Source organism: Roseibium sp. (assembly GCF_048260565.1).
Classification (GTDB): domain Bacteria; phylum Pseudomonadota; class Alphaproteobacteria; order Rhizobiales; family Stappiaceae; genus Roseibium.
Map to the genome: position 1 here is coordinate 1 of NZ_JBLXGP010000011.1, position 110708 is coordinate 110708.

The window sequence follows — 110708 nt, forward strand, 5'->3', positions numbered from 1 at the left end:
GGGCCGGGCTTCTTCAACATCAAAACAGTGAATCAAAAACCCCCGGCTAACGCCAGGGGTTTGTCAGCAGTCTGAGGCGCCTCGGCGCCTTTTCTTTTCACTGGTTACAGAAGACTGTTACTGGCCTGGCGCTACCGGCTTCGAGCCGCGGTCAAAGCGAGCGGTTGATCGCGATGCCATGGGCCGATTGCGGACCGGTCGGAGATCCGCCGGTCGGACCGTATGTGGTGGTCCTGTTCGGTTGCTGGGCACCGACGGCCTTTGCAACCGTCGAAACGATATCGCTTGCCACTTCGCGCGCCGTGGACAGGACGGCCAGGTTGATGCGCAACACCGGCTGGAACTCGGCATGCTTGCGGCGCAGGGTCTGGGTGGCCGCCGGGGCCATGTTGCCGAGGGCAACCGCGTGATCCTTGGCCGACATCATTCCGCGGGTGTATTCGTGGATAAGACGCGCCTTTTCCGGCTGGAGGGTGCTTGCGTCCCTCAGTTTGCCGCCTCTTACCAGCTCCGTCTCGGTTTCGATCAGGCTCAGGAGTTCGTCCATTGTCCGGGTGAGGGCATTGCAGAACTGCTCCGCCTCGACCGGGCTGGTGGGACGTTCTACCGAAAAGGGCAATTTTGCCGGTTCAGTCTGGGCATTCATTGGCTGGCCTCCTGAAGTGCCAAAAGTTCGCGTTCCACGGCGTCGGCAATTCCGATGCCGCCGCTTTTGGAAATCGACTGCGCGTATTCGTTGATCAGCATGCCGCGCCAGGCTTCGGCGCCATCGCCACTGCCCCAGGTGCCGCCTTCTTCCAGGCCGGTGAACATGGACTGGAGCATGTTGTTGAGAAACGTCGCCTCGAAGCCTTCCGCGGTGTCGCGGATCCTGGACTTGTCCGAGGTGTCCGCTCCCGCCAGAACCGAAAGCGGATTGACGGGTGTGGTCATGGTCTTTGCCGGATCAAACATCATCACAGCACCTCGATTTCTGCCTGGAGTGCGCCGGCGGCCTTGATCGCCTGAAGGATGGAGATCATGTCCCGCGGACCGATGCCCAGGGCGTTCAGTCCGTCGACCAGCTGCTTGAGAGTGACCGTCTCGGACACGATCGCAAGCTTGGCGTCGGCGTCGGTGTTGACCTCGACCTGGGAGCGCGGCACCACCACGGTCGCGCCGTCGGAGAAGGGCTGGGGTTGCGATACCTGCGGCGTTTCGGAAATCGTGACCGTCAGATTGCCCTGGGCCACGGCAACGGTCGAGACCTTGACGTCCTGACCCATGACGATGATGCCGGAGTTTTCATCGATCACGACGCGGGCGGCGAGGTCCGGCTCGACGAGCAACTGCTCGATATCGGTCAGAAGGTCGACGATATTGCCGTCGTAATCCCTGGGCAGGTCGACGCGGACCGTACCCGGGTCGAGAGGCTCTGCCGTCGGCAGGCCGATCAGTTCGTTGATGGAGAGAGCCACGCGCCGGGCCGTGGTGAGGTCCGGATTGCGCAGCGCAAGCCTCAGGGTGGTCAGGGAGGCCAGTTTGAACTCAAGCTCGCGCTCAACAAGACCGCCGTTGGCGATCCGTCCTGACGTCGGGACGCCGCGCACAACGGATGCTGCATCGCCCTGCGCAGAGAAACCGCCGATCGCGACCGACCCTTGCGCGATCGCATAAACTTCGCCGTCCGCACCGACCAGCGGCGTTACCAGAAGGGTTCCGCCCTGCAGGGACTCTGAGTTGCCCAGCGCACTTACGCTCACGTCGATGCGGGTACCCTGTGTCGCGAAGGGCGGCAGGTTTGCCGTGACCATGACCGCGGCAACCGTATTGGTATTCAGGTCGACATCACGGGTATTGACGCCGAGGCGTTCCAGCATCGCCTGCAGACTTTGCCGGGTGAACGGTGCATTGCGCAGCGTGTCGCCGGTGCCGTTGAGACCGACAACGAGACCGTAGCCGATCAGCTGGTTCTCGCGGATGCCTTCGAAATCGGCGATATCCTTGATACGCGAAGCCGCTGACGCCTGAGCGGAAAAGACTGCAAGGCCAAAGAGCAGAAAACAGAGTCTCGTGAACAGTTTCATCGTTTTTCGTTCGCTCATTCTCACCGCATGACTTGAACGGCGTCTTTTTCTTCGGTCCGTCTGGCCCGCTGGCTGTCCCGCAGAATGTTCCGTAGGTCGCCTGGCCGGTTTCGAAACTGTTGTTGCGAATGTCGTGCCAGTTTTCAAAAGCAGGCGAAGTCGATCTGTTCAGTGGCCAGAGTGGGCGGATTTCCTTAAGTTTTGGAGGTGGACAGCGGGCGAATTGTATTTGTGCTAAAATGAACGGTGTGAAGTTGCGGGCAAATATTGCCGAGTGCGCCCGGACTCAATTACCCTGTGTCGGCAAATTCCCACGGGCCCTATCGGTAACGGGGTGACGCGGTCGGCTGAAAGCTGAGTTGGAAAGATGCGCATTACAGGAAACAAGCCATTATCCGGGGTGCAGGGGCGCGGCGCCAAGAAGGGCACGTCGTCGAACAGCGGTGCCTTTACGCCTGAACTCGGTGACGAGGCTCCTCAGACAAGCGCGCTTTCGGGCGGCTCCACGATCCAGGGGATGGATGCCCTCCTGGCGTTGCAGGAAGTGGGCGAGAAACCTGACCGGAAATCCAGGGCGGCCCGGCGCGGGCACGCACTTCTGGACGGGCTTGAGTTGATACGGACCGATCTGCTTGCCGGGCATGTTTCCGAGGAGCGCCTGGAAGGGCTTGCGAAAGAGGTTTCGGAGCGGGAAACAAGCGGCGATCCGGACATCGATTCGGTCCTCGACGAGATTGAACTCAGGGTCAAGGTGGAGCTTGCGAAGCTCGGCCGATTCCCCGACTGAGTGCGGGCGGCATTGACGCTAGGTTAGCCTGTTAAAAGCCTCAATTTTCCTAAACAATTGACCAAACAATGTTTTTTACGTTGTTATTTTTAAAAAATGCACCGTTGTCGGTTTACAAGGTCGAGGATATATTGCCCGCGACCTAACGGTAATCCGGAGCTATCGATGACGGTTGAACTTGAGTCTGAATATCGACCATCGGAAAACGAGCCGTTCATGAATGACAGGCAGCGGGAATATTTCAAGAACAAGCTGCTTGCGTGGAAAGACGACATCCTGAAGGAGAGCAAGGAAACGCTCACCAACCTTCAGGAGGAAAGCCAGAACCATCCCGATTTCGCCGACCGGGCCTCTTCGGAGACCGATCGCTCGATTGAGCTGCGCGCCAGGGATCGCCAGCGCAAGCTGATCTCGAAAATCGACGCGGCGTTGGAGCGGATTTCGGACGGGAGCTACGGCTATTGCGAAGAAACCGGAGAGCCGATCAGTTTGCGGCGGCTGGAGGCCCGGCCGATCGCGACCCTGTCGATTGAAGCGCAGGAAGCCCATGAGCGGCGCGAGAAGGTTTACCGGGACGACTGAACCATTCCGGAAACCAGTCGTTTCCTCCATTCGAAACTGACAAAGGCTCCTCCGGTTCGGGGGAGCTTTTTTGTTTCGGCGGTATCGGGATTCGGCCGGCGGCTGAAAAGAAAACGGGCACGGTGCTCGGGGAGCGACGCACCGTGCCCGTTGTCAGCGGTCAGATCAGGCTTCTAGAACACCTGTCCCGACCGCCGGGGGAGCTTGTTTCCATATTCGATGGAGATTGTCCGGAGTGATCAGAACGGCAGCAGCACATCCATGACCTGGCTGCCGTAACGGGGCTGCTGGACATCGGTGATCTGGCCGCGGCCTCCATATCCGATCCGTGCCTCGGCGATTTTCTCGCTGACGATCGTGTTTTCCGAAGAGATATCCTCCGGGCGTACGATACCGGCCACGACGAGTTCGCGAACCTCGAAATTCACACGGACCTCCTGGCGTCCCTCGATCACGAGATTGCCGTTGGGCAGCACCTGGAGAACCACGGCGGCAACGGCTGTTTCCAGCGTTTCCTCGCGGTCGACCTTGCCTTTCCCGGTGAAGTCGGAGGAGCTGTCCACGCTTGCCAGATCGGACGCGTTGTCGCCTGCGGGCAAGAAGATCGTATCGATCGCGTTGCCGAGTGCGCCGCCGGCCCCGGTGGAACTGGAATCCTCGCGAGAGCGCTCGGTGGTGTTGTCGAACTGGGCCTTGTCCTTGATCGTCACGACGACGGTCAGAATGTCTCCGACCTGTTTCGCGCGCTGATCCTCGAAGAAGGCCCGGTTGCCCGACCGCCAGAGCGAATTCGGATTGTAGTGAGCCTGCTGGGGCTCCGGCATCGGCATCTGCACCGGGCGATAGCCTGCCGTTGTCGTCGGGTCCTGGATGGCATTCAGTGCCGGCGGCTGGCCGATCTGGGACAGCCTGTCCGCTGCGCCGCAGCCACCTGCCGCAGCCGCGAGCGCGCAGCTGGCGAGAAGCGCGAATCTCGATTTCGAAATCATTGCTGCGCCCTTTCATTGAGGCTGGCGACGGGCACGGACGGTTCGACCCTGACCTGCCCGCCGGAGATGACCGTGGCGGAGATTTTCCGCCGGGATTGAAGGTTCATGATGTCGATCACATCGCCGGCGGCGCCATCTTCCAGAGCCTGTCCGCGGGTTGTGAGTTTCATGCCCGGGAGCTGGTAGATGATGGTCACCTTTTCGCCGCGGGGAATGACCGTCGGACGTTCGAAATCGTTCCGCGTCAGCGGGGAATTGGCACGCAGGTTCGAGCGGGCGGCCAAACCCAGGATCTCATCCGTGTCGGTGAGTGCCCGTGCCGGAACGCTGCCGCGGGCCAGCCGGACGGTCGTCAGATCTTCCGGCCTGACGATTGCGCCGCGGCTGAGCGGCTGGATCAGGGCCGAGACTTCCACCATTTCGCGGGCCACGCCGGTCAGGCTTAGCGGATGGACGCCGCCAAGACCCGAGACGTTCAGCCGTATGGTGAAATGCCCGTCGGTCCGGGACCACAGAACCTGATCCACACTGAAGGGGTTTTCGGCACTGGGGTCGGCATGGACGGCCGAGGGCGCCTGAAACAGGGTGATGTCGAGATCTCCCTCGGACAAGGAGGCGTCCCGTTCGGTAAGTGCCTTGGCCACGATGGTTTTCAGTTCCCTCTGGCCGATGGTTTCCGCCCGGCGGTAAACGACGACCTTGGTCAGTCCGTTGGTGCCGGCGGCGATGAGGCCGGCGGCCTTGGCCCGTTTGGCCACTTGCTCTGCCGGCACATCGCCCGACGTACCCATATCCGGCGAGCGGAACAGCGGAATACCGGCGTAGTCTCCGGCGTTGCGGTAGAAATCGCCGATCGTGACGATATCCGAAAGCGTATGGACCTCCGGCTGCAGGACCGGAGCCTCGGCCGCAGAGGTCGGCAAGGACCAGAGCAGGGTTCCGATGGCGAGCCCGGCGAGGGCGAAAGCGCGGATCATTGTCGTTACTCCCTACCGGAGGTTGGAGGTGGTGGAGTACATTTCATCGGCCGCCTGGATAATGCGCGAGTTCATTTCGTAGGCGCGCTGAGCGGCGATCAGATCGGCGATTTCGGTCACCGCGTCCACATTCGCCATTTCCAGGAAGTTCTGCTGCAGATCGCCGAACCCGTCGTTTCCGGGGGTGTCGGTCTGAGGCTGTCCGCTGGCTTCGGTTTCCAGAAACAGGTTGTCGCCGATGGCTTCAAGCCCCGACTTGTTCACGAAGCGGGCAAGTTCGATCTGGCCCAGATTCACGGTGGCACCGGCGCCGTCGATCACCTGGACATTGCCGTCTGCGGAAATGGTGATGTCACGGGAATCGTCGGGGATGGTGATCTCCGGCAGGACGCTGTAGCCGTCTACGGTCACCAGCGTACCGTCCGCGTCGCGTTCAAACGAGCCGTCGCGGGTGTAAGCCGTCGTTCCGTCCGGCAGCTGGATCTGGAAAAATCCTTCGCCGCGGATCGCGACGTCCAGTTCCTTGTTGGTCTCTTCCAGGGAGCCTTGCGACATGATGCGGGCGGTTGCCGCGGTCTTCACGCCGGATCCGACCTGAACGCCGGTCGGGACGATCGTGCCTGCGTCCGAGGTTTCCGCGCCCATGCGGCGCAGGTTCTGGTAAAGCAGATCCTGGAAATCCGCACGCTGGCGCTTGTAGCCGGTCGTGCGCATGTTGGCCACGTTGTTCGATATGACCTCGACATTCAGCTCCTGAGCCTTCATGCCGGTGGCCGCGATATGCAGTGCCTTCATTTGGATAGTCCTCCGGCGTTATCAGGCTTCAAGTCGGCCAAGGGTGGAGATTGCGTTCTGGCGCAGGTCGTCCGTGTCTTTCATCAGCTTGCTGATGGTTTCATAGGCACGGGTGATCTCGATTACCCGGCTGATCTCCTCAACACCCTGTACGTTCGATTGCTCAATGGCGCCCTGGATGACTTTTCCGTTGGTCATCTGCAGGGGCGCTTCGCCCGTGAACAGCGAATCTCCGACCTGGACGAGTTCCTGCGGGTTTTCGAAATTGACCAGCCGGATCGCGCCCCTGTTTCCCTGTTCGGTCGAAATCGTTCCGTCCGCGGCAATTTCGATCTTGCCGTCCTGCTGCGTGAAGGAGACGGGGCCGCCTTCGGTCAGAACCGGGCGGCCTTCGGACGTGACGAGGCGTCCGGTGTTGTCCAGATGGAAGGCTCCGTTGCGTGTGTAGGCTTCGGTGCCGTCGGCCAACTGGACAACGAAAAAGCCGTCTCCCTTGACGGCAATGTCAAGGTCGTTACCGGTCATCTTGATGCTGCCGGCTTCGAAGTTGGTCAGCGTGCCATAGTCGTGAACGTAAGAAAGATCGCGGTCCGGGTGTTGAAGCTCCGTCGCCTCGGCGACGGGCATAATGAACTCCTCGAACAGCATTCTCTGCGACTTGAACCCTGTCGTGTTGATGTTCGCCATGTTGTTGGCGACCACGTCGAGCTGATTCCGCAAAGCGGACTGGCGCGACAGGGCAATAAGCTGCGCATTCTCCATATTAACAGTTCCCTTTGCTCCCCGGTGGACCTTCGAACTCCCCAGAACGTCGGTCCGTTTACCTAACTGCAGGGAGTGTGCCAAAATACAAGTTATTGAAAAATATAGAAAAAATATAAATGTGCCCGGCTTACCCGGTAAAGGTTTCCGGCAGAAATTAACCAATTGGCAATTTTTGCCGGGTTGCGGCCGTTAACCTTTTGGTAACCACTCGTTAACCATTAACTCTTTAGAAACTTATAACGCGCGTGAGCGTGTTGAGGACTCGGGGAGCTGTATGGCCGACGAAAATGCCCAGGCCGACGACGAAGAGGGCGCCGAAGCGGCATCCGGTGGCGGCAAGAAAAAGCTGATCCTGTTCGGTGGTATCGGTGTCGTCGTGCTTTTGGCCGCAGGTGCGGGCGGGTACTTCTTCTTCATGTCGGGAGATAGTGTGCCCAGGCAAGCGGCCTCCGGCCTGCCGCAGGCGGAGCAGGAAGCCCAGAAGCCGGTGGTGTTTTACGATCTGCCGGAGATGACCGTGAACCTGGCGACCGAGGGGCGGACCACGTATCTGAAGGTACGTATTGCCCTGGAGGTCGAAAACCGGGCGATGATCGATCAGATCCAGCCGTATCTGCCCCGAATTCTCGATGCTTTCCAGATTTATCTGCGAGAGCTCCGTCCCGCGGATCTAGAAGGATCCGCCGGTTTGTTCCGTCTGAAGGAAGAATTGCTCAGGCGCATCAATCTGTCCGTATATCCGGCTCATGTCGACGGGGTCCTGTTCAAGGAGATCCTCGTCCAGTGATGGTGCGAAATGGCTGATGAAGACGACGATCTGTCCGAAGAGGACATGGCTGATGCCTGGGGGGCGGCACTTGCCGAACAGGGCGCAGGCGGCAGTGACGATGACGACCTAGCCGCCGCCTGGGGGGCCGCGCTCGAGGAACAGGGAGCGGGTAGCTCCGACGACATGGCTGCGCAATGGGCGGCCATGATCGACGACAGCGAGCCTGACCTGGAAAATGCGACCCGCGGCGCCGACCGTGTCCTCAACCAGGAAGAAATCGATAACCTCCTCGGCTTCAACATCGAGGATACGATTGCCGGCGATCAGAGCGGTATTCGCGCCCTGATCAACTCGGCGATGGTGTCCTACGAACGCCTGCCGATGCTCGAAATCGTGTTCGACAGGCTCGTTCGCCTGACGACCACTTCGTTGAGAAACTTCACGTCTGACAACGTTGAAGTGTCGCTCGATTCCATCAGCTCGGTACGGTTCGGCGATTACCTGAATTCCATTCCGCTGCCGGCCATTCTCGGCGTCTTCAAAGCCGAGGAATGGGACGGCTTCGGGATGGTCACGGTGGAATCGAGCCTGATCTACTCGATCATCGACGTGCTTCTGGGTGGTGGCCGCGGAACGAGTGCCGTGCGCGTTGAAGGACGGCCCTACACCACCATCGAAACCAACCTCGTGCAACAGATGGTGGCGCTGATCCTGCAGGATGCGGAGCAGGCCTTCGCGCCGTTGTCGCCGGTTCATTTCAACCTCGAACGGCTTGAAACCAATCCGAGGTTCGCGGCGATTTCGCGTCCGGCGAACGCCGCCATCCTGGTCGAACTGCGGATCGACATGGAAGATCGCGGCGGCACCGTCGAGATCATGATGCCCTATGCGACGCTGGAGCCGATTCGCGATCTGCTGCTCCAGATGTTCATGGGGGAGAAGTTCGGCCGCGATCCGATCTGGGAAGGACACCTCGCAACGGAAATTCACTCTGCGGAAGTCGAAGTGGACGCGGTGCTTTACGAGACATATCTGCCGCTCGGGCGTGTTCTCAGTCTGGATGTTGGGCAAACATTGGTTTTCGACGTCGACCCGGCGGACCCGGTCACGATAAAATGCGGCAATGTTCCGCTGACCGAAGGAACGCTTGGAAAAGTCGATGATTCGATTGCGATTCGAGTCGCCAAGAACCTTCGCAAACCCAAAATGACCCTGGCCGCTTTCGAGCGCGCCATGCAAAACGAGATGGAGGTACCATGAGCACCCCGCCAGTCGGAATGATCATAGAAGGCCTGGTTGCGATTCTGCTTTTGGTAACCATTGCGTATTGCTGGATCTTGAACTCGCGGCTGCAGAGATTACGTGCCGATGAAGAAACCCTGAGGGCGACAATCTCCGAGTTGATGACGGCAACTGAAATTGCCGAGCGTGCCATCCTCGGACTGAAGGCGACGGCGAGCGAAGCCGACAAGTCCCTGGGAAACCGTTTGAGCCAGGCTGAGAAAATGTCAAACGCACTTGCGGCCCAGGTCGTGAAGGGTGAGGAAGTCTTTACCCGCATCAGTCAGATCGCCGAGGCGGCCAGCAGGTCTTCCGTGCAGCGGGAGGCCTATGCGCCTGCGCCGCAGCCGGGTCCGATGCCTGCGCATATGCCGCAAATGGCCGCTCCGACCATGCATGAGCCGGCTCCGCGGGGCCGCGCACCGCGAGCGGACGATATCCGCAGCGCCGCAGCGGAGGCGACGGCCCGGCTGGAGCAGTTCCGCAGGCGGTCCGGGGGCTCTGCTGCATGAACATCCGCCTGCTCCCTTTGGTTGGAATCTCCGCCAGCGCCCTCTTGGCGCTGAAGCTGCTTGGCCTGGTGATCGGCCCGGCAGCCAATGTGGTTCCGATCGAGGGGGCCGTCGCTCAGGAAGCGACGCCCGGCCAGCAGCCGGCGCCGGAAACGCCGCAAGGGACGCCGCCCGGCGGTGAAGCGACGGTCTCCATGCCGGCCTCCGCCCCGGCCGACGGTGCAGGTGGCAACGCCGGCGAAGCGCCGCCGGACGGAAATGCGTCACCCGGGGACGTGCCGGTGTTGCCTGAATCGCTGGAAATCGGCGGATCGGCGGCGGAGCGCGCCGTCCTGGAAAGCCTCGGAAAACGCCGGCAGGATCTCGAGAACCAGCAAGGACAGCTCGATCTCAGGGAAAAACTCCTGCAGGCGACGGAGGAACGCATCCAAAAGCGCGTTGAAGAGCTTAAGAAGCTTGAGAAGCGAATCGAGGGGGCGGTTGAGGAAAAGCGCAAGCAGGATGAAAGCGAGATCGCGGGCCTCGTGACCATGTATGAGAGCATGAAGCCAAAGGATGCTGCGCGCATTTTTGACCGTCTGAGCATGCCGGTATTGCTGAAAGTCGTGCGTCAGATGAAACCGCGCAAAATGGCGGATATTCTCGGCAAAATGTCCGCGGAAGCGGCGGAGCGCCTGACCGTCGCCATCGCGACTAGTACGGATGAACCGGTCTCGGAAACGAAGCAGATGCAGGCCGAATTGCCGAAAATCCGCTCAAACTAGTCGAATCGGCGCTTTTCGGCAGTCAGCGTAAGGCCGCGTTAATACGGCCAAAATAACGTAAAAACAGGTGGCATCCGAAGGAAAAACCCCGTGCTGAAGCACATATGGAAACGCGGTAAGACGCGAGGGAAACCTCAGCGCTCTAGACGTCTGGCAATCTGCCTGATGTCTGCGTTCCTGTGTGCATTTGCGATGCCGGTTCAGCTCATCGTTTCCCCGGCCGCCCGGGCGCAGTCCCTGGAGCCGGTGGATCTGCAGGTTCAGCCGAAGGAAGGGTATGGCCGCATGGTCCTGACCTTCAAGGACCGGACCCTTCTGCCGGTTTACGATGCGGTCATCACCGGCGGCGTGTTGCGGATTTCCTTCGAAGACCCGATCGATATCAACGTCGACGATGTGCCGCTCGATCTCAGCGATTACATCACCATTGCCCGCCGAGACCCGGACGGCAGCGCGATCCGTTTTGCCCTGAAAGGTCAGTTCCAGATCAACACGCTGGAGGCGGGGGAAAAGCTGTTCGTCGACATTCTGCCGGCCAACTGGCAGGGCCTTCCGCCGGGACTCCCGGATGACGTCGTGCGCGAGCTTGCCAAGCGCGCGGAAGAGGCCATGCGCAAGGTCCGCGCACTGGAGCAGGCCCGGCTGAAAGTGAAGGAGGGGCCTCAGGTCACCCTGCACATCGGCGAGCATCCGACGTTTACCCGGCTGGTGTTCGACTGGACGGTGCGCTTCGATACCGCCTTCGTACGCGAGGACGATATCGTCAAGGTTACGTTCAACCATCCCGCCCAGCTCGACGTGTCCGACCTGCGCGCGCATTTGCCTCAAGGGGTCGTGGATGCCACGTCTTTCCTGGACAAGGGCAAGCTGAAGTTCCTGATGCGGGTCGATCCGTCGGTTGATATCCGCGCCTTTCGGGAAGACCAGACCTATGTCATCGACGTGACGCCGGAACGGATGGTGCCGCGGGATCCGGCCAATGAGCAGATCAATGCGGAACTGAATGCCGGTACCGGCGGCACGGGCCAGCAAATGATTACTGCGCCCGGCGTCCGCAACACGGAAGCGGCCTCCGGGCCGGAAACATCCGCGGAAGTGATGGTGCCTGCAGACGCACCGACCGGGCCGGTTCAGGATGAAACCGCGCTGGCGATGGTCCCTTTCAATGCGGTGCCGGGAGAGACCGCAAACGAGCCATCCGCACCGTCTCCGCCGGCGGAGACGGTGCCTTCAACGCCAGTTCCTCCGAACAACGAAACCACCAGCAACGATCCGGCAGCCCCAGTTCCGGTTCAGGAAACGCAGGATGCGGCCAGTTCGGGAACCGACGATGCCGCGGCAAAACCTGCCTCTGAAGCCTCGGCGGAACCGGTCCCGGTAACGCCGAAGCCGAAGCCTGCCAAGGCGACGGATACGGCGATGGCCGATACCGCCTCACAGGCGGCGGACGGCGCTTCGGCACCGGAACCGCCTGCTCCGCAGACCGGAGACATGCCGGCTTCGCAGCCGGTTGAAAATGCGCCTGCCGACGCACCGGAGGGAGCGTCGGAGCCGGCACCGGCTGTTGCGGATGCAAGCCCGGCCCAGCCAGAGGAAGCCGAACCGGCAGCCGTATCCCAGCCCGCTGCCGACCCAGAAGCGGCGGGCCGGCCGGAGGGGGCTGACCAACTGGAAATGGCGGCGCCGCAACCGGTTGAGGTCGTTCCCGCGGGGCCGAATGCAAACAATGATGGGACCGTTCCCCCCGCGGTTGTGCTCAACGACAGGCCGGGCAGCGGGAGTGTCTGGCGAGCGAAGGGCGGTGAGGAGATCCCCAATTCCCCGGAAACGCCGCCCGATGATTTCGCTGAAGAAGTGCGCAATTTCGTTGCCGCAGAAGCGCGGCGTATCGGCAAGACGGTCCGGGTCGTGTTTCCCTTCGTGGAGCCGGTTTCCAGTGCCGTTTTCCGGCGCAACAACAGTATCTGGATGGTTTTCGATACGGATGCGACCATCGACATAAGGGGTATGGTTTCGGCCTTGGCCGATACGGCCTCCAACATCGAAGTGGAACAGCGCGACGGCTATCAGATCCTGCGCATGGACATGAACGATCCCGTGCTGGCGACGGTCGGGCTGGATGGCAATGCCTGGAGCCTTGTCATCGGAGACATGATCCTGGAGCCGTCCATCCCGCTGAAGATGGAGCGTAACGTCCGCGGCGACGGCGGGTCCGTCCTCCGGGTTCTCTACAAGGACCCGCAGAACATCCGTGAGATCGACGATCCGTTCGTGGGCGACAAGATCTCCATCGTAACCGGCTTCGGGCCGCCGCGGGGACTGCTCAAGCCGCAGAAATTCGTCGACCTCGAAGTTTTAAGTTCGGCGCAGGGCGTTGCTCTCGTGTCGCGTTCCGACGGTGTCAGCATGAAGCTGCTCGGCGATGATGTGATTATCGAGAAGCCGGGCGGTCTTTCCCTGTCCAACCGTCATCTGCGCGGGGGCACGGGGGCATTCAATTCCATCGTCGATCCGAACGAGCCGGGATATGTGGAATTTGTGTCGCTGACGACGGAAGGTCCGGCGACTTACGCCGAGCGTTTGCGCACCCTTCAGGACAATTTGAGCAAGACGCCGAAAGGGCAGCGGCGGAAGGCGCTGATGGACCTCGCCCGGTTTTATCTGGCGCACCAGTTCGCCCAGGAGGCGCTCGGCCTCATGCGCCTTGCCATCGAAGAGGATCCGGCGCTGGCCCAGGACAGCTCCTATAACCTCATGATGGGTGCGGCACAAACCATGGCGCATCACTTCAAGGATGCCTACGAACATCTGAACCGGCCGGACTTGAAAAACAGTCCGGACGCCGCCGTGTGGCAAACCATTGTCGCGGTCGCACTGAACGAGTGGACCGAAGCGCGGATCGCCGTGCCCCGCGGGAGGGCTGTTGTCGGCAACTATCCAAAGACCATTCAGGCGGAGTTCAATCTTGCGGCGGCGCAGGCCATGGTCGAGGCGAATGACTTCGGTGTCGCGAACTCGGTTCTGGCGGAAATCGAGCCCAGCGATGTGACCAGTTCGCAGGCTGCGCGTTACGATATTCTGCGTGGCCGCGTTGCGGATGCCTCGGGCCGGTCCCAGGAAGCGCTCTCGGCCTTCGATTTCGTCGCGAAGTCCGAAGACCGGCCGCGTGGAGCGGAAGCCGAGTACCGGGCCCTGCGGATCCGGTACCGGGACGGGGATATCGATATCGACCAGGCGATCGATCAGCTCGCCGGGCTCGCCACGTCCTGGCGCGGAGATGAAATCGAACTCAAGACCCTTCGGTTCCTGTCGCAGCTTTATGCGGAAAAAGGAAACTACCGGGAGGCCTTCGAGGCCATGAAGTCCGCGGTACAGGCAAATCCGGATTCCGATACGACCCGGCTGCTGCAGGAGGAGATGAACGGGTTGTTCGCATCGCTTTTCCTGGACGGCAAGGCGGACGAAATGGATTCGGTAAAGGCGCTCGCGCTGTATTACGACTTCCGCGAAATGACCCCCATCGGCCGCCAGGGCGACGAAATGGTCCGTCTGCTGGCAAAACGGCTGGTGGAGGTCGATCTTCTGGATCAGGCCATCGGCCTTCTGCGCCATCAGGTGGACAATCGCCTGAAAGGGGCGGCCCGCGCGCAGATCGCAGCGGACCTTTCGGCCCTTTACCTGGCGGATCGCAAGCCGGAGGAAGCGTTGCGGGTTCTCAACCTGACCCGGCAGGCGAGCCTTCCCTCCACGCTGGAGCGTCAGCGGAACATCGTCGAGGCGCGGGCGCTCACGGCCAGCGGACGCCCGGACCTGGCTCTGGAACTGGTGCGCAACATGCGCGGCAGCGACGTCGACCGTCTGCGCGCCGACACTTTCTGGGCGGCGCAAAGCTGGCGTGAAGCCGGCGAACAGCTGGAAGCCATGCACGGATCGCGCTGGTCCGACACGATTCCGCTCGACCAGACCGAGCGGCGGGATATCCTGCGGGCCGGCATTGCCTATTCGCTGGCCAGCGACCAGCTCAGCCTCAACCGTCTGCAGACCAAATATATTGCCAAAATGGCCGACAGCCCCGAGGCCTCGGCCTTCGAAGTGGTCACGCGACCGATCGATGCGCAGGGCGTGGAATTCCTTGAGGTCGCCAACAAGCTGGCCGATACCGATACGCTTGAAACCTTCCTGGACGAATACCGGCGCCAGTACATGACGCCGCAGAAAAACAACGGCGATCAGGTCGCAGCGACAGCCCCCACCGGTTAGGCCGTCAGGGCAAGAAAGCCCGGGGTCTTCGTCTATCCCGCACCGAAACTCTTGACCAGTGATCCGGCCACCAGGTTCCAGCCGTCCACCAGCACGAAGAAGATCAGCTTGAACGGCAGTGAGATCACCACAGGCGGCAGCATCATCATGCCCATCGACATGAGCACCGACGCGATCACCAGATCGATGATCAGAAACGGCAGATAGAGCAGGAATCCGATTTCGAAAGCCCGGCGCAATTCACTGATCATGAAGGCCGGTATGAGCGTGCTCATGGCCAGATCGTCAGGCGTCTGCGGCGCGGGTTGGCCCGAGAGCTCCTGGAACAGGCTCAGGTCCTGTTCGCGCACCTGGGTAAGCATGAAGGTCCGGAAGGGCGCCGAGCCGCGTTCGAACGCCTGGTTGAATTCGATATCGCCGTTGACGAGCGGTTCAACGCCTTCGTTATAGGCCGTCTGCAGGGTCGGGGCCATGATGAAGGCGCTGAGGAACAGTGCCAGGCTGACCATCACCATGTTTGGCGGTGCCGTCTGCAGGCCGATCGCAGAGCGCAGCAGCGAGAGGACGACGACGATCCGGGTAAAACTCGTCACCATGACGAGGATCGACGGCGCGAGCGAAAGGACGGTCAGCAGGGCGATCAGCTGGACGGCCCGCTCCGTCAGGCTGGAATCGGCTCCGAACCCGACCGTAATGTCCTGCGCGATGGCCGGTCCGGCGAACAAGGCGAGTACCGGTAAGCCCAAAAGGAGCAATAAAAGCGTCAGCCGCCGGGACGGACGGCCGAAACGGGGGATCATGCTTTTTGGTTTCCGTGGATTTCATCCAGAAGCTTAGCCATTTCATCCTCGATGGGATTGGCCCCGGCGTCCGGAGACGGTTGTCCATTTTCCGGTGTCTTGTCTTCCGCTTTGGTGTCCTGATCAGCGGCCTTTGTCTCGGCTTCCGCCGTTTGGGCCTCCGCAGTCTGGAGCTCTGCCGGCGTTTTCTGGACGCCGCTCTCCGGCGTCTTGCCGTCGTCTGCGGCCGTGCCGGCGCTCGGGGTAGGCTCTCCGCCCGTTTCCGCTTCCGGTCTGGCTTCCGCTGACACGGTTTCTTCCGCAGCAGAGCTTTGTACGGAGGAGGCGTCTTCTGCGGCTGCCGGCGCGTTGGTCTTAGCCTTCTCGGTTGCGGCTGTCTCCGTTGCTGCGTCTACCGACTTGTTGGCCTCCCGCGTGGGGTCGGGCTTGTCCACTTCCTCCGGAGCGGCCGGCTGTTCCAATGCAGGCGCTTCCGGAGATACTTCGTCGGAGGGTGTTGGAGATGACGCCGGTTCGGATTTCACCTCTGCCGGTTGAGCCGGAGCGGCCGGTGTTTCGACCGCAGGCGCTTCCGTCTTGACGGGCGGGTCGGCTGGCTTCGTTTCCGAACCCTGTTGGGGCGGCGAAACCCTGGCCTCAGGCGTGTTTTCCGCGGCCGGTGCCGGTTCGGCGTCCATCACCGGTTCCTTGCGTTCCTCCAGAGGTCCTTTCGGAAAGGCGGTCAGGGCCTTGGCAGCGGGACCGGAGGAGGGGGGCGTAACCGCTCTTGTCAACCCGACGGGTCTTGGTGCTGTCGGACGATTCTGCAATGGCTTGGCCAATGTGCGGGCAAAGCCGGTCGCCGGGGTTTCACCCGATGAGGCCGGTGCTGCCGGCCGGTCCGCGGCGCGGGGCGGTTGAGGGGCGGGAGCTGCGGGTGCTGTCGTCGCAGCGGCCTGAGGGGGCTGCGGTTCCCGGCGTTCCGGTTGTCCGGGCGCGCGCGCCTCTTCCTTCTTTCCGGTTTCCTGCGGTTTGATGGCGGAAAGGGTCCTGGAGAATGCGGAGGCCGCGGCGCCAGTCCGCGAAGTCTGTTCCCTGGAGGACGGCGTCTGGGGTTTTGCGGCTGACGAATCTGTCGACCTGGTCAGGTCGCCAAGCCTTGAGCGTAAGGAGGAAACGGTGGCGCTGCCACTGCTTGCTGCCGCTCTCGCAGCCGGTGCCTGGGGGGCAGCTTCGGCAGCCGGGGAAGCGGGTGCCGGTGAAACCGGAGCCTGCGAAGGTGTGGGCTGAGGGGACGCAGGGACAGGCGCACTGGTCGCCGGAGCGCTGGGGGTGGGGGCACTGCGCTGGGGAACTTCGACCGGACCGGTCGCGACAGCTGGCGAAGGAACGGGGGCTGCCGGTTCCGGATAAGGAGCGCCGGCCGGTGCTGCGACGGGGGCGGAAACGGATGCCGCCATGCCGTCCATATTCGGCATCTGGGCATTTCCGTTCGTCAGATGCGGCTGCTGGCGAACATGCCCGGCCGCAAGGGGCGTGCCGCGGACAATCCCCTGTTCCACGACCACGTCGCTCGGTCCGCCGATCAGGATCAGATGCTCGATGTTATCGCGTCGGACCAGGACGAGACGGCGCCTGGTGTCGACACTGGCGCTGTCCATGATGGCCAGCCGGGGCTGCCTGCTTCTAACCGACGGATTGCGTGCTCCGGCCAACCACTTGATGATGAAGACAAACAGGGCAAACAGGGCCAGGACGACCGCGAGTGCCATTGCGAAGACCAGACCACGCGCCAACCCGTCGCTGAAGCCAAAGGTATTTTCAATCCAAGTATACATACTTCCCTCGAATTAAGGCTCGCAAGCGGGCCTTTGCTACCGGCCGCACTTCCTCATGCAGTCTTGTTGTTGCCGACCGTCGCATTGATCCACCGCGTTTTCGCCCTCCGCGGCAGCGCGCACAATCGAATCCCTCACTCTTTTAAAGTTAACAGAAGTGGGCAAATTCTGCCCGTTATGAGGGGCTTAAATCTTGCAAATTGCAAAGGCTGGCGCTGATCTTCCACGGTTTTCTGCTGTTTCGGGTGCGGGTTGCGGGTGTTGCGTTAACCTTTCGTTAACCTTCTGACCGGCAATGTTTGCCTAATCCGTTAACAAATGGTGACTCGCATGGCCATAACCGATCTGCCCCTGTTTCAGGCTTTGAAATCGAAAATGCAATGGCACCAGGTCCGACAGTCGGTGCTGGCAGAGAATGTCGCGAACGCGGACACGCCCGAGTACAAGGCCAAGGAACTGAAGGATTACGATTTCGCCGATCATCTTGGTCGGGAGAATTTCGGACTGCAAACCGTCCGGACCGAAACCGGGCATCTGACCGGCGCCATGAGTCCTCCCGCTTCCGGCAAGGTCGAGGAGAAGGACATGTTCGAGGTGACGCCCAGCGGTAACAACGTCGTCCTCGAAGAGCAGATGATGAAGGTTGCGGAAAACCAGATGGATTTTCAGGCGGCCTCCGCCATTTATTCCCGCAGCCTCGGGCTGATCCGCACCGCGCTTTCCAAGAATGGATGACCCGAATGAACGAACAGGAGAACCCAAATGGATCTGATTAAATCACTGTTCATTTCGGCATCGGGCCTCAAGGCGCAGAACAACCGGATGCAGGTCATCGCCGAAAACATCGCTAACGCCGATTCGACCGGTCGGACGCCCGACGAGGACCCTTATCGGCGCAAGATTCCGACCTTCAAGAGTCACTTCGACAAGGAGATCGGCGCCGAGATGGTCGAAATGGGCCGGATCGCCGAGGACCAGTCGGATTTCGTCGAGCGTTACGAACCGGGCCATCCGGCGGCCAATGAGCAGGGTTTTGTGCGCCGGCCGAACGTGAGTACGCTCGTGGAGACGGTGGACATGCGACAGGCGCAACGGTCCTACGAAGCGAACCTCAACGTCATTCAGGCGACCCGCCGGATGGTGCAGAGGACGATCGATATTCTGCGCGCATGAGCCGGGTCGACGACCCCTAGCCATCAGCGACTCAACATAAGGATTGAAACGCAATGTCCACACCGACCATTGCAAGTAATGCCTATCAGATGGCAGCGCGGCTGGCACAGGCCACGGCGGGAACGGAAGACCTCAATCCGAACCGCGACAGCCCGAATTTCGGGCAAATGGTTCAAAACGCAGTGGAAACCGTCGTCGACAAGGGCAGGGAGGCAGACCAGAAATCCATCGGACTTGTGGAAGGCAGGACAGACGTTGTTGACGTGGTCACGGCAATCTCGGAAACCGAAGTAGCTCTTGAAACGATGGTAACGGTCCGGGACCGGGTGATTTCGGCTTACGAAGAAATCATGCGGATGCCGATCTGACAGGCCCATTAGACCTTTACGAAGGGGGACGGCCACATGACCGGCGGTGAGGTGCTCGATATCGCCCGCGAAGGCGTCTGGACCATGATTCTGGTAGCCGGCCCGGTGATGATCGTCGGTCTTGTTGTGGGTGTGATCATTGCCCTGTTTCAGGCGCTTACGCAGATCCAGGAAATGACGCTGGTTTTCGTTCCGAAAATTCTCGCGATTTTCGTCACTCTCCTGGTCACCTTGCCGTTCATGGGTCAGATACTCGCCGCGTTCATGGCGCGGATCGGCGAGCTGATCCTGACAACGTCCTAGAGCGAGTTGCATGACGCTGCAGCTGTCCTTTCTGCCGGAAATCGCAGCGGTCTTCATGCTCATGTTCGCCCGTCTCGGCACCATGATCATGATCATGCCGGCGCTGGGCGAGTCCTCCATTCCCTCACGGATCCGGCTCAGTATCGCGCTGGCACTGACCCTCGTCCTTTATCCGACAGGGGCTCCGACCTATCCGGGCAATCTGACCGGCGACCTGTTGCAGTTGCTGATCCTGTTCGGCGGCGAGCTGGCCGTCGGCTTCGCGGTCGGCCTTTGTGCGAAACTGGTGACCTTTACCCTGCAGACGGCAGGTGTCATCATCGCCAGCCAGTCCGGGATGGCCTTTGCGCTCGGCACGGATATCAGCAACGCCGGACAGCAGGGCGCCCTGTTCGGAAACTACCTGTCCATTCTCGGTGTGACCCTGGTCTTCGTCACCAACAGCCACTACCTGGTGATTTCGGCGCTGCATGACAGTTTTGCGATGTTCCCGCCGGGGCATTGGCTGCCGCTGGGGGATTTCGCCGCGATGGCGACCCAGACGGTCGCCGATGTGTTTTCCGTCGCGGTGCGCATGTCCGCACCGTTCATCGTGGTCGGCATCGTGTTTTATTTCGGCCTCGGCTTGCTCAACAAGCTGATGCCGCAGATGCAGATCTTCTTTATCGCCATGCCCGTGAACATCGCTGTCGGGCTGGCCCTTCTACTGGTTCTGCTGGGCGCGTTGATGACCTTCTACATGGATCATTTCCAGTCGGCGCTCGGCATGTTCACGGCAGGGTAAGGGTACGTTATGGCCGACAATTCCGACGATTCGGAGAAAACCGAGGACCCCACGCAAAAGCGCTTGAAGGAAGCGCATGACAAGGGGGACGTTCCCAAATCGCAGGAAGTCAGCACCTGGTTCGCCCTTGCCGGAACCACGATGATGATCGGTATTTTTTCGCCGGACATCGTGTCTTCCCTGGGGAACCTGATGAAAGGCTACCTGGAGCACGCCTACCAGATCCCGGTCGACGGCCTCGCCCTGAAATCGCTTTGGCGGGACACGGGCCAGTCGGTCGCACTGATTATCGGCTTGCCCCTGCTGGCCCTGGTGCTGATGGCGGTTGCCGGAAACCTGGTTCAGCATCAACTGGTGTTCACGGCGGAGACGATCAAGCCGAAGCTTTCGAAGATCTCGCCGCTTTCCGGCTTCAAAAGGCTGTTCTCGGCGGACAGTCTGGTCAACTTCGCCAAGGGCATGGCGAAAATTTCGATCGTCGGTGCGCTGATGGGGGCGGTCCTGTGGCCTCACAAGGAAGAAGCCGAGGTCATGATCTTTTCCGACCCCACGGTGATGCTGGAAGAAGCGCGGATACTGGTTCTGCAGTTGTTGGCCGCCGTTCTGGCGGTGATGACCGTGGTGGCAGGCGCGGATTTTCTTTATCAGCGCAACAAGTGGTTCAAGAAGCAGCGTATGTCGTTGCGCGAAGTGAAGGAAGAATACAAGCAGACGGAAGGCGACCCGCAGATCAAGGGCAAGATCCGGCAGTTGCGCATGGAACGCAGCCGCAAGCGCATGATGGCGGCCGTGCCCCAGGCCACGGTCGTGGTGACCAACCCGACGCACTATGCCGTCGCCCTGAAATACGAGGACGGCATGGGGGCACCCCAGTGCCTTGCCAAGGGAACGGATGCGGTCGCCCTTAAGATTCGGGAAGTCGCCAAGGAAAACGATATCCCGATTGTCGAGAATCCGCCTCTCGCGCGCGCCCTTTATGCCACCGTCGACATCGACCAGTTGGTTCCGGAAGACCATTACAAGGCCGTGGCGGAGGTCATCGGCTTCGTGTACCGGATGCGCAAAAAGGCCAGCTGGCGGGCGAAATAGAGGTGGTAAACACCCGCGGACAGGGGATTGATGGGCTTTGGCTCGGGTCCGGGGGCCGAGAGCGGTTGAAATTGGCTGAAATGCGCAGAATGCTGAACTGGGCCCGTCAGGACGATTCGGGCCGGGGAGTAACAGAATGAATGACGTGGACGGCACGCCGCGCGAGCCGATGATCGACAGGCCGGAACGTTCCGGCAACATTTGGCTGCTGATCGTGCTGGCGCTTGTGCTGGTCGGTGCCGCGGCTGGCTTTGCCGTCATGGACAAGGCGCAGGCACAGCCGTTTGTCCTCGGTCTGCTCGGCATTCTGGCCGTGGTCGGCGTCTTCTGCCTGTTTGCCGGCGCGATCGGCTTTCTGAAACTGTCTTCCCGGCAGAGCGGCAGTCCGATCGCGTCTGCCTTTCTCAACACGCTCGGTGACGGTGCGCTGATTACCGACACCGAAGGCCGTCTGATTTATGCCAATCAGGCCTATGCCGATTTGACCGGCGCCGAAGCCGCTGCGGACGTACGGGCGATGGAGAGGGTCTTTTCCAGTGATCCCGATGCGGCCGACGCGATATTCCGGCTGTCCCAGGCCATGCGCGACGGACGGCGGGCACAGGAAGAAATCCGCATGCCGTTTCCGCTCGGTCGGGGCGAAGGCGGCGCGCGCTGGTATCGGGTGACCATCCGGCCCCTGTCCGTCAGCCCGAAAGAGGGCGGAAGCGGCCGGCGGCTGACCGTCTGGCAACTGGCGGACATTACCCGGGATCGCGCCGAACAGGAAAATTCCTTCCAGGAACTTCAGCGGGTCATCAATTTTCTGGACCATGCGCCGGCGGGTTTCTTTTCCTGCGACGGCCGGGGCCGGATCGTGTATCTCAATGCGACGCTGGCCGACTGGCTCGGCTACGACCTGGCGCAGTTCGAAGTCGGCGAACTGGATCTCGATGCCATCGTCAGCGGCGACGGGGCGGAGTTGATCCGGTCCATCAAGGGGCAGGCCGGCGAGGTCAAGAGCGAGACCTTCGATCTCGATTTCATGACCCGGCAGGGGCGAGGGTTGCCGGTTCGCCTACTGCACCGCATGCCTTTCGGGGAGAACGGCCAGCCGGGCGACAGCCGGACGCTGGTCCTCAACCGATCGCGCGGCGAGGAAGCCTCGGAGGCGCTCCGGGCGGCGGAGGTCCGTTTCGCGCGTTTCTTCAACAACACGCCGATCGCCATTGCCTCACTCGACAAGGAAGGCCGGGTGTTGCGCACCAACGCGCCGTTCCTGCGCCTGTTCGGCGCCATCGATCTCAACGAGGAATCGCCGAAGCTCGAAGCCTATGTGGCTGAAAGCGGCCGGGAGGAGCTGTCCAAGGCGCTCAAGGCGGCGGCGAACGGCATTGGCGAGATCTCGCCGATCGACATTCCGTTGTCGGCCGGAAACGATCCCAGGTCGGCGACCTTTTACGTCTCGGCGGTTCAGGAAGGCGAAGGCGACGGCGAGGCGGCCATCGTCTATGCACTGGAAACCACGCAGCAACGCGCGCTGGAAGCGCAGTTCGCCCAGAGCCAGAAAATGCAGGCGATCGGGCAACTTGCAGGCGGTGTGGCCCATGACTTCAACAACGTCCTGACCGCCATCATCGGCTTCTCCGACCTGCTGCTGGCAAGTCACCGGCCGACGGATCCGTCTTTCCAGGACATCATGAACATCAAGCAGAATGCGAACCGGGCTGCAGGCCTGGTGCGCCAGTTGCTGGCGTTCTCGCGGCGCCAGACGCTGCGGCCGCAAAGGCTGGAGCTCAACGATGTACTGGCCGACCTTTCGATCCTGCTCGACCGGCTTCTGGGCGAGAAGGTGGAACTGAAGGTCATTCACGGGCGGGACCTGTGGCCGGTCATGGCCGATCTCAACCAGCTGGAACAGGTGATCGTCAACCTGGCGGTCAATGCGGGCGACGCCATGCCGGACGGCGGGCGCCTGACCATCAGCACCAAGAACGTCTCGGAAGCCGAATCCACCCAGTTCGACAACACGCGCGGCATGCCGCCGGGCGAATATACGCTGGTCGAGGTGGAGGACACCGGCACCGGGATGCCGCCGGAAGTCATGGAGAAGATTTTCGATCCGTTCTTCTCCACCAAGGAGGTGGGCAAGGGCACCGGGCTCGGTCTTTCCACGGTCTACGGCATCGTCAAACAGACCGGCGGCTTCATCTTCTGCACCAGTGAAGTCGGTTCGGGCACGACCTTCCGCCTGTTTCTCCCGCGGTACATTCCCTCGATCGAGGAAGAAACCAAGCCGGAACCGCAAATGGAGCCGGAAAAGGTGGCCGATCTCACCGGCTCGGCTTCGATCCTGCTGGTGGAGGACGAGGAGGCGGTTCGCGCCTTTGCCGCCCGGGCGCTGGCCTCGCGCGGTTATACCGTCCACGAAGCCAGTTCAGGCACGGAAGCGCTTGAAGTGATGGAAGAGACGGACGGCGAGATCGACCTGGTGGTCTCTGACGTGGTCATGCCGGAAATGGACGGGCCGACGCTGCTGGTGGAATTGCGCAAGACCCGGCCCGACCTGAAGATCATCTTCGTTTCCGGCTATGCGGAAGACGCCTTTGAGGAGAACCTGCCGGAGAACGAGAAATTCTTCTTCCTGCCGAAACCGTTCACGCTGAAACAGCTTGCGACCACGGTGAAGGAAGTTCTGTCGAGCTAGGCCGTGGCGACCGATTTGGGTCACTTGATGATGTGATATCCGGTTCACCCGGCAAGGCGTGTCGCTGCCGGCGGACCGGATATTCCGCCCCGAAAAGAAGCGGGACGATTCGAGAAAACGGTCGGCTGCGGGCCGGGGATCCCGGCCCAGCGGGTTAATTGATGGGCGGACAGGGGCTGTTCTGTTCGGCGCGGGTCTTCAGGCCCTGCAGGCTTTCCATCGTATTCGGATTGCCGGGCAGCACGAAACTCTGCTCCAGGGCCGTGTGCGTGTTGTTGATCACCGCCAGGTCCTGGACCGCGATCGTCTTGCAGGCGCCACCGGTGAAGCGCACCCGGATCCGTACGACGCGCTGTCCGTTATCGGAGGGACCGAATTCGGCGTCAAGGGCCGGGTTCTCGCCGGTCATCTGACGTTCCATGACCACCATGTTCGGCTGGTCCTGGACGACGGGCGTTCCCTTTTCCGCAGCACTCGACACCAGGGCGGCATGGACGGCAGTCGGATCGGCGGCGATCGTCACACTCTGTGCGCCGTCCGGAACGTCGAGCGTCGGCTGGGGCTGAGACGGGCCCTGTGTCGACGACTGACAGGCCGAAAGAGCCATCAGAATGGCGGGGATGAGCAGCTTACGCATGACGCGGTCCTTCGTTTCCCTATGAAGCGGCGGAGCCTAGCTTAGCCACAAACATGGTTGAAATTTTGTTACACCAGTAGTTGTGTTGGCTGCCGTTCAGGACTGGTACTCGGGCAAGAAGGGCAGGTCGGTCACGCCGATATCCAGCCCGGTCTGGGCGAGCAGTGTCGTGATCTGACCGCGATGATGGGTCTGGTGATTGAAGAGATGGGAAACCAGCAGCCATTTCGGTTGCTCATTCGTCACAGTTCCGGCGATGTTGGTCCAGCGCAGGGTGCCGGACAGCCACTCCGGCGTCAGGGTCTGCGTCCAGGCTTCGATGTCAGCGGCCATATCCCGATGCGCATGTCTCAAATCGGAAAACCCGTCGTAGATATCGACGCCCATGCCACCGAATTCGTAGGCCTTGCCGGTAAAGCGGCTCATCCATACGCGGTCGGCGAACAGCAGGTGGTTCAAGGTCGAGTGGACCGACTTGAAGAAGGCTCCCCGATCGGCTTTTCGCTCATCATCGGACATCTGCGCGCAGGTGTCGTAAAGCCGTGCCGTCATTGCGGAGTTATAGGCCGCGAAGGCCCGGTAGAGCGCTGGATCTATCATTGGTTTTAAAACGTATCACCCGTTTTGAAGCCGCCGCCGCCAAAGCGGCCGCCTGAACTGAAGCCGCCACCGCCGAAGTCACCCGGACCGCTGCCGGAGCCCGTGTCCGAACCGTCCAGGCCCCGTCCGGAAAAGCCGCCTCCCATGGACCGTGGCAGGCCCGTACCGTGGCGGAAACCGATCCGGCCGCCGCGCGGTTTGCGGCGCTTGTGGCTTTTCTTCGCCCTGGCCCAGTAATCGGCGCCACTGATCGCTCCCTTGACGAGTTCGCCCAACAGTACCGTGGTCAGGGAATTGTCGGAGAAGGTCGAATCCCAGTCGTCATAGCCGCTGCGACGAAATTTCTGGGTGACCTCTATCATCTGTGCCCGCCGCCGGGAAATGTCGCGCTGCAACTCACGGTCCTGGCGCATCTCACGGGAGACCTGTTCCATTCGTTCTAGCAGGTCTTGGATCCGGCGCACGATTTTTTCGTCTTCCGGGGAGGGGGTGTCGAGCGCGTGTCGCCACAGGTCCTCCAGTTCATCCGTCTTCAGGGATGTCGAAAGCTCGTCCGCAGCCTTCCTGTAATTGTCGTCCTCACCTTCGGCATATTCCTGAAGGGCCCTGGACAGGGTATCGATGGACAGGTCCGCCGCCTGCAGGTCCTTGTCGAGGACGGCGATCCTGTCGGACAGTTGATCGATCCTGCCGGCCAGATCCTCGCCGGCTTCGTCCGACATGGCTTTCCGGCTGAGCAAGGCGAGCTTGTCCTCTTCCAGCCTGGCCGCCTCGGCGCAACGCTCTGCATGTTTTGCCATCCGCTCCGGTATGCCGGTCAGCATGGCGTAATTGGCCCTGGCGTCATGGAAGCGGATCAGGCCGGCGACCCAACGGTCAAGCGATCGGATGATCCCGCGCCGGTCATAGTCCGGGGTGCCGTATCCGCGGTTCCACAGATACATGAACAGGGTATCGTCCTCGTAGGCCTTGCTCTTTTCCAGACGGTCCTGCTCGGAGGTTTTCGCCTTGGAAGCGGCGGCCTCCGCCGTGCGCGCGGCCTGTTCGGCAATCTGTTTCTGTTTCAGGAACTGTGCGTCGGTCTCCAGCCGGGTGTCGACGGTTTCCATCAGCTCGTCCATGCGCGAGGCCGCTTCTTCGCGTTCCTGTGCCAGAGCTTCACGGGCTTTCTGCTTTTCGGAGCGCGCTGTCTCCTTTTCGCGCAACTGATCGGACAGGGCCTTGTGGTCCGCAGCCCGTTTTTCCAGGAGGCGTTTCGCCTCGCGGGCGGCCTTGTCCAGCCGGCTGTCAAGCGTGTCAGCCGCCTGATTGTCCAGGCGAAAGCGTGCGAGTTCCCGGTAGGCGTCTCCCTGCCGGGTCTGCAGGTCGGTCAGGGAACGGGTCGCCCGGTCGATGCGGCTGACCAGTTCGGCCTCCTCGCGCCTCAGATCGGCGAGGGCCTGCTCGATCGACCCGAGAGCCTGGCGTCCGGTCAACGGCATGTCGCGAAGCTCCTCGTGATATCAGCGCGGAAAGACCCTACCATGTCGTGATAGCTCCCGTTTCAACCGCGTCCTTCCAATCGATCCCGAGCTTGCCGCGGACCTTCGTGCCAAGCAGATTGTCCTGGACGATGCCGTCCTTTTCCTTGTCCTTGCGCACTCTTTCGAAGGTCGATTCAGGAACACGCTGGGCCCAGATGGTGACCTTCTTTTCTTCGCCGTCTTCTTCCGACTTGACGGTGCGTTCCACGACCTTTCCGTCCGGTCCGATAGCCTCCACGACGAGATAATAGTTATTCGCGTTGGGATTGGCGTCCGGTATCCGGGTCACGCCGGTGGGCGTTCCCGGGCGGGAGACAATGCGCACGTCATAGACGGCGGCAAGTTCGCTTGCGAGGGTGCGCAGATCGGCAACTGCCTTGCGCGCGGCCTCGATCTTCCGGTCTTTCGCCGCCGTCTGTCCGATGTCGATCAACCTTTGGGCTTCGTCCAGAGCGGATTTTTCCGGGTTCAGGCCGGCAATCCGCTGAGAAAGCGTAGTCAGGGTTTCGGGAATTTCCCGGGTCAGTTCAACCTGGAGGGCCGCGGCCGCTCGCTCCCGGGGGGCGACGACGAGGAGTTGCCATCCCGCCACCAGAATGACGCAGGCCAGAACCAGGCCGCCCAACCATTTGGACCAGGTCATGCGGGCGACATAGATATGGGCGAGCAGGCGCATGGCGCCGGCGGATGGCGGCGCATAGACGAAGCGGTCTTCCTTCAGCCCTTCCACGCCGGCCTGCAGGATATGGTCGGGAACCTCTATACCCTGGGACACATAGATCTCGCGCAGGCGCGCAATCATCCGCTCATCCCGGTTGTCCGCACCCAGCTCCTTGGCAACGAGCTGCTCATCGTGGCGCAGGGTATCCACGACATCCATCGCCATCATCAGATCGTCAAGCGGTGCGTCGGGCTTATCCGCCATTCAGCCATTTTCTCCGTTGGGCGGTTGCCGGAACACAATCGCTCCGGCGAGCCGTTCAATCAGTGCTTCAGGGCGTTTCCTTCAGCCGCAAGCTTCGCAAGCCGGCGCTTTCCATCCTCGACGGCGGTCCGGATCTCTTCCGAATTCTTCGTCGACATGTCCCGCATTTCGTTGATGATCTCGCGTGACTGAACCTGGAAATTGACAACGGAATCAACGAGTTTCTTCACCGATGCCGCCTGTACCGTCGGGCCGTAACCCGCTTTCAGGGCTTCCTTTTGAACCGTATCGCCGATCTCGGCAAGTGTTTCCAGGCTCTTGTTGACCCCTTCCTTCATGGCGTTCAGGGTTTCGGTGGATTCATGCAGGCCCTTGAGGCCGGTGAAGGAGGCGTTCAGCGCGGTCAGAACCGATTCATTGGTGGAGAAGAAGCTGACCGACTGGGCATAGACCCGTTCCTTGGCGTTGGTCGTCTGCATCAAACGCGCCATGATGATTTCGGATGTGTTGTAGCCGATGGTCAGGTTGTCGGAAAGATCCTTGGCGACCTGATAGCGCTTCTCCTCATCCTGCATCTCGCGCAGCTTCTCGTCCCGGGCGAGTTCCAGCTTCGCCTTGGCCGCGGCATCGTCGCCGGTGAAGGCGGCGACCGCGTTGGACGCGGCTTCCAGGGTGGCTTTCGCGGTCTCCAGCTTTTCCGTGGCGACCTTCAGAACTTCCAGTGCGTAGACCTCGGCCTGTTTCAGGGCGCCGCGGAAATCCAGGTAGGCATCCAGGATCGTCTGTTCGCGCTCGATCTGGTCCTTGGTGGCGCGGGCGACCTCCTTGTAGGTGCCGCGGATGTCGTCGAAGCGGTCGGAAATCGTGCCGCGGCGCATGTCGCGCCATCTGTTGGCGAGATTTTCAGTAAAGGAAATCCTGCCATCGGCCAGCTGGTCGACCAGGGCCTTGGCGTCATCGCGGATGGAATTGAAGGCTTCCGTGATTTCCTCGTAGCGCTCGCCGATGTCCATCTGCTGGACCTGGGTGCGGACCACTTCGTTGAAGTGGGAGGCCTGGCCGAGGGTGCGCGTGATGATCAGGATCTTGTCGGGGGACAGGTCCGAGATCTGTTCCAGAAGCGCGTTGATCGGCGCGTCGGTTTCCGTTTCCGGCTTGATCCCGAGGTCACGCAGGGATGCCAGTGCCCGGTCCAGATACTGGAGCGGGGTGATGGCCCCCGAGGTCGTTTCCATTGTGGTGCTTGAGTCCGTCGTCGGCGTGTCAGCCATTTGCAAGCCTCCTTCGCTGGCTGCAGGCCATGGTCCATAAACCCGCATCGATGAAAGCGATACCATGCCGCAGCGCGTCAAATAGGGCAGGCTTGGTGGGGAGTGTCAACGACTTAACCGGCCGAACGCGTCCTTCCGCGCGGGGCTGTTACCCGCTTGCGACAGTCGCACGGCGATAGCGGCTACAGCGCGGCGGCAATTTGTGCGGCAAGCTGGGCATTATTGCGGACAAGCCCGATATTGGTCTGGAGGCTGCGGCCGCCGGTGAGTTCCAGGATCGCTGACAGAACATAAGGCGTCACCGCCTTGCCTCGGATGTTATCCGCGGATGCCCGGGCAATAGCCGCATCTATGTAGTTTGCCATTTCCGCGCGCGGGATTTCATACTCGGCAGGCACCGGATTTGCGATCAGGACCCCGCCGTGGTTGCCGAAGATCTGCCGTGTGTTCAACAGATCGGCGATCTCCTCGGGCGTATCCATCCGGTAGGGGGCGGCGAGACCGCTCTCCCGCGACCAGAAGGCGGGCAATTCGTCGGTCTGGTAGCCGATCACCGGGACACCCCGGGTCTCCAGCACTTCCAGGGTCTTGGGCAGGTCGAGCAGGGCCTTGGCGCCGGCGGCGACGACGCAGACCGGCGTGCGGTTCAGTTCGTCGAGGTCGGCCGAAATATCGAAGCTTTCCTCCGCGCCCTTGTGAACGCCGCCGATCCCGCCGGTGGCAAAGACCCGAATTCCTTCCGCATGGGCGGCCATCATGGTTGCCGCCACGGTGGTGGAACCCACCCGGCCCTGCGACATGGCGATGGCCAGGTCCGCGCGCGAGCATTTCATGACGTCTTCGGCATTGGCCAGGCGGTCGAGATCTCCATCGCTCAGTCCGATCCGGATGCTGCCATCCAAGACGGCGATTGTCGCCGGGGTCGCGCCGGCCCCGCGGACATCGTCTTCCACCTGCCGGGCCGTTTCGATATTCGCCGGGTAGGGCATGCCATGGGTGATGATGGTGGATTCCAGGGCCACGACGGGCTTGCCCTCGGCAAGGGCCGTCTGGACCTCCTCGGCAAGGGTGATCATCTCGAAACGGTTCACGGGGAGACCTCTTGTTATCCGGATGGGCGGCTGACGGGGTATCGTCCATCAGGACGATCATAATCAAGTGCGATCGGGATCAGGTTTGTGTGAAAGGCGCTGCCAAGACAAATCAGGCGCAACGGCTCCCGCCGATTGGATGGTCAGGCGCGCGGCCGCAAGCCCAACGGGAACAGCGTCGAATAGGCCGTATCCCCGGGCCAGGGCGGCCAGAGTTCCGGCAATCAGGGCATCGCCGGCTCCGGTGACGTCGCGTACGGCCGCCGGTTGCGGGACATATTCCCTGACCGCGGCGCGATCGGAAGCCAGAACCGGACCGGTTCCGTCCGTGAGGACGACCTCAGCCACGCCCCGGTCGTGCAGGCGGGCTGCGATCTCCTTCAAAGGAGAAGTTACGGTGCGGTCTGCCAGGGCTGCGGCCTCCGCCCGGTTTGCAAACAGGAGCCGGAGCCTATTCATAATCCCGTCGAGCCGGCCCGCCTTTGCGACGGAAACCGCGTCGGCGGCGAGGCGGCCTTGCGGCCCCTCGTCGGCGACCGCATTCAAAATGTCAGGCGGCAGATTGGCATCGGCGAACCAGAGGGCAGAAGCCGGCATTTCGGTTGCCAGCAAAGCCAGTGTGGCGCGGAAGATCTCCGGAGACGCTTCCCCGAGGATGGAATCGTCGACACAGGCCGCGACCAGGGCGCCGTCCGGGTCATGGAGCGCAAGGTACTGGCCCGTGACCTTTCCCTTTCGTTCCAACAGGCGAAGGGAAAGACCTTCCCGACCCAATTGTTCGCCCACGGACCGGCCGGGCATATCGTCGCCAACGACACCGCACAGGGTCGTCGGGACGCCGAGGCGGACGAGGGCCCGAGCAACATTCGTCGCGACGCCGCCGGGGGCCTGTATGATATCGGAGGGGGTGGACGTGTCCGGCGTGATCGGACGTCGGGCCCGGGCCAGACTGTCCCAGTGAACCGCGCCGATACTCAGGACCGGGCTGACGGGACCGGGAGGGGGAATTGGCATTTCATCTCCGGAGTCTGTGAGGATGGTTGCAAGCGGGTACACCGTCGTCGCCTGACCAGGCTGCGAAGGGTGCCGGATGCAATGTGAGCGATTCTCTATATAACGGAAATTGATTCAAAAATGACGTAACGTTATATATTATTGTGTGAAAGCGGAACATCTGGCGAACATACTGAATTTTCATTATTATTTTCAAATATTTGCGCCGGCTTGCAAAAAAAGAACAAAACTGGTACAAAGGCAAAGTTTGAAACGGCGGGTCCATCGTGGAATAAGGAGCTGGAGCCATGTCACAAAGTTCACTTCGTCTCGTAGAAAGCAACCAGATGGATAAGACCAAAGCGCTCGATGCGGCGCTATCGCAAATCGAACGGGCCTTCGGCAAGGGGTCCATCATGCGGTTGGGCCAGGGCCAGGTCGTGGAGGTCCAGTCCATTTCAACCGGATCGCTCGGGCTTGATATCGCCCTTGGCATCGGCGGCCTCCCGCGCGGTCGGGTCGTGGAAATTTACGGACCGGAATCGTCGGGCAAGACCACTCTGGCGCTGCATACGGTGGCCGAAGCGCAGAAAGAAGGCGGCATCTGCGCCTTCATCGATGCGGAACACGCACTCGATCCGATCTATGCCCGCAAGCTCGGCGTCAGTATCGACGACCTCCTGATTTCCCAGCCGGACGCAGGCGAACAGGCGCTTGAAATCGCCGATACGCTGGTCCGATCCGGTGCCATCGATGTCCTTGTGGTCGACTCCGTTGCCGCCCTGACGCCGAAGGCGGAACTTGAGGGCGAGATGGGCGACAGTCTGCCGGGCATGCAGGCCCGGCTGATGAGCCAGGCGCTGCGCAAACTGACCGCGTCGATTTCCAAGTCGAAGTGCATGGTGATCTTCATCAACCAGATCCGCATGAAGATCGGGGTGATGTTCGGCTCTCCTGAAACCACCACGGGCGGTAACGCCCTGAAATTCTATGCTTCGGTTCGCCTTGATATTCGTCGGATCGGCTCCATCAAGGATCGCGACGAGGTTGTCGGCAACCAAACCCGCGTGAAGGTGGTCAAGAACAAGCTGGCGCCGCCGTTCCGGCAGGTGGAATTCGACATCATCTACGGCGAAGGCGTGTCCAAGATGGGCGAACTGATCGACCTCGGCGTCAAGGGCGGCATTGTCGAGAAATCCGGCGCCTGGTTCTCCTACAACAGCCAGCGTCTCGGGCAGGGCCGTGAGAACTCCAAGCAGTTCCTGCGTGAAAACCCGGAACTGGCAGCGGAAATCGAACTGGCCATCCGTCAGAACGCGGGACTGATCGCCGAAGCGATCATCGATCCGAGCGGCGGCGAGGACGACGACGGCGTCGTTCCGGATCAGGAATAAGCGCCGGTCCCTGATCGGCTCTTTGCTCAACGAAGTTGCAAACCTCCGGAGACCCACTCCGGAGGTTTTTCTTTTTGTCATGAGAATTTCGGTCCGATCGGCCTTTCACCCTCTGGCTTTTCTGGACAGGTGAAGAGCCGAAAGCTAAAAGGCTGCTTCGACCCGGGGATCTCCGATCCTGCCGGGAAAAAGAATATCTGCGGGACCGCTCCGCCAGAACCGAGCTACGATCGAGGCAAGACACCGAATGACCGGCGTAAACGAAATCAGATCAGCATTTTTGGACTATTTCGAGAAGAACGATCACACGATTGTCGAGTCCGGTCCGCTGGTGCCGCGCAACGACCCGACGCTGATGTTCGCCAATGCCGGCATGAACCAGTTCAAGAACGTCTTCACCGGCCTGGAAAAGCGCGACTATCAGCGCGCAGCGACCGCCCAGAAGGTGGTTCGCGCCGGCGGCAAGCATAACGACCTGGACAACGTCGGCTACACCGCGCGCCACCACACCTTCTTCGAAATGCTGGGGAACTTCTCCTTCGGCGATTACTTCAAAGACCGGGCGATCGAACTCGCCTGGAACCTGATCACGAAGGAATTCGGCCTGCCGAAGGACAAGCTTCTGGTCACCGTCTATTCGGAAGACCAGCAGGCCTTCGACCTGTGGAAGAAGATCGCCGGCCTTTCGGAAGACAAGATCATCAAGATCCCGACCTCCGACAATTTCTGGACGATGGGGGATACCGGTCCCTGCGGTCCCTGTTCGGAAATCTTCTACGATCACGGCGAGCATATCTGGGGCGGCCCTCCGGGATCGCCGGAAGAAGACGGCGACCGGTTCATCGAGATATGGAACCTCGTCTTCATGCAGTACGAGCAGACCGGGGACGGGCGTCATGACCTGCCGCGGCCGTCGATCGATACCGGCATGGGTATCGAGCGCATCGCCGCCGTGCTGCAGGGTGTGCACGACAATTACGATATCGACCTGTTCCGGGCGCTGATCGGCGCGTCGGTGAACGCCACCGGCGTCGACGCGGAAGGAACGGCGGCGAACAGCCACCGGGTCATTGCCGATCATCTGCGCTCCACCAGCTTCCTGATCGCCGACGGCGTGCTGCCTTCGAACGAAGGCCGCGGCTACGTTCTGCGTCGGATCATGCGCCGGGGCATGCGCCACGCCCATTTGCTCGGCGCGCGCGAGCCGCTGATGTGGAAACTGGTGCCGGCGCTGATCCGCGAAATGGGCCGGGCCTATCCCGAACTGGGGCGCGCCGAAGCTTTGATCACCGAAACCCTGCGCCTGGAAGAAAGCCGGTTCCGCAAGACGCTGGAACGCGGCCTCGGCCTGCTGGACAGCGCGACGGCCGATCTCGGCGAGGGCGGCGAGCTGGACGGCGAGACGGCGTTCAAGCTCTACGACACCTACGGCTTTCCGCTCGATCTGACCCAGGATGCCCTGCGCGCCCGCGGTATTTCCGTCGACACAAAAGCCTTCGATGCGGCGATGGAGCGGCAGAAGGCGGAAGCCCGTGCGGCCTGGTCCGGTTCAGGCGGAACGGCGGAGGAAACCGTCTGGTTCGCGCTGAAGGACAAGCTGGGCGCCACGGAATTCCTGGGCTACGAAACCGAAAAGGCGGAAGGCGTCGTCACCGGCCTTGTTGCCGACGGTGCCGAGACGCAGGAGATTGCCGCCGGCCAATCCGGATTCGTGATCCTGAACCAGACCCCGTTCTACGGTGAATCCGGCGGTCAGGTCGGCGATGCCGGCCTGATGACGGCCTCCGGGGTCAAGGTCCGGGTAACCGATGTCCAGAAGAAGGCTGACGGGCTGTTCGTGCATGCGGTGACGGTGGAAGAAGGCAAGCTGACGATCGGTCTTGCCCTTGAACTTGCCGTCGACCATTCGCGCCGCAGCGCGATCAGGTCCAACCACTCGGCGACCCACCTGGTTCACGAAGCCCTGCGCGAGGTGCTCGGCACCCACGTTGCGCAGAAGGGATCGCTCGTTTCTCCGGAGCGTCTTCGGTTTGACTTCTCCCATCCCAAGCCCATGTCGGATGAGGAACTGGCGGTCGTCGAAGGCTATGCCAACGAGATCGTGCTGCAGAACGCGGCGGTTGAAACCCGCCTGATGGCAGTTGACGACGCGATCGAAAGCGGCGCCATGGCGCTGTTTGGCGAGAAATACGGCGAAGAGGTTCGCGTGGTCACCATGGGAACCGCCCTTCACGGTGACAAGGCCGGCAAGGCCTATTCGGTCGAGCTTTGCGGCGGGACCCATGTCGGCCGCACCGGTGATATCGGCCTGGTGACGCTCGTGTCGGAAAGCGCGGTTGCCGCCGGCGTGCGCCGGATCGAGGCACTGACCGGTGCCGAGGCCCGGGCTTATCTGGACGAGCAGGACAAGCGGGTCCGCGAACTGGCTGCCCTCTTGAAGGTCGGTGCCGGCGATGTGACGGCGCGCGTCGCCCAACTGGTGGAAGATCGCCGGCGGCTGGAGAAGGAACTGGCGGACGCCAAGAAGAAACTCGCCATGGGGGGCGGCGGATCGGGCGATGCGGGGGCCGCGGTCAAGCAGGCCGGCGCCTTCAAGCTGATGGCGCGGGTCGTGGAAGGCATCAACCCGAAGGACCTGAAGGGTCTGGCCGACGATGCCAAGGCGCAACTCGGCTCGGGTGTCGTGGTTCTGATCAACGTTGCGGACGACGGCAAGGCTGCGATTGTAACCGGGGTCACCAAGGACCTGACGGACAAGGTCAGCGCAGTCGATCTTGTGAAGCTGGGTTCGGAAGCGCTAGGCGGGCGGGGCGGAGGCGGACGTCCGGACATGGCCCAGGCCGGTGGACCGGAAGGCGCCAAGGCGGAAGCCGCCGTATCCGCGATCGAGGCCTATCTCGCCGGGCTCTGAAACGCCTGGGTCCTGAAAATGGGCAGTCATGACAGAAAAGGCGGGCCTTGCGGTCCGCCTTTTCGGTTTGATTAAGAGTCATTTTGCAAACCTCAGGGTATTCTTGGGCCAAGATTTGTTTTGCGGCGGGCAGAGACTTGTAATTCCGCAATAATGATTAGGCCGGGAAAGATCGAAAAGCGTGAGAAGAGCAGAATTCAAGCAAACGCTTTACAATATCTTTGAGGATACGGGAAAGGAGCGGGCGGCGGCGCGTGCGGTTCGCCAATTCCTGGTGTTTCTCATAGTGATGAATGTGGCCCTGTCGGTGATCGAGACCGTTCCCGACATTCAGGATTCCTTCGGCCGGCCCTTGAGGGCTCTGCAGCTTGTCTCGGGTGTGATATTCCTGATCGAATATGTGCTCCGGCTCTATGTTGCCGATCTCCACCCCCCGCTACGCCGCTACGGGCCGGTCCTCGCCCGGCTTCGTTATGCCGTCCATCTCGACGCTCTCATCGACCTGATTGCGGTTCTGCCGTTGCTGATGGTTGTGTTTGAATCGAATTCGGCCGTCACCACCCTGGTTGTTCTTCGTCTTCTCCGGTTCCTGAAGCTGGCGCGCTACTCGCCCGCGCTCCGGTCCCTGCTTTCCGCGGTGGCGTCCGAGCGACAGGCGCTCATGGGCTCGACGGTGATTATCTTCGGTGTGGTGCTGCTTGCCGCCACCATGATTTATCTGGTCGAACATAACGTTCAGCCTGAAAAGCTCTCAAGCATCCCCGAGGCAATGTGGTGGGCATTGGCGACGGTGACGACCGTCGGCTACGGCGATGTCGTACCGGTTACGGATCTCGGCAAGGTTATCGGCGGCGTCGTCATGCTCATGGGCTACGGCCTGATCGCCTTGCCGGTCGGTATCATAGCTTCCGCATTTGCACGCGAAATCCATAGCCGGGATTTTGTCGTCACGTGGTCGATGGTGGCGCGCGTTCCTTTGTTTGAGGATCTGAAGGCGACGCAGATCGCGGAGGTGGCAAAGCTTCTGAAGGCCCAGAAAGTCCGTGCCGGCACGGTCATTGCCCAAAGGGGGGATGTCGCCGACAAGATGTACTTCATCTCCGACGGTGACGTGGAAATCCAGCTGGAAACGAAAACGGTCTATCTCGGGGAAGGTGAGTTCTTTGGTGAACTCGCCCTGATCCATCAGCGGCAGAGACAATCGACGGTCACCGCCTATCACGACTGCGACTTGCTAGTTCTCGAAGCCTTTGCCTTGCAGCAACTGATGGACCGGCATCCATCGCTCGCCGCCAAGATCCTTGCGGAAGCGGAACGACGGGTAGAAGAAGGCCGACGTGTCCTGGGAGATCTTGCAGAGGAAGAACTGGAAATGGCGGATGTCTATCCGACCGACCAGGAGGAAGCCGCCAGCGAGCCGGAACTGTTCCAGGAGGAGAAAAAGTCCGGAGAAGATCAAAAGGATCGGGACTGATTAGGCCGTGCGGCGGAAAATCCGTATTCAGCCCCTGAGCCGGCGGGCCAGTTGTGTGCCGCCCGTCACCAGATCCAGAACATCAGTACCCAGGCTGTGACCGGGGCAAGCGTGGCAAGGGCGAAGGCCGTGGTCGCCAACGCTGTGCGCGTCCAGGAGGCGCTTTGCCGGTAAGCGATGTGGCCTGCGAGCCAGAGCGACCACGCCAGCGCGCCTGCAATGGCGGCAAAACGGACCTGAGGCAGCCAGGTCAGATCGAACCCGTCCGCCCTCAGCAGGGTGACGGTGGTCGCCGACAGTCCGAGGATGATGCCGCAGGCGGCGAGCGGGATCAGCGCGTGGCTCAGGTGATGGAAATCTTTCGGGCGCCAGGGACCGGCAAGCCGGACCGACAGGGCGAGCGGCAGAGCGACGGCCACGGTAATCGCGGTGGTCATCAGGCCGATATAGAACAGGCAGACCGCGCCATCGAGGACGGTCATCACGTCATTGTGCCCGGCATAATTCGTCAGCAGCCACCAGGGCGCGGAGGTTTCCAGCGGCCAGATGACATCGTGCTCGATCAGCCAGCGGGCGAAAAACTGCTTGAGGGTGACGAACCAGGGGCTTGAGGACCACTGGAAAGCCGCGGTCGCCGTGCCAAGCAGGCCGACGATGATGAGTGCGCTGTCCCAGATGGTCGCGGTTCTGCCGGAAACGTCGACGATTTCGCTGTTGGGCGCGCGGGCTTCCAGATGAACGGCGGAGCGGAAGCCGCTGCAGCGTCCGCACATGTGGCAGGCAGAGCAGCTTTCCATGGTGCGCACGGGGACGAGCGGGGCACAGTTGAAGGCTTCACGCGCGGCACTTTCCGGCGGGCAGTCCTCCCAGGCCTGGCGGTCGACCGCATAGTGCATCGGCGCGAGCTTCGACAGCAGCCCGAAGACGCCGTTGACCGGGCACAGGTAACGGCACCACACGCGCTTTTCACGGCCATAGAGGAAACCGACGCCGATCGCCGCAACGGTCGAGCCGCCGAGGATCAGCAGGGCCGGTGCGGGATACTGGTAGACGCTGACCAGCTGCCCGTAAACCGTGGTCAGCAGGAAAGCGGCGAACGGCCAGCCGGGCCATCGGACCCAGCGGGGGATCGCCCGCTGGCGGCCGTGCCGGCTGGCGAATTCCGACAGCGATCCTTCCGGGCACAGAACGCCGCACCACAGCCTGCCGAAGATCAGCATCGACAGAAGCACGCCCGGCCACCAGACGCCCCAGAAGACGAACTGGGCGAAGACGGTGATGTTGTTCCAGACATGGGCGGTCCGATCCGGTAGGGGCAACAGGTTCGGGACGATCAGCAGCACCGCGTAAACGGCCACCACGCCCCATTGCACTCCCCTGATCAGCCGTTGATGTCGGCGCATCCAATCGCCGACGGTGGCGAGAACCCGCCTGTGTCGCGGCGGCTTTGCCAGGGCATAGGCACGGGCGGAGGGTATGAAGGTCATGATGCCGACACGGCCGCCATTGCGTTGGACCTGCGCGTCTGCCGGCGAAAGACCATCGCGATCAGACCCCAGTAGACGATCCACGTGCCCAGGGTCGCCGGATCGGGAAAGGCGCGATAACCGGTCAGCGAGGCGACGACACCGCCCAGACGGCTCGCATCGTCGAGCAGCCAGGTCGTATCCCACAGCGGATCCATGTAGGGGATGAGGCCGAGGGAGACGAGGGTGCCGACACCTGTGGTAAACAGGCCGCAGGCCAGCAGCAGAAGAAGAACCTCGGTGACCCTGAAGAACAGGCGCCAGGACAAGACCCGGCCGCCGAGTTGCAGGATGCCATAGGTCAGGGCCGCCAGTGCAATGCCGACCGCCAGGCCGCCGAGGACGGACCAGGTGCCCACGGCAGGACCGGCCGCGAACATGCCATAGAGGAAGACGACGGTTTCGCTGCCCTCACGCGCAACGGCGATCAGGGCCAGAAGGGAAATCGTCCACCAGCGCCCGTCCCGGGCGGCATCGCCGAGCCCTTGTTCCAGGTTGCGTTTCAAGGTGCGTCCGTGCCGGCGCATCCAGAAAACCATCTGGACGATCAGGAGACCGGCGAGAAAGACCAGGCCGGTCTGAAAATACTCAAGCCCCGGTCCGGAGAGAACGGCAGAGGCTTCCAGCAGACCGAACCCGAGAGCGACGGCGGCGGCAAGGCCCGCAAGGACACCGCCCCACAGATATCGGCGACCGCGCGCATAAGCGGCGTCGTGACCGATCCATGCGTTCAGGATGCCGATCACAAGAAGCGCTTCGACGCTTTCCCGCCAGACGATGAAGATGATTTGTGTGGTCATTGGGTCGTTCCCGGCCTTTTGCGCGATGCCTATTGGGCGACGATCACGCCGTGGGCGGTGTCCTTGTCGATGCTGAATTCGTCATAGAATTCATAGGTTCCCGGAGAGAGCCGGCGAATGACGACGAAGGACGTGACACCGGGTCCGAGCACCTTTTCCTTGCGCAGGCGCAGGCTTTCGAATTCGGCAGGTTTGGTGCCGGCGTTACGGATGACGATCTTGAAGGTCGTGCCGGCTTCGACTTCGAGCCGGTTCGGCGTGACGACGCCGTCCTTCAGTTCCAGGTCGTAGGTTTTCAACTCCTCCGCGAAAGCAGGGCCAGCGGACATGGAAAGGGTCAGGGCGGCGGCGAGGAGGAAGGCGGTCGGGAAAAAGCGTTGGGTGGACATGAGGTGTCTGCCGAAGTGAGGCCCGGAGCCTTGGGAGCGCCGGGCCGGATCATCCTGTCGAGGTTAGTAGGCGCCTTTCTTGCCGACGCCGGAATAGACGAATTCATAGGTCGTGGTGAAGGGCTCGAACCATGGAGCGACGCCGGTTTCCTTGTCCACGTGGCGGCCGAACCCGGAGCCCGGAGGGGCAACGTCGAAGGTCAGCTTGTACTTGCCGACGCCCATCAGCTTGACGTTGTCGCCGTAATGCGGGCCGTCGCTGGCAACCATCGCCATCAGCATTCCGGATTGCGTCTCTCCGTCGTTTTCCTTGGTCAGCGTGTATTTGATGTTGAGGTAAGGCACCCATTCGCCTTCGGCGAAACCGTTCTTGTTGTTCGCCAGGGCGTGGATATCCGCCTCCAGATGGATGTCGGTCTGATCCGCGGGGCGCATCATGCCTTCCGGTTCCATCGTGACCGCCTGGAGATAGACGGCGGCAACTTCAAGTCCGCCGGCTTCCTGGGGAACCCCGATCGGATATTCGATCGCATATGCCGGAAGGGAAAATGCCAATGCGGCGACGGCGGCGCCAATCGCGCCTGTCCTGGAACGTGTCCGGCTCATTTTCGGAAGCCCTCTCTTGCGAGTTTAAAACGGCTTCAGCGCAGAGCGGTAACGTTCCGGGCCGAAGGCCGTCGAATTTAACTTGAGGATTAAAGGCAAGTTTTCGCAGGCGTTCAAGGCGCGTCTGGATGATTGGACAAGATGTCGCAATCGCGAGAGTTCCAATGGCGAGGAACCGGCCGGTTCGACGGGCGGAGACAGGATCTCCGCCCGTTGATGCAATCCGCAGAAGGGTGCCAAAAAAGGCGAGCTACGACGCCGCCATCACCTTCTGCAGGTTCTCGTCGATCTTGTCGAGGAAGCCGTTGGTGGTCAGCCAGCCCTGGTCAGGGCCGACCAGAAGCGCCAGATCCTTGGTCATGTAGCCGCTTTCGACCGTATCGATGCAGACCGTTTCCAGGGTTTTGGCAAATCGGGCAAGCTTGTCGTTGCCGTCGAGCTTGGCCCGGTGCGCCAGGGCGCGGGTCCAGGCGAAGATCGAGGCGATCGGGTTGGTCGAGGTCTGCTCGCCCTTCTGGTGCATACGGTAGTGCCGGGTCACAGTGCCGTGGGCGGCCTCCGCTTCGACCGTCTTGCCGTCCGGGCTCATCAGAACCGAGGTCATCAGGCCGAGGGAGCCAAAGCCCTGAGCCACGGTATCGGACTGGACGTCGCCGTCATAGTTCTTGCAGGCCCACACATAGCCGCCGGACCATTTGAGCGAGGAGGCCACCATATCGTCGATCAGGCGATGTTCGTACCAGATCCCGGCCTCGGCGAACTTGGCCTTGAACTCCGCGTCGTAGATTTCCTGGAACAGGTCCTTGAAGCGGCCGTCATAGGTTTTCAGGATGGTGTTCTTGGTCGAGAGGTAGCAGGGCACCTTGCGCTGGAGCGCGTAGTTGAACGATGCGTGGGCGAAATCGCGGATGGACTCGTCCAGATTGTACATTGCCATGGCAACACCGGCAGACGGGGCGTCGAACACGTCGTGCTCGATCTCGGTGCCGTCGTCGCCGACGAACTTGATAGTCAGCTTGCCCTTGCCCGGGAAATGGAAGTCGGTGGCCTTGTACTGGTCGCCGAAGGCATGGCGGCCGACGATGATCGGCTGGGTCCAGCCGGGCACGAGGCGCGGCACGTTGCGCATGATGATCGGCTCGCGGAAGATGACGCCGCCGAGAATGTTGCGGATCGTCCCATTGGGCGAGCGGTACATGCGCTTCAGGCCGAATTCCTCGACCCGGGCCTCGTCCGGCGTGATGGTCGCGCATTTCACGCCGACGCCGTGTTCCTTGATGGCATTGGCGGCTTCGACGGTGATCCGGTCGTCGGTGCGGTCGCGCTCCTGGATGGAGAGGTCGTAGTACTTCAGATCGATGTCGAGATAGGGATGGATCAGCTTGTCCTTGATGAACTGCCACATGATCCGGGTCATCTCGTCGCCGTCGAGTTCGACGACCGGGTTGTCTACCTTGATCTTCGCCATGGTTTGCTGAGACCTCGTGCTTCGGGATAGGAGAAATCGGGCCTTGGGAGACACGCTTCGGCGTTTGTATACCGATGTACGCAATCAAATACCACCCCCACGCAGGGGAGGATTTGTACAAAGGCTAACAAAGCCTGTCGTGTTCGCAATCGGCAGTTCGGGCAGGTGCGTGGAAACCACACACCTGCCGGTTCCGATTCAATCCATTGCCGGGCTTGTCCGGCCTTCCCGTCAGGACGATTTCATGGCCTTGGCGGCAAGAGCGATCGCGATGTAGCTCCAGCCGTTGAGCATGACCGAAATGCCGGCGATCAGTCCCAATGCCCAGGCGGCAGAGGAGGGGAGTTCCCACCAGATCATGAAGCCGGCCAGAATGGCGATCACGCCGGCGAAGGCGACCCATCCCCAGCCGGAATGGGGTTTGATCTTGAAGGCCAGCAGCAACTGGCTGACGCCCTGGGCGATGAAGACCGCCGCAATCACGAGGGTCAGTGCGAATGTCCCGGCCAGAGGGTTGGTATAGATCACGATGCCGCCGATGACCGCGATGACGCCGACGATCATGCTCCAGAGAAAGCCGGACCAATTCTGGGTCCGGAAGGCTTGAATGATCTGGAACACACCGCCGACCACGAGAACCGCGGCGATCAGCAGGGTCACCGCGATCGAGGAGGCGAGAGGTGCGGCGATGAGAATGACGCCGCCGAGAACCAGAAGAATCCCGAGGGCGAGGATCCAGCCCCAATTGTGTTCGATTTTCTGCTTCAGGTTCTGAACGTCCTGGGACATTTCGGTCATGGAGGCCTCCGCGGTCATGTTGGGCAAGGGCAGATTGTGAAAACTGCCATGCAGGTGCCACTATAGCGGACAGGCGGGGGAATTACACGTTTGTTCAGGTTCCTCCACCGGTGGATTTCGAATGCCGGCAGACAGGCTCTTGACCGAACTGTGTATATGCACAGATAAAGAGGGTCATGATCAAGGACGATTTTTCTCTGTGCATGCTGGCCAATGTCCGCCGCGCGGCCCGGGCGGTCAGCCGGCGTTATGACAGGGAGGCCCGTAAGCTGGGGATGACGGCGGCTCAGTTTTCCGCCCTGACACATATCCGGGAAGGCAAAGGCAGGACGACCGGGGAATTGGCCGAACTCGGATCGATGGACCGGACCACGCTGGTGCGCAACATCGCGCTCTTGCAGAAGAAGGGACTGGTCCGTGTCCTGGAGGCGGACCGGGGCAACGGCAAGGTCTATGAACTTACCGACAAAGGTGAAACGCTCGTCAAGGAGGCCCTGCCGTTCTGGCGCAAGGCGCAGGCAGATCTCGCGGAAGAAATGGGTGCCGAGGCATTCCGCGACACCATCAAATCATTGAAAATTCTGTCGAAGGTTTAGACACCTCAACACGTTGGACGTTGTCGCAGGCGGATAAACGCCTATTTGAAATGTGTATCTACACAGTCTGGAGGACTTATGAGAAAGATCGTTGTGACGGGTATGGGGGTGGTTTCGCCGCTCGGCGTGGGGCTTGAAGCCTTCTGGCGGCGTGTCTGCGACGGGGCCAACGGGATCCGGCAGATCACCCGCTTCGATGCGGCGGAGTTCGCCTGCAAGATCGCCGGTGAAGTGCCGACTGCAGCGGAAGACCCGGACGGTTTCGATGTCGACAAGTTCCTGGAGCCGCGCGAACAGAAGCGCATGGACCGGTTCATCCACTATGCCATCGCCGCTGCCGACGAGGCCCTGGCCCAGGCAGGCTGGTTTCCGAAAAAGGCCGAGGACCAGGAAGCGACGGGAACGATCATCGCCACCGGCGTCGGCGGCTTTCCGGCGATGACGGCCGCGGCCCGGCTGGTGGCAGACCGCGGGCCGCGTCGGGTCTCTCCCTTCCTGGTGCCGTCGTTTCTCGCCAATCTGGCGAGCGGCCAGGTGTCCATCCGTCACGGCCTGAAAGGGCCTCTCGGCGCGCCGGTCACGGCCTGTGCCGCAAGTCTCCAGGCCATCGGCGATGCGGTGCGCATGATCCGCAGCGGCGAGGCCGAAGTGATGGTGGCCGGCGGTACCGAGGCCTGCCTTGATCCGGTGTCCATGGCCGGCTTTTCCGCGGCCAAGGCGATGTCCACCAAACGCAACGACGATCCGTCCCACGCTTCGCGTCCCTTCGATCAGGACCGGGACGGCTTCATCATGGGCGAGGGGGCCGGCATCCTGGTGCTGGAGAGCGAGGAGCATGCGCGGGCACGGGGCGCTGAACCGCTGGCCGAGGTCACCGGTTACGGCACGTCGGCGGACGCCTATCACGTGACGGCGTCGCCGCCGGACGGGGAAGGTGGGCTGCGGGCCATGCGCAAGGCGCTCCAGATGGCACGGCTTGAGCCTAAGGACATCGGCTACGTCAACGCCCATTCCACCTCGACGCCCGTGGGCGATGCGGCGGAGATTGCCGCTCTGACCACCCTGTTTGCCGGACGGGCCAAGGATCTGGCCGTTTCCTCCAGCAAATCCATGTTCGGTCATCTGCTCGGTGCGGCCGGCGGCGTCGAGGCGATCGCCTGCGTCAAGGCGCTAACCTCCGGATTGTTGCCGCCGTCGCGCAATCTGGAGACGCCGGACGAGGCGCTCTCCCGGTTCGAGCTGATCCCGGGAAAGGCAATTACGCGCAAGGTGGACCATATCCTCACCAATGGCTTCGGCTTCGGCGGGGTGAACGCCAGCGCGGTGTTCTCCCGCGTCTGACGCAGGTCAAACAGCCACATAATCAGGCTTGCAATATTCTCATATTCGGGATTAATTCCCGAATATGAGAAATGAGGATGGCAAACCGCTTCCCCCCGATGCCGCGCTGGCAGCACGGCTGACCCGTCTGCGGCAGGCGCGGAGCTGGTCTCTGGAAGAGCTTGCCGAACAGAGCGGCATAAGTCGGGCGAGCCTGTCGCGCATCGAGCGCGGCCAAACCAGTCCGACCGCCCATGTGCTCGGACAGCTTGCAGCTGCCTATCAGATGCCGATGGCGGCCCTGTTTTCAGGGCTGGAGGACCCGGGCGAGGATCTTGTTTCCCACGCCGTTCAACAGGAATGGGCCGATCCTCAAACCGGTTTTCGCCGGCGGAACGTCTCTCCGGCCAGGACCGGCTACAAGGGGTCGGTCATCGAGGGCACGCTGCCGGCGGGTCGTGAGGTGACTTATTCCGACACGCCGATACCGGGCCTTGAACATCATCTCCTGCTTCGTTCCGGGCGCCTTGAAGTGGTACTCGGCGAGGCCTCCCATGCGCTGGAGGCGGGAGACTGTCTGCGGTTCAAGCTGACAAGCGGCAACAGCTACCGCGCCCCCGGTCCGGAGGACGCGCATTATCTCCTTTGTGTGATTACACCATGACCAAGCCTGCCTTCACAATTCTGCCTCCAATTGAATACCTGACCGCGGATCGGGCGGAAGCGGAACTTGCCGCGCTGGGCGAGGTGCTATGGGCCTGTGTCCAGGGAGGTGCCGGGATCGGTTTCGTGCTGCCGTTTGAAAAACAGGCGGCAGAGGCCTTCTGGCGCAGCCGTCTGGCCGGCCTTCGTGCCGGAGAGAGACACCTTCTGGTCGCCCGCATCGACGGCAGGATCGTCGGGACGGTGATGCTGGAACTGGCGCCACAGGACAACGGCCGCCACCGGGCGGAGGTCGCCAAGCTGATGGTGCACCCGCAGGCAAGACGTCAGGGCCTTTCCCGAAAGCTGCTGGCCGCGGTGGAAGGCCTGGCCCTGTCACTGGGGCGCACCCTTCTGGTTCTGGATACGGTGACCGGCGATACGGCGGAAGGTGTCTATCCGAAAGCCGGCTACAGCCGGGTCGGGGTCATCCCCGGTTATGCCCATGCCGCCAGGGGTGGGCTGGACGCGACGACGGTGTTTTACAAGCAGCTTGGGTCTTGAGCCGGAGGATGGACGGGGCTGGCAATTGTCGTGCCCTCTTCCCATTCCACCGGGCTTCGGCTACATGCCCCTCCCATGAGCAGAAACGCAAATATCCGGGACGAGGCGCGGCAGGTGGCGGTGAAGCCGCCGGCGGTCATCCTGTGCGAGCCGCAGCTTGGCGAGAACATCGGCACGGCTGCGCGCGCCATGGCGAATTTCGGTCTGACCGATCTTCGGATCGTCAATCCGCGCGACGGCTGGCCGAGCGAAAAGGCGCGGGCGGCCGCCAGCCGGGCGGACCATGTGATCGATCATGTGCAGGTGTTCGACAGCGTCGAGGCCGCCATAGCCGACCTGAGCTTCGTCTATGCGACGACCGCCCGCTCGCGCGAGGTGGCAAAGCCCGTGCGCGGGCCGGACGAGGCGGCGGCAAAGGTGGTCGGGCTCGGCGCCGACGGTTTGGCGACCGGCTATCTCTTCGGTCGCGAACGCTGGGGGCTCAACAACGACGAGGTCGCACTTGCCGACGAGATCGTGACCCTGCCGGTCGATCCGGAGTTCGCCTCCCTCAACATCGCCCAGGCGGTTCTGGTCTGCGCCTATGAATGGCGCAAGACGGCGACCGCGGGGGCGCTGCCCTTCCGCCTGAGTGAAGAGGAAAACCCGCCGGTTTCCAAGGATGATCTCTTCCGTTTCTTCGATCACCTGGAAGGCGCGCTTGATGGCGTGACTTTCTTCAGACCGCCCGAAAGACGCCCTCATATGGTCAGAACCTTGCGCAATATCTTCCAGAAGGCGCAGCTTTCCGATCAGGAAGTCCGCGCCTTGCGCGGGGTCGTGGCCGCTCTTGAAAAACGCAGGACGCGCCCGCGACCCGAGGAAACGGACGACGAACAGGAAAATTGACCAAATGACCCAGGCAGACCGGCCAGTTCTCGTTTTCGATTCAGGGATCGGAGGTCTGACCGTTTTGCGGGAAGTTCGCCTGGCACTGCCCTATGAACGGCTACTTTATGTCGCTGACGACGGGGGGTTTCCCTATGGCGCCTGGGACGAGGAGCCGCTGAAGGCGCGGCTTTTGGAGCTGTTCGGGGGCCTGATTGGCGAACACGATCCGAAAGCCATCGTCATTGCCTGCAACACCGCGTTCACGCTCGCCGGGGCTGCCCTTCGGGCGGCCTACCCGGAAACCCGCTTCGTTGGTACGGTACCGGCGATCAAGCCTGCGGCGGAGCAGACCCGCTCGGGTCTCATTTCCGTGCTGGCGACGCCCGGCACCGTCAAACGGGCCTATACGCGTTCGCTGATCGACACCTTCGCCAGCCAGTGCCATGTCCGCCTGGTCGGCTCCGACCGGCTGGCGGAACTGGCGGAACGGCATGTGCGCCGTCAGGCGGTCGATGATGAAGACCTGCTGGCTGAAATCGGAGACTGTTTTCTGGAGCAGGAAGGCCGACGGACCGATATCGTCGTGCTTGCCTGTACCCATTATCCGTTTCTCGCCAACCGGTTTCGGCGGATTGCGCCCTGGCCGGTCGACTGGCTCGACCCGGCGGAGGCGATCGCCCGTCAGGTCTACCGGGTGCTGGACGGCGACATGAACGGCGCGCCGTCCGCCAAGCCGGACGTCGCCATCTTCACGTCCGGGACGAACGCGCCCGAACTCAGCCGCTTTCTCGCAGGATTCGGATTATCCCTTTGAAACGTCGACGGTCTCGTAGGCGTCAAGCGTGCGAACCGCGAGGCCGTCGTCGGAGCGCTTGGCCTCCCGTTTCAGCGATGCCATGGCTTCGTTGAGCTGATCGGGATGCATTGTCGTGTTCGCCGGCAGGGAGAGGATCGAGATCGAACAATCGAGTAGCGAGAACAGGCGATTCGAGCCGAACCGGTCCACGGCCTCGATATATCCCTGTTCGCGGTGTTCGGGTTCGTAAAAGCTTTCCACATCCGATTTGAAGGCGCGCTTCAACGACAGCATTTTGGCTGCGATTTCCGTCTGGTCGCCGGACAGGAATCCGGCAAAGAAATCGTCGCCGCCGATATGGCCGCGGAAGGTGCCCGATCCGGTCACGAAGCGCTGCAGCAACTCGCCGAACAGGATGATGGCCCGGTCGCCCTGGCGGTAGCCGTAGGTGTCGTTAAAGGGTTTGAAGTTGTCGAAGTCGAAATAGCACAGGTGGCGCATGGTGCTGCGCGGCCGGGCGGCATCGATGATGAAACGGTCGACAGCGCCGTTGCCGGGAAGCCGTGTCAGCGGATTCTGATCCTGGGCTTCCTCCAGACGCTTTTCGTGGATGATCTTCAGAAGCGACGTGGCGGAGAGAAAGCCGACATAGCGAAAGTTCTGGGTAATCAGGATGCCGTCTGAATTCAGCGACGAGGCGAAGGTGACCAGCAGCATGTCCGCATTGGAATCGATGTCGGCGATCGGGCAGGAGCGCACGAAGCTCCGGAGCGGCAGGTCCAGAGCGGCGTCATAGTCGTCCTCGTCCGAGCCGCCGGCATAAAGATAGGCCTTGAGGTCGCGTTCATGGATCAGGCCGCGCGGTTCGTTGCTGGAATCGACGACCGGAATGACGCTGATGTCCTGATCGCTGACGAAAAGATCCAGCAGGTCGCGCATGGAGGCGTCGAAGGGAACGGTCGGAAGTTCCAGAAGCTCGTTCCGGATCCGGGTTTCCTCCTCCTGGCGTTTGCCGCCGAAGACCGGGCCGCGGATATGATCGTAAAACAGCTTGGCTTGGGATTTTTCGATAAAGGGCCGGGCGACATAATAGCCCTGGATCATGTCGCAGCCGGCGTCCCGGCACGCCTTGTATTCCCTTTCGGTTTCCACACCTTCCGCGACCACGCGGGCGCCGAGCACATGGGCCAGGTTGGCGACGGTGGTGACGAACATCTTGCGCCGGGGATCGGCATCGATGCTGCTCAGAAAAAAACGGTCGATCTTGACGTGGTCGGGTGAAATATCGTGCAGGAGGCGCAGGTCGGAAAAGCCGCGGCCGAAATCGTCAAGGGCGAGGAGAAATCCTCTCTGGCGCAGGTTGCTCAGGGCATGATCGGTAATGTCGCAATAGGCATCCTTGTGGCGTTCGGAAAGTTCCAGACAGATCTGGCTGGGAGACAGGCCGAACGGGGGAAGGGCGTCATCGAGCTTCATTCGGAGGTCGTCGCCGTGACCCAGGCCCCGCCCATCGATGTTGAAGAAGAGCTTGGTGCCGCGGGCCATTGGCAGATGGCAGAAACCGGTCAGTGCCTTTTCAAACAGGCGGTATTCCAGTTCTGCGAGAACACCGGCGTTAAACGCGAAATCGAACAGCTGTTCCGGATACCTGAGACCGAGTTCGTCGAGATTGCGGACAAGGGCTTCATAGGCATAGACAACGCCGCTGCCCAGATCGACGATGGGCTGGAACGCGTATTTTACGTTATCGACAATATGATTTACCGCCAGGCCACGGGCAGCTATCTCGCGCAGTTGCTCGAAGTTATTCAGCGTATGTTGTACGGCGGGGCTCAATGTGGTGCCTCCGGACGAAATCCGCGAAGAATTCGGTCACAAACTATGTGACCGTCGACCTCCCGAATTTTGACAGTGTGATAATTGTGGCGATACTGCGGATATGCACTTAAAAATTTCTAAATGAATGCATTAATTCTACCGCTGGTAGTTGATTTCTGAAACGCCGGACCGCAGATTTCTGCACTTTAACTCCATATTGCGATGCAAAACGTGTACTGAGTGCGCGTATCCTCGGTTGTGAGTCGGTTGAAGTCCCGAGTGAAGCGTCGACAAAGATTGACATTCAGGCCTGCTTTGGGTAACACGCCGCGATCCGTGAGCGTCATGCTCGCGGACAACACGCACCCGTGGGTATCCGGCCGGCGCAGTCTAGCCAGGTCCCTGTCGGTCTCTCCTTTTCAGGATACGTCCGGAAGAGAGACAAAGGAGGGCGCGTTTCCTTGTAAGAACAACGCGAAATCAAAGGAAACCGCGATGTCGAAGCGCCATAGCGTAAAGTACAAAATCGACCGCCGGATGGGTGAAAACATCTGGGGTCGTCCGAAGAGCCCGGCCAACAAGCGTGAATACGGTCCCGGCCAGCACGGTCAGCGCCGCAAGGGCAAGCTGTCCGACTTCGGTGTTCAGCTCCGCGCCAAGCAGAAGCTGAAGGGCTATTACGGAAACATCTCCGAAAAGCAGTTCCGCAAGGTTTATGACGAGGCGTCCCGTATGCGCGGCGATACGTCGGAAAACCTGATCGGCCTCCTGGAGCGCCGTCTGGATGCCATCATCTACCGCGCCAAGTTCGTGCCGACCGTGTTTGCATCGCGCCAGTTCGTCAACCACGGCCACGTGAAGGTGAACGGCAAGCGGGTCAACATCCCGTCTTACCGCGTCCGTCCGGGTGACGTGATCGAAGTCCGCGATCGGTCCAAGCAGATGGCTCTGGTTCTGGAAGCCGTGCAGTCCGCGGAGCGTGACGTGCCGGATTACATCGATGTCGATCATAACAAGATGACCGCGACCTACACCCGCGTTCCGGCTTTTTCCGACGTGCCGTATCCGGTGCAGATGGAACCGAACCTGGTGGTCGAGTTCTACTCGCGCTGATCGGGCAGCGGAAACGGGCCACCGTTTCGAAAAAGCCTTTATCGAATCGAAAACCCCGCCGATCTCCGGCGGGGTTTTTGTTTGTCTGGGTCTTGCCGTAACGGAACCGTGACTGCCATCGGGGGCATAGGCACTTTATGACCGCCGGTGCCAAGCCTATGTTTTTTCTGTTTGACGGTGCCGCGTGACCGCAAGGGTCGGGTACATCCAAAAATGGAGGGACGACAGATGCAGAAGATTTTCCGGTTTGCCGTGGCTTTGGTTCTCGCGGGCGGTGCAGGGCTTTCCGCCTTTGGCGCACAGGCCGAAGTGCAGACGAAGACCATCGAATACCAGGACGGCGATACGGTGCTGAAAGGCGTGCTTGCCTGGGACGATGCGATGTCCGGCAAGCAGCCGGGTGTGCTGGTCGTGCATGAATGGTGGGGATTGAACGACTATGCCAAGTCGCGCGCGGAGGCGCTGGCGAAGGAAGGTTATGTGGCTTTCGCCCTCGATATGTATGGCGACGACAAGGTCACCGAGCACGGCAAGGAAGCCGGCGAATGGATGAAGCAGATCACCTCCAACATCGACGCCTGGCAGGCCCGCGCACAGCGCGGTCTCGATGTACTGAAGGCTCAGGACAACGTGGACGGCGCCAAGGTGGCCGCGATCGGCTATTGCTTTGGCGGGGCGACCGTCATGCAGATGGCCTATGCGGGGGCGGATGTGAAGGCGGTGGTCAGCTTTCACGGATCGCTGCCGCCGGCGCCCGAAACGGTGACGGAGATCAAGCCGCAGGTTCTGGTCGCCCACGGGCGGGACGATGCCTTCATTCCCGCAGACCGCATCGATGCGTTCCAGAAAGGGCTCGACCGGGCGGGCGCCGACTGGGAAATGATGATCTTTTCCGGGGCACGCCACGGCTTCACCAATCCGAATGCGGGCGACTACGGCATGGACAATCTCCAGTACAACGAGACCGCGGACAAACGGTCCTGGGCGGCGATGCTGGAGGTCTTCGACGAGACGCTGAAATAGACATCAGGAAGCGGCCCCACACTCTAACCGTCATCCTCGGGCTTTGACCCACTCCTGTCGGGTTTAGCTATGATGTCTTTCTTCAAGCATTTGACATATCACTGGAATTCCGCATCCGGGACAAAGTGGACAGGAAAAACAGTCCGGCTCACTCCCGTCTCCCCGCTTGAGGGGGAGATGTCGGCGTGAGCCGACAGAGGGGGGTGAAACGGTGCCGCATTTTCGAAAAAGCCGAATTTTCCGAGAGACTTATACCCCCCTCTGTCTCCTGACGGAGACATCTCCCCCTCAAGGGGGGAGAGGAATACAAGCGGAAAAGCCAGGGTTCCAACACATTCGGCGTTAAACCGGACATCAGTGGGCTTGACCCGAGGATCCATGCCGTAGCCTTGTCTCAAGGTACTTCAAGGCCGTATCGTGAGGAAACGGCATGGATGCCATGGTCGAGCCATGGCAAGACGGACGAGGGATAGTCTGCGGGAGCCACCGCTGCCGCTCCTGGAACCCAAGCGCCCCCACCCATTAAAGCAAAAGAAAATTTGCTCCGGTTCCGCCATTCCGATATTGAGCGGCAAAGACGGATTCCGACGCCCGAGACGAGATATGGAAAAGCAGACGTCCTTGCCCGAAGCCGAGATCGACGACAGTCCGCGCGCGGAGCAAGCTGCTGCGGATGCAGACGTTCCGGCCCTGTTCCGCAATGCGCCGACGGGTGTCGAGTTCAAGAAACTGCGCAAACGGCTGTTGCGTCAGGCGCGCCAGGCGATCGACGATTTCGCCATGCTTCCGAAGGAAACAGGAGAAAAACCTGCCAAATGGCTGGTCTGCCTGTCAGGCGGTAAGGACAGCTACACGCTGCTGGCGGTGCTGATGGAGCTGAAATGGCGGGGGCTCCTGCCGGTCGAACTGATCGCCTGCAATCTGGACCAGGCGCAGCCCGGCTTTCCGGCCCATGTGCTGCCGCAGTTCTTTAAGGACAACGGCATCGAGCACATCATCGTGCGCGAGGATACCTATTCGATCGTCACCGACAAGATCCCGGCGCACCGCACCTATTGCTCGCTGTGCTCCAGGCTCCGGCGCGGCATTCTTTACCGGATTGCCCGCGAACAGGGCTGCGAGGCCATCGTGCTCGGCCATCACCGGGAGGACATCCTGGAAACCTTCTTCATGAACCTGTTCCACGGCGGGCGGCTTGCCTCCATGCCGCCGAAACTGGTGAATGACGAAGGCGACTTGCTGGTCCTGCGCCCATTGGCCTATTCGGCGGAAAGCGATATCGAGAGATTCGCCAGGGGTATGGCGTTTCCGATCATCCCCTGCAATCTGTGCGGCTCGCAGGACGGGCTGCAGCGCGAAGAAATCAAGCAGATGCTGCAGGGCTGGGAAAAGCAGTCACCGGGCCGTCTCGGGGTCATGGCGCGTGCGCTTGCCCACACACGGCCGTCCCATCTGCTGGACCGCTCGCTCTTTGATTTTATCAATCTGCGTCCGGGAGGCGGTTCGGTTGAGGATGGAACCGGCGAGGCGGAAGAGCCTTGCGGTGCGAGCCTTGCGATGACGGCAAAGCTGTTCGCAGCGGAATAAACGGGGTGTGCGGCGTTTGGCGTGCGGGTCGCCCGCCGTACGCTCTGTTATCGCACCGTGGTCTGGCCGTCAAAGCCGCCCATGGGCTGGTTGCGGACGAGGATGACCAGTCCGGTCTCGGACGGTGTCGCACCGATCTTCGCCACACCGCCGTAACTGCGGCAAACGTCATCGGGGGATGTTCCGCCCTGAGGAGCGAACACCGTCATTCGCGAACAGTCGATGCGTCTCAGATCGGTGTCATTCTGCTGGCCTGAGGCCGAGCCGTAGACCACTCCGGCCAGTGCTGCTGCCGCAACTGCAACTGTGACAATCCTCATAGTCCCCGTTCCCCTGTCGTTGGCGATCTGCCTCTAACCCGGCAATCGACCTCTGCGTCATGAACGGAGAATGGCGGTACACGACTGAACTGACCCTGAATCCGGCATTCACCTAGGGTTCATCATAGACGATTCGAGTAAATCGGCAAAAATTGCCTGGTTTTGACATTCGTTCCGCGTGTGGAGAAATGTGGACGGACCGAAAAACAAAAGGGCGGACAAGGTATCCGCCCTTTGTACTGAACGAATTTTGGTGCCCCGTTTCCTCAGGCGCTCTGCTGAACTTCGATGCCTTTTTCGGTGAAGGCTGCCTGGAGCTCCTTGTTCTGGAACATTTCGCGGATGATGTCGCAGCCGCCGACGAATTCGCCCTTGATATAGAGCTGCGGGATGGTCGGCCAGCTGGCGAATTCCTTGATGCCCTGGCGCAGATCGTCGTCTTCGAGAACGTTGATACCCTTATAAGGCACGCCGACGTAGTCGAGGATCTGTACGACCTGTCCGGAGAACCCGCACTGCGGGAAATTCGGAGTGCCCTTCATGAAGAGCACGACATCGTTGGTTTCGACTTCGTTCTTGATCCAGTCCTGGATGCTCATGATGTTCCGTCCTTTTTTAATTCTGCTGCCGTTCGTAGCTGATGCTGAACAAACGTTACGCCGGGCTTAGTCCGGCGCCGATGTCTGCAGGGCAAGCGCGTGAAGCTCGCCGCCCATGTTGCCCTTCAGGGCCTTGTAGACAAGCTGGTGCTGCTGCACCCGGCTGATGCCCCGGAAAGTTTCAGAGACGACATTGGCCGCATAGTGGTCTCCGTCGCCGGCCAGATCGCGGATCTCGATCTTTGCGTCGGGCAAAGCCTCCTGAATCAGGGCTTTGATCTCATTCGCATCCATGGGCATTTTTTATTGTCCTTCCCGCACTCTCTTTCCCCACACGGCCGTTACGAAGCGGCCATGTAATTCGGGAACCAATTCTCGTGCGCTTCCTTCAGCTTTGCAATGGATATGGTGAGGGTACCCTCAACAGTCAAATCCTTACCGCCGGTCGCGCCGATGGGATCCGCCGGGATCCCCTGTTCGGCGGCATCCTTGAGCAGGGCATCCAGCTTGTCGGCCGCAACGGTGACGACATAGCGCCCCTGGTCCTCGCCGAAGAGTGCAGCGTGAGCCGGGCCTTCCAGCTTGACGGTTGCGCCGATACCGCCGGTCATGGCCATTTCGGCCAGAGCGACGCCGAGACCACCCGACGAGATGTCGTGCACGCCGGTGACACGGGCGCCGCCGATCAGCTGGCGGACCAGGTCGCCGTTGCGCTTTTCAGCTGCCAGGTCGACCGGGGGCGGGGCGCCGTCTTCGCGGCTCAGAACATCGGCCAGATACTGGGATGCGCCGAGGTGGGTTCCCTTGCCGCCGATGACGACGATGGCATCGCCCTCGTTCGCGAAGGAAGCGCCCGCGCGCACCGAAACGTCGGGTAAAAGGCCAACACCGCCGATGGCGGGCGTAGGCAGGATCGCTTCGCCATGGGTTTCGTTGTAGAGCGACACGTTGCCGGAGACGATCGGGAAGTTGAGTTCCCGGCAGGCCTCGCCGATGCCTTTGATGCAGCCGACGAACTGGCCCATGATCTCCGGCTTTTCCGGATTGCCGAAGTTCAGGTTGTCGGTCGCAGCCAGAGGCTCGGAACCGACCGCGGTCAGGTTGCGCCAGACTTCGGCGACCGCCTGCTTGCCGCCCTCGAACGGATCGGCTTCGCAGTAGCGCGGGGTGACGTCGACGGAGAAGGCCAGGCCCTTGCGTGTGCCGTCCACACGGATGACGCCGGCGTCACCGCCCGGTGTCGCCATGCTGTTGCCCTGGATCAGCGTGTCATACTGCTCATAGACCCAGCGGCGCGAGGCGCCGTTTGCACCGCCGACCAGCTTCAAAAGGGCGTCTTCGTAGCTCTCCGGTTCCGGAATGTCATTTGCGGCCAGAACCGGACGCTTCTGCCATTCCACCCAGGGGCGGTCGTATTCGGGCGCCTCGTCGCCGAGTTCCTTGATCGGCAGGTCGGCAACCACGTCGCCCTGGTGCTTGACGATGAAGCGCAGGGTGTCGGTGGTCTGGCCCACGATGGCGAAGTCGAGGCCCCATTTCCTGAAAATGGCTTCGGCTTCCTGCTCCTTTTCAGGGCGCAGTACCATGAGCATACGCTCCTGGCTTTCCGACAGCATCATTTCGTAAGGGGACATCTGTTCCTCGCGCACCGGTACCTTGTCCAGGTCCAGTTCGATGCCGAGGTCGCCGCTGGCGCCCATTTCGACCGCCGAACAGGTCAGGCCGGCCGCGCCCATGTCCTGGATGGCGATGACCGCACCGGTGCCCATCAGCTCCAGGCAGGCTTCCAGAAGGCATTTTTCGGTGAAGGGATCGCCGACCTGTACGGTGGGGCGTTTTTCCTCGATGGTGTCGTCGAATTCAGCTGAAGCCATCGTGGCGCCGCCGACGCCGTCACGGCCGGTCTTGGCGCCGAGGTAGACGACCGGCAGGCCGACGCCTTCCGCCTTGGCCAGGAAAATCGCGTCGGATTTGGCAAGACCGGCGGCAAAGGCGTTGACCAGGCAGTTGCCGTTGTAGCGGGCGTGGAACTCCACTTCACCGCCGACGGTCGGCACGCCGAAGGAATTACCATAACCGCCGACGCCGGAAACGACGCCGGACACCAGATGGCGGGTGCGCGGATGGTCGGGTGCGCCGAAACGCAGGGCGTTCATGGCCGCCACGGGCCGCGCGCCCATGGTGAAGACGTCGCGCAGGATGCCGCCGACGCCGGTTGCCGCGCCCTGATAGGGCTCGATGTAGGACGGGTGGTTGTGGCTCTCCATCTTGAAGACCACCGCCTGGCCGTCGCCGATATCCACCACGCCGGCGTTTTCACCGGGGCCGACGAGCACGCGCGGACCGGTGGTCGGCAGGGTCTTCAGCCATTTCTTGGAGGACTTGTAGGAACAGTGCTCGTTCCACATGGCGGAAAAGATACCGAGCTCGGTGAAGGTCGGCTCGCGTCCGATCAGTTGAAGGATGCGCTCGTATTCATCGGGCTTCAGGCCATGGGAGGCGACGAGTTCGGGCGTGATCTTGATGTCGTTGGGGATCATGTCGGTCCGGATCTCTGCGGCGCGTGCGCCGGGGGGCGGTTTTGCCGAGGGTTTAGCAGATCAAGCCGGGGAAGGGGAGAGGCAAATCAGGCCAATACGCGGACAATTGGCCGCTTTTTCACCGTCAGAACGCCGGGGACGGCGGCTTGCGCGCCTCGTTACTCGAAGCTGTCATAGCAGGCGCCGGAATCCTCCAGAAGCTGACGAATGATTTCCAGCGCCCGGGCGGTTTCCTCGCGGGTGCGAGGGTTGCTGAAGCCGATACGGACCCGGTGATAGACATTCCCGGTCCGGCCGGGCTTGAATTCGTCCTCGTCGTCGATGAGGACATGTGCCGCAGCTGCGGCAGTCTTGAAATTGCCGGCAAGCCAGGGCGCAGGCAGCTTCAGCCAGAAAAACGGAGCGTCAGGGGCGGAATTCATGTCGTAGCCGGACAGACAGGCCCGAACCAGGTCATGCCTGGCCGCGATCTCCGCCAGAACCTTTTGCCGGAAGTCGGAGGCGGCCCCGGAGAGCACCAGTCGGGTAGAGAGTTCCGCCAGCAGGAAGGAAATGCCGCCGGTCAGCATCTTGTGGGCTGTGTAGACGCGCTGGGCGTGGGACAGAGGGCTCGACACCCATCCGCCGCGAACGCCGGCGGTCACCGATTTGGAGAGCGAGCCGACGTGGAATGTGCGTTCCGGCGCAAGAGCGGCCAAAGGCGTGAGTGCGGTCTCCCGCAAGGAGCCGTAGACCTCGTCCTCGATGAGCCACAGATTGTGCTGCCGCGCCACGGCGACAATCGCCTTGCGTCTCTCATCGGACATGGTCCCAAGCGTTGGATTGTGCATGGTCGGCATCACGAACAGGATTTTCGGATGCTTCTGGGCGCAGACCTTGTCGAGCTCGTCGGGCAACGGCCCCTCGTCGTCGCGGGGAACCTGGACGACCTGGCGGCCGGACAGCGCCGCGCCGCGGGCGATGGAACTGTAGGTCAGTTCCTCGAAGACGACCCGGTCGCCCGGATTGGTGGTGGCGGCGATAATCGCCATGATGGCGGCCTGGGCGCCGGTGGTCGGCACGATGGTCGCCTCCGGCGGCTGCCATCCGGCGCGCGTCAGCCATTGCTGACCGGCCTGACGCCAGCTGTCCGGCACGTCGCGGGTGTAACTTGCGATTTCATAGGGCGAATCCGCGGTGATCCGGAGCGTCAGCTCCCGAATAATGTCGGCCTGGCCGATTTCAGGCGCGGAGGTGGAATCCAGGCGAATCGCGCCAATCGCTGGCACGGGGATTCGGGTCCCGGCAAACCCGGGGTCGGTGACGGATGTCGCCATCCGGGTCCAGGCGACATTGCCGGAGGCCGCCGCGGCGGCCGGAGCCGCGTTTGGTGCCGATTTGAGGTCCGGCTTCGGATCCTCGACAAGACCGGTGTCCGGGGCGCTGCCGAGAACATAGGTGCCCCTGCCGACTTCGCCGCTGACGAGCCCCTGTTCGCGCACCAAAGCATAGGCGCGCCCGACCGTGCCGACCGTAATTCCGAGATCATAGGCAAGGTCACGCTGGGGCGGCAATTTTGCCCCGACCGGCAGAGTGCCCGAGACGATATCGTCGGCGATTCGGTTGGCCAGGCGGGCATACATAGGCCCTTTGCCGGCGGGGATATCTGGAATCCAAGTTGTCATGGTGACAATTTTCTATCTTGCATCAATTTCAGAGTCAATTCATACGATTGAACCGAGACAATAAGCTCAATCTTAGAAATTGTAACATAAATAGGTGCAATATGAGTTCGGTTGATATCATTTGGAGGAGCAATTCCTCCAGACACGCGGTTCTGACCGCTCTTGCCACATATGCCTTCCGGAAAGTGATCATGTGGCGTCATGCGGCGCGGACCCGGAAGCAGCTTGCCGAACTGCCGGATAACGCGCTGGCCGATATCGGGTTGACCCGCGACATGGCTTTGCGGGAAGCGGAACGGCCGTTCTGGGACAGCCGGACCATGCCGTGGAAACATGTCCGTTGACCGGTATGACACGGAGCGTGGTTCATGACCTCGACCGGTCCCGCTGGTCTCGGTTTTCAAGAATGCCTACCTCAGGCACCGGCCCTGTGTTCACATGAACGGACCGGTGCCCGTTTGAGGTTCGATTCTATTTTCCAGAACCCGATAACTGTATAATTTGAATAGATTATTTTCTCTGTGGTTGTTCTCTCCCCCAGGAATTGCAGTCTTTAACTCGTAAAATCGAACAATCGTTTTTCTGCTTGGATATTGGTTTGCCATGCGCTTCCTGGTGTGCCTCCGGGTCCTGCCGTGGAGATCACATGTTTCGCAGAAAACTGAGTGTTCAACCCGCTCATGCGGACCTCGAACGGTTTGCGGGCGCCTATTGTTCGGCCGCTGATCCTGTCGAGGCGCTGATCGGCTGATTGCGGTTCGAAATTCCGGCACACCGGGCAAGCCCGTTGATCCGGATCAACGGGGCATCGCACACTGTGGTGTAGCTTTGATTTCAGAGTTTTCTGAAAGGGACCGATCCATGAAACGTTTATTGAGACATCTGGGGGCGGCCGCGGTTGTAGCTGCAGGGCTGGCCGGGGCATCCCTGTCGGGCGCGCTGGCCCAGGGGCCGCTTCTTGAAACCTATGTCGCCTTCCTCGGTCCGGCCGATCACTACAATTCCCGCGGCGCACGTCTGAGCGAGCCGTGGCAGGTCATCCGGCAGGACCGGGCCAACTTTCACAAGTTCGGAATTCGGGACCGGGGCGACGAAAGCGACCGGTTCTTTTCCTCGATCGCCAACCGCGGGCGCATGGAACGGATGATTCTCAACGGCTACATCGATCCGAATGCCGCTTGGCGCATCGTCAATGACAATGTGTGGATCCGGGTCGAGGTCTATGAGAATTCCGTGAATGTGACGGTCAATTGATCCGCTCTTTTTTGATGTTGCTGCTGGCGCTCGGGCAGATCACCTTCTGGACCGGCCCTGTTTGGGCTGCGGAGATCGGCTTGAGCGAGCGGCTGGATATGCTGATCGCCAGCTATCCGGATGTGGTGTCGCGTGTAGACGGCAACCGGCTCATCCTGAAGGACGGCGGCGCTGCGATCGTGATCGACGACGGTCGGATCAAGAGCCATGCGGACGCTTTGGTTGATGCGGATGTGGAAGACATGCTTCGCCAAACCTATCCGCACGGGCCGTGCGAGACTCGCCCCGCCGTCGATTTCGATCCTGGACGCGTGCGCTCGCAGGACCTGATGATGCGGCTGTACGGCGGCACCCGCCGGCAGGTGGCGGACCGGCTGACGACGATCGACTGGTTCGGTAACCGACTGCAGGTCACGACGGCCTTTGGCGTGGACAAGGCTCTGATCGCGGTTCGGGACGAGTTGAAGGCCTTGCCCGAAAGCCTGCGCCGCCCGGCGCTGAAAAGCGCGGGCACCTTCAACTGGCGCAACATCGCCGGAACGGACCGCTTGTCGGTTCACAGTTTTGGCGCGGCCATCGATCTGGATACGTCCTATGCGGACTACTGGCGCTGGGCGGGCGGCAAGCCCGGTAAGGTTCCGGTGTACAAAAACCGGATGCCTCTGGAGATCGTCGAGATCTTCGAGCGCCATGGCTTTATCTGGGGCGGGCGCTGGTATCATTACGACACCATGCATTTCGAGTACCGCCCTGAAATGATCGCCATTTCAAATGCGGCAGCGGCCGATGCCTGCGTGGCGGGGGTGCAGTAGAATTTCGGCGGGCTTGCCGGGCTTGTTTGTTATCTTCCGGCAGCCGGAGCGGCACAGTGGATGCGGTGCCATCCGCGATCCTGTGACCGAAACGCGGATGGCGGGACGGGATTAACCCGACAATCACACGGCGCCGGTGTATTCGCCCCGGGCCGGGTAGTCGTTCTTCTGAACGAAATCCAGCGCGCCCACCATCTCCTGAAAATGCGGCCGGCTGAACGGCATGGTCTGGATTGCCGAGAAATAGAGCGTGTTGTCCGCGCGGACGAGGAAGATGCCGGGCTCGGAAAAGAGCATCGGTTCATCGATGCCGATGGATGTGGCGCCCCGGCTTGTGGAGATAAAAAGCCCCCAGTCCTTCGCCTTGGAGAGCGACAGGCCGTAGCCGAAGCGCAAGGTCCTGGCGCCGACCTTGTCGGCCATCTGTCGGGCCCTGTCTTCGGTGTCGGAGGATATGGCGACGGTCTTTACGCCGCGTTGTTCGAATTCAGGTGTCAGGCGCTCCAGTTCCTTCAGGTAGGTGGCGCAGATCGGGCAGTGAAGACCGCGGTAGAAGACGACGAGCGTGGCGAATTCCGGGCTGTCTGTGGCCAGATCGAACGTGCCGCCGGCAACGGTTTCAACAACCAGTTCAGGGACAGTTTGACGGGGAATGAGCATGTCTCAACTCCTGTTGTGGACCAATCGGTCAAAATAAGCTTCAATGAGTTCGAGAAAGAATACTGAACGGACGGAGTTCGTTTGTTCGTATTTTGTGATTTGGAGTACGGAATGGGAAGCGTTGCACGTGCGCGATTTGACGGTGGCCTCGATCGGTTGTCGTCTTTGATTGAACGGTTTCGCGTGACAGCGGTCATTGCGCCCGGCGGCATCTCCCAAGTCCCGACTGCGAATTTTTTCGTGTTCCGGAATGGCGCCGAGACACGGCGCCTGGTCTTTGTCCCGAAGCGCAGCGCAACCGATCCCTGCTGTCGTGCGGAAATGCGTGGCGAGGGCGAAGTGGCGGATGTGTCCGCCTACATCGGGATCAGCGGAGCGGGCGATCATCTGGTCGAGGCGCTGCCGGATTGTATTTCCGTTCCGCTTGCGGACGCCCCCTATCTGGAAGCGGTGGTCATACCGCTTGTCGAGGAAGTCACCGATCCGCGTTGCGGCGGGCAGGCGGTGTTTCACCGCCTGTGCGAGGTGGTGGTGATCCGCCTGTTGCGCCACGCTCTTGAATCCGGGGCCGCCAATGTGGGGCTCCTGGCAGGGCTTGCCCACCCCCGCCTGGCGTCCGTTCTGGTCGCTCTTCACGAGGAACCGGACGGACAATGGACCCTGGAGAAAATGGCGGAGATCGGAGGGATGTCACGGACGCAGTTCGCGTTGACATTCAAGGAGGTGGTGGGAACGACGCCCGGGGTCTATCTGTCCAACTGGCGTCTGGAAATCGCCAGGGCGGAGCTGGAGGCCGGCAGCCCGGTCAAGATCGTCGCCCGTATGTGCGGCTTTTCAAGCGCGGCGGCCTTTTCCAGGGCCTTTTCGCGCCGTTTCGGCCATGCGCCCAAACTGGAACGCCGCAAGGTGGCGTAAAGCTCCTACTCTTGGATGGATTGCTCCCTCGCCCCTTAGGAGAGGTGACTGGCGGGGGAGGGCGCCGGGCTAAATCTCCGAAAAATCGTGAACTGCGCTGGCAGCAGGCTCGTAGCCTCCGTCAAAAAAATCAGGCTGCGGCGACTTTGCGCAGGAAGGCGTCGATGCGGGACCTTACCTGGCCGTTGATGTCGTCGATGCCTTCCGAGGCGACGCGGATCTGGCCCGCGGATGCCTTGGCTACCGAGGCAGTTGCCTGCAGGGTGGACATGGCCTCCACCACCAGACGGGTGCGTACCGCCGCTTCGCGGACGTTCCGGCTGATCTCGCTGGTTGCCGTCGTCTGTTCCTCGATCGCACCGGCGATGGCGACGGTGTTGTTCTGAACTTCGCCGATAATGCCGGCAATGTCCGTCATGGCCGAGACGGTGGAGCGGCTCGACTGCTGGATCGCCTTGATCTGGTTGGAAATTTCCTCAGTTGCGCTGGCGGTCTGGTTGGCAAGCGACTTCACCTCGCTGGCCACGATGGAAAAGCCCTTGCCGTGTTCGCCCGCCCGGGCGGCTTCGATCGTCGCGTTGAGGGCGAGAAGATTGGTCTGTTCCGCAATCGCCTGGATAAGCAGGATGATTTCGTCGATCTTGGTCGCCGCCCGGGCCAGTTCATCGACATCGCGGTTCGTGTCCTGAGCGCTCGCGCTGACCTTTTCCACCTGGGCGGAAGTAGCAGCGATCTGGGCGGAGATTTCCTGGATGGACGAGGTCAGCTGCTGGCTCGCGGAGGCCACGGTTTCCACATTGGTCGAGGCCTGCTGGGAGGCTTCGTTGGCGGCGCCTGCTTGCGCGTCGTTGCGATCGTTGGCTTCCAGGAGATCGTTCGCCGTATGGCGCGCGCCGGAGACGGTTTCGCTCGCGGTGGACAGAAGCTGCAGGATGTCGCTCTTGAAGTCCGCGATCGATGTCTCGATTTCCTGTTGGCGGGCGGCTTTCGCGGTGTCTTCCGCTTCCGCTTCGCTTTCCAGGCGCAACCGTTGCCGTGCGTTTTCCTGGAACACGGTCAATGCCCTGGCCAGCGCACCGATTTCGGTCGCGTGCTTGGTATAGGGAATGGCGCAGTCGACGTTGCCGTCCGCCAATTCGGCGGTCGCACCGGTGATATCGGAGAGGTTCCGGCTGACGCTGCGGACGATCAGCACGCTTGCGGCGATCACGGCCACAAGAGTCAGGATGACGACGGCGAAGATCAGGCCGGACAGAAAGGCGCGTTCGCCGTTCATGGCAGTACGGATGCGGTTCGCCTGTTCGCTGGTCCCGGCCAGCACTTCCGACAGACCCTGGTTGAGCCGGTCGTAGCTGGCGTTGATCGTGTCACCTGCCTCTGCAAGTGCGAGTTCTGCCTGGCCCAGATTGTCGAGGCGGGTTTGAAGGTCGTCGATCAGGCTGTTGGAGGTCTCGGCGAAATCGGGATCGAGATCCTCATTCTTGAGCATGTCCCGCATGTCGGCGAACTTCTGTTCGATCAAGGTGACATAGGAACTTTCCGCCTGATTGACGAGCATCAGGATATCGCGGCGGATGCCATCAAAGGCCGCGTTGACATGAAAGACTGCGGCCTGGTCGTCGAATTCCAGCTCTTCGGCAATGCGGGTGGCGAGTTTGGCCACCGCGTTGCTGAGATCGACTGAAAAGCCGGTCGGGCTGTCGATACCGGCTTGTCCCTCTTCCGTGACCTGCACGCTTTGCCGGTCGCGGTAGCCGAGCTGCGCCAGGATGCCGGAGTAGTGTTCAAGGGCATCGAGATAGGTCTTCAGGCTCGATGCGAGTTCCGGTTCGACGGCGCTTAAGGTCGGGTCGTCCTGAACTTCAATGATCTGCCGGTTCACGTTCTCCTTGGCGGCGGCAACCGCCGGAAGGGCTTCCGCATATCGCTCGGCGCGCAGGTTCTGCTCTGCAACCCTGAGCGTGAGAATGAGCCGCTCCAGCTGGTTAAGCTTCTCATAGGCCGCATCGGTGGCCGCATAGTCGGAGGATGTCTTTTCGATTTTCCGATCGGACCAGAACTGGACGACACCGATTGTGACAAAGCCGAATATCGCGCAGGCCGCGAGTGCCGTTACCCTTTTGCGAAGGGTGAAACGGTCAAAAAGATTCAAGGCAAGCATCCGCTGACGTCTCCGGCGCTCAAGAATAAAAATCTATTGTTTTCAAGTATTTTTCACAATGCTGAACATACATTTAATAGGAGGTTGTTTTCCTGTAAGTGCTGAATTTCGTTTTATTATTTCGATAATTCGAAAATTATGTAGTAGATGTACATATGCCGCCTGTTGCGGTGCGGAAATTGTTGATCCCGAACTTTCTGCCCCAGGCAGGGCGAATCTGATCGCGTCGAGCGGACGTCTAACGTTTTGACGGCAATAGCTTTTCCATGGCCGACAGTTCGTCGGTGACGTCTTCCAGCTTGCGGCTCAACAGGACCTGGGCATCGCGAAGGCCCTGGTTGTAAAAGACGGGACCGGCCGTTTCGGCGAAAAAGTCGATCAGAAAGCCGGCGTCCATGTTGCCGATGTCCTGATCCAGTTCCGAGTTGAAATAGCTCTGGATACGCTCTGCGAGCCAGGCATGATCTTCCTTGGACAGTTTGATGTCGGACATGGGTACTCCGGATTTCGGTTTATCAGGTGAGGGAGCGAAGGAGCGCGCCTACTCGCCTTCCACAGGGGCGCCGAACACGACGACTATCGCGCAGACTGCCGAAAGCAGAAGAAAACCGGCGGCCTGCTTCGTCCGTTTCAGCTGGTAGGCACTGATCGCGGCAACGAGGCACTGGAGGGCATAGTAGAAGGCAAAGCAGCGGGAGGCGAGGGTGATCAGGGCGTAGATGTCGGTTTCCCATGTCACCAGTGCTGCGATGACAGCCGTCAGAACATAGGCATGGCGGATATCGATCCGCTTGGCGCTCACGTCCCGCACGAGGCCGCCGGCACCGAGCGTGTCGGCGATGGCCGCACTCGATTGGCTGGCGAGCGCGCCGACGATGATCATGATCGGCAAGACGGCGGCAACCGGCGCCAGCATGTCGACGATGGCCGCCACGCCGTCGAGGCTGGTATCGATTGCGAACAGGGGCGTCATGGCCAGAAAGAAGGCCAGGTAGATGGCCGCGGAAAGAAGCTGCGCCTGCTTCATGGTCCTGACCCGAAGCTCCGCCGGATAGGCGTCGCCGAGAAAGCGGGAGGTCTCGAATCCCTGGACCACGATCAGCAGGCCGAGGAGAACGGGCAGATTTTTCGCCTCGAAATGACCGGGAACGGTCGAAACCCCGCCGTTGAAAACATGGTAGAGGGCATAGACCACCAGCGCGGCCAGCAGGCCTCCGATGACCGCAAGCTTCACCGACACGGCATAGATTTCCAGCTTTTCCTCCGCGCCGAAGCCGCGCAACAGACCGACAATGGCGATCAGTGCCAGGCAGACGGAGACGATCAGTTTGATGTCGGTTCCGTTGGCGATGCCGAGCGGTTTCAAAAGGAAGGTCGAAAACAGAACCAGATAGTAGGCAACGGAAACGAAGTAAGCGAAGGCAAGGGCTGCATGGGACATCCGCTCAAGCGACAGGATCGGCCTTCCGGCATGGCCGTCATTGAGAAGGGGCTCCACATGAAGGATGTTGTGCCGGACCGCGGCGCCGACGAAATAGGCCATCAGGAGAAGCCCGGCCATCAGGGCGGTGGCCCAGGAGCCGGACAGGTCGCGCAGGATCGGAACGGATACGAGAAAGCCGCTGCCGATGATCGATGCGAGCGGTGTCGATATGGCGCGCCAGTGCGGGGAGCCGACCAGGCGCGGGTGAAGCAGAACGGCGGCGGTGATCAGGGTAACAGCGATGGCGAGAACGCCGATCATCGTACCGGCTTACGCGGTCTCGAGCGCCGAAATCAGACTTTCGAACAGCGCGCGTCCGTCGGTCCCGCCCTGAAGCGGTTCGACCAGATTTTCCGGGTGCGGCATCATGCCGAGCACATTGCCCTTATCATTGACGATGCCGGCAATGTCGTTGATGGAGCCGTTCGGATTGGTGCCGTTGGCGTAGCGGAAAACGACCCGGCCGTTGTCCTCGATCGCTTTCAGCGTATCGGCATCGGCGAAGTAGTTGCCGTCGTGATGAGCGACCGGGCAACGCCATACCTGACCTTTGTCGAAGGCATTGGAGAAGCGGGTCGTGTTGTTGACCGTCTCCAGCAGGACTTCCTTGCAGACGAAATTAAGACCGGCATTGCGCATCAGCGCGCCCGGCAGCAGCCCGGCTTCCGTCAGGATCTGGAACCCGTTGCAGACACCCAGGATAGAGACACCGGCGTTGGCCCTGGCGACCATGTCCTTGAGGATTGGCGAGCGGGCGGCAATCGCGCCGGAACGCAGGTAATCGCCGTAGGAAAATCCGCCCGGAACGATGACGAGGTCGGCATCGGGAAGGGTCGTTTCCGTATGCCAGACGGACTGGGGCCGGGTCCCGGTGATCAGTTCCAGGGCATGGAACATGTCGCGGTCGCGGTTGGATCCAGGAAAGACGATAACGGCGGTTTTCATCAGGCTTTCAGTCCCGGCTGGGTTTCAGAGCATCAGATAGACGGCAAGTGCGGACAGCGCCATCGGCAGAACGATGAAGATACCCGCCTTGATGGCGACGAAGCGCACGATCCTGACCGTGTCATCGTTCGCGGGGCGCTGCCTTACGGTCATTCGAGGATCTCGATCGCGTAGTTTTCGATGACCGTGTTGGCGAGCAGCTTCTCGCACATCTGCGCAAGATCGTCCCGTGCGGCGTTCTTGTCGGAGCCGGTCAGTTCGATATCGAACACCTTGCCCTGGCGCACCGAGCCGATGCCGCCGAAGCCGAGGCCGCCGAGGGCGCCTTCAATGGCTTTTCCCTGAGGATCGAGAACGCCGTTCTTCAAGGTGACGGTCACGCGTGCTTTCATCTGGGTCTACTCTCTTGCGCAAGCCGGGGTCTGACCCCGTAGTTCGTTCCGGCCGCTCAATACACCAGCTCCGACCGGCAGGAAAGGGCCGGCAGCGGCAGGAGGGGATTGCTCCGGCGCTTTTCGCGCCGGAGGCATAGGATTACTTCACCAGCGTCGGGCCGGAAGGGGCAGGGCGTTCCTCGTTTCCATTGAGGATGCCGAGGCGCTTGGCGACTTCCTGGTAGGCTTCCAGCATACCGCCCATGTCGCGGCGGAACCGGTCCTTGTCCATCTTGTCGTTGGTCGCAGAGTCCCACAGCCGGCAGCTGTCGGGCGAGATTTCGTCGGCGACGACGATGCGCATCATGTCGCCCTCGAACAGGCGGCCGCACTCGATCTTGAAGTCGACCAGACGGATGCCGACACCCAGGAAAAGGCCGCAGAGGAAGTCGTTGACGCGGATGGCGAGCGCCATGATGTCGTCGAGTTCCTGCGGGGTGGCCCAACCGAAGGCCGTGATGTGTTCTTCAGACACCATCGGATCGTCGAGCTCGTCGTTCTTGTAATAGAACTCGATGATCGACCGGGGCAGCTGGGTTCCTTCCTCAAGGCCGAGGCGCTTGGAGATGGAGCCTGCGGCAACATTGCGCACCACGACTTCCAGCGGAATGATTTCCACTTCGCGGATAAGCTGCTCGCGCATGTTGAGGCGGCGGATGAAGTGCGTCGGAATGCCGATTGCGTTCAGGTTGTTGAAGATGAACTCGGAAATCCGGTTGTTCAACACGCCCTTGCCATCGACAATTTCGTGCTTCTTGGCGTTGAAGGCGGTGGCGTCGTCCTTGAAATGCTGGATCAGCGTTCCGGGCTCGGGGCCTTCGTACAGGATCTTGGCCTTGCCTTCATAGATTCGGCGGCGGCGGTTCATTGGCAGGTACCGTGTGTTTCGAAAATCCATTGAACGGGGTGTTACTCATGTTTGTATTGTTCCTCCCGAGCCTCAGCGGTTGATCGATGTCGAGAGGAAGCGTCCTTAGCCCCGCATTAGCGGCGCGGAACTTAACCGAACGGAGCCGAAAGTACAATCGAAGACAGCGAAGCTTTTCGAGTGTTCGCTCATCCATTTGGGGCAGAGGGTGGATCTTGCGTTGATTTGGGTCGCTTGCGAGGATATGGAAAGGGCCAGTTCGATCCTATATTCAGGTCGTAGAGGCGATCCGCAGTTCAGGAGACACCAGGATGAGCACATTCGACAAGCGCGAAGAAGGTTTTGAAAGCAAGTTCGCGCATGACGAGGAGCTGAGGTTCAAGGCCAGCGCCCGGCGCAACAAGCTGCTTGGCCTTTGGGCTGCCGAAGCCCTCGGTTTGGAAGGCGACAAGGCGCAGGAATACGCCAAGGAAGTGGTCCGGGCCGACTTCGAGGAGCCGGGAGACGAGGATGTGTTCCGCAAGATCCGTGCGGATTTCGATGCGGCCAACGTCGATCAGTCCGACCATCAGATTCGCCGCACCATGGACGAACTGATGCACAAGGCTGTCGAGCAGATCAGAACCGAAGGCTGATTTCGTCCTTATCAACGGTTTTTAGAGAACCCCCGCCGTTTCGGCGGGGGTTTTCTTTTCTGATATGTCGGCATTCGGCATTTTCGGTCCGGGAGGCGACGGTTTTCCCGAAATCCGGTCTTGCGCGGAAGCGGGACCGGGGATTTCATGTGGCCGGATTTCAGAACGCAAAAGGATCGTCCTATGACCTCTCCCAAGAGCCTTGCCGCCAAACTTCGCGCCGATGAGAGCATCGTGACCGCCTGGGCGTCGCTCGCCGCGCCGATCCTGGGTGAGTTGCTCGGCCGTAGCGGCTTTCCGGCCGTGACCTTCGACATGCAGCATGGCCAGCAGGATTTTGGCGAGGTCCGCGAAGGGATGTCTTTCCTCTCCCTGACCGATGCCCACAAGATCGTCCGCATCCCTGTCGGCGAAATGGCGACCGCAAGCCGGGCTCTGGATATCGGGGCGGAATGCGTGATCGCGCCGATGATCAACAGTGTTGAGGATGCGCAGGCCTTTGCCGAGGCGATGAAATATCCGCCGGTCGGCAAGCGCAGCTGGGGGCCGCATCGCGCGGCCATGCTGAAAGGCCAGAGCCTGCCCGATTACCTTGCGACCGCTAATGACGAGACGGTCGCGCTTGCGATGATCGAGACCCCGGAGGCGATCGCGGCCCTCGACGATATCCTGGACGTGCCGGGTATCGACGGCATCTTCGTGGGGCCGAGCGACATGTCCCTGACCCTGTCGAACGGCGCCAAGCTGGATCCGAACGGGGAAAAGACCATCGAGGTCTGCGCGGAACTGGCCGAACGCACGCGCGCCAAGGGCAAGATCGCCGGCGTCTTCTGCATGAGCCCGGAGCGGGTGCACGAATCGCGCAAGCAGGGCTACCGGCTGATGGCATACGGTTTCGACGTTTCCCTGTTCATGGGGGCGGCGACTGCGGCAATCGATGCCTGCCGTTGATTTCAGTCAAAGCAGGACGCTGCGTTATTTGAAAGTATCTGCCGGTATTGCGGCAATGAACGGGCTGGGGCGCCTGGGCGGGTTGCGGAGCCGCTGATTTCCATTCGAGAAGGAAATGGAGACGGCTTCATGTGGAAACTTGGTATTATCCTTTTCATCATCGTCGGGCCGACGCTCGCCGGCATCGGGGCTCTGATCCCTCTGGCAATGAATGGCGTGAATCAAATCAACCCGATGTTTCTGGCCGGAGCCGCGATCGTCGGCGCGCTGATCGCCATTCCCGTCAGCCTGTTCCTCGGAAAGAAGATCAATGACCTGATGTCATCAAAGGGCGGCGTGACCGCCTGAGACGGTGTTCCGGCGTTAAAATGCGAACGACGGCCGCGCGGGGTGAGAACCCTTGCGGCCGTTCGCTTATCTTCGCGTGCAGATATGCGGTCTCCCGATCCAGTTAGCCCTTGAGGCGCAATCTGGAGGGGAAGCCGCCTTGCCGTTGTTCGGCGGAAAGTCCGAAGCACTTCGTATTATTCGGGTGGCAAAGCCAGACTAAATACATCGAACTCCCGATCGTGACTTGCGATGGCATCGCAAAGTACTTCGAACCAGTCGCATCGTTCCGAAGGGGAGGTCTCGGTCAACAATTCCACAAAGAGGTTTTCGAGATAGGTACGGTGCTTTTCGCCGTCTCCGACCCGAAAACCGTCGGCATTGCTCACAGCGTATTTGCCGCTTTTCAGATCTTGGAGGCATCTGTAGCGGATCGCCGTCTTATCGTTGATACGTCGCCAGACTGATATTTCTTTAAATAGTTTCATTCGTTTTAGCGAGGCTGTCTGCTTTGGTTGTTAATGTGTCTCTCATGCCCTTTTCATGAGTAACGCGTGAGACCGCTCGTTCTCGGCTTAGAAGAGGCGAAGCCGAAGTGGAGAAAACGCCCGATAACCGCACAATCCGCTACCGGTCTTTACGCCTGGAACAAGCTGCTATCACTCGACAAGATAGAAGGGTGTCTCTGCTCCAATGAATTGCGTGAAAAAAATCCCACTCCCATTGATTGTGGAGGGGCCTTGAAATAATTAATCTATTCAGTCACTTCGATCGTCGCAAAATTCAGGCTTTTCATGAAATCTTCTATTTTTCTGGCCGCAATGGTCGCGGCCCTACTTGCCGGATGCCAATCCAAGGTGTCGGACCAGATGTCGGATATGACCGGCAGGCGCTCATTCATGCTGCCCTATAACGCCACCATTCCTTACGACAAGGAGCCGGAAATTTATGAGGCTTACAAGAAAGCCTTCAAATGCTGGGCTGACGGACCTCACAATGATCAAGGGTTCGTATTGAAGAAAATCTGGATGGCTGATGATGGCGGGATACTCAAAGCGTTTTTCGTCTACCCGTCCGATCCCGACAAAGAGGCCATCGTGTTCAGGCTGACAATGATGGGGCGCTGGTCCGGCGGACTTTCACTCATTGCCGAGGGACCGGAGCGAGACAGTGCTTTCTCGAAGTACATCTTCAGCCAGCATGGTAGTCGGTATATCGCATTGTGCAATGCCGGTACTTTGTCCGTCCGGCGATAAGGCGAAGCGTCCGTTTTAATTTAGGTCGGGTTTCATATCGCCCGACTTCAGCCGTTGTTTGCCGATCACCCCAGCCGCTTCATGAAATAGGCGAAGGACATCATGCCCTCCGGCCAGGGGCCGCGGCCGCTTTCCAGGTTGATGTGGCCGGCTTCGCCCGCGTCCTGGAAGGTGGCGCCCCATGACTTCGCGAAGCTTTCCGCCCGATCATAAGCGCAGTGCGGGTCGGTGCGGCTTGCGACCACATGGGCGGAAAACGGCAGCGGGGCGAGCGGCAGGGGCACAAAGTTGCCTGTATCGAAGGCCGGTTTCGGGGCCTCCCGTTCCAGATCGGTCGGCGCGACCAGAAAGGCGCCGCGGACCTTGTCCTTCGGCAGGGTGTGGGCCGCGTGGGCGATCAGGATGCAGCCTAGGGAGTGGCCCACCAGGACGACGGGCCGCGTGGTCTTCTCAAGGCGCTTTTCCAGCGCGTCCTGCCAGGCCTTGCGGACCGGCTGGAACCAGTTCTTCTGTTCCACGACCCAGGCATTGGCCATCTTGGCCTGCCAGCGCATCATCCAGTGCCCGGACGGCGTGTCGCCATAGCCTGGAACGAGCAGGATATCGGTGTCGGATATTTTCAAGGGACGGGCCGCTCCGTTTGCATTCAGGGCAGTCTTGGCCCAGGCGGAAAAGCCGTGTCAACCGCGAAGCGACGGGTTGCGTCCCTGTTTAGGGTCAGTTCTGGCGAATTTCGTTGACGAAGCTGCCGATTTCGACCTGCAAATCCTGCAGGCGTTCAACGAAATGACTGGCGGTTTCCAAAACAAAGCGGGCGCTGTCATCGATCGTGGTCAGTTGCTCCGCCACATCCTGCACGGCGAGGCAAGCGGATTGGGACTGGTCTGCCGCGGCGTTGGAGTTTTCCGAGATTGCCACACCGGTCTGCTGCTGTTGTTCCATAGACGATGTGACCATGTTGGTCAGCTCACCGATCCGGGCAATCGTGTCCGAAATTGTCTTGAACTCGTCGATGGCCTCAGCGGTAAAGCCCTGGATTTCCTGGACACGCTGCGCGATGTGGTTGGTTGATTGTTCCGTCTGAGCTGCCAGTTCCTTCACTTCCGAGGCAACGACGGCAAACCCGGCGCCCAGTTCTCCTGCCCTTGAAGCTTCGATTGTGGCGTTGAGGGAGAGAAGCTTGGTCTTATCGGCGATCTTGTTGATGATGCTGATAATTTCCTCGATCTCCTGTGCGCCGGCGCTCAGGCTTTCAAAAGTGCTGTTGGCCGCAGTGACGCGCTCCGCCGCGGTCGTCACGGTATTGCGCGTGCCCGCCAGTTCGCTTTCGATATTGCGGATGGATGTGAGCAACTCGGCAGTCGCTTCGGAGACCATTTTGACCTGGTCGGTGGATCGGGTCGAGGCGACGGCGCTGGTTTGGGACCGCTCCCTGGCCGTGCCGGAAAGCTGGCTGGCACTTGCGGCTGCCTGCCTCATGCGTTGAGCGGCTGTTGAAATCTCCTCAACGGATCCCGCGACCTTGGACTCCAGTTCGGTTGCCATGGCTATCCGCTTTTGCGCTTGCCTTGACCTTTCCAGAACCGGGGCAACCTGCGCACCGAGGTATTCCAGCATCCGCACCAGGTGGGGGGACGGATTTGCGGGACGGCTGTCGTAAAATTCAATCACCGCTTCGACATTGCCCCGGACCATGACCGGGCAGCCGTAGCCGCCAATGAGGCCGGCCTCTTCCGCAAATGGCTTGCGCGGATAATTGTCGTCCTTGATGACGTCCGGAATCCAGTCAAACTTCTTTTTCTGATGGACACGGCCGGGCAGGCCGATGCCGGTCTTGAAGCGTAAGGTCTCGGTCTTGGCTTTGAAAGCATCCGCATTGGCGCCAGGCTGGAGATGCCAGATCTTCAGCGATTCCAACTCCTGGGGATTGTCCGGGCAAGGGGCCCAGGCGTGGCCGATTTTCCAGTCGCCATAGTCGCATATGGCTTTCATGAAGCCCATCAGCCACGTTTTGAAATCGTCGGTTTCGGAACTTATCCGGCCGATCTGATCCAGCAGATCGAATATCGCATCCAAGGCGCGCGGCTCTTCTGTTCGAGCATGGGCATTCAGGTGTTTGATCATGTCTAAAGCATCCGCATGGATTTCAGAAAATACGTCTCCGGCGATACCGCGTTCGAGCGGACGAACAATCGTCTGCGTGTCGCGGAGGGGACGGCGGCTACCTCATGGCGAAAACGACGTATCTTGTTGAAAAATAAAGATGATACTCTCATAATCATGGAAGTCGACGTTTCAACGGATGTGAAATCGTCCCAGATTCCGGCACACATGTTCGTGACGGATGATAAGTATATGCTTGCCTCATATTATTCGAACTCCGGAAGAGTTCTTTTAATTTTTCAAATTTTCAGAATTTTGGAATAGAGACCTAAGTATTGCATCGTGTTGCAACTCGGGGTGATGTTGCGATGCCAAAATGTAGTCTTGTTAAATTCCGGACTCGTTGATGAATTCGTTGTTGTCGCGGCCCAGGCGCTGCGTTTGCACGCAGGCATTTCGCGATCGCGTTCTGCTCAGGCGGTCCCCCTCGGAGACCGAGAGGGTGCCGTGTCGAACGGTGCGCCACCGGATATGAAACCTGGTATCGGCGGTTGCGGCTCGCCGGTCGGGCAGCCCTGTAGACATACCGCCCGTGAAGCGGTGCCATCGCCCGATGCGCCAACGCAGGGCGGTCGGGACGTTCGTCATCCTTCGAGACGGAGCCGGGGCGCGACTTTACGGACGCAGCCGGCCGGAAGGAGCCGCAGCGTTGACGCTTACGGCCAGTACGGCGACCGGCAGGCCTTGCGTGGGCCGTGATAGGGCTGGAACGTGTTGTCGTAAGCCCGATAGGACCGGTACTTGCGATGGCACCAGTTGTAATGTGCCTGGCTCAGGCCGCGGGGCCGGTAATTGGGGTATGAAGGGTAATTGTAACCCGGGCCGATGATCGTACCGAACGTGAAGGCGCCAAGCGGAAACCACCAGCCGTTATACTGGCGATAACCGCGCCTTGGATGGCGGTAGCCGCGATGGCCGTTGTAGTAGGTATTGCCGTTGTGCCTGTAAAAACCCTTGTTCGAGCGGTAATGCCGTTGGGAACGGTCAACCCTTTGGTCGCGGTTCGTCCTCGGGGGACGGTATTGTTCGGAAAACTGCCTTTGGGACGGACGGTTTCCGTAGACTTGCGGCCCTTCGGTCCGGCGGTTTCCAAGGTACTGAACTGTCGTTACGTTTCCACCGGCGGCACTGGCAATATTGGGTTTCGCTTGCAGGAACGGCAGGGCCTGCGCCGGGCCGGCGAAACCGGTCGCGGCGGCGAGATAACCGGCAAAACCGGCTTTCAGGATCTTAAGTAACATAACTGTCCTCCGTCATAGGCCCCACAGACCGAACGTTTAGAGGACATTGTTGCGGGAAATGAGGCGGGTCTGTCATTGACCTGGAACAAAAGCTCCGATCAGGACAGCGGACCGTAGAAACCGGTGCGCAGAGGGCGGGCCCAGTCGGGTCGTCCGTTCCGCTCCGCCTCAAGGGCGGCCTTCCCCCAGTCATAGGGAAGGATCTTCGCTTCAAATAGCCAGCCGGCTGCTGTTTTCGTCATGGTGGCGTAGCGGGCGTGGGGGCTGCCGGCCTCGGATTTGTGCGGCGCCGGAGCATCGTCGAAATAGCCCGGAAGGCCGACGCTGCCCGGGTTGAGAATAGTCTGGCCGCTTCCGGCAAGATGGATGAGCCGCGGAATATGGGTGTGGCCGCAACAGATGACGGGAGCCGCTTCACCGCAGAGGCGCCCGGCAATGTCATCTTCGTCGGCCATGCGGATGCGGTCGCCGTCGATCCGCTCGGTCAGGTAGGTGTTATCGTCCTCCGGCGTGCCGTGGCAAAGCAGGATTTCGTCGGTGAGACGGATGACGGGGGACAGACCTTCGAGCCATGTCAGGCTTTCCGGCGACAGATGGTCGTAGGTGAAACTGTCCGTGCGGTTTTCCGGCGGGATATTTCCCGCCGCCACCACCCGGTCGTGGTTGCCGCGCACCGTCATCCAGCCCGTTTCGCGCAGGATTGCCGCCGTTTCTTCCGGCCACAGGGGGCCGGAGACGCAATCGCCGAGGTTCACGACAACGTCGGGCGCCTCGTGCCTGAGATCGGCAAGAACCGCCTCAAGCGCGAGGGCATTCCCGTGAATGTCGGCGATCACGGCGATCTTCATGCGCTCAGCTTTCGCCGAAGACCCGCTTGAAGATCACGTCGACGTTCTTGGTGTGGTAGCCGAGGTCAAAACGGTCGCGGATGTCGTCTTCCGACAGGTACTTGCGCACGTCGGCATCGTTGAGCAGTTCGCTCTGGAAATCGACGTCGGAGGATCCGGACACCTGGTAGCTTTCCCAGACCTTCATGGCGTTGCGCTGGACGAGCCGGTAGGCGTCCTCGCGCGAGCAGCCGGCCTGGGTCAGCGCAAGCAGGATGCGCTGGGAATGCACGAGGCCTCCGAGACGGTCCATGTTGCCGATCATGCGTTCCGGATAGACCAGCAGCTTGTCGATGACGCCGGTGAGGCGGGCGAGCGCGAAGTCGAGGGTGACGGTCGTGTCCGGGCCGATCATGCGTTCCACGGAGGAGTGCGAGATATCGCGCTCGTGCCACAGCGCCACGTTTTCCATCGCCGGGGTCACCGCCATGCGCACCAGACGGGACAGGCCGGTCAGGTTTTCGGTCAGGACCGGGTTGCGCTTGTGCGGCATCGCAGACGAGCCTTTCTGGCCGGGAGAGAAGTACTCTTCGGCTTCCAGGACCTCGGTGCGCTGCAGATGGCGGATTTCGACTGCGACGCGCTCGATCGACGAAGCGATCACGCCAAGGGTCGCGAAATACATGGCGTGGCGGTCACGCGGAATGACCTGGGTGGAGACCGGTTCCGCCGTCAGGCCCATCGCCTTGGCGACATGTTCTTCCACACGCGGATCGATGTTGGCGAAGGTGCCGACGGCGCCGGAAATGGCGCAGGTGGCGATTTCTTCGCGGGCATTCCGCAGGCGGGTGCGGCAGCGGTCGAATTCGGCATAGGCTTCCGCCATCTTCAGGCCGAAGGTGACCGGCTCGGCGTGAATGCCGTGGGAGCGGCCGATGGTGACCGTATCCTTGTGCTCGAAGGCCCGGCGCTTGATGGCGGCAAGCAGAGCGTCCATGTCGGCCAGCAGAATGTCCGTTGCCCTCACGAGCTGGACATTGAAACAGGTGTCGAGCACGTCGGAGGAGGTCATGCCCTGGTGGACGAAGCGGGCGTCCGGGCCGACGATTTCCGCCAGATGGGTCAGGAAGGCGATGACGTCGTGCTTGGTTTCGCGCTCGATCTCGTCGATCCGGTCGATGTCGAAGGTGGCCGGGCCGCCCTTGTCCCAGATGGTCTTGGCGGCCTCTTTCGGGATCACGCCCAGTTCGGCAAGTGCGTCGCAGGCATGGGCCTCGATTTCGAACCAGATGCGGAATTTGGATTCAGGCGACCAGATAGCGACCATGTCCGGCCGCGAGTAGCGCGGGATCATCGAGCGTCCTCGTTTTGAGAAAATCTGGCTGCCGTTTACCAGACGCCTCGTGATCCCTCAATGGAGAGCCGCGAATTATTGCCTTTTGCGCTCGATCGGTGCCGTCGCGTAGTCCCAGGCGGCGGCCAGTGCGAGCGGCAGGCCCCAGGGGAGCAGAAGCATCGCGCTTTCGACCATGAAAATGTAGGCGGAGCCCGCGCCGGTCATCAGCATCTCGACGACTCCGTGGATCGCCAGGATATCGCCGTGCGATGCCGCATAATATGTGCGGAACTGCAGGAAGTGGAACAGGGCTGCCATGCCGACAGTGCCGGTAATCAGACCGAGAAACATGGCGGCGAAGCGCGCGCTCGGCTGGGGCCGGAATCGACCGGCAAAGGCGGCCAGGGCCCGGGCGAACAGGGCGCCGGCGAAAGACCCGAGGGCGAACAGGAAGACGACGTCGATCGTTCGGCTGGTCACGCCCTGATAGGACAAGGCAAGCTGGATCGTGACGAGACCGGTGATCAGCAGCGACCAGATCAGAGAAAAACCGAAGGCCCTGATAGGGAGCCACTGGTTCCCCGCTCGGATCCGATTGCCGATTTTCAGTGAGGTCGAACTGACCACGGTCCTGCTATCTCCTGATGTGTGACTGGGGACCGTGCCAGCAAAAGATTGAGAAAGCCTTGGCGTTACGTAACGCAAGATTTCTTCGAGCCTGTTTACGGGATGTTCGGGTCCGCCGTGCTTGAAGGAGGGGCAAACCCGTTTTCTGAGGCCTGTGCACTTCCACCGCTCAGGTCCTCCGATCTTCAAAAGGATATCGACTTTATGACGTTCAAAATGACCGCCGCGGCCGGAAGCCTGTTCTTGACCATGCTTGCAGGGCAGGCGCAGGCAGCCGATGTCGACTTCGCCCGTTTTCTGGCGACCCCGGCGGGCGCCTCGGGCGTTGCTGCGGCCGTCGCCGGGCTGGGTAAATGCGACACGCCGCTGTCCTGGGGCTATGCCTATGACGAGGCGCTCGACCGGGAGAACACCGATCACCTGTTTGCGGCCTGCCAGTTCGATCCCGACTGGGAAGAAGGCGAAGAGCTCTACGACAAGAGCGTCATTGCGAAATTCATGTTTCTCGAAGGCCAGCCTTATCTGGAAAGCCTGACCTATCTGCCGTGAGACGCACCTCTCGCCTCATGCCGGGAACTGCCCGCGCATGAGGCGCATGGCTCGCACAGGCGGTCGCGCTCAGGCCTCTTCAGCGGCCTTGCGGATGGCGGAAATGTTGGCGGCGTAGCTGTCCACCGAGCCGCCTTTGAACACGGCGGAACCTGCGACGAGCACATTGGCACCGGCAGCGGAGACCAGCGGCGCGGTTTCCGGCGTGATGCCGCCGTCGATCTCGATGTCGATCGGCCGGTCGCCGATCATTGCCTTGATCCGGGCCGTCTTTTCCACCATGGCCTGAATGAACTTCTGACCGCCGAAACCCGGGTTGACGGTCATGATCAGGATCAGATCGAGCCGGTCGAGCACATATTCCAGGACATTTTCAGGCGTTGCCGGGTTGAGCGACACGCCGGCCTTTTTTCCGAGTGCACGGATGGCCTGCAACGAACGGTCCAGATGGGTGCTTGCTTCCGCATGGACGGTGATGATGTCGGACCCGGCCTTGGCGAAAGCTTCCAGATAGGGGTCGCACGGCTCGATCATCAGATGGGTATCGAACACCTTGTCCGTGTGCGGGCGCAGCGCCTTGATCACGTCCGGACCGAAGGTGATGTTGGGAACGAAATGGCCGTCCATCACATCAAGATGGATCCAGTCCGCGCCCGCCTCCACGACGTCGCGGACCTCCTGTCCGAGCTTGGAAAAGTCGGAAGCGAGGATCGAGGGGGCAATGATGATGTCGCGGGACATGGCAGGCTCCGGAAAAAGGCCGGCACCGCTCGGGTGCCGACAGCAATTCATGTTCCCGCGGGCGCTATCACGCTATTCGGGCAGGGGCAAGTCGCTGACGCGGCCTGACGCCGGAGAACCGGTCAAAACCGGCCGGTTATCGCCAGATAACGGCCGTCAGGACCTTCGAAACCATGGGTCTGCATGAGAATCAGGGCCGCAAAGACCGGCGGTCCCGCATCCGGGTAACGGGTGATCACCCGTTCGATCCGGTAGGACAGCGGACAGCCCCGGCTTTCGGGAAGGTCCTTGTCCTCGTTTAGAACCCTGGCCATTCCCTGGTAGAGCATGGTCAACCGGAAACCCCTGGTCTGCGCGCCGTAGCTGGCGCATTTGCCGGCTTCCAGCGGGTACTCCTCGATGGAAAACTCCATCGGATCGTCAAACGCGGGGACAGCAATACGCGGATTGACGACCATGAGATGCGGATCCGCACTCACTTCGGTCACCGGATTGGCACCGACCGTTTGCCCGGGATAGTCAATGCCGTCCAGCAGGCCGGAATCGTGTGCGGCCTGGATCGCCACGTGTCTCGTGTCCCCCAGGATCGTGTCCTGATCGATACCGTCCGGCACATTCTGTTCGACGAACTTGAAAGGGGAGGGCTTCACCCAACTGTCTTTCTGGACGTCGATCACGAAGACTTCCGAATAGGGAAAACCGGATCCGTCCTGAATGCCGTATTGTTCGAATGCGAAACGTCGTCCGTCCTTGGAAAAGCCGATAATGTCGATATCGGCGAAATCGCCGGCATGAACCGTAGATACAATGGTGGTGGCCAGCAAGGTGCCGAAAACGGCGGCGCAGGCTCGACTGAAAATTCCCATAAATCAAACTCCTGTGTGCCCAGGACGGGCGCACGTTACGCATTATTTCGGCGAATGTCAGGTGGCTTTTTGGGCTTCGGTCAATGAATACCATTGCCCGAAGGGTTTGAGCATCAGGGGGAGCATGTAGATCGGCAATTGGCCGAGCGCGAACCAGAGCCAGGTGAACTCGGGAACCGTGCCGCCCAGGGCCGCAACCATCAGTCCCAGGTTCCGGTTGCCGGCGGAATGGGCGATCACGAAGGCATCCGCACGCGAGGCGGGCCGGAACACCAGCAGGGTCAAGCCGATCTGCGCAAAGGCAACGACGAAGGTGAGGCCCGCGATCGCGACGGTGAAGAGGGGCCGGTCCGCGAAGGTGGCTGCCACATTGTCCATGGCTGCGACCGCGAAAAAGAACAGGAGCAGGACGTTCAGACCGTCGATCTGGGACTTGTAGCCGACGATCCGCGCCCTGCCGATGACGAGGCGGATGAGTGAGGCAACCAGGAACGCTCCGCCGAGCAGGAGGAACAGCCGCAGAGCAAGATCCGGCGCGCTGATCGGCAGCACACCGTTCAGGATCAGACCGCCCATCAGGGGGGCGGAGACCGGTGTCAGCAGGACGCACGCGATCAGCACCGTGAGGCTGAGGGCGCCGTCGAGCCCCATCAGGTAGATGAAGGCGGGCGCGGACATAACCGAGGGCGCGGCGGTTACGATGAAGATGGCAAGCGTGAATTCCGGGCCGATGCCGGTCAGCCCGAAGACGTGCAGAAGCAGGACGGCGATCGCGGGCAGCCCGAGCATCATCCAGGCGCCGGCGCCGACGAGAAGGACGGGACGTTTCAGCCGGCTGCGGACGGCCTCCGGGGCGACGCGCAGGAAGGCAAGCACCAGCAGCACGAAGACGGTGTGGGAGAGCCAGGGCCTAGCATAGGCGGACCAGGACGGCAGCGCCATCCCGACGAACAGGCTGGCCGCGACCGCCACGGTTCCGCGTCGTCCAAGCCATCCGAGGGCGGCCAGAGGCAGGTTCAGCATTAAGGGTCCGTCCTTTGCGGGACCGGATCGCAATTCTCGGTCCCCGTACTCAAAGTATATGGATTTTCTTGTTTTTAAGGTATGAGCGGAAAGGAAGGAAAATCCAAGAGGCGGTTTTGCATCAGGTCGATGTCATTGTGCTCGGTGCCGGGATCGCGGGTGTGTCCAGCGCGGCTCACCTGCGCCAGCGCGGCCTTGATGTGGCCCTGATAGACCGGCGGCATCCGGGTGAGGAAACGTCTTTCGGCAATGCCGGCATTATCCAGCGCAGCGGGTTCTGCCCGTTTCCCTTCCCGACCGATCCGGCGGTTCTGTTCGACATCGCGCTGAAACAGTCCACGACTGTTACGTATGATTTCGCGACGCTTATCCGTCTGGTTCCCTGGCTCTTTCGCTATCGCCGGTTTTCCAATACGGCCCAGGCCGTGCAGGAATACGCAAAGGCCATGGCGCCGCTCAAGGCGCTGGCCCTGGACGAGCACAAGGCTCTGGCAAAATGGGCGAATGCGGAACGCTTCTACCGCAAGAGCGGCTGGCTGCACGTCTACCGATCGCAAAAAGGCGCTGCGGCCGGCGAGGTGGAGCGCCATTTCGCCCGGATCTACGGCGTGGAGTACCGGGAGTTCAGCGGCGGCGACATCAACTCCGTGGAGCCGGGTCTGATCAGCGACGGGCTGTTCGGGGTCTATTGGCCGGAAAGCGAATCGGTATCCAACCCGGCGGCGGTAACCGACGCCATCTGGCGCAGCTTCATTCAGGACGGCGGGCGGTTCTTCACCGGAAACGCCCTCGGACTGGAGCGCAAGCGGAACGGCTGGTACCTGCGGGCGGAACGCAGCGATATCAGGGCGGCGCAGGTGGTTGTCGCCCTGGGGCCCTGGTCCGGCGATTTCCTGAAGAAAATGGGCGAAAGCTATCCGCTTGCGGTCAAGCGCGGCTATCACTCCCATTTCCGTCCGGCCTCCGGCGCGTCCCTGTCCCGGCCGGTCGTCGATGTGGAGCACGGCTTCGTCCTGACCCCGATGGAACGGGGCATCCGGCTGACGACGGGGGTCGAGTTCGCCGACCGCGATGCACCGCCGTCGCAGGGGCTGATCAAGATGGCGCGAAAGCGGGCGGAGGAAATTTTTCCTCTTGGCCGCCAGATCGACAACGAACCCTGGCTCGGCAGCCGGCTTTGCCTGCCGGATTCGCTGCCCGTTGTCGGCGCCTCGCCGGAAAATCCGGGGCTTTGGTACAATTTCGGTCACGGGCATGAAGGGTTCACCCTGGGGCCGGTGACGGCGCGGATGCTGGCGGAACTGATGACCGGCGAGAAGCCTTGCGCGAACGCAAGCCCAGTTTCACCTTTGAGGTTCATTGCATGAGCCTCATTCTGGCTGCGCTGCAGACCGCGATCCTGCCGGTCTTTGCGGCACTTGCGCTCGGACTGGGACTTGGCTGGCGCGGCGTTCTCACCCGGGCCGACGCCACCTCGATCAACAAGTTCGTCATTCTGGCCGCGCTTCCGGCTCTTCTGTTCGGTCTGGTGGCCCGGGCGCCGCTCGCCGAATTCGATCTCAAGATCGTCCTGATCTATCTCCTGAGTGAAGTCCTGATGTACGGCCTCGGCTTTGCTGTCGCCTGGCGTTACTTCAAACGTCCCGTTCTGGAAGCTCTGCTGATCGGTATGGCGTGCTGCTTCGCCAACCACGTCTTCTTCGTCTTTCCCATTGCCCAGGAAGCCATCGGTCCGGAAGCGGCTCTGCCCGTTGCCGCGGTCATGGCCGTCGATGCCGTCGTGCTTTACGGGACGACGATCCTGCTTCTGGATGTGGTCAGTGCCGGCAGCGGGTCTCTGGTCAGGATCGCGAAACAGATCGGCAGCAATCCACTGATTCTTTCCCTGGCCGCCGGCGTCCTCGTGAATTTCTCCGGATTGGAGCTCCATGCGGGACTGATCCGGTACGTCGATTTCGTCGGAGCCGCCACGGCCCCGTCAGCCCTGTTCGCGCTGGGCGTGATGTTGTCCGCGGTCCCGCTGAAACGGATCGAAGGCGCCGTGGCAATGGCCGCCCTCATGAAGGTCCTGGTTCATCCGCTTGTCTATTTCGCGCTTGTGGGTCTTGCCGGCGGAAGCGATCCGGTCTGGCAGCACTCCGTGCTTCTGGTCGCCGCCGGTCCCTGCGGCGCCATGCCCTTCGTCCTCGCATTGCGCTATGGCATCGATCCGACGGTGATCATGAAGGCCATCCTGTTGTCGACGGTGGCGTCCGTGTTCACGCTTGCCTTCTTGCTGTGAAGCGTCCGGAGGATCGCGGCCCTTGGTTTTGTCCGGTGAGGTTTTATCGTGCGCTCAGCTCTCGCGCAGGGGCAGGGCGACGGTTTCCTTGACGGTGCTGACCACGATCCTCGACTGGACGTCGGAGACGAGCGTGTTGTCGAGCAGCTTGAGGCGCAGGAAATTGTCGTAGGTCTTGATATCGTCGGTAATGACCTTGATAAGATAGTCAACGGCACCCGTGATGCGTTCGCAGGTGACCACTTCCGGCCAGTTGTGAACCAGGCGGTCAAAGGTCTCCATGTTCTCCCGGCTGGGGACCGCCAGTTTCACGAAGGAATAGGCGACAAATCCCAAACCGACCGATTCCCGGTCGATGATTGCCGTGATTTGCCGAATGATGCCTTGTTCCTTTAACTTCTTGATTCGACGCCAGCATGGTGTCTGACTCATGCCCGCTTCCTTCGCGATCTCGGCGATAGACAGAGAGGCGTCGCGTTGAAGGGCCTTGAGAACCCTGATATCTGATGGATCGAGAAGATAATGTTCGGGCATCGGCGCTTTGGGGAATAATTACGCGTTTCTTCGTGGATTGAAGGTCACGATAGCACAGAAATTGTCATCGAAAAGGATGATATTATCCTCAGCGAAGACGAGGCCCGGACAGGCCACGGACGCGGTTACCGGTTAGGAGGGAAACGGATGAATGTTTATGTGCCGACTGTCACGCTGGACGACAAATACGTCGCCACGAGTGGCCAGGTTTATCTGACAGGCATACAAGCACTGGTCCGTCTCCCCATGGATCAGGCGCGGTTCGACAAAATGGCGGGGTTGAAAACCGGCGGCTTTATCTCCGGTTATCGCGGGTCACCGCTCGGCGGCTATGACACCGAACTGGTTCGCGCCAAACGTTTTCTGGATCCCTATCACATCGTCTTTCAGCCCGGCGTGAACGAGGAACTCGGCGCGACGGCCGTGTTCGGCAGCCAGAAGCTCCACGGGCCGGGCCGGCATTCCGGCTATGACGGCGTTTTCGGGATCTGGTACGGCAAGGCGCCCGGCGTCGACCGCGCGGGCGATGCGCTGAAGCAGGCCAATGCCGCCGGCACCCATCGCCACGGCGGGGTCCTGGCGCTGGCCGGCGACGACCATCTCGCCAAATCCTCCGTTCTTCCGGGGCAGAGCGAATTCATGTTCGAGCACATGGAAATGCCTGTGCTCAATCCGTCCGACCTTCAGGACGTTCTCGACTTCGGTCTCCACGGCCTGGCAATGTCGCGGTTCTCCGCACTGTGGTCCGCCCTGATCTGTGTCGCCGATACGATGGACGCTTCGGCGACGATCAACGTTTCCGACGACCGGCTGAGCTTCGTGTTCCCGCAAGAGAGCGATCCGCGCAAGGATTATCATCAGAACCGCGATCTTCTGCTGGCCAACCGTCTGGAAACCGAGCGCCTGCAGCGCGAATTGCGCCTCCCTGCCGCACAGGCCTATGTGCGCGCCAACCGACTCGACCGGGCAACCTTCGGCGCGACCTCCCGCGTTCGGCTCGGTCTGGTCGCCACCGGCAAGGCCTACAGGGACCTGCGCCAGGCACTGGACCTGCTGGGCGTGAGCGAAGCGAAGGCGCGGGAGATCGGTCTTGCCGTCTACAAGGTCGCCATGCCCTGGCCGCTGGAACCGGAGGGGCTGGGCGAATTCGCACGCGGTGCGGAACACCTGCTGGTCGTGGAACACAAGCGGGCCTTCCTGGAGCCCCAGATCAAGGAAGCACTCTATCATTGGCCGGCGTCCGAGCGTCCCGAGATCTGGGGCAAACGCCGCCCGAACGGCGCGCCCTTCCTCTCCGATGTGCTGGAACTCTCCATTGCCGAGATCATCCAGGCGCTGATTTCCTGGCTGCCGAAAGACGTGGTTACGGATGAGATGCACCAGGTGGCCGAGCGCATGAACAAGCAGGTCATGTGGGCGCAGGGCCATGCCGAACGGGCGGTCCGTTCGCCCTATTTCTGTTCCGGCTGCCCGCATTCGACCTCCACCGTTGCACCGGAAGGCGCCCGCGTCATGCCCGGGATCGGCTGTCACGCCATGGTGGAAATCGCCGGCCGGACTTTGGAAGGCCAGATCGCCATGGGGGCCGAAGGCATTCTCTGGATCGGACAGAAGGATTTCTCCGACGACAAGCACGTCTTTGCCAATATGGGCGACGGCACCTATTTCCATTCCGGTATAATGGCGATCCGCCAGGCGGTCGCCGCCAAGGCGCCGATCACCTACAAGATCCTGTTCAACGACGCCGTGGCGATGACCGGCGGACAGGCGGTGGACGGACAGCTGACCGTGCCGCAGATCACGCAGCAGATGGCCGCGGAAGGGGTTCAGCGCATTGAGGTGCTCAGCGAAGACCCGGACCGTTACGGCTCGTGGAGCGACCTGGCTCCGGGCGCCAGCGTGCATCACCGCGATCACCTGATGGAAATCCAGAAGGACCTGCAGACCTATCCGGGCGTGTCCGTCATCATCTACGACCAGACCTGTGCCGCGGAAAAACGCCGTCGGCGCAAGCGCGGCCTGATGGAAGATCCGGACAAGCGGCTGTTCATCAACGACCGGGTCTGCGAAGGCTGTGGCGATTGTTCCGTTCAGTCGAACTGCCTGTCGGTGGAACCGCTGGCGACGCCTTACGGCGAAAAGCGCCAGATCAACCAGTCGAGCTGCAACAAGGACTTTTCCTGCGTGAAGGGCTTCTGCCCGTCCTTCGTCGAGATCGAGGGCGCGGCCCTGCGCAAGGCGGAAAAGGCCGATGTCGATATCGACAGGATCCTGGAAACGTTGCCGGAGCCGGAACTGGCCGGCCTGGAACGCACCGTCAACCTGCTGGTCGCCGGTATCGGCGGCATGGGCGTAACCACGGTCAGCGCCATTCTCGCCATGGCGGCCCATCTGGACGGCAAACATGCCTCCACGCTGGACATGACCGGCCTGGCGCAGAAGGGCGGCCCCGTGACCTCCCACGTCCGGTTTGCGGCCGGTGACAAGACCATCGAGGGACCGCGGGTGCCGACGGCCAGCCTCGATGTGCTGCTGGCAAGCGACATGGTCGTGGCGACAAACGCGGAACAGCTGGGTATGGCCAACCGCGAGGCGACCAGGGCCTTTGCCAACACGCGGATTGCGCCGACGGCGGAATTCGTCATGCGCCAGACGCTCTCCTTCGACGAGATTCGCATGGACAAGGCGCTGAAGGAGGCCTCGAAAGCCTATCTCGGAATGGATGCGGCCGGGATTGCCGAAAAGCTCCTGGGCGATGCCATCTATGCCAACATGATCCTGGTCGGTATGGCCTACCAGTCCGGCGCGCTGCCGATTTCGGCTCAGGCCATCGAGGGTGCGCTGCGCCTGAACAAGGCCGCCGTGGACTCCAATATCCAGGCCTTCCGGGCGGGACGTATCCTGGCCGCTCAACCGGAGCTCATTCTCGACCACTTGCCGAGGGACGTGGAGGCACCGAAGCTGAGCCTCGACGAACAGATCGAGGCCTATGTGCGCGAGCTGACCGCCTATCAGGACGCCGGTTACGCACAGCGTTTCAAAACCACGATCTCGAAGGTCCGGGAAGCCGACGAGGCCAAGGGTCCGGGCACGTTGCGGCTGACGGCAACGGCCGCCGATATGCTCTACAAGGTGATGGCCTACAAGGACGAATACGAGGTCGCGCGGCTCTACTCAGATCCGGCCTTCAAGCGGAAAATCGCGGAGCGGTTCGAGAATCCGCGCAAGCTCAAGATCCATCTGGCGCCGCCACTGATCGCCCACCACAAGGACGCACGCACCGGGCGGCCGGAAAAGATCGCCTTCGGGCCGTGGATCTTTACCGCCTTCAAGCTGATGTCCGCGTTCAAGGGCATTCGCGGCAAGTGGTTCGATCCCTTCGGTCGGACCGCGGAGCGCAAGGCCGAGCGTCAGCTCGTGCGGCAGTATACCGAGGATCTGGCCACGATCGCGAACCGGCTGGAAACGGCAAACTACGGCCTTCTGGTCGAACTTGCCCGCGTACCGGACATGATCCGGGGTTTCGGCCCGGTCAAGGACGCCAATATGGCCAAGGCTGCCGAAAAGCGGTCGGCTCTGCTTGATCGGCTCGAGCGCGGCTCCGGTGGCGGCAATGACGGCGACAGCGCGTCCAAGGACTATCTGGAAGCCGCCGAGTAAGGGTCCCAGGCGAGCCGTTTGTCATCAACGCTGTTGATTGATCTCTTCGGCTCGTCATTCCAGACAAATGCAGCGAAGCTGCGTGCAGATCTGGAATGACGAAGTGGTTAGGGTTTTGTCCCGAAAGGTTGCCGGCTACTTTCTGAACCGCGATTGCCAGGTCGGGACCGGATCGTCCGAAGCGGCCTGCGCATGATAGATGCCGCGGGCAATGGCGCGGGCGAGACAGGAAGCCGCCGCTGCGCCGATCTGAACCATGTCCTCCAGGCCGCGTTCCAGTTTCCTCTGGCCGGTCGACATGGCAAAGACGAGGTCCCCGTCGAGCGGGGTATGTGCGGGCCACAGCGCGCGGGCCAGCCCGTCATGGGCCATGACGGCCAACCGCTTAGCCTCGGATTTGGTCAGCACCGCGTCGGTCGCCACCGCCGCGATGGTGGTATTGGCGCCTGCCTTCAGCCCGTCGAGCTTGGTCCGGACGGAAACGGCTTCGGGCGGCAGCGGGTACGGCAGGCCGAGGCCGCCGAATTCGTCGCCGATCTCGAAGGGAGACGCCCAGAAATGGGCCGTGTCGCCCACGGTGGCCCGGCCGAGTGCGTTGACGGCGACGAGCGCTCCGACCGTGACGCCGTTTTCGAGAACCTTGGAGGCCGAACCGAGCCCGCCCTTCAGGTTGGCCGTTGTGGCGCCGGCCCCGGCGCCGACGGAACCTAGGGCGAAGTCTTCGCCGACATTGTCGAGGGCGGCGCGGCCGAGATCCCGGTAGGGCGCGGCCTCGCCCCAGCCCTTGTCGCCGCCGTTGAGCAGGTCGAACAGGATGGCGGTCGGAACGATGGGCACGCGCACCGGGCCTACGGCGAAACCGCGTCCGAGTTCGGCCAGCCGGCCCTGGACGCCGGCTCCGGCATCGAGGCCGAAGGCGGAGCCTCCGGCAAGGACGATGGCATCGACCTTGTCGACGGTCTGTTCCGGCTCCAGCAAGGCGATTTCCCGCGTGCCGGGCGCGCCGCCATGAATGGCGACGGAAACGACGGCCGACTCGTCCGGCAACAGCACTGTCGCGCCCGATTTCAGCGCCGGGTCTTCGGCATTGCCGACCTTCAGGCCAGGGACGTCGGTGATCAGGTTTCGGGGGCCGGGCATGGCGGGTTTCTTTTCGAAACTGGTTGTTGGGGAACCAGTCTAGACCAGTCAGCGGCGAATGTTGGGATTTATTTCGAGACGCTGTGATAGCCGCGGCGGATATAGACCAGCGAGTGGTCCTCATCGCTCATGCGGACGTCGGCGACGGTGCCGATGATGACCGAATGGGTGCCCATCTCGGTGACGCTGAAGACCTCGCAATCGATGCTGAGGCTTGCATCCTTCAGGCCGGGACATCCAGTGGCAAGCGAGGTCCATTCGGCCATGGCGAACCGGGCGTCCATGTCGAGATTACCGCGTCCGGCGAAGGCGTCGGAAAGGGGCTGGTGGTTCGGCTGCAACGTGTTGACGCAAAAGACCCGGTTCTTCAGGACCGCAGCGTGCACCCGGCTCGACCGGTTGACGCAGACCAGAATGCTGCATGGATCGTCGGAGACCGAGCAGACCGCGGAAACCGTTGCACCGAGCCGTCCGGCTGCGCCATCGGTCGTCAGGATATGAACCGCGGTGACGATCCGGCTCATGGCCTCGCGGAAATGAGCGCTATCGAGCGTCGCATAGCTGTCCCCCGGAGCGCCCGGCTTCTGGGGAGCGTTTCCGGTGCCGGCGGCTTTGGTCGTGGCGGCAGTCTTCAAGGCCAAAAAGAACGTTCCTTTCTGCTGGCTCCCTGACGTCCGGTGTCGCGTGAAGGAACCTTTTCCAAGAATATAGGTGGGAATTGGTGAAGGACACGTTTTTGCGGAGGCAAAATATTCGGATTACGGCAGGGAGCGTGCCTTCGAAGGTATCAGCCGGGGATGGTTCAGGTCTGGCGAAGGCGCTCTAATCCGGAAGATGACAGAAAATATATCCAAACCGCCGTTTGCATCGTGTACCAATTGGTCGGGACTGACAGGGAAAGCTGAAGCGCCAGATGATGAAGACATGGATTTTGGCAGGTGCGGCCGCAGTAGCCGGCCTGGCTCTCACCGGAGCGGCCCGCGCCGATATCGTGATCGCGACCGCAGGTCCTATGTCCGGCCAGTACGCCCTTTTCGGAGAGCTGATGAAGGCCGGGGCTGAACAGGCGGTTGCCGACATCAACAAGGCAGGTGGCGTCAACGGCGAGAAGCTAGTGCTGGAAATTGCCGATGACGAGTGCGACGCGGAAAAGGCCGTCGCCATCGCCAACCAGATGGTCGGGAAGGGAGCGGTCTTCATGGCGGGGCATTTCTGCTCGGAACCCTCAATCGCGGCCAGCGCCGTCTATGCCAGGGAAGGCATCGTCGAGATGTCGCCCGGAGCGGGTAATCCGAAATACACCGACGAGCGCCCCGGTCCCGGCATTTACCGGCTGGGCGCCCGGGAGGATCAGCAGGGCAAAACGGTGGGGGCTTTTCTTGCCGAAAATTACAAGGGCAGGAACATCGCCATCCTGCATGACAGTTCGGTCTACGGCAAAGGGCTGGCGGATGCGGCCAAGGCGGTCATGAACGATGCGGGCGTGTTCGAAACACTCTATGAAGCCTATACGCCCGGCGAAAAGGACTATTCCCAGCTGGTATCCAAGCTGAAGGGTGAGGCGGTCGATGCGCTGTTCATCGGTGGCTTTCCGGCGGAAGCCGGTCTGATCAAGCGCCAGATGGTGGAACGCGGCATGAAAACGGTGCTGGTCTCCGGCGAGGCGCTGCTTTCCGATGAATACTGGGCGATAGCGGGGCCGGCGGGCGAGGGCACGCTGGTGACCTATTACCCCGATCCGCGCAAGATCGAGGCGGCCGGTCCGGTCATTGCGGAACTGGAGAAAGCGGGACAGCCGTCGGAGCGCTACGCACTCCTCACCTATGCCGCGATCCAGATCTTCGCCCGCGCGGCGGAGGCCGCCGGGTCCACCGACTTCAAGTCGCTGGTCCGTGTGATTGATGACGGCGACTTTTCCACGATCCTCGGTCCGGTCTCCTTCGACGCCAACGGCGACTCCTCTCTGCCGGGCTATGTCTGGTACGAGTGGAAGAACGGCAAATACGATTACAAGTAGTCGTTTCCTCAGGCGTTGAGCGGCAAGCAGTCGGCCTCATCCGCCAGGAGCTGCGGTCTTAACCTTTCGGAAAGAATTTTTGGAAGGGCTCTTTTCTTTCCTGCCGCGCGCAATAGCATTGTCCCCATTGCTCCGGGGATGGATTTGTCATGCGTATTGCTCTGGTGTTTTCCGCCGTTCTGGCGCTGCTCGTCAGCCTTGTTCCGACTGTTTCAGACGCCGCCGAACTGGTCGGTTTTCACAATCGCAGCGTCCGGCCCGGTACCATCGTGATCAAGAATTCCGAAAAGCGGCTTTACCTCGTTCTCGGCGGCGGCCGCGCAATCCGCTACAAGGTTGCGGTCGGCAAGCGGGGCAAGGTCTGGACCGGCCAGACCTTTATCGACGGCAAATATGTGAAACCGGCCTGGTCGCCCTCGGCGGAAGTGCACCGCGATCATCCGAACCTGCCGGACGTGATCGCGGGCGGTGCGCCGAATAACCCGATGGGAGTGGCGGCCCTGACGCTTAACGGCGGCAAATATGCCATCCACGGCACCAACCGGCCCGGCTCCATCGGCCGCGCCGTCTCCTACGGCTGCATCCGCATGGCCAACTCCGACATCACCGATCTGTTCCAGCGCGTCGGCATCAGAACGCCGGTGATCGCGGTGCCTTGAGGCTGCTACGGGATGCAGCCTTCACCAATGGCTTATTTCGTCTACATTCTCGCGAACCGTCAGCATGGAACCCAATATACAGGGGTGACCAACGATCGGGCACGCCGGGCCTGGGAACATCGGGAGAAACACAATAGCGGCTTCACAAGTCGGTATGGCGTTTCCCGGCTCGTCTATTACGAAACCCATGAAGACGTCTCGGCGGCTATCCATCGGGAAAAGCGGATCAAGAAGTGGTCCAGGGCCATGAAGATCCGGATGATCGAAACGATGAACCCGGACTGGGAAGACCTTTACGACACGTTGAATACCTAGCGGTGAGGTGGATTGGATCACCCGGACTTCGCCGTGTGATGACACTGTATGTGTGGCTAGTTCCTGCCGCTTCCCCCCGGTGTCATTGCCCGGCGAAGTCCGGGCATTCTACTCGTCTTCAAGATATTGCGAGGTAAGTCAGTTTCCCGCTGTTTTTCCCGCAGACGGAACAATTTGACGCGGGTGCGGTGTGTTGTTCCGAATCCTTCTTTCTCTATCTTGAATGCGGTGGTCGAGTTGGTTCGCTGCGCCCTTTGGGACCGGTGACCGACAAACCAAGAAGGACAGCCGGGTTCCGCCCGGTCTGGAAGGTCCGCTTTTGCCGGGTGCCCCCAAGCTCGGCGAGGGCGGGCTTTCGTCTTTTCAGGCCGAGCGTATTCCCGCGCTTGCCTTGGGCCGCAGGCCGCTACACTCTTCGTGAAAACGGATTCCCGGGGAGCGGCCATGGTTTTCTATCTCACCCTGATCTTTGCCTGCCAGCTTGCGGGTGAACTCCTGAAGGCAGCACTGGAGCTGCCGGTGCCGGGGCCGGTTATCGGCATGGTGATCCTGTTCGTGGGACTTGTGATCAAGGGCGGGATACCGGACGGGCTGGCAAAGGTCGGCGATGCCTTCCTTGGCAATCTCTCGCTGCTGTTCGTGCCCGCCGGTGTCGGCGTCATGCTGCATATCGCCCTGATCGGCGAACAGGCGCTCGCGATCACGCTTGCCCTGGTCGGCAGCACGCTGGCGACCATCGCGGTGACCGCCCTTGTCATGAGTATTTTCGGGAGGGGTCGTCAGGAAAACGCGGAGAAGACCGATGGGTGAAGGCCTGCGCGATATCTGGGTCTATCTCGCCGCCAGCCCGCTGCTGGCACTGACGCTGACGCTGGCGGCCTATCAGATGGGCTTCTGGATCTACCGGAAGGGCCGGCTCAACCCGCTGCTCAATCCGGTGCTGATTGCCGTCATCGTCCTGGTCGCGATCCTGACGGTAACGGACACGTCCTATGCGACCTATTTCGAGGGCGCGCAATTCGTCCATTTCCTGCTCGGCCCGGCAACCGTGGCGCTGGCCCTGCCGCTCTATCGGCAGATCGAGCGGGTGCGGAAATCGGCGCTGGCAATCACGGTCAGCCTGCTTGCCGGCTCGCTCACGGCCATTATCAGTGCGGTTGGCATTGCCTGGGCCTTCGGCGCGAGCGATGAAATCCTGGTGTCGCTGGCGCCGAAATCGGTGACGGCTCCGGTCGCCATGGGCATCAGCGAACAACTCGGCGGCCTGCCGTCGCTCACCGCCGTTCTGGTGATTCTGACAGGTATTCTGGGCGCGGCGCTCGGGCCGCTGCTGCTCAATCTTCTGAAGGTAAAAGACATGGCCGCCCGCGGTCTTGCGATCGGCACGGCCTCTCATGGCATCGGCACCGCGCGGGCGCTGCAGGTCAGCGAGGTGGCCGGCGCCTTTTCCGGCCTTGCCATGGGCCTGAATGCTCTGGCGACCGCGATCCTGCTGCCGCTGTTGTGGAACTGGCTGTTCTAACCGGCCTTCAGCCAGCGGCGCGGATCGGTCCGGAAGGACGCGTTGCCATCGCCGCTGAGCGCCTTGACCAGATCCGCGACGGCGTCGAGCGAATGGGCGGCGCGGAACTCGTCCACATGGGGCAGCATGGCGCGGATGCCTTTGGCCTTCGCCTGGAAGCCGTCGAAACGGAGCAGGGGGTTAAGCCAGATCAGACGGCGGCAGGAGCGGTGCAGCCGGTCCATTTCGCGCTCCAGATCCTCGTCCGTGTCCCGTTCCAGCCCGTCGGTGATCAACAGCACGGTCGGGCTGCCGGAAAGCACACGTCGCGACCAGACCCGGTTGAACTCGCGAAGCGCGGTGGCGATGCGCGTGCCGCCGGACCAGTCGTCGACGCCCTCGCTGCAGGCTTCCAGCGCCTCGTCCGGGTCTTTCATGCGCAACTGGCGGGTGACGTTTGTCAGCCGCGTGCCGAACAGGAACGTGTGCACGTCGCGCCGTTCCTCGGTCATCGCGTGCAGGAAATGCAGGAGCAGGCGGGTGTACTGGCTCATGGAGCCGGATATGTCGCAGAGCGCGACCAGCGGCGGGCGCTTTTCGTGAGCGCGGCGAAACTTCAGGTCGATGATGTCGCCGCCGGCGCGCATGGAGGCGCGCAGCGTCCGGCGCGGATCGATCCGCCCGCGCGGTGCCGGCTTGAGCCGCCGCTGGCGGATCTTGTCCAGCGGGATCGCGAGGTCGCGCAGCGCCTGCTTGGCGTCCGCGATCTCGTCCGCCGTCATCTGGGCGAAGTCCTTGGTCTGCAGCAGTTCCTTACCGGAGACGGTGAACTTGGCATCGACCTCCACCTGAGGCCGGGTTTCCTCTTTCATGCGATCCTGGGCCGCCTGGAAAGCCTGGGAGACGCGGGTCTGGCCGGCCTTGGGCTTTTCCGGCGCGCCGCGCGGCGGGGCGACGGGAGACAGGATCGCCAGCATCTTTTCGATAAGCCCGCGGCTCTGCCAGTAGATACGGAAGGCCTCGTCGAACAGCACCCGGTGCTCGCGCTTGCGCACGAACACCGCATGCAGCGTCCAGTAGAGGTCCTCGCGGCTGGAAATGCCTGCGATCTCGACGGCGCGCACCGCATCGACCACGGTTGCCGGCCCCGCCGGCATGCCGGCCTTGCGGAGCGTGCGGGCGAAATGGACGATATTGTCGACGATGCGGCCGTCCGCGCCTTGGGGCAGGGTGGTCATGGAAGCGTCCCATCCGCAAAGATGACCTGAGATTGGGGCAAAGCCTTGCCCTTCGCACCCGTCTCCCCTTCAAGGGCAGGGGAAACGTCTTTGACTGAAAGTGTTGGCCACATGTTCCAAGTTACCTCTCCCATGGGGAGAGGTCGGAGCGAAGCTCCGGGTGAGGGGATTGAGTCTGTCCGTATCCTTGAGAGGTATGTTCCCCTCACCCCAACCCTCTCCCTATGGGAGAGGGAGCTGGGTTTTGTCAGCCGCAATTCATCGGCCCTCAAGGGGGGAGAGGGGGGCAAGTGGTTTGATCGTCCGTCCATTGCCATGCTCGCTCAGACCGCCGGCATGGCCGGGGATTTCGGCTCTTCCTTGCGGATGGCCTCGATCATCTGGCGGGTCTTGGAGCCGCGCACGCGTTCGATGTCGTCCTGGTATTTCAGCAGAACGCCGAGGGTGTCGGAGGCGACATCCGGATCGAGTGCCATGGCGTCGAGTTCGCTCAGCGCCGTGGCCCAGTCGAGGGTTTCGGCAACACCCGGCTGCTTGAACAGGTCCTCGTCGGCGCGCAGCTTCTGGACGAAGGCGACCACTTCCTGGCTGAGGCGGTCGGCAGCACCGGGAACCTTGCGGCGGACGATCTCCAGCTCGCGTTCCGCATCCGGATAGTCGACCCAGTGGTAGAGGCAGCGGCGCTTGAGGGCGTCGTGGATCTCGCGGGTCCGGTTGGTGGTGATGATGACGATCGGCGGTTCGGCGGCCTTGATGGTGCCGAGCTCGGGAATGGTCACCTGGTTGTCGGCCAGCACTTCCAGCAGAAAGGCCTCGAAAGCCTCGTCCGCCCGGTCGAGTTCGTCGATCAGGAACACCGGCGCGCCATTGATATGGGGTTCAAGGGCCTGCAGCACGGGGCGCTTGATCAGGAAGCGTTCGTCGAAGATCGACTTGGACAGTTCCGTGTGGTCGGTGTCGCCGGAGGCCTCAGAGACGCGGATTTCCACCATCTGGGCCGGATAGTTCCACTCGTAGACGGCGGAGGCCACATCGAGACCCTCGTAACATTGCAGCCGGATCAGGTCGCGACCCAGGGTCTCGGACAGGACCTTGGCGATTTCCGTCTTGCCGACACCGGCCTCGCCTTCCAGGAACAGCGGGCGCTTCATGCGCAGGGACAGGTGCAGCACGGTTGCCAGCGACCGGTCGGCCACATAGCCGGCACTTTCCAGAAGCGTCAGGGTTTCGTCGATGGAAGCGGGCAGGGGATGTTGGGTCATCGGGTATCGCTCGTCTGGCTTTCCGGATTCTTTTCTGAATAGGCTATGTACACGTTCTGCGGCAGGCCCGAAAGGCAAGACGCCATCTTTGCGGTGGCCGATCTGTCTCAGGCGTGCGCCAGACCGCGGAACTGCTTTCGGTAGCTGGTCGGCGTGATGCCGAGTTCCCGTCCGAAATGATGGCGCAGGTTGGTGGCGCTGCCGAAACCGCATCGGTCGGCGATGCGGTCGACGGTCTCTGTCGTCTCCTCCAGAAGCTGGCGGGCACGGCGGAGCCTTTCGGCCAGCAGCCAGCGGGCGGGTGTGGTGCCGGTTGCCGCCTGAAACCGGCGCAGAAAGGTGCGTTCGCTCATGCCAGCGCGGCGGGAGAGGTCGAAAATGGTCCAGGACAGCTGAAGGTTCGCCCGCAGTTCATCGAAAAGCGGGCTGAGGCGCGATCCTTCGTGGGGCTGAGGGACGCTCAATTCGGAATATTGCGCCTGCCCGCCGTCGCGGTGAGGCGGCACGACGAGGCGCCGGGCAACGGAATTGGCGGCCGCCGTGCCATGATCGCGGCGCACCAGATGCAGGCAGAGGTCGATGCCGGCGGCACTGCCGGCGGAGGTCAGGATCTGGCCTTCGTCGACATAAAGCACGTCGGGCACCACCTCCAGTTCCGGATGGCTCTCCCGCAGGGCCTCGGTGTAGCGCCAATGGGTCGTGACCCGTCTCCCATGCAGCAGGCCGGTGGCGGCGAGCACGAAGACTCCGGAGCAGATCGACAGCAGACGGGCGCCGTTCGCATGGGCGGATTTCAGGGCCTCGACAAGGTCTTTCGGCACGGGCGCATCCGATGAGCGCCAGCCGGGCACAATGATGGTGCCGGCTTGTTGGAGCACCTCAAGACCGCCGTCGACAGCGATCCGAAGGCCCCCGGGCGCGCGGATATCATCTGCATCTGCGGATGCGACCGCGTAGTCGTACCAGCCGTCGCCCATTTCGGGCCGGGGCAGGCCGAAGACCTCATAGGCCACGCCGAATTCAAACAGGCACAGGCCATCGTAGGCGAGGGCGACGACGAGCGGATTGGAAGGTGGAGCGGGGCTCTTTGTGTTTGGCATGAATTTTACGATAGATGGCATTCTTGCCAGCGGTCAATGGCCGGCTCATCGGATAGGACTGACGACAGCCATCGCGCCATCTGTTTCAGGGAGACGTTTCATGAGTGTCGTCAGCAGCATAGCGGCCGCAGAACCGCAACAAGCCATCGATCATTTCAGCCGGCGGCTTTCCGTCGAAACCGACTGCGACGACGTGGCGTCGGCAATGAAGGCGGGCGAGCAGGACTTCGTGCTCCTTCATGTGGTCGGGTCTCCGGAAGCCTATGAGAGGCGTCACCTTCCAGGTGCGCTGCATCTGCCCCATAAGGAGATCGGCAAGGAGCGGATGGCTTCGTGGCCGGAAGATACGCTGTTCGTCGTCTATTGTGCCGGTCCCCACTGCAACGGTGCCGACAAGGCCGCGCTGAAGCTTGCCGAGCTCGGTCGGCCGGTGAAACTCATGATCGGCGGCCTGACCGGCTGGGAGGACGAAGGGCTGCCCTTTGCAACGGGTAAGGAACCTGGCTCGATCACCGGGTGACCGGAGGCCTCGCAATCGCCCTTATGGTTCTGTTATACCTCTCTTTCTATAAAGGACTCCGATGCGATCCGGGGAGGGAACCATGCAGCGCAGGCTTTTGACCGCAGCCACCGGCGTAACGATGTTTCTGGCGACACAGACAGCATCGGCGGAGACCTATCCGACCGATCCGGTCTCGGTCGCAACGGGCCTGGAACTGGCGGAAATTTATTGTGCGGCCTGCCATGCCGTCGAAAAGGATGACGAAAGCAAGATCAAGGGCGCGCCGGCGTTCCGGGACCTGTCGAAACGTTATCCACTGGGGGATCTGGAAGAGAGTCTCGCCGAAGGCATCGTCACCGGCCACGAAGGCATGCCCGAATTTTCCTTCAGTTCCGAGGATATCGACGCATTTCTGGGCTATCTGACATCGATTCAGACCAAATAGCGGTCTGGCAGCACTCTCTGGTTTATGCTGCTAAGCTTATGATATAATTCACCAAATTGACACGGATTAAGAACGCGTTAACCTGATTGCGTGGACACTTTTTCATCGTGAATGAAAGTGAGGCAATCATGAAGGTTGGTTCGGATTTTCAAAAGCGTATCCTCGGCTACGGACTGCTCACGGCCGAGATCCTATATCGGATCCCCGATCATCCGAAGTTTCTGCAAAGCTTCCTCTGGCAAACGGAGGACCTTGCCCCCCATTTCCCCGAGTTGAAGAAGTTTCTGGGCTTCTGGGAGAAGGAAATCGAGGGTCGGATCCATTCGGTACGAATCGCGCATCAGGATCTGCTCGAACCGGTCGACTACCGCTACGCCAACGGGGAAATCATGGTTCACTAGCTGCGATCGGTGAGACCAAGACCTTGCCCGTCGCGCATGATGGCGCGGGACTGGTCGGTGAAATCCGAGCCGTCGCCCTTGTGCAGGACAAACCCGGGCTGAAGCTGCAGCGGTGCCTTGCTGGCGCGGATGGCGCGGATCAGGATGCGGGTGGCCGGGGCGTCGGGACGCGGGCGCAACGGAATCACGTCGATGGCGCCGAACCGGCCGGTGAGGACGTCGAGCAGTTCCCGCAGGCCGTCTGCTCGGAAGATCACCGTCAGGCTGCCGCCTTCGCGCAGGATGTCCGTCGCCGTCTTAGCCCAGGGTTCCAGGCCGCGGTCGTCCAGCATATGGGCGCTGGCCCTGGCGATGGCTGGAGAGGCCCGGAAGGAGCCCGGCGGATAATAGGGCGGGTTCATGATGACATGGTTGGCCAAGCCCGGGGTCAGACCGGCCGCATGGCGTTCGCTGCCCTTGGCGGTGATGTCCGCCTCCAGCACCTTCACCCGGCCGGCAAAGACGGAATTGGCCGGATCGGCCAGGGCCTCATTGGCCAGGTTGAGCACCAGCGGATCGATTTCGACCAGGGTCACATTGATTTCGGCCAGCCGGGCAGCGGCACAGAGGCCTGCTGTGCCCACACCCGCGCCCAGGTCCACGACATGGCCTTTGGTGCCGTCCGGCAGGGCTGCGGCCAGATAGACGGCATCCAGCCCGGCCCGGTGCCGCCCCTTTTTCGGCTGATGCACGTGAACGAGGCCGCCGAGGAAGGCGTCGCGGGTGGTTTCCTGCGCGGTGCCGATTGTATCGGTATCGTCGGGATTATCTGACATCAGAACGAGGATGGGCTTTCCGGCCCGAGTTCATGGGCGAGCCCCGCATCGGTGACGAGGCGGCGGGCCTGCGCGATCTGGGTGCCATCCACCAGCAGCCGGCGCGGGATCATGCTGATCGACCCTTCCAGAATGCTCATGTTGTCGTCGGCAACGAAATACCGGATGCCGGCCTCGCCGAGCAGCGATTCCAGAAAGGAAATGAGCACAGGATCGTTGGTTCGCAACAGTTCTTCCATGCAGACCTTGTCAGTTTGTGAATTTGCCGCAGGCCGTAGTAACGCTGTTAAAAGCCAGCAAAACCCGCTGGCAGCCGCTTTTCAAGCCCCGGCGACCGATTGCTCCCTTGCCCAAGGCTTATCGCCGCCATATTGTCCGCACAACAAGAAAACAGGAGTCCCTTTGGTGGCCGTTGTCGCATCTATGACCGACCCTAAATCCGTTCAGCCCGGAATTCAGTCGCTCGTCGACCTGGTTTCGGGGGGCATGGACCAGGTAAATCAGATCATCCTGTCGAAGGCCGGGTCCAATGTGGAGCTGATCCCGGAGATCGCCAAGCACCTGATTTCTTCCGGCGGAAAGCGGCTGCGCCCCATGCTGACGCTCGCCTGCGCCGACATGTTCGGCTATCAGGGCGACGGCCACGTGACGCTCGCGGCCAGCGTGGAGTTCATGCACACCGCGACGCTGCTTCACGATGATGTGGTCGACGAAAGCGACATGCGCCGCGGCAAGCTGGCAGCACGCAAGTTGTGGGGCAATCAGGCAAGCGTGCTGGTGGGCGATTACCTGCTCGGCCAGGCCTTCAAGATGATGGTCGACGTGGGCTCGCTCGAAGCCCTGCGCATCCTGTCAGAAGCCTCCGCGATCATCGCGGAAGGCGAGGTGATGCAGCTTGGCGCGGCCAAGGACATCGGCACGACCGAAGCCCAGTACCTGAAGGTGATCGAAGCCAAGACGGCGGCCCTGTTTGCGGCCGCCGCCGAAGTCGGTCCGGTGGTGGCCGGCGAAAGCGCCGAGATGAAACAGGCGGCCCGAAGCTATGGCATGGAACTGGGACTGGCCTTTCAGCTGGTCGACGATGCCCTCGACTACGGCGGCTCCAGCGCGGACCTGGGCAAGGATATCGGCGACGACTTCCGCGAAGGCAAGATCACCTTGCCCGTCGTTTTTGCCATTCAGCGTGGCAGCGACGAGGACACGGCGTTCTGGAAGCGGTGCCTGGAAACCGACGGCATCGAGGACGGCGATCTGGAACACGCCATCGAGCTGATGACCCGGTACGACGCCATCGCCGATACGGTCGAACGCGCACGCAGCTACGGCGACAGCGCCTTGAAGGCACTGGACCGTCTACCCGCAGGCGCTCACCAGACCGCCCTGGCCGAAGCCGTCGCCTTCTGCATTTCGCGGGTAAGTTAAGCCGCTTGCACGGTTCCTGCCGCGTCTGACCCTAAACCTGTAGCCGCGAGGCCAGCGGGATGTCGATGTCCTGCGGGTTGGTGACGATTGCCTCAAGCGCCAGACGGACGCCCTGGGCAGCGGTTTCCGCGGACATGCTTGGCGCGCCGAGATTTTCAGGCAGGGCGGCAATCTGGGGCAGGTGTGGCAGGTGAATCCAGCCGGCGCGCACCGGAAGTCCGGCCGAGGCGATGTGATGCATGATGCCGTAGAAGAGGTGATTGCAGCAGAACGTGCCGGGCGCATCGGAGATATCAGCCGGAATTCCCCCTTCACGCATGGCATGGACCATGGCCCGGATCGGCAGATTGCTATGGTAGGCGACCGGCCCGTCGGGCGCGGTCGGGGCATCCTGCAGGGTCACGCCGGCATTGTCCTTCAGGCCATAGCGGCTGGAGTCATTCAGGTTCTGGGCAATTCGTTCCACGGTAACCATTGCACGGCCGCCGAATTCCCCCATCATCACAACCGTAGACGCTCCGGTTTCGGCGATGGCGTCGCGTACCGTGTCGATACAGACGAAAAACGTGTTGGGAATGATCCGGGAGATGATGGACGCATTGCCGATTGTCTCGCCGTCAAGCAGCCGGGCCACATGTTCCGCCGGATTGACCGCCGTGTTGCCATAGGCTTCAAACCCCGTCAGCAGGATCGTCTCCATCGGCGGGTCTCCTTTCCCTCTTTGTGATTTCTGTCAGCGATCGAATGATCCGCTATCGGGTGGACACCCTTTATAGCCTTCCGGACGCAATCCACCAGCCCGGGTGTCTCGAAGCGACGGCATCGGCTATCCGGGTTTCCCTGCCCGGGGCGCAAAGGGCAAAACAGGTGGCTCCTGACCCGGACATGCGGGCGAACGCGACGTCGGTAAGGCCGGCAAGGGCGTCGATCACGGTGGTGATTGCGGGGCACAGGGCCTCGGCCGCGGCCTGCATGTCGTTGCGGGTGTCCCTCAAGTAGGCGCAAAGGGCAGCCAGATCCGCGAACTGCTCCGGCAAGTCCGGCAGGAGCGGATTGTCCCGCTTCATCATCGCTTTGAATACGGCAGGCGTGGAGACACCTTTCAGCGGGTTGACCAGAACGATCCCGGCCGGCGGCATGGCCGGCGCCGGCGCCAGCCGCTCTCCGATGCCGCTCATGCGCGCCGGTCTCCGGCCCAGGCACACGGGGACGTCGGCTCCGAGCGAAAGGGCGAGTTCAAGGCGCTGCTCAGTGGGCAATGCAATTCCGGTGAAGCGTTCCAGAAGACGGATTGCGGCGGCGGCGTCGGCGGATCCGCCGCCGATGCCCGAAGCGACCGGCAGGTTTTTTTTAAGCGTCAGGCGGATGCGGGGTGCCGAACCGGACAATTCGGCGAACCGGCGGACCGCTTTCAGGACCAGGTTGTCTTCTGCCGGACCTTCCAGTTCGGAGCCGAAGGGGCCTTCCAGCCGCAACTCCAGCCCATTCGCCGGCTCAAGCGTCAGTCGGTCGGCAATGTCGGGAAAGACCACCAGCGAATCGAGCAGGTGGTAACCGTCTTCGCGCCGGCCGGTCACGTGAAGCGCAAGATTGATCTTTGCCCGGGCGGTTTCGACAAGTGCACCGCCGGTATCGTCATGCCCCATGAAGCCGGGCCCCATGAAGCCGGTCAGCCGCCGTTCTTGCTGCCGTCGGCCTTGGCTTCGTCGGCCTGTGTGTCATCGAGACCGTTTGCGATCTTATTCAGGATTTTCGGCAGTTCTTCGGGTTCCGGCCCCAGGTCGCGCGCATGGTTCCACTGGAACCGGGCTTCGGTCTTCCGACCGACTTTCCAGTAGGCGTCGCCCAGGTGATCGTTGATGACCGGGTCGGAGGGGCGCAATTCGATTGCGCGTTCCAGTTCCTTGACCGCGTCTTCGTAGTGGCCGAGCCGGTAGTAGACCCAGCCGAGGCTGTCGACGATATAGCCGTCGGTCGGACGTAGCTCGACCGCCTTCTTGATCATGCCAAGAGCCTCGTCCAGCTTCAGCCCCTGATCGACCAGGGAATAGCCGAGGTAGTTCAGAACCAGCGGCTGGTCCTCGAAGAGTTCGAGTGCCTTTCGGAAGTCGGCTTCGGCCAGATCCCACTTGTCCTGGCGTTCGCGGCAGATGCCTCGGAAATAAAGCAGCAGCCAGTGTTCCTTTTGCAGATCACCGTCGAGGGAATCGATCCCCTTCGTGTAGACCGCTTCGGCCTCGTCGAAGTTCTTGCTACCGCGCAGGACGTTGCCGAGGGAAACAATCGCTTCCAGTTCGGTCGGGTCCTGTTCGATCAGCGCGGACAAATGCTTGCGGGCTTCGTCCAGGCGATCCATCGAATTGTAGTTCAGGCCAATCTGGATTTCCGCATCGCGCTTGAGAGCGGCCCCTTCCGGAACCATTTTCAGCACCTCAATGGCCCGTTCCGGCTGCCCCATGCGTTCCATGAGTCCGCCCAGGCTTACGGCTGCGAACTGGGCGTTTGGATCGAGATAGAGGGACAGTTGCAGCAAGGCGGTTGCAAGTTCCTCTGCGCTGTCGCGACCGATGGCGGCTCCGAGCCCGTAGAGAATTTCCGACATGCCTTCGGCAGGGTTGGACACGATCGGCTGGATCGGCATTCCGGATTCAATCAGGTCGCGCGTCTGTGTCAGGAGGGGATGTCCCTTGAGCAGCCGGTCGTAGTCTTGCAGCGCCTTCAGCGCTTCATCCTTCTGGCCGTTGGCCGCCAGTAACCGCGCATAGGCATCCACCACGCGGATGGCACCCTGGTCGGCCTTGTAGGCAATTTCGATCTGTTCGAGCGCTTCGTCCTTCCGGCCGGCGGCAAACAGGATCAGGGCGCTGTGATCGGCCTTGAAGACCTCGAACCAGTCCGGGCCCTTCAGCTCCGCAATGGTCGCCAGCGCCTGGTCCACATTACCGGCACCGTACTGGGCCCAGCCTTTCGCGATGCCGATCGAGAGATCGGCGAGCGGTCCGCCCGCGTTGGAGTCCAGAAGCGCCACCGCGTCGTCATAGGAGCCATTCCGCATGGCCTCGGCGGCAAGCGTGAGTTGTCCGAGGAAATTCCGCGAGCCGATCTTTTCCAGATTTCCGGCATACCGTGCGGCGTCCTCGATATCCCCGTTTGCGAGTTTCAGGAGGAAGGTGCGCTCAAGCAGGACCGGGTTCGCGGGATCGGCTTCAAGGGCTTCTTCGTAAAACGCGGCGGCCTGGGAAAAGTCCTTTTCGACACCGGCGAGGCGGCCCGCGAGATAGCTGCCGGACAGGGTGACCGGCAAGTCCTGGGGCGTTCCATATTCAATCTGAGGTTCCCCGCCGGTTTCGGCGTGGGTCACGGGTGTCAAGGCGCCCAAAGCGGCAGTACCCATCAGCGCAAGGAAAAGAATGCGGAACGGCTCTTTCCGAATTGTCAGTTTCGCGCCGGTGATTTCAGTCATGGAACCTCGCATGCTCGCGGAGCTGTGGTCACTTCCGCACATAGTATAGGCCCGACAATGGCCCCTTTAAGGCCCCCGGGCAAGGGATAGGCCGGAAAGTCCCCGGAAAGTCTGCAGCATTGCTTAAAAGAGGCTATTCGGATTGGGTCTAGTTGCCGCAGTCTTTGGATGTTTGCCGTCTTATTTAAAAAAAAACTTGAGTCAGCAACCGCGCCATAGCAGGAATGTGCGGCGCAAAAAGCCCGGTGCACAAGCCTCCGAGGCACGACTCGAGACGGAGAACGACTTATGACCAGATGGGTCTACAATTTCGGCAATGGAACGGCAGACGGCGCCGCAGATATGAGAAATCTGCTTGGCGGCAAGGGGGCCAACCTCGCCGAGATGAGCAATCTGGGCTTGCCGGTACCGCCAGGCTTCACGATCACCACGGAAGTCTGCACCTGGTATTACGATCACGATCAGTCCTATCCGGACGATTTGAAGGCCCAGGTCGAAGAAGCCCTGACGAAGGTCGGCGCGGCAACGGCACGCAAGTTCGGCGATCCGGACAACCCGCTTCTGGTCTCCGTCCGCTCCGGCGCCCGCGTTTCGATGCCCGGCATGATGGACACCGTTCTGAACCTGGGGCTGAACGACGAAACGGTGAAGGCGATCGGCGAGGACGCCGGCGACATGCGCTTTGCCTATGACAGCTATCGCCGGTTCATCCAGATGTATTCCGACGTTGTGCTGGGCGTCGACCACCACGAGTTCGAAGAAATCCTGGAAGAGCACAAGTCCCGGAACGATCTCAGCCTGGATACGGAAATCACGGCCGAAGACTGGGTCGGCATCATCGACAAGTTCAAGGGACTGGTCGAAAACGATCTCGGCAAGCCGTTCCCGCAGGATCCGTACGAACAGCTGTGGGGCGCGATCGGGGCGGTGTTCGGCTCGTGGATGACCCACCGGGCGCAAACCTACCGTCGCCTGCACGACATTCCGGGCAGTTGGGGAACGGCCGTCAACGTTCAGGCCATGGTATTCGGCAACATGGGCGAAACGTCGGCCACCGGCGTTGCCTTTACGCGTAATCCGTCGACCGGCGAAAAGGCGCTCTACGGCGAGTTCCTGGTCAATGCCCAGGGCGAGGACGTGGTCGCCGGTATCCGGACCCCGCAGGACATCACCGAAAAGGCACGCATCGAGGCCGGCTCGACCCGGCCGTCCCTGGAAAACCTGATGCCCGAGGCCTTTGCCGAGTTCCAGTCGATCTGCGACCGGCTCGAAGCCCACTACCGGGACATGCAGGACCTGGAGTTCACCATCGAAAAGGGCAAGCTCTGGATGCTCCAGACCCGCTCGGGCAAAAGGACCGCCAAGGCGGCGCTGAAGATCGCGGTCGACATGGCGGCCGAAGGCCTTTTGACCGAGGAAGAAGCGGTGACCCGCGTCGAGCCGGGTGCGCTCGACCAGCTTCTGCACCCGACCATCGATCCGAAGGCGGAGCGGGACATCATCGCCAGCGGTCTGCCGGCGTCGCCGGGGGCTGCTTCCGGTGAAATCGTCTTCACCTCCGACGAGGCGGAAGAGGCGAAGGCGGCCGGGCGCAAGGTGATTCTCGTTCGTGTTGAAACCAGCCCGGAAGACATTCACGGCATGCATGCCTCGGAAGGCATTCTGACGAGCCGCGGCGGCATGACCAGCCACGCGGCCGTGGTTGCCCGCGGCATGGGCAAGCCCTGCGTGGCCGGGGCCGGCATGGTCCGGATCGACTACCGCGCCGGCACGATCAGTGCCAACGGACGGACGCTCAACAAGGGCGACGTGATCACCATCGACGGCGCCTCCGGCCAGATCCTGGTCGGCGAGGTCGACATGTTGCAGCCGGCGCTTTCCGGCGATTTCGGAACGCTCATGAGCTGGGCGGACGGCGTGCGCCGCATGAAGGTGCGTACCAATGCGGAAACGCCGGCCGACGCCAAGGTGGCGCGCGACTTCGGCGCCGAGGGCATTGGTTTGTGCCGAACCGAGCACATGTTCTTCGATGGCGAGCGCATCATTGCGGTGCGCGAGATGATTCTGTCGGAAACCGAGGACGGCCGCCGGGCGGCGCTGGCAAAGCTGCTGCCGATGCAGCGCCAGGATTTCGCCGAGATCTTCGAGATCATGAAGGGGCTTCCGGTCACCATCCGCCTGCTCGACCCGCCGCTGCACGAGTTCCTGCCGAAATCGGATGAGGAAGTCGCTGAAGTTGCCGCCGCCATGGGCGTTTCGGCCGACAAGCTGCGCGAACGGGCGCATACGCTTGAGGAATTCAACCCGATGCTCGGCCATCGCGGCTGCCGTCTGCTGGTCTCCTATCCGGAAATCGCGGAAATGCAGGCGCGGGCGATCTTCGAGGCCGCGATCCAGGCGGGCAAGGCGACCGGATCACCGGTGGTCCCGGAAATCATGGTGCCGCTGGTCGGCCTGAAGGGCGAACTCGATATGGTGCGCGCCAGCATCGAGGCCATGGCCGAAGCGGTGCAGAAAGAAACGGGAGAAAGCCTTACCTACCAGGTCGGTACCATGGTGGAACTGCCGCGTGCCGCCCTGCAGGCGGGCGAGATCGCCAAGTCGGCGGAGTTCTTCTCCTTCGGGACCAACGACCTGACACAGACCACTTTCGGGATCTCCCGTGACGATGCGGCCTCCTTCCTCGGCACCTATCAGGCCAAGGGTTTGCTGGAACAGGATCCGTTCGTGTCCCTCGACCAGACCGGCGTCGGCGAACTGGTGAAGATCGGTGCCGAACGCGGCCGCTCGACCCGGCCCGACATGAAGCTCGGTATCTGCGGCGAACACGGCGGCGATCCGGCATCGATCGGGTTCTGCGAAACCGTCGGTCTCGACTATGTCTCCTGTTCGCCGTTCCGCGTGCCGATCGCGCGTCTGGCGGCTGCCCAGGCAGCCCTCAAGGCAAGGACCTGAGGGAGGGGGCGGTGAGCCGGCCCTTTCCGGACCTCGACGCACTTCGCCAGGGCGGCAAGCTTGCCCTGGCGCGCATGCTCACCCGGCTCGAAACCGAGGCCGGGTCGGTGGAAACCGCCCGTTTTCTCGATAAGGCCAGTCAGATTCACGGCGGCCATGTTCTCGGACTGACCGGCCCGCCCGGCGTCGGCAAGTCGACGCTGACCGACGCCCTGATCAAGGCTTTCCGGGCGCAAGGGGAGAGCGTCTCCGTTCTGGCGATCGATCCCTCCTCCCGTTTTACCGGCGGCGCGCTTCTCGGCGATCGGACGCGGCTGCATACAGACCCGGAAGACACCCGCGTCTTCGTTCGTTCCATGGCGGCACGGGACAGGCTCGGCGGCCTCTCGGACCATGCCATTGCCGCCATTGCCCTGTTGCGGGCGGTCAGCGACCGGGTCATCGTGGAATCGGTCGGTATCGGCCAGTCGGAAAGCGACCTGGTGCAGGCTGCCGACACAATGGTGCTGTGCATCCAGCCGGGATCCGGCGACAGCCTTCAGTTCATGAAGGCGGGTGTGATGGAGCTGCCGGACCTGGTCGCCGTGACCAAGGCGGACATGGGACCGGCCGCGCGCCGGGCGGCCTCCGACGTCACCGGCGCCCTGTCGCTGACACGGCCGGACAAGGACGGCTGGAAGGTACCTGTATTCGAAGTCTCCGCACGGTCCGGAAACGGCATTGCTGAGCTGATCGACGGTGTCGCCGCGCACCGGGAGTACCTGGCGGTAACCGGCAGGCTGGAGACAAAGCGCGCCGTCCAGCACCGGCAGTGGTATGAGGACATGATCCGGACCCGGTTCGGTACGGCCGGCCTTGAAGCGGCAGTTGGGCTGCGGGGAGAGGCGGATCCGTCTGTAACCCCGTTTTCGGCCTTCCGCGCGGTTTCGGACGGGTTGTCGGAACGGCTTGGTCTGTCCGACGCCTAGGTATGGCCTCTAATATTCAGCGCTTCTGAGCCGCTCGACTTCCAGGCTCTGGTGCTTCATTTCCATCTGGATTTCATGATCGGCCAGGAATTCATCCAGATCCTTCGCGGGAAGCGGATGGGACAGGAAATAGCCCTGCAGCCTGTGGCAGCCGTTAGCGGCAAGGTATTCTGCCTGCTGCTTTTCCTCGATGCCCTCGGCTACGATGGTCATGCCGAGGGCCTGACCCAGCCGGATGATCGTGCGCACGATGGCACGGGCTTCCGGACTGTCGGTCATCGCCGAGATGAAATCCCGATCGATCTTCAGGGTGTCGAAGGGGAAATGGCGCAGATAGCTGAGGCTCGAATAACCGGAGCCGAAGTCATCCAGAGCGACCTTGATGCCGAGGTCTTTCAGGCGTCTCAGGGATTGCAGGGCCTTCTTGTCCCGTCCGGCAAAAACGGTTTCCGTGACTTCGATTTCCAGGCGACCCGGATCGAAAGCGAATTCCTCCAGGGTGGCGCTGACCTTCTCTACGAAGCCGGGATGCTTGAACTGGGTGGGCGAGACGTTCACTGAAACGACGAGGTCCGGCCAGCATTGCGCATCCTGGCAGGCCCTGCGCAGAATCCACAGACCCAGATCGTTGATCAGGCCGGTTTCCTCGGCCACGGGTATGAAACTCGAAGGCGGAACAGGCCCGGTGTTCCGCCGGTTCCAGCGGGCAAGCGCCTCAATCGCCACAATTCTGCCGGACCGGCTGTCGCACTGCGGCTGATAGGCGACGTCCAGAAGATCCTCGTCGATGGCCTTGCGCAATTCGCGCGCAATCTCGTCCTTGGTTCGCACGTGTTCCTGCATGGACGGCTCGAAGAAGGACCAGCGGTTCCGGCCATTCGACTTGGCGTCATAAAGGGCGATATCCGCCTTGCGCAGAAGGTCCTCGGCCGCCAGCCCGTCGCGGGGGGCAAGTGCTGCGCCCATGGAAACGGTCACATGGATTTCGTCGGGACCGAAGGAGACTGGCTGAACCATCATGTCCTGCAACCGGCGCATGAACCGTTCCGCTTGGGTCTCGTTCGGGCAATCGGGCAGCAGGAGGGCGAATTCGTCGCCGCTGATGCGTGCCACAATAGCGTTTTCGGGAAGAATCCTCTGCAGGCGTTCGGCAATGGCGCAGATCACATGGTCTCCGGCTGCGTGCCCGAGCGTGTCGTTGATGTCCTTGAAGCGGTCCAGGTCGAAATAGAGAACCGCCGCGCCTTTGTCTGCGATTTGGGTATCGTTCATTGTCCGGTCGAGCAATTGCTTGAATTGTCTCCGGTTCGGGAGGCCCGACAGCGGATCGTGCAGCGATGCGCGAACCGCATCCGCACGGCTGGAGGCCAGGTGCCGGGTCGATTGCCGGATGAACGTCATGACGACGATGGAAAGACCGACCAGAGCCAGGGCGAGAACGGTCAGGACCGGCGCGATCCTCGTCTGCATTTCCTGGCCCGGCTGTTCGGCCTGCCAATGGATACGGCCGATGCTATGGCCGTCCGGCGCTTCCAGGTCGATCAATGGTCCGCTGGTCTCCGGCGCGGGATATGAATCCAGTACCAGCCCTTCCAGCGCGGAGATCCTTCCGATTTCAGCAAGCAATTCGCCGTTGAGCTGTTTGAAGCTGATCAGCATGGCCGGTGGTTCACGCTGGGAAACCAACTTGACGAGTTCCGGCGTGATGGCCGTCGCGGAAAACAGGTAGATGTTGCCCTTGATGGAAACAAGGCCGGTTTCGGACAGGTTATGTTCGTTGATCCGGTAGTCGGGATCGAAGTAGTAAAGCCCGCTCGGCAGCGCCTTGAGGGATGCTAGATAACGCTTCTGAACCGTTTCGACCGCAGGGTCCAGGCGGTCGAGCAGATCCCGCGTGACCCATTTCTCATAGACGTTCGGGCCGTCGACGAAGCGGGCCTTGCGATCCTGATCGAGCAGGATCGTCCTGGAGAAACCGTAGCGCTGTTTGAGCCAGAGGGCGACGTTGTGGTAGAGCCAGGCCGTGTCGTAGATGGGGCCGGTGGTAATGTAATAGATCGGATCCTTGACCAGGACGCTCGCCTGTTGTCTGGCAAACTGGTCCCGGGTCAGCTGCAGGGTGCCGTTGAGGAGCTGACGCTGGCTCTTTTCCGCTGCCTGGTCGGAAATATGGGCAGACCAGATGAGAAGTCCGAAGGTGATCGCCACGGCAATCAGCACGACCGCGAACATCGGAATGATGATTGCATTCGCAATCCGGCTGCCATGCCTTTCTTTCGAAGCAGTCATCGGAGCTCTAGGATACATCCGTAATAATATCTCTGAAAGCTGCTAATGAATGCAGAATGAAGTTAGTTAATAAAATACTTGTCCGGACTGTATTGAACGTTTTCCGAGGGTCAGAACTATCTTCAAGTTTCAATTAATTTATACGTTGAAATGACAAGGTAATACTCGAACTGTCTTATATGAGTTGCAATCCTCTGAAACTCGTTTCACCGAATCTGCCGACGATGATGTGGTCGTGGATCTCGACACCCAGCGGTTTGGCTATGTCGATGATCTGCTTCGTCATTTGAATGTCGGCGCGGGACGGCGTGGGGTCGCCCGAAGGGTGGTTGTGCACGAGCACGAGCGCGGTTGCGGATAGCTCGAGCGCCCGCCGGATCACCTCTCGCGGGTAGACCGGGGTGTGGTCGACGGTGCCCCGCTGCTGCACCTCGTCGGCGATCAACCCGTTTTTCCGGTCGAGAAACAGGATCCGGAACTCTTCGACTTCCGAATGCGCCATGGCCGACTTCACATAGGCGACGACCTGCGACCAGGACGACAGCACGGCCCGTTCATTGACCTGGCCCTTGGTGTAGCGGACGGCACTTGCCAGGACGACTTTCAGATGCTCGGCGACCCGCTCTCCAACGCCGGGGATTTCCGTCAGGAGCTTGGGCGGGGCTGCAAGGACACCGGCAAAGGAGCCGAAACGGCGGAGCAGGGCCTTTGCGATCGGTTTGGTATCCTGGCGCGGTACGGCGGCAAACAGCAGGAGTTCAAGGAGCTCATAATCCTCAAAACCGGCTTCCCCGGTCTTGCGGAAGCGGTTCCGCAGACGGTCCCGGTGACCGGAATGGTCCGAGGGCGTCGCCTTGTCCTCAGGGTCTTTCCCGCCGCCTGCCATGGTCCGGTCGTCAGGCCGGCGTCATGCCGGGCTTGTCCAGCCCGCCCGGCGAGGTGGTGAAGATTTCGCAGCCTTCCGGGGTGATGCCGATGGCATGCTCGAACTGGGCGGAAAGCGACCGGTCCCGGGTCACCGCCGTCCAGCCGTCGCTGAGCACCTTCACATGGGGGCGTCCCAAATTCACCATCGGCTCGATGGTGAAGATCATGCCGGGTTTCAGTTCGATGCCTTCGCCCGGACGGCCGTAGTGCAGGATGTTCGGCGTGTCGTGGAACAGCCGGCCGACGCCGTGGCCGCAGAAATCGCGCACCACCGAGCAGCGCTCGCCTTCCACATACGTCTGGATCGCGTGGCCGATATCGCCGGTGGTGTTGCCGGGTTTGGCCGCGGCAATGCCGAGGAGGAGGGATTCATAGGTCACCTCGATCAGCCGTTCGGCGGCGCGCTTGATCTTGCCGACCGGATACATGCGGCTGGAATCGCCGTGCCAGCCGTCCAGGATGTAGGTGACGTCGATGTTGACGATGTCGCCGTCGCGCAGAGGCTTGTCGTTCGGGATGCCGTGGCAGACCACATGATTGACGGATGTGCAGGTGGACTTGGTGTAGCCGCGATAATTGAGCGTGGCCGGCAACGCACCATTGGCTTCGCCGAACTCGAAGACGAAATCGTCGATTTCCTGGGTGGTTACGCCCGGCTTGACCAGGGCGGCCAGTTCGTCCAGGCACCGGGCGGTCAGCTGTCCGGCCTTGCGCATGCCTTCGAAATCCTCCGGGCCGTAAAGGCGGACCTGTCCGGTGTTCTTCAAAGGGGCGTCTGCGGCATCGATATAGGTGACCATGGGCGGTGCTTGCACTCTTGAGATTATGTTCCGGCGCGCAGGTTAGCGCGGCTTTTGTGTCTTGTCTTGCGCCTCACATACCCTTGTCGGCCGATTTTTTCCAGACCCGCGGTAAAACTGCTTAATATGTGCCCGAAATCGGCTTGCGCAGCTTTTCGCCAGCGGATAGGCATTTGAAAACACGCGGGCGTGGTGGAATTGGTAGACACAAGGGACTTAAAATCCCTCGGCCCTAGGCTGTACGGGTTCGAGTCCCGTCGCCCGCACCATTTCTGTTTGAGCTATCGCCCTTCGGGCTACTTGAGCTCTGGTCGCCTGGCGCTACCGGCCTTCGGCCTACTTGAGCGCGGGATATCCCGCGCTATCGCCCTTCGGGCTACTTGAGCGTGATGTTTCCTAGAAATTCTGCCGTCCGATCACGGCCATAACCTCAACGGCTGTGTCCGTCACTTTGTAGTTGACGCTGTGAACGCCGCATAAGCTGCGATGGTAGCCTGGGCGAATATCATCGACGG

General features: G+C 61.4%; 110 protein-coding genes and 1 tRNA gene (1 of these 111 running past the window's edge). 50 read left to right on the forward strand and 61 right to left on the reverse strand.

Annotated features, from left to right (window positions below):
• Window positions 1-151: 151 nt before the first annotated feature.
• The 3 genes from ACN0SO_RS19650 to ACN0SO_RS19660 are packed head-to-tail and all read right to left on the reverse strand — an operon-like array spanning window position 152 to window position 2084.
• Entirely contained in the window at window positions 152-646 is a 495-nt protein-coding gene (locus tag ACN0SO_RS19650) for a flagellar protein FlgN (protein WP_417680429.1), read from the reverse strand.
• Window positions 643-957, reverse strand: a complete 315-nt coding sequence (locus ACN0SO_RS19655; RefSeq protein WP_417680430.1) for a rod-binding protein — start codon at window positions 955-957, stop codon at window positions 643-645. The genes ACN0SO_RS19650 and ACN0SO_RS19655 overlap by 4 nt, the downstream gene beginning before the upstream one ends.
• Window positions 957-2084, reverse strand: a complete 1128-nt coding sequence (locus ACN0SO_RS19660; protein ID WP_417680431.1) for a flagellar basal body P-ring protein FlgI — start codon at window positions 2082-2084, stop codon at window positions 957-959. Before ACN0SO_RS19660 ends, ACN0SO_RS19655 begins: the two co-directional genes overlap by 1 nt.
• A 349-nt stretch (window positions 2085-2433) precedes the next feature.
• On the opposite strand from ACN0SO_RS19660, the gene ACN0SO_RS19665 reads away from it, so the two are divergent.
• Together ACN0SO_RS19665 and dksA are read left to right on the forward strand one after the other, a co-directional pair.
• On the forward strand, window positions 2434-2853 hold the full coding sequence (locus ACN0SO_RS19665; RefSeq protein ID WP_417680432.1) for a flagellar assembly protein FliX: 420 nt from the start codon (window positions 2434-2436) through the stop codon (window positions 2851-2853).
• A gap of 165 nt (window positions 2854-3018) precedes the next feature.
• Window positions 3019-3435, forward strand: coding sequence for an RNA polymerase-binding protein DksA (gene dksA, locus ACN0SO_RS19670; protein ID WP_346894574.1), 417 nt, complete (start codon window positions 3019-3021; stop codon window positions 3433-3435).
• 239 nt (window positions 3436-3674) lie between these two features.
• On the opposite strand, the gene flgH is transcribed toward dksA, so the two are convergent.
• Genes flgH through flgF form a run of 4 tightly spaced genes read right to left on the reverse strand, consistent with a single transcriptional unit; the run spans window position 3675 to window position 6958 of the window.
• A complete protein-coding gene (gene flgH / locus ACN0SO_RS19675) occupies window positions 3675-4424 on the reverse strand; it encodes a flagellar basal body L-ring protein FlgH (protein ID WP_417680433.1) in 750 nt (249 codons plus the stop codon).
• Window positions 4421-5401 carry a flagellar basal body P-ring formation chaperone FlgA gene (gene flgA / locus ACN0SO_RS19680; protein ID WP_417680434.1) on the reverse strand — a complete coding sequence of 327 codons (981 nt, stop codon included), beginning with the start codon at window positions 5399-5401 and terminating at the stop codon, window positions 4421-4423. The genes flgH and flgA overlap by 4 nt, the downstream gene beginning before the upstream one ends.
• A 12-nt stretch (window positions 5402-5413) precedes the next feature.
• On the reverse strand, window positions 5414-6196 hold the full coding sequence (flgG, locus tag ACN0SO_RS19685; protein WP_346894580.1) for a flagellar basal-body rod protein FlgG: 783 nt from the start codon (window positions 6194-6196) through the stop codon (window positions 5414-5416).
• 21 nt (window positions 6197-6217) lie between these two features.
• Window positions 6218-6958, reverse strand: a complete 741-nt coding sequence (flgF, locus tag ACN0SO_RS19690) for a flagellar basal-body rod protein FlgF (RefSeq protein ID WP_417680435.1) — start codon at window positions 6956-6958, stop codon at window positions 6218-6220.
• A 277-nt stretch (window positions 6959-7235) separates the two neighbouring features.
• Between flgF and fliL the strand changes: the two genes are divergently transcribed.
• From fliL to ACN0SO_RS19715, 5 genes are all read left to right on the forward strand, one after another.
• Entirely contained in the window at window positions 7236-7748 is a 513-nt protein-coding gene (gene fliL, locus ACN0SO_RS19695; protein WP_417680436.1) for a flagellar basal body-associated protein FliL, read from the forward strand.
• Between the two features lie 9 nt (window positions 7749-7757).
• Window positions 7758-8990, forward strand: coding sequence for a flagellar motor switch protein FliM (fliM, locus tag ACN0SO_RS19700; RefSeq protein ID WP_417680437.1), 1233 nt, complete (start codon window positions 7758-7760; stop codon window positions 8988-8990).
• Window positions 8987-9523 (forward strand): DUF6468 domain-containing protein, encoded by a 537-nt coding sequence (locus ACN0SO_RS19705; protein WP_417680438.1) that lies wholly within the window; start codon window positions 8987-8989, stop codon window positions 9521-9523. Before fliM ends, ACN0SO_RS19705 begins: the two co-directional genes overlap by 4 nt.
• On the forward strand, window positions 9520-10287 hold the full coding sequence (locus ACN0SO_RS19710) for a hypothetical protein (RefSeq protein WP_417680439.1): 768 nt from the start codon (window positions 9520-9522) through the stop codon (window positions 10285-10287). Before ACN0SO_RS19705 ends, ACN0SO_RS19710 begins: the two co-directional genes overlap by 4 nt.
• Window positions 10288-10452: 165 nt before the next feature.
• Window positions 10453-14547 (forward strand): hypothetical protein, encoded by a 4095-nt coding sequence (locus ACN0SO_RS19715; protein WP_417680440.1) that lies wholly within the window; start codon window positions 10453-10455, stop codon window positions 14545-14547.
• A 32-nt stretch (window positions 14548-14579) separates the two neighbouring features.
• Here the strand turns inward: ACN0SO_RS19715 and fliP are convergent, their stop codons facing one another.
• Together fliP and ACN0SO_RS19725 are read right to left on the reverse strand one after the other, a co-directional pair.
• The gene (gene fliP / locus ACN0SO_RS19720; RefSeq protein WP_417680441.1) at window positions 14580-15347 is read right to left on the reverse strand and encodes a flagellar type III secretion system pore protein FliP; all 768 of its coding nucleotides are present in this window, start codon (window positions 15345-15347) and stop codon (window positions 14580-14582) included.
• Window positions 15344-17164 carry a hypothetical protein gene (locus tag ACN0SO_RS19725; RefSeq protein ID WP_417680442.1) on the reverse strand — a complete coding sequence of 607 codons (1821 nt, stop codon included), beginning with the start codon at window positions 17162-17164 and terminating at the stop codon, window positions 15344-15346. The genes fliP and ACN0SO_RS19725 overlap by 4 nt, the downstream gene beginning before the upstream one ends.
• Window positions 17165-17494: 330 nt before the next feature.
• On the opposite strand from ACN0SO_RS19725, the gene flgB reads away from it, so the two are divergent.
• The 7 genes from flgB (at window position 17495) to cckA (ending at window position 23567) form a co-directional block, all read left to right on the forward strand.
• Window positions 17495-17899 (forward strand): flagellar basal body rod protein FlgB, encoded by a 405-nt coding sequence (gene flgB / locus ACN0SO_RS19730; RefSeq protein WP_417680443.1) that lies wholly within the window; start codon window positions 17495-17497, stop codon window positions 17897-17899.
• A 27-nt stretch (window positions 17900-17926) separates the two neighbouring features.
• Window positions 17927-18337 carry a flagellar basal body rod protein FlgC gene (gene flgC / locus ACN0SO_RS19735; protein WP_417680444.1) on the forward strand — a complete coding sequence of 137 codons (411 nt, stop codon included), beginning with the start codon at window positions 17927-17929 and terminating at the stop codon, window positions 18335-18337.
• A gap of 53 nt (window positions 18338-18390) precedes the next feature.
• The gene (locus tag ACN0SO_RS19740; protein ID WP_417680445.1) at window positions 18391-18705 is read left to right on the forward strand and encodes a flagellar hook-basal body complex protein FliE; all 315 of its coding nucleotides are present in this window, start codon (window positions 18391-18393) and stop codon (window positions 18703-18705) included.
• Window positions 18706-18741: 36 nt separating this feature from the next.
• Window positions 18742-19008, forward strand: coding sequence for a flagellar biosynthesis protein FliQ (fliQ, locus tag ACN0SO_RS19745; protein ID WP_417680446.1), 267 nt, complete (start codon window positions 18742-18744; stop codon window positions 19006-19008).
• A 10-nt stretch (window positions 19009-19018) separates the two neighbouring features.
• Window positions 19019-19792 carry a flagellar biosynthetic protein FliR gene (gene fliR, locus ACN0SO_RS19750; RefSeq protein ID WP_417680447.1) on the forward strand — a complete coding sequence of 258 codons (774 nt, stop codon included), beginning with the start codon at window positions 19019-19021 and terminating at the stop codon, window positions 19790-19792.
• A 9-nt stretch (window positions 19793-19801) separates the two neighbouring features.
• Window positions 19802-20881 (forward strand): flagellar biosynthesis protein FlhB, encoded by a 1080-nt coding sequence (flhB, locus tag ACN0SO_RS19755; protein WP_417680448.1) that lies wholly within the window; start codon window positions 19802-19804, stop codon window positions 20879-20881.
• Window positions 20882-21017: 136 nt separating this feature from the next.
• On the forward strand, window positions 21018-23567 hold the full coding sequence (gene cckA, locus ACN0SO_RS19760) for a cell cycle histidine kinase CckA (RefSeq protein WP_417680449.1): 2550 nt from the start codon (window positions 21018-21020) through the stop codon (window positions 23565-23567).
• 154 nt (window positions 23568-23721) lie between these two features.
• Here the strand turns inward: cckA and ACN0SO_RS19765 are convergent, their stop codons facing one another.
• The 7 genes from ACN0SO_RS19765 to ACN0SO_RS19795 form a co-directional block, all read right to left on the reverse strand.
• Window positions 23722-24204, reverse strand: coding sequence for a hypothetical protein (locus ACN0SO_RS19765; protein ID WP_417680450.1), 483 nt, complete (start codon window positions 24202-24204; stop codon window positions 23722-23724).
• 96 nt (window positions 24205-24300) lie between these two features.
• Window positions 24301-24804, reverse strand: coding sequence for a DinB family protein (locus tag ACN0SO_RS19770; protein WP_417680451.1), 504 nt, complete (start codon window positions 24802-24804; stop codon window positions 24301-24303).
• 5 nt (window positions 24805-24809) lie between these two features.
• Window positions 24810-26285, reverse strand: a complete 1476-nt coding sequence (locus ACN0SO_RS19775; protein WP_417680452.1) for a hypothetical protein — start codon at window positions 26283-26285, stop codon at window positions 24810-24812.
• Window positions 26286-26322: 37 nt separating this feature from the next.
• Window positions 26323-27252, reverse strand: coding sequence for a DUF6384 family protein (locus tag ACN0SO_RS19780; RefSeq protein ID WP_417680453.1), 930 nt, complete (start codon window positions 27250-27252; stop codon window positions 26323-26325).
• Between the two features lie 59 nt (window positions 27253-27311).
• Window positions 27312-28523, reverse strand: a complete 1212-nt coding sequence (locus ACN0SO_RS19785; RefSeq protein WP_417680454.1) for a cell surface protein — start codon at window positions 28521-28523, stop codon at window positions 27312-27314.
• A 182-nt stretch (window positions 28524-28705) separates the two neighbouring features.
• A complete protein-coding gene (locus ACN0SO_RS19790; protein ID WP_417680607.1) occupies window positions 28706-29599 on the reverse strand; it encodes a pseudouridine-5'-phosphate glycosidase in 894 nt (297 codons plus the stop codon).
• A 78-nt stretch (window positions 29600-29677) separates the two neighbouring features.
• Window positions 29678-30628: a PfkB family carbohydrate kinase gene (locus ACN0SO_RS19795; protein WP_417680455.1), complete on the reverse strand. Its 951-nt coding sequence runs from the start codon at window positions 30626-30628 to the stop codon at window positions 29678-29680.
• A 287-nt stretch (window positions 30629-30915) separates the two neighbouring features.
• Here ACN0SO_RS19795 and recA point away from each other — a divergent pair, with 287 nt between their 5' ends.
• The 3 genes from recA (at window position 30916) to ACN0SO_RS19810 (ending at window position 36386) form a co-directional block, all read left to right on the forward strand.
• The gene (gene recA, locus ACN0SO_RS19800) at window positions 30916-32001 is read left to right on the forward strand and encodes a recombinase RecA (protein ID WP_417680456.1); all 1086 of its coding nucleotides are present in this window, start codon (window positions 30916-30918) and stop codon (window positions 31999-32001) included.
• A 247-nt stretch (window positions 32002-32248) separates the two neighbouring features.
• Window positions 32249-34912 carry an alanine--tRNA ligase gene (alaS, locus tag ACN0SO_RS19805; RefSeq protein WP_417680457.1) on the forward strand — a complete coding sequence of 888 codons (2664 nt, stop codon included), beginning with the start codon at window positions 32249-32251 and terminating at the stop codon, window positions 34910-34912.
• 181 nt (window positions 34913-35093) lie between these two features.
• Entirely contained in the window at window positions 35094-36386 is a 1293-nt protein-coding gene (locus ACN0SO_RS19810; protein WP_417680458.1) for a cyclic nucleotide-gated ion channel, read from the forward strand.
• A gap of 65 nt (window positions 36387-36451) precedes the next feature.
• Here ACN0SO_RS19810 and ACN0SO_RS19815 read toward each other — a convergent pair whose 3' ends face one another.
• From ACN0SO_RS19815 to ACN0SO_RS19840, 6 genes are all read right to left on the reverse strand, one after another.
• Entirely contained in the window at window positions 36452-37873 is a 1422-nt protein-coding gene (locus ACN0SO_RS19815; RefSeq protein ID WP_417680608.1) for a 4Fe-4S binding protein, read from the reverse strand.
• Window positions 37870-38712: an FTR1 family iron permease gene (locus ACN0SO_RS19820; RefSeq protein WP_417680459.1), complete on the reverse strand. Its 843-nt coding sequence runs from the start codon at window positions 38710-38712 to the stop codon at window positions 37870-37872. The genes ACN0SO_RS19815 and ACN0SO_RS19820 overlap by 4 nt, the downstream gene beginning before the upstream one ends.
• A 29-nt stretch (window positions 38713-38741) precedes the next feature.
• A complete protein-coding gene (locus ACN0SO_RS19825) occupies window positions 38742-39101 on the reverse strand; it encodes a cupredoxin domain-containing protein (RefSeq protein ID WP_417680460.1) in 360 nt (119 codons plus the stop codon).
• A gap of 63 nt (window positions 39102-39164) precedes the next feature.
• Window positions 39165-39707 carry an iron transporter gene (locus tag ACN0SO_RS19830; protein WP_417680461.1) on the reverse strand — a complete coding sequence of 181 codons (543 nt, stop codon included), beginning with the start codon at window positions 39705-39707 and terminating at the stop codon, window positions 39165-39167.
• Window positions 39708-39957: 250 nt separating this feature from the next.
• Window positions 39958-41175: an NADP-dependent isocitrate dehydrogenase gene (locus ACN0SO_RS19835; protein WP_417680462.1), complete on the reverse strand. Its 1218-nt coding sequence runs from the start codon at window positions 41173-41175 to the stop codon at window positions 39958-39960.
• 231 nt (window positions 41176-41406) lie between these two features.
• Window positions 41407-41973: an HdeD family acid-resistance protein gene (locus ACN0SO_RS19840; protein ID WP_417680463.1), complete on the reverse strand. Its 567-nt coding sequence runs from the start codon at window positions 41971-41973 to the stop codon at window positions 41407-41409.
• Window positions 41974-42149: 176 nt separating this feature from the next.
• Here ACN0SO_RS19840 and ACN0SO_RS19845 point away from each other — a divergent pair, with 176 nt between their 5' ends.
• From ACN0SO_RS19845 to murI, 6 genes are all read left to right on the forward strand, one after another.
• A complete protein-coding gene (locus tag ACN0SO_RS19845; protein WP_417680464.1) occupies window positions 42150-42569 on the forward strand; it encodes a MarR family winged helix-turn-helix transcriptional regulator in 420 nt (139 codons plus the stop codon).
• Between the two features lie 78 nt (window positions 42570-42647).
• On the forward strand, window positions 42648-43910 hold the full coding sequence (fabF, locus tag ACN0SO_RS19850) for a beta-ketoacyl-ACP synthase II (RefSeq protein WP_417680465.1): 1263 nt from the start codon (window positions 42648-42650) through the stop codon (window positions 43908-43910).
• A gap of 64 nt (window positions 43911-43974) precedes the next feature.
• Window positions 43975-44553, forward strand: coding sequence for a helix-turn-helix domain-containing protein (locus ACN0SO_RS19855; protein WP_417680466.1), 579 nt, complete (start codon window positions 43975-43977; stop codon window positions 44551-44553).
• Window positions 44550-45095, forward strand: a complete 546-nt coding sequence (locus ACN0SO_RS19860) for a GNAT family N-acetyltransferase (protein ID WP_417680467.1) — start codon at window positions 44550-44552, stop codon at window positions 45093-45095. Before ACN0SO_RS19855 ends, ACN0SO_RS19860 begins: the two co-directional genes overlap by 4 nt.
• A 75-nt stretch (window positions 45096-45170) precedes the next feature.
• Window positions 45171-45983 (forward strand): RNA methyltransferase, encoded by an 813-nt coding sequence (locus ACN0SO_RS19865; protein ID WP_417680468.1) that lies wholly within the window; start codon window positions 45171-45173, stop codon window positions 45981-45983.
• 4 nt (window positions 45984-45987) lie between these two features.
• A complete protein-coding gene (murI, locus tag ACN0SO_RS19870; protein WP_417680469.1) occupies window positions 45988-46779 on the forward strand; it encodes a glutamate racemase in 792 nt (263 codons plus the stop codon).
• Here the strand turns inward: murI and ACN0SO_RS19875 are convergent.
• Window positions 46768-48597 carry an EAL domain-containing protein gene (locus ACN0SO_RS19875; protein ID WP_417680470.1) on the reverse strand — a complete coding sequence of 610 codons (1830 nt, stop codon included), beginning with the start codon at window positions 48595-48597 and terminating at the stop codon, window positions 46768-46770. The genes murI and ACN0SO_RS19875 overlap by 12 nt on opposite strands.
• A 477-nt stretch (window positions 48598-49074) precedes the next feature.
• On the opposite strand from ACN0SO_RS19875, the gene rpsD reads away from it, so the two are divergent.
• From rpsD to ttcA, 3 genes are all read left to right on the forward strand, one after another.
• Window positions 49075-49692, forward strand: coding sequence for a 30S ribosomal protein S4 (gene rpsD / locus ACN0SO_RS19880; protein WP_417680471.1), 618 nt, complete (start codon window positions 49075-49077; stop codon window positions 49690-49692).
• 228 nt (window positions 49693-49920) lie between these two features.
• Window positions 49921-50715, forward strand: coding sequence for a dienelactone hydrolase family protein (locus tag ACN0SO_RS19885; protein ID WP_417680472.1), 795 nt, complete (start codon window positions 49921-49923; stop codon window positions 50713-50715).
• A gap of 603 nt (window positions 50716-51318) precedes the next feature.
• The gene (gene ttcA, locus ACN0SO_RS19890) at window positions 51319-52302 is read left to right on the forward strand and encodes a tRNA 2-thiocytidine(32) synthetase TtcA (protein ID WP_417680473.1); all 984 of its coding nucleotides are present in this window, start codon (window positions 51319-51321) and stop codon (window positions 52300-52302) included.
• 47 nt (window positions 52303-52349) lie between these two features.
• Here ttcA and ACN0SO_RS19895 read toward each other — a convergent pair whose 3' ends face one another.
• From ACN0SO_RS19895 to ACN0SO_RS19915, 5 genes are all read right to left on the reverse strand, one after another.
• Window positions 52350-52622 (reverse strand): antitermination protein, encoded by a 273-nt coding sequence (locus tag ACN0SO_RS19895; RefSeq protein ID WP_417680474.1) that lies wholly within the window; start codon window positions 52620-52622, stop codon window positions 52350-52352.
• A gap of 266 nt (window positions 52623-52888) precedes the next feature.
• On the reverse strand, window positions 52889-53221 hold the full coding sequence (gene grxD, locus ACN0SO_RS19900) for a Grx4 family monothiol glutaredoxin (protein ID WP_417680475.1): 333 nt from the start codon (window positions 53219-53221) through the stop codon (window positions 52889-52891).
• A 66-nt stretch (window positions 53222-53287) separates the two neighbouring features.
• Window positions 53288-53521 carry a BolA family protein gene (locus tag ACN0SO_RS19905; RefSeq protein ID WP_417680476.1) on the reverse strand — a complete coding sequence of 78 codons (234 nt, stop codon included), beginning with the start codon at window positions 53519-53521 and terminating at the stop codon, window positions 53288-53290.
• 41 nt (window positions 53522-53562) lie between these two features.
• Window positions 53563-55761, reverse strand: coding sequence for a phosphoribosylformylglycinamidine synthase subunit PurL (purL, locus tag ACN0SO_RS19910; RefSeq protein ID WP_417680477.1), 2199 nt, complete (start codon window positions 55759-55761; stop codon window positions 53563-53565).
• A gap of 158 nt (window positions 55762-55919) precedes the next feature.
• The gene (locus tag ACN0SO_RS19915) at window positions 55920-57425 is read right to left on the reverse strand and encodes a PLP-dependent aminotransferase family protein (RefSeq protein ID WP_417680478.1); all 1506 of its coding nucleotides are present in this window, start codon (window positions 57423-57425) and stop codon (window positions 55920-55922) included.
• Between the two features lie 191 nt (window positions 57426-57616).
• Here ACN0SO_RS19915 and ACN0SO_RS19920 point away from each other — a divergent pair, with 191 nt between their 5' ends.
• From ACN0SO_RS19920 to ACN0SO_RS19930, 3 genes are all read left to right on the forward strand, one after another.
• Entirely contained in the window at window positions 57617-57769 is a 153-nt protein-coding gene (locus tag ACN0SO_RS19920) for a DUF1127 domain-containing protein (RefSeq protein WP_417680479.1), read from the forward strand.
• A gap of 517 nt (window positions 57770-58286) precedes the next feature.
• Entirely contained in the window at window positions 58287-58679 is a 393-nt protein-coding gene (locus ACN0SO_RS19925; protein WP_417680480.1) for a hypothetical protein, read from the forward strand.
• A complete protein-coding gene (locus ACN0SO_RS19930; protein WP_417680481.1) occupies window positions 58676-59491 on the forward strand; it encodes a M15 family metallopeptidase in 816 nt (271 codons plus the stop codon). Before ACN0SO_RS19925 ends, ACN0SO_RS19930 begins: the two co-directional genes overlap by 4 nt.
• A 123-nt stretch (window positions 59492-59614) precedes the next feature.
• Here ACN0SO_RS19930 and ACN0SO_RS19935 read toward each other — a convergent pair whose 3' ends face one another.
• On the reverse strand, window positions 59615-60151 hold the full coding sequence (locus ACN0SO_RS19935) for a peroxiredoxin-like family protein (protein WP_417680482.1): 537 nt from the start codon (window positions 60149-60151) through the stop codon (window positions 59615-59617).
• Between the two features lie 183 nt (window positions 60152-60334).
• Between ACN0SO_RS19935 and ACN0SO_RS19940 the strand changes: the two genes are divergently transcribed.
• Window positions 60335-61066 carry an AraC family transcriptional regulator gene (locus ACN0SO_RS19940; protein ID WP_417680483.1) on the forward strand — a complete coding sequence of 244 codons (732 nt, stop codon included), beginning with the start codon at window positions 60335-60337 and terminating at the stop codon, window positions 61064-61066.
• Window positions 61067-61196: 130 nt separating this feature from the next.
• Here ACN0SO_RS19940 and ACN0SO_RS19945 read toward each other — a convergent pair whose 3' ends face one another.
• From ACN0SO_RS19945 to purC, 7 genes are all read right to left on the reverse strand, one after another.
• Window positions 61197-63227 carry a methyl-accepting chemotaxis protein gene (locus tag ACN0SO_RS19945; RefSeq protein WP_417680484.1) on the reverse strand — a complete coding sequence of 677 codons (2031 nt, stop codon included), beginning with the start codon at window positions 63225-63227 and terminating at the stop codon, window positions 61197-61199.
• Between the two features lie 238 nt (window positions 63228-63465).
• Entirely contained in the window at window positions 63466-63720 is a 255-nt protein-coding gene (locus tag ACN0SO_RS19950; RefSeq protein ID WP_417680485.1) for a DUF2164 domain-containing protein, read from the reverse strand.
• 48 nt (window positions 63721-63768) lie between these two features.
• Complete coding sequence (locus ACN0SO_RS19955) at window positions 63769-64971, reverse strand: hypothetical protein (protein WP_417680486.1); 1203 nt, start codon at window positions 64969-64971, stop codon at window positions 63769-63771.
• Between the two features lie 9 nt (window positions 64972-64980).
• Entirely contained in the window at window positions 64981-65655 is a 675-nt protein-coding gene (gene purQ / locus ACN0SO_RS19960) for a phosphoribosylformylglycinamidine synthase subunit PurQ (RefSeq protein WP_417680487.1), read from the reverse strand.
• Between the two features lie 24 nt (window positions 65656-65679).
• A complete protein-coding gene (locus ACN0SO_RS19965; RefSeq protein WP_346914507.1) occupies window positions 65680-65808 on the reverse strand; it encodes a phosphoribosylformylglycinamidine synthase-associated small membrane protein in 129 nt (42 codons plus the stop codon).
• Window positions 65805-66047 (reverse strand): phosphoribosylformylglycinamidine synthase subunit PurS, encoded by a 243-nt coding sequence (gene purS, locus ACN0SO_RS19970; RefSeq protein ID WP_417680488.1) that lies wholly within the window; start codon window positions 66045-66047, stop codon window positions 65805-65807. Before purS ends, ACN0SO_RS19965 begins: the two co-directional genes overlap by 4 nt.
• 142 nt (window positions 66048-66189) lie before the next feature.
• A complete protein-coding gene (gene purC / locus ACN0SO_RS19975) occupies window positions 66190-66987 on the reverse strand; it encodes a phosphoribosylaminoimidazolesuccinocarboxamide synthase (protein ID WP_417680489.1) in 798 nt (265 codons plus the stop codon).
• A gap of 281 nt (window positions 66988-67268) precedes the next feature.
• On the opposite strand from purC, the gene ACN0SO_RS19980 reads away from it, so the two are divergent.
• From ACN0SO_RS19980 to ACN0SO_RS19990, 3 genes are all read left to right on the forward strand, one after another.
• A complete protein-coding gene (locus tag ACN0SO_RS19980) occupies window positions 67269-67592 on the forward strand; it encodes a DUF1476 domain-containing protein (RefSeq protein WP_417680490.1) in 324 nt (107 codons plus the stop codon).
• A 183-nt stretch (window positions 67593-67775) separates the two neighbouring features.
• On the forward strand, window positions 67776-68543 hold the full coding sequence (locus ACN0SO_RS19985) for an HpcH/HpaI aldolase family protein (protein WP_417680491.1): 768 nt from the start codon (window positions 67776-67778) through the stop codon (window positions 68541-68543).
• Window positions 68544-68672: 129 nt separating this feature from the next.
• Window positions 68673-68891: a hypothetical protein gene (locus tag ACN0SO_RS19990; protein ID WP_417680492.1), complete on the forward strand. Its 219-nt coding sequence runs from the start codon at window positions 68673-68675 to the stop codon at window positions 68889-68891.
• Window positions 68892-69067: 176 nt separating this feature from the next.
• On the opposite strand, the gene ACN0SO_RS19995 is transcribed toward ACN0SO_RS19990, so the two are convergent.
• Window positions 69068-69358 (reverse strand): hypothetical protein, encoded by a 291-nt coding sequence (locus tag ACN0SO_RS19995; protein ID WP_417680493.1) that lies wholly within the window; start codon window positions 69356-69358, stop codon window positions 69068-69070.
• A gap of 306 nt (window positions 69359-69664) precedes the next feature.
• Here ACN0SO_RS19995 and ACN0SO_RS20000 point away from each other — a divergent pair, with 306 nt between their 5' ends.
• Entirely contained in the window at window positions 69665-70126 is a 462-nt protein-coding gene (locus tag ACN0SO_RS20000; protein WP_417680494.1) for a hypothetical protein, read from the forward strand.
• 65 nt (window positions 70127-70191) lie between these two features.
• Here the strand turns inward: ACN0SO_RS20000 and ACN0SO_RS20005 are convergent, their stop codons facing one another.
• From ACN0SO_RS20005 to ACN0SO_RS20030, 6 genes are all read right to left on the reverse strand, one after another.
• On the reverse strand, window positions 70192-70749 hold the full coding sequence (locus ACN0SO_RS20005; protein WP_417680495.1) for an RBBP9/YdeN family alpha/beta hydrolase: 558 nt from the start codon (window positions 70747-70749) through the stop codon (window positions 70192-70194).
• A 94-nt stretch (window positions 70750-70843) separates the two neighbouring features.
• Window positions 70844-72250 carry a methyl-accepting chemotaxis protein gene (locus tag ACN0SO_RS20010; RefSeq protein WP_417680496.1) on the reverse strand — a complete coding sequence of 469 codons (1407 nt, stop codon included), beginning with the start codon at window positions 72248-72250 and terminating at the stop codon, window positions 70844-70846.
• Window positions 72251-72945: 695 nt separating this feature from the next.
• The gene (locus ACN0SO_RS20015) at window positions 72946-73530 is read right to left on the reverse strand and encodes a BA14K family protein (RefSeq protein WP_417680497.1); all 585 of its coding nucleotides are present in this window, start codon (window positions 73528-73530) and stop codon (window positions 72946-72948) included.
• 98 nt (window positions 73531-73628) lie between these two features.
• Window positions 73629-74378: a metallophosphoesterase family protein gene (locus ACN0SO_RS20020; protein WP_417680498.1), complete on the reverse strand. Its 750-nt coding sequence runs from the start codon at window positions 74376-74378 to the stop codon at window positions 73629-73631.
• Window positions 74379-74382: 4 nt separating this feature from the next.
• The gene (gene purB / locus ACN0SO_RS20025) at window positions 74383-75711 is read right to left on the reverse strand and encodes an adenylosuccinate lyase (RefSeq protein WP_417680499.1); all 1329 of its coding nucleotides are present in this window, start codon (window positions 75709-75711) and stop codon (window positions 74383-74385) included.
• Window positions 75712-75786: 75 nt separating this feature from the next.
• Window positions 75787-76320: a hypothetical protein gene (locus ACN0SO_RS20030; protein ID WP_417680500.1), complete on the reverse strand. Its 534-nt coding sequence runs from the start codon at window positions 76318-76320 to the stop codon at window positions 75787-75789.
• 204 nt (window positions 76321-76524) lie between these two features.
• Between ACN0SO_RS20030 and ACN0SO_RS20035 the strand changes: the two genes are divergently transcribed.
• Entirely contained in the window at window positions 76525-76869 is a 345-nt protein-coding gene (locus ACN0SO_RS20035) for a hypothetical protein (RefSeq protein ID WP_417680501.1), read from the forward strand.
• Window positions 76870-76938: 69 nt separating this feature from the next.
• Here ACN0SO_RS20035 and rpe read toward each other — a convergent pair whose 3' ends face one another.
• From rpe to ACN0SO_RS20050, 3 genes are all read right to left on the reverse strand, one after another.
• The gene (rpe, locus tag ACN0SO_RS20040; protein ID WP_417680502.1) at window positions 76939-77610 is read right to left on the reverse strand and encodes a ribulose-phosphate 3-epimerase; all 672 of its coding nucleotides are present in this window, start codon (window positions 77608-77610) and stop codon (window positions 76939-76941) included.
• Window positions 77611-77732: 122 nt separating this feature from the next.
• A complete protein-coding gene (locus tag ACN0SO_RS20045) occupies window positions 77733-78476 on the reverse strand; it encodes a DUF2259 domain-containing protein (protein WP_417680503.1) in 744 nt (247 codons plus the stop codon).
• A 57-nt stretch (window positions 78477-78533) separates the two neighbouring features.
• Window positions 78534-79499 carry a sodium:proton symporter gene (locus ACN0SO_RS20050; protein WP_417680504.1) on the reverse strand — a complete coding sequence of 322 codons (966 nt, stop codon included), beginning with the start codon at window positions 79497-79499 and terminating at the stop codon, window positions 78534-78536.
• Between the two features lie 116 nt (window positions 79500-79615).
• On the opposite strand from ACN0SO_RS20050, the gene ACN0SO_RS20055 reads away from it, so the two are divergent.
• Both ACN0SO_RS20055 and ACN0SO_RS20060 read left to right on the forward strand, forming a co-directional pair.
• Entirely contained in the window at window positions 79616-80866 is a 1251-nt protein-coding gene (locus ACN0SO_RS20055) for an NAD(P)/FAD-dependent oxidoreductase (RefSeq protein WP_417680505.1), read from the forward strand.
• The gene (locus tag ACN0SO_RS20060) at window positions 80863-81780 is read left to right on the forward strand and encodes an AEC family transporter (RefSeq protein WP_417680506.1); all 918 of its coding nucleotides are present in this window, start codon (window positions 80863-80865) and stop codon (window positions 81778-81780) included. Before ACN0SO_RS20055 ends, ACN0SO_RS20060 begins: the two co-directional genes overlap by 4 nt.
• A gap of 54 nt (window positions 81781-81834) precedes the next feature.
• Here the strand turns inward: ACN0SO_RS20060 and ACN0SO_RS20065 are convergent, their stop codons facing one another.
• Window positions 81835-82314, reverse strand: a complete 480-nt coding sequence (locus ACN0SO_RS20065) for an Lrp/AsnC family transcriptional regulator (protein WP_417680507.1) — start codon at window positions 82312-82314, stop codon at window positions 81835-81837.
• A 147-nt stretch (window positions 82315-82461) separates the two neighbouring features.
• Between ACN0SO_RS20065 and ACN0SO_RS20070 the strand changes: the two genes are divergently transcribed.
• On the forward strand, window positions 82462-85974 hold the full coding sequence (locus ACN0SO_RS20070; protein ID WP_417680508.1) for an indolepyruvate ferredoxin oxidoreductase family protein: 3513 nt from the start codon (window positions 82462-82464) through the stop codon (window positions 85972-85974).
• Window positions 85975-86109: 135 nt separating this feature from the next.
• On the opposite strand, the gene ACN0SO_RS20075 is transcribed toward ACN0SO_RS20070, so the two are convergent.
• Together ACN0SO_RS20075 and ACN0SO_RS20080 are read right to left on the reverse strand one after the other, a co-directional pair.
• Window positions 86110-87114 carry a P1 family peptidase gene (locus ACN0SO_RS20075; RefSeq protein ID WP_417680509.1) on the reverse strand — a complete coding sequence of 335 codons (1005 nt, stop codon included), beginning with the start codon at window positions 87112-87114 and terminating at the stop codon, window positions 86110-86112.
• A gap of 68 nt (window positions 87115-87182) precedes the next feature.
• A complete protein-coding gene (locus ACN0SO_RS20080) occupies window positions 87183-87755 on the reverse strand; it encodes a flavin reductase (protein ID WP_417680510.1) in 573 nt (190 codons plus the stop codon).
• A 275-nt stretch (window positions 87756-88030) separates the two neighbouring features.
• Between ACN0SO_RS20080 and ACN0SO_RS20085 the strand changes: the two genes are divergently transcribed.
• The 5 genes from ACN0SO_RS20085 to ACN0SO_RS20105 all read left to right on the forward strand — a co-directional run bounded on the left by ACN0SO_RS20085 (window position 88031) and on the right by ACN0SO_RS20105 (window position 91627).
• Complete coding sequence (locus ACN0SO_RS20085; RefSeq protein WP_417680511.1) at window positions 88031-89131, forward strand: branched-chain amino acid ABC transporter substrate-binding protein; 1101 nt, start codon at window positions 88031-88033, stop codon at window positions 89129-89131.
• 149 nt (window positions 89132-89280) lie between these two features.
• Window positions 89281-89790: a L,D-transpeptidase gene (locus ACN0SO_RS20090; RefSeq protein ID WP_417680512.1), complete on the forward strand. Its 510-nt coding sequence runs from the start codon at window positions 89281-89283 to the stop codon at window positions 89788-89790.
• Between the two features lie 27 nt (window positions 89791-89817).
• Complete coding sequence (locus ACN0SO_RS20095) at window positions 89818-90105, forward strand: GIY-YIG nuclease family protein (RefSeq protein WP_417680513.1); 288 nt, start codon at window positions 89818-89820, stop codon at window positions 90103-90105.
• Window positions 90106-90549: 444 nt separating this feature from the next.
• Entirely contained in the window at window positions 90550-90915 is a 366-nt protein-coding gene (locus ACN0SO_RS20100; protein ID WP_417680514.1) for a CidA/LrgA family protein, read from the forward strand.
• A complete protein-coding gene (locus ACN0SO_RS20105; protein ID WP_417680515.1) occupies window positions 90908-91627 on the forward strand; it encodes an LrgB family protein in 720 nt (239 codons plus the stop codon). Before ACN0SO_RS20100 ends, ACN0SO_RS20105 begins: the two co-directional genes overlap by 8 nt.
• Here ACN0SO_RS20105 and ACN0SO_RS20110 read toward each other — a convergent pair.
• From ACN0SO_RS20110 to ftrA, 3 genes are all read right to left on the reverse strand, one after another.
• Window positions 91624-92844, reverse strand: coding sequence for a vWA domain-containing protein (locus ACN0SO_RS20110; protein WP_417680516.1), 1221 nt, complete (start codon window positions 92842-92844; stop codon window positions 91624-91626). The genes ACN0SO_RS20105 and ACN0SO_RS20110 overlap by 4 nt on opposite strands.
• A 323-nt stretch (window positions 92845-93167) precedes the next feature.
• Window positions 93168-94106 (reverse strand): AAA family ATPase, encoded by a 939-nt coding sequence (locus ACN0SO_RS20115; protein WP_417680517.1) that lies wholly within the window; start codon window positions 94104-94106, stop codon window positions 93168-93170.
• A gap of 107 nt (window positions 94107-94213) precedes the next feature.
• Window positions 94214-95227 (reverse strand): transcriptional regulator FtrA, encoded by a 1014-nt coding sequence (gene ftrA / locus ACN0SO_RS20120; protein WP_417680518.1) that lies wholly within the window; start codon window positions 95225-95227, stop codon window positions 94214-94216.
• A gap of 79 nt (window positions 95228-95306) precedes the next feature.
• Here ftrA and ACN0SO_RS20125 point away from each other — a divergent pair, with 79 nt between their 5' ends.
• The 3 genes from ACN0SO_RS20125 to ACN0SO_RS20135 all read left to right on the forward strand — a co-directional run bounded on the left by ACN0SO_RS20125 (window position 95307) and on the right by ACN0SO_RS20135 (window position 96554).
• Entirely contained in the window at window positions 95307-95726 is a 420-nt protein-coding gene (locus ACN0SO_RS20125) for a rhodanese-like domain-containing protein (protein WP_417680519.1), read from the forward strand.
• An 82-nt stretch (window positions 95727-95808) separates the two neighbouring features.
• The gene (locus ACN0SO_RS20130) at window positions 95809-96153 is read left to right on the forward strand and encodes a c-type cytochrome (RefSeq protein ID WP_417680520.1); all 345 of its coding nucleotides are present in this window, start codon (window positions 95809-95811) and stop codon (window positions 96151-96153) included.
• A gap of 128 nt (window positions 96154-96281) precedes the next feature.
• Entirely contained in the window at window positions 96282-96554 is a 273-nt protein-coding gene (locus tag ACN0SO_RS20135) for an usg protein (protein WP_417680521.1), read from the forward strand.
• On the opposite strand, the gene ACN0SO_RS20140 is transcribed toward ACN0SO_RS20135, so the two are convergent.
• Both ACN0SO_RS20140 and ACN0SO_RS20145 read right to left on the reverse strand, forming a co-directional pair.
• Window positions 96551-97369, reverse strand: coding sequence for a tRNA1(Val) (adenine(37)-N6)-methyltransferase (locus ACN0SO_RS20140; protein WP_417680522.1), 819 nt, complete (start codon window positions 97367-97369; stop codon window positions 96551-96553). The two genes, ACN0SO_RS20135 and ACN0SO_RS20140, sit on opposite strands and share 4 nt — an antisense overlap.
• Window positions 97369-97608: a DUF2007 domain-containing protein gene (locus tag ACN0SO_RS20145; protein ID WP_417680523.1), complete on the reverse strand. Its 240-nt coding sequence runs from the start codon at window positions 97606-97608 to the stop codon at window positions 97369-97371. Before ACN0SO_RS20145 ends, ACN0SO_RS20140 begins: the two co-directional genes overlap by 1 nt.
• A 166-nt stretch (window positions 97609-97774) precedes the next feature.
• Here ACN0SO_RS20145 and ACN0SO_RS20150 point away from each other — a divergent pair, with 166 nt between their 5' ends.
• Complete coding sequence (locus ACN0SO_RS20150; protein WP_417680524.1) at window positions 97775-98791, forward strand: polyprenyl synthetase family protein; 1017 nt, start codon at window positions 97775-97777, stop codon at window positions 98789-98791.
• Window positions 98792-98822: 31 nt separating this feature from the next.
• Here the strand turns inward: ACN0SO_RS20150 and pcp are convergent, their stop codons facing one another.
• The 3 genes from pcp to ACN0SO_RS20165 all read right to left on the reverse strand — a co-directional run bounded on the left by pcp (window position 98823) and on the right by ACN0SO_RS20165 (window position 102254).
• Window positions 98823-99491 (reverse strand): pyroglutamyl-peptidase I, encoded by a 669-nt coding sequence (pcp, locus tag ACN0SO_RS20155; protein WP_417680525.1) that lies wholly within the window; start codon window positions 99489-99491, stop codon window positions 98823-98825.
• A 70-nt stretch (window positions 99492-99561) separates the two neighbouring features.
• Window positions 99562-100437, reverse strand: coding sequence for a 4-(cytidine 5'-diphospho)-2-C-methyl-D-erythritol kinase (locus ACN0SO_RS20160; protein ID WP_417680526.1), 876 nt, complete (start codon window positions 100435-100437; stop codon window positions 99562-99564).
• A 23-nt stretch (window positions 100438-100460) separates the two neighbouring features.
• The gene (locus ACN0SO_RS20165; RefSeq protein WP_417680527.1) at window positions 100461-102254 is read right to left on the reverse strand and encodes a tetratricopeptide repeat protein; all 1794 of its coding nucleotides are present in this window, start codon (window positions 102252-102254) and stop codon (window positions 100461-100463) included.
• 288 nt (window positions 102255-102542) lie between these two features.
• On the opposite strand from ACN0SO_RS20165, the gene ppdK reads away from it, so the two are divergent.
• Window positions 102543-105209: a pyruvate, phosphate dikinase gene (gene ppdK / locus ACN0SO_RS20170; RefSeq protein ID WP_417680528.1), complete on the forward strand. Its 2667-nt coding sequence runs from the start codon at window positions 102543-102545 to the stop codon at window positions 105207-105209.
• 11 nt (window positions 105210-105220) lie between these two features.
• On the forward strand, window positions 105221-106177 hold the full coding sequence (gene meaB, locus ACN0SO_RS20175) for a methylmalonyl Co-A mutase-associated GTPase MeaB (RefSeq protein ID WP_417680529.1): 957 nt from the start codon (window positions 105221-105223) through the stop codon (window positions 106175-106177).
• A 9-nt stretch (window positions 106178-106186) separates the two neighbouring features.
• Here meaB and ACN0SO_RS20180 read toward each other — a convergent pair whose 3' ends face one another.
• From ACN0SO_RS20180 to map, 3 genes are all read right to left on the reverse strand, one after another.
• A complete protein-coding gene (locus tag ACN0SO_RS20180) occupies window positions 106187-108466 on the reverse strand; it encodes a putative bifunctional diguanylate cyclase/phosphodiesterase (protein ID WP_417680530.1) in 2280 nt (759 codons plus the stop codon).
• Between the two features lie 175 nt (window positions 108467-108641).
• Window positions 108642-109352, reverse strand: a complete 711-nt coding sequence (gene radC, locus ACN0SO_RS20185; RefSeq protein ID WP_417680531.1) for a RadC family protein — start codon at window positions 109350-109352, stop codon at window positions 108642-108644.
• Window positions 109353-109362: 10 nt separating this feature from the next.
• Window positions 109363-110193 carry a type I methionyl aminopeptidase gene (gene map / locus ACN0SO_RS20190; protein WP_417680609.1) on the reverse strand — a complete coding sequence of 277 codons (831 nt, stop codon included), beginning with the start codon at window positions 110191-110193 and terminating at the stop codon, window positions 109363-109365.
• A 183-nt stretch (window positions 110194-110376) separates the two neighbouring features.
• Here map and ACN0SO_RS20195 point away from each other — a divergent pair.
• Window positions 110377-110462 (forward strand) — tRNA-Leu (locus ACN0SO_RS20195).
• Between the two features lie 127 nt (window positions 110463-110589).
• On the opposite strand, the gene ACN0SO_RS20200 is transcribed toward ACN0SO_RS20195, so the two are convergent.
• Window positions 110590-110708 carry the final stretch of a type II toxin-antitoxin system RelE/ParE family toxin gene (locus ACN0SO_RS20200; protein WP_417680532.1) on the reverse strand. 166 nt of this gene lie beyond the right edge of the window, so only the last 119 of its 285 coding nucleotides appear in the window; its start codon lies beyond the right edge, outside the window — the gene reads right to left on this strand; it ends in the stop codon at window positions 110590-110592.

Bases quoted from the DNA above. Each gene is read 5' to 3' on its own strand.
- flhB (WP_417680448.1), top strand. From the start codon at position 19,802: ATGGCCGACAATTCCGACGATTCGGAGAAAACCGAGGACCCCACGCAA.
- dksA (WP_346894574.1), top strand. From the start codon at position 3,019: ATGACGGTTGAACTTGAGTCTGAATATCGACCATCGGAAAACGAGCCG.
- purB (WP_417680499.1), bottom strand. From the start codon at position 75,711: ATGATCCCGCGCTACTCGCGGCCGGACATGGTCGCTATCTGGTCGCCT.
- fliQ (WP_417680446.1), top strand. From the start codon at position 18,742: ATGACCGGCGGTGAGGTGCTCGATATCGCCCGCGAAGGCGTCTGGACC.
- ACN0SO_RS19785 (WP_417680454.1), bottom strand. From the start codon at position 28,523: ATGGCTGACACGCCGACGACGGACTCAAGCACCACAATGGAAACGACC.
- flgA (WP_417680434.1), bottom strand. From the start codon at position 5,401: ATGATCCGCGCTTTCGCCCTCGCCGGGCTCGCCATCGGAACCCTGCTC.
- ACN0SO_RS20000 (WP_417680494.1), top strand. From the start codon at position 69,665: ATGAAATCTTCTATTTTTCTGGCCGCAATGGTCGCGGCCCTACTTGCC.
- ACN0SO_RS19985 (WP_417680491.1), top strand. From the start codon at position 67,776: ATGACCTCTCCCAAGAGCCTTGCCGCCAAACTTCGCGCCGATGAGAGC.
- ACN0SO_RS20165 (WP_417680527.1), bottom strand. From the start codon at position 102,254: ATGACTGAAATCACCGGCGCGAAACTGACAATTCGGAAAGAGCCGTTC.
- ACN0SO_RS20015 (WP_417680497.1), bottom strand. From the start codon at position 73,530: ATGTTACTTAAGATCCTGAAAGCCGGTTTTGCCGGTTATCTCGCCGCC.
- ACN0SO_RS20130 (WP_417680520.1), top strand. From the start codon at position 95,809: ATGCAGCGCAGGCTTTTGACCGCAGCCACCGGCGTAACGATGTTTCTG.
- ACN0SO_RS19950 (WP_417680485.1), bottom strand. From the start codon at position 63,720: ATGTCCGACATCAAACTGTCCAAGGAAGATCATGCCTGGCTCGCAGAG.
- ACN0SO_RS19895 (WP_417680474.1), bottom strand. From the start codon at position 52,622: ATGAGGATTGTCACAGTTGCAGTTGCGGCAGCAGCACTGGCCGGAGTG.
- ACN0SO_RS19770 (WP_417680451.1), bottom strand. From the start codon at position 24,804: ATGATAGATCCAGCGCTCTACCGGGCCTTCGCGGCCTATAACTCCGCA.
- murI (WP_417680469.1), top strand. From the start codon at position 45,988: ATGACCCAGGCAGACCGGCCAGTTCTCGTTTTCGATTCAGGGATCGGA.
- ACN0SO_RS20060 (WP_417680506.1), top strand. From the start codon at position 80,863: ATGAGCCTCATTCTGGCTGCGCTGCAGACCGCGATCCTGCCGGTCTTT.
- ACN0SO_RS19945 (WP_417680484.1), bottom strand. From the start codon at position 63,227: ATGCTTGCCTTGAATCTTTTTGACCGTTTCACCCTTCGCAAAAGGGTA.
- alaS (WP_417680457.1), top strand. From the start codon at position 32,249: ATGACCGGCGTAAACGAAATCAGATCAGCATTTTTGGACTATTTCGAG.
- ACN0SO_RS20035 (WP_417680501.1), top strand. From the start codon at position 76,525: ATGACGTTCAAAATGACCGCCGCGGCCGGAAGCCTGTTCTTGACCATG.
- fliM (WP_417680437.1), top strand. From the start codon at position 7,758: ATGGCTGATGAAGACGACGATCTGTCCGAAGAGGACATGGCTGATGCC.
- ACN0SO_RS19775 (WP_417680452.1), bottom strand. From the start codon at position 26,285: ATGCCGTTGACCGGACGCCAGGCTCTCGGGTCGATCGAGCAGGCCCTC.
- ACN0SO_RS20095 (WP_417680513.1), top strand. From the start codon at position 89,818: ATGGCTTATTTCGTCTACATTCTCGCGAACCGTCAGCATGGAACCCAA.
- ACN0SO_RS20020 (WP_417680498.1), bottom strand. From the start codon at position 74,378: ATGAAGATCGCCGTGATCGCCGACATTCACGGGAATGCCCTCGCGCTT.
- ACN0SO_RS20050 (WP_417680504.1), bottom strand. From the start codon at position 79,499: ATGCTGAACCTGCCTCTGGCCGCCCTCGGATGGCTTGGACGACGCGGA.
- fliL (WP_417680436.1), top strand. From the start codon at position 7,236: ATGGCCGACGAAAATGCCCAGGCCGACGACGAAGAGGGCGCCGAAGCG.
- flgG (WP_346894580.1), bottom strand. From the start codon at position 6,196: ATGAAGGCACTGCATATCGCGGCCACCGGCATGAAGGCTCAGGAGCTG.
- ACN0SO_RS20075 (WP_417680509.1), bottom strand. From the start codon at position 87,114: ATGCCCGGCCCCCGAAACCTGATCACCGACGTCCCTGGCCTGAAGGTC.
- radC (WP_417680531.1), bottom strand. From the start codon at position 109,352: ATGGCAGGCGGCGGGAAAGACCCTGAGGACAAGGCGACGCCCTCGGAC.
- ACN0SO_RS19865 (WP_417680468.1), top strand. From the start codon at position 45,171: ATGAGCAGAAACGCAAATATCCGGGACGAGGCGCGGCAGGTGGCGGTG.
- ACN0SO_RS19765 (WP_417680450.1), bottom strand. From the start codon at position 24,204: ATGCGTAAGCTGCTCATCCCCGCCATTCTGATGGCTCTTTCGGCCTGT.
- ACN0SO_RS19980 (WP_417680490.1), top strand. From the start codon at position 67,269: ATGAGCACATTCGACAAGCGCGAAGAAGGTTTTGAAAGCAAGTTCGCG.
- ACN0SO_RS20090 (WP_417680512.1), top strand. From the start codon at position 89,281: ATGCGTATTGCTCTGGTGTTTTCCGCCGTTCTGGCGCTGCTCGTCAGC.
- fabF (WP_417680465.1), top strand. From the start codon at position 42,648: ATGAGAAAGATCGTTGTGACGGGTATGGGGGTGGTTTCGCCGCTCGGC.
- ACN0SO_RS20115 (WP_417680517.1), bottom strand. From the start codon at position 94,106: ATGACCCAACATCCCCTGCCCGCTTCCATCGACGAAACCCTGACGCTT.
- purQ (WP_417680487.1), bottom strand. From the start codon at position 65,655: ATGAAAACCGCCGTTATCGTCTTTCCTGGATCCAACCGCGACCGCGAC.
- ACN0SO_RS19935 (WP_417680482.1), bottom strand. From the start codon at position 60,151: ATGCTCATTCCCCGTCAAACTGTCCCTGAACTGGTTGTTGAAACCGTT.
- ACN0SO_RS20135 (WP_417680521.1), top strand. From the start codon at position 96,282: ATGAAGGTTGGTTCGGATTTTCAAAAGCGTATCCTCGGCTACGGACTG.
- ACN0SO_RS19705 (WP_417680438.1), top strand. From the start codon at position 8,987: ATGAGCACCCCGCCAGTCGGAATGATCATAGAAGGCCTGGTTGCGATT.
- purL (WP_417680477.1), bottom strand. From the start codon at position 55,761: ATGATCCCCAACGACATCAAGATCACGCCCGAACTCGTCGCCTCCCAT.
- ACN0SO_RS19840 (WP_417680463.1), bottom strand. From the start codon at position 41,973: ATGACCGAAATGTCCCAGGACGTTCAGAACCTGAAGCAGAAAATCGAA.
- ACN0SO_RS19955 (WP_417680486.1), bottom strand. From the start codon at position 64,971: ATGATCGGCGTTCTCGCCATCGCTGTTACCCTGATCACCGCCGCCGTT.
- ACN0SO_RS19925 (WP_417680480.1), top strand. From the start codon at position 58,287: ATGAAACGTTTATTGAGACATCTGGGGGCGGCCGCGGTTGTAGCTGCA.
- cckA (WP_417680449.1), top strand. From the start codon at position 21,018: ATGAATGACGTGGACGGCACGCCGCGCGAGCCGATGATCGACAGGCCG.
- ACN0SO_RS19920 (WP_417680479.1), top strand. From the start codon at position 57,617: ATGTGGCGTCATGCGGCGCGGACCCGGAAGCAGCTTGCCGAACTGCCG.
- ppdK (WP_417680528.1), top strand. From the start codon at position 102,543: ATGACCAGATGGGTCTACAATTTCGGCAATGGAACGGCAGACGGCGCC.
- ACN0SO_RS19995 (WP_417680493.1), bottom strand. From the start codon at position 69,358: ATGAAACTATTTAAAGAAATATCAGTCTGGCGACGTATCAACGATAAG.
- ACN0SO_RS19665 (WP_417680432.1), top strand. From the start codon at position 2,434: ATGCGCATTACAGGAAACAAGCCATTATCCGGGGTGCAGGGGCGCGGC.
- purC (WP_417680489.1), bottom strand. From the start codon at position 66,987: ATGGATTTTCGAAACACACGGTACCTGCCAATGAACCGCCGCCGCCGA.
- ACN0SO_RS19795 (WP_417680455.1), bottom strand. From the start codon at position 30,628: ATGCCAATTCCCCCTCCCGGTCCCGTCAGCCCGGTCCTGAGTATCGGC.
- purS (WP_417680488.1), bottom strand. From the start codon at position 66,047: ATGAAAGCACGCGTGACCGTCACCTTGAAGAACGGCGTTCTCGATCCT.
- ACN0SO_RS19830 (WP_417680461.1), bottom strand. From the start codon at position 39,707: ATGAGCCGGACACGTTCCAGGACAGGCGCGATTGGCGCCGCCGTCGCC.
- ACN0SO_RS20125 (WP_417680519.1), top strand. From the start codon at position 95,307: ATGAGTGTCGTCAGCAGCATAGCGGCCGCAGAACCGCAACAAGCCATC.
- ACN0SO_RS20045 (WP_417680503.1), bottom strand. From the start codon at position 78,476: ATGGGAATTTTCAGTCGAGCCTGCGCCGCCGTTTTCGGCACCTTGCTG.
- ACN0SO_RS19790 (WP_417680607.1), bottom strand. From the start codon at position 29,599: ATGATCACCCTTGCCGAGGAGGTCCAGACGGCCCTTGCCGAGGGCAAG.
- ACN0SO_RS19885 (WP_417680472.1), top strand. From the start codon at position 49,921: ATGCAGAAGATTTTCCGGTTTGCCGTGGCTTTGGTTCTCGCGGGCGGT.
- map (WP_417680609.1), bottom strand. From the start codon at position 110,193: ATGGTCACCTATATCGATGCCGCAGACGCCCCTTTGAAGAACACCGGA.
- ACN0SO_RS19815 (WP_417680608.1), bottom strand. From the start codon at position 37,873: ATGACCTTCATACCCTCCGCCCGTGCCTATGCCCTGGCAAAGCCGCCG.
- ACN0SO_RS20145 (WP_417680523.1), bottom strand. From the start codon at position 97,608: ATGGAAGAACTGTTGCGAACCAACGATCCTGTGCTCATTTCCTTTCTG.
- ftrA (WP_417680518.1), bottom strand. From the start codon at position 95,227: ATGCCATCTATCGTAAAATTCATGCCAAACACAAAGAGCCCCGCTCCA.
- fliP (WP_417680441.1), bottom strand. From the start codon at position 15,347: ATGATCCCCCGTTTCGGCCGTCCGTCCCGGCGGCTGACGCTTTTATTG.
- ACN0SO_RS19780 (WP_417680453.1), bottom strand. From the start codon at position 27,252: ATGGCGGATAAGCCCGACGCACCGCTTGACGATCTGATGATGGCGATG.
- ACN0SO_RS19845 (WP_417680464.1), top strand. From the start codon at position 42,150: ATGATCAAGGACGATTTTTCTCTGTGCATGCTGGCCAATGTCCGCCGC.
- ACN0SO_RS19915 (WP_417680478.1), bottom strand. From the start codon at position 57,425: ATGACAACTTGGATTCCAGATATCCCCGCCGGCAAAGGGCCTATGTAT.
- grxD (WP_417680475.1), bottom strand. From the start codon at position 53,221: ATGAGCATCCAGGACTGGATCAAGAACGAAGTCGAAACCAACGATGTC.
- flgB (WP_417680443.1), top strand. From the start codon at position 17,495: ATGGCCATAACCGATCTGCCCCTGTTTCAGGCTTTGAAATCGAAAATG.
- ACN0SO_RS19825 (WP_417680460.1), bottom strand. From the start codon at position 39,101: ATGTCCACCCAACGCTTTTTCCCGACCGCCTTCCTCCTCGCCGCCGCC.
- ACN0SO_RS20100 (WP_417680514.1), top strand. From the start codon at position 90,550: ATGGTTTTCTATCTCACCCTGATCTTTGCCTGCCAGCTTGCGGGTGAA.
- recA (WP_417680456.1), top strand. From the start codon at position 30,916: ATGTCACAAAGTTCACTTCGTCTCGTAGAAAGCAACCAGATGGATAAG.
- rpsD (WP_417680471.1), top strand. From the start codon at position 49,075: ATGTCGAAGCGCCATAGCGTAAAGTACAAAATCGACCGCCGGATGGGT.
- pcp (WP_417680525.1), bottom strand. From the start codon at position 99,491: ATGGAGACGATCCTGCTGACGGGGTTTGAAGCCTATGGCAACACGGCG.
- ttcA (WP_417680473.1), top strand. From the start codon at position 51,319: ATGGAAAAGCAGACGTCCTTGCCCGAAGCCGAGATCGACGACAGTCCG.
- ACN0SO_RS19655 (WP_417680430.1), bottom strand. From the start codon at position 957: ATGATGTTTGATCCGGCAAAGACCATGACCACACCCGTCAATCCGCTT.
- flgF (WP_417680435.1), bottom strand. From the start codon at position 6,958: ATGGAGAATGCGCAGCTTATTGCCCTGTCGCGCCAGTCCGCTTTGCGG.
- ACN0SO_RS19660 (WP_417680431.1), bottom strand. From the start codon at position 2,084: ATGAGCGAACGAAAAACGATGAAACTGTTCACGAGACTCTGTTTTCTG.
- ACN0SO_RS19710 (WP_417680439.1), top strand. From the start codon at position 9,520: ATGAACATCCGCCTGCTCCCTTTGGTTGGAATCTCCGCCAGCGCCCTC.
- flgH (WP_417680433.1), bottom strand. From the start codon at position 4,424: ATGATTTCGAAATCGAGATTCGCGCTTCTCGCCAGCTGCGCGCTCGCG.
- ACN0SO_RS20160 (WP_417680526.1), bottom strand. From the start codon at position 100,437: ATGGGGCATGACGATACCGGCGGTGCACTTGTCGAAACCGCCCGGGCA.
- ACN0SO_RS19965 (WP_346914507.1), bottom strand. From the start codon at position 65,808: ATGACCGTAAGGCAGCGCCCCGCGAACGATGACACGGTCAGGATCGTG.
- ACN0SO_RS20065 (WP_417680507.1), bottom strand. From the start codon at position 82,314: ATGCCCGAACATTATCTTCTCGATCCATCAGATATCAGGGTTCTCAAG.
- ACN0SO_RS19715 (WP_417680440.1), top strand. From the start codon at position 10,453: ATGTCTGCGTTCCTGTGTGCATTTGCGATGCCGGTTCAGCTCATCGTT.
- ACN0SO_RS20070 (WP_417680508.1), top strand. From the start codon at position 82,462: ATGAATGTTTATGTGCCGACTGTCACGCTGGACGACAAATACGTCGCC.
- ACN0SO_RS20110 (WP_417680516.1), bottom strand. From the start codon at position 92,844: ATGACCACCCTGCCCCAAGGCGCGGACGGCCGCATCGTCGACAATATC.
- ACN0SO_RS20140 (WP_417680522.1), bottom strand. From the start codon at position 97,369: ATGTCAGATAATCCCGACGATACCGATACAATCGGCACCGCGCAGGAA.
- ACN0SO_RS20105 (WP_417680515.1), top strand. From the start codon at position 90,908: ATGGGTGAAGGCCTGCGCGATATCTGGGTCTATCTCGCCGCCAGCCCG.
- ACN0SO_RS19855 (WP_417680466.1), top strand. From the start codon at position 43,975: ATGAGAAATGAGGATGGCAAACCGCTTCCCCCCGATGCCGCGCTGGCA.
- ACN0SO_RS20180 (WP_417680530.1), bottom strand. From the start codon at position 108,466: ATGACTGCTTCGAAAGAAAGGCATGGCAGCCGGATTGCGAATGCAATC.
- ACN0SO_RS19860 (WP_417680467.1), top strand. From the start codon at position 44,550: ATGACCAAGCCTGCCTTCACAATTCTGCCTCCAATTGAATACCTGACC.
- ACN0SO_RS19740 (WP_417680445.1), top strand. From the start codon at position 18,391: ATGTCCACACCGACCATTGCAAGTAATGCCTATCAGATGGCAGCGCGG.
- ACN0SO_RS20010 (WP_417680496.1), bottom strand. From the start codon at position 72,250: ATGATCAAACACCTGAATGCCCATGCTCGAACAGAAGAGCCGCGCGCC.
- ACN0SO_RS19725 (WP_417680442.1), bottom strand. From the start codon at position 17,164: ATGTATACTTGGATTGAAAATACCTTTGGCTTCAGCGACGGGTTGGCG.
- rpe (WP_417680502.1), bottom strand. From the start codon at position 77,610: ATGTCCCGCGACATCATCATTGCCCCCTCGATCCTCGCTTCCGACTTT.
- ACN0SO_RS19905 (WP_417680476.1), bottom strand. From the start codon at position 53,521: ATGCCCATGGATGCGAATGAGATCAAAGCCCTGATTCAGGAGGCTTTG.
- flgC (WP_417680444.1), top strand. From the start codon at position 17,927: ATGGATCTGATTAAATCACTGTTCATTTCGGCATCGGGCCTCAAGGCG.
- ACN0SO_RS19650 (WP_417680429.1), bottom strand. From the start codon at position 646: ATGAATGCCCAGACTGAACCGGCAAAATTGCCCTTTTCGGTAGAACGT.
- fliR (WP_417680447.1), top strand. From the start codon at position 19,019: ATGACGCTGCAGCTGTCCTTTCTGCCGGAAATCGCAGCGGTCTTCATG.
- ACN0SO_RS19820 (WP_417680459.1), bottom strand. From the start codon at position 38,712: ATGACCACACAAATCATCTTCATCGTCTGGCGGGAAAGCGTCGAAGCG.
- ACN0SO_RS19835 (WP_417680462.1), bottom strand. From the start codon at position 41,175: ATGGCGAAGATCAAGGTAGACAACCCGGTCGTCGAACTCGACGGCGAC.
- ACN0SO_RS20085 (WP_417680511.1), top strand. From the start codon at position 88,031: ATGAAGACATGGATTTTGGCAGGTGCGGCCGCAGTAGCCGGCCTGGCT.
- ACN0SO_RS19990 (WP_417680492.1), top strand. From the start codon at position 68,673: ATGTGGAAACTTGGTATTATCCTTTTCATCATCGTCGGGCCGACGCTC.